This window comes from Chryseobacterium pennipullorum, from assembly GCF_003384725.1.
In the GTDB taxonomy this organism is placed as follows: Bacteria; Bacteroidota; Bacteroidia; order Flavobacteriales; family Weeksellaceae; genus Chryseobacterium; species Chryseobacterium pennipullorum.
This window is the reverse complement of record NZ_QNVV01000007.1, coordinates 1-115343: the sequence shown is the minus strand read 5'-3', so window position 1 is coordinate 115343 and position 115343 is coordinate 1. Positions and strand designations below refer to the sequence as shown.

At 39.0% G+C, this 115343-nt stretch carries 87 protein-coding genes (1 of these 87 running past the window's edge); 62 read left to right on the top strand and 25 right to left on the bottom strand.

Annotated features, from left to right (window positions below; genetic code table 11):
• Positions 1 to 1654, bottom strand: the 5' portion of a protein-coding gene (locus tag DRF67_RS09770; RefSeq protein WP_115928117.1) for an alpha-ketoacid dehydrogenase subunit alpha/beta. 419 nt of this gene lie to the left of the window's left edge; the window shows 1654 of its 2073 coding nt (coding positions 1-1654); the start codon lies at positions 1652 to 1654; its stop codon lies off the left edge, out of view.
• 444 nt (positions 1655 to 2098) lie between these two features.
• Positions 2099 to 4237, bottom strand: coding sequence for a S8 family peptidase (locus DRF67_RS09765; protein ID WP_115928116.1), 2139 nt, complete (start codon positions 4235 to 4237; stop codon positions 2099 to 2101).
• A gap of 259 nt (positions 4238 to 4496) precedes the next feature.
• Between DRF67_RS09765 and dnaE the strand changes: the two genes are divergently transcribed.
• The gene (gene dnaE, locus DRF67_RS09760; RefSeq protein ID WP_115928115.1) at positions 4497 to 9164 is read left to right on the top strand and encodes a DNA polymerase III subunit alpha; all 4668 of its coding nucleotides are present in this window, start codon (positions 4497 to 4499) and stop codon (positions 9162 to 9164) included.
• A gap of 330 nt (positions 9165 to 9494) precedes the next feature.
• On the top strand, positions 9495 to 12440 hold the full coding sequence (locus DRF67_RS09755) for a T9SS type A sorting domain-containing protein (protein ID WP_115928114.1): 2946 nt from the start codon (positions 9495 to 9497) through the stop codon (positions 12438 to 12440).
• Between the two features lie 111 nt (positions 12441 to 12551).
• On the opposite strand, the gene DRF67_RS21515 is transcribed toward DRF67_RS09755, so the two are convergent.
• Positions 12552 to 12710: a hypothetical protein gene (locus DRF67_RS21515; RefSeq protein ID WP_165851772.1), complete on the bottom strand. Its 159-nt coding sequence runs from the start codon at positions 12708 to 12710 to the stop codon at positions 12552 to 12554.
• A 45-nt stretch (positions 12711 to 12755) separates the two neighbouring features.
• Complete coding sequence (locus DRF67_RS09750; RefSeq protein ID WP_115928113.1) at positions 12756 to 13583, bottom strand: ion transporter; 828 nt, start codon at positions 13581 to 13583, stop codon at positions 12756 to 12758.
• Between the two features lie 188 nt (positions 13584 to 13771).
• Here DRF67_RS09750 and DRF67_RS09745 point away from each other — a divergent pair, with 188 nt between their 5' ends.
• A complete protein-coding gene (locus DRF67_RS09745) occupies positions 13772 to 14869 on the top strand; it encodes a Nif3-like dinuclear metal center hexameric protein (protein WP_115928112.1) in 1098 nt (365 codons plus the stop codon).
• Between the two features lie 2 nt (positions 14870 to 14871).
• Entirely contained in the window at positions 14872 to 15648 is a 777-nt protein-coding gene (locus tag DRF67_RS09740) for a zinc ribbon domain-containing protein (RefSeq protein WP_115928111.1), read from the top strand.
• Positions 15649 to 16848: 1200 nt separating this feature from the next.
• On the opposite strand, the gene DRF67_RS09735 is transcribed toward DRF67_RS09740, so the two are convergent.
• On the bottom strand, positions 16849 to 18627 hold the full coding sequence (locus DRF67_RS09735) for an AMP-dependent synthetase/ligase (RefSeq protein ID WP_115928110.1): 1779 nt from the start codon (positions 18625 to 18627) through the stop codon (positions 16849 to 16851).
• A gap of 354 nt (positions 18628 to 18981) precedes the next feature.
• On the opposite strand from DRF67_RS09735, the gene DRF67_RS09730 reads away from it, so the two are divergent.
• Complete coding sequence (locus DRF67_RS09730) at positions 18982 to 20121, top strand: acyl-CoA dehydrogenase (protein WP_115928109.1); 1140 nt, start codon at positions 18982 to 18984, stop codon at positions 20119 to 20121.
• A 22-nt stretch (positions 20122 to 20143) separates the two neighbouring features.
• Entirely contained in the window at positions 20144 to 20509 is a 366-nt protein-coding gene (locus tag DRF67_RS09725; protein WP_115928108.1) for a hypothetical protein, read from the top strand.
• Between the two features lie 570 nt (positions 20510 to 21079).
• Here the strand turns inward: DRF67_RS09725 and DRF67_RS09720 are convergent.
• From DRF67_RS09720 to DRF67_RS09710, 3 genes are all read right to left on the bottom strand, one after another.
• The gene (locus DRF67_RS09720) at positions 21080 to 22003 is read right to left on the bottom strand and encodes a DUF4349 domain-containing protein (protein WP_115928107.1); all 924 of its coding nucleotides are present in this window, start codon (positions 22001 to 22003) and stop codon (positions 21080 to 21082) included.
• A 287-nt stretch (positions 22004 to 22290) separates the two neighbouring features.
• Positions 22291 to 23889: a peptide chain release factor 3 gene (locus DRF67_RS09715; RefSeq protein WP_115928106.1), complete on the bottom strand. Its 1599-nt coding sequence runs from the start codon at positions 23887 to 23889 to the stop codon at positions 22291 to 22293.
• A 115-nt stretch (positions 23890 to 24004) separates the two neighbouring features.
• A complete protein-coding gene (locus DRF67_RS09710; RefSeq protein ID WP_115928105.1) occupies positions 24005 to 24727 on the bottom strand; it encodes a hypothetical protein in 723 nt (240 codons plus the stop codon).
• A 92-nt stretch (positions 24728 to 24819) separates the two neighbouring features.
• On the opposite strand from DRF67_RS09710, the gene DRF67_RS09705 reads away from it, so the two are divergent.
• The 8 genes from DRF67_RS09705 to DRF67_RS09670 all read left to right on the top strand — a co-directional run bounded on the left by DRF67_RS09705 (position 24820) and on the right by DRF67_RS09670 (position 37576).
• Positions 24820 to 25650, top strand: a complete 831-nt coding sequence (locus tag DRF67_RS09705) for a CPBP family intramembrane glutamic endopeptidase (RefSeq protein ID WP_115928104.1) — start codon at positions 24820 to 24822, stop codon at positions 25648 to 25650.
• 30 nt (positions 25651 to 25680) lie between these two features.
• Positions 25681 to 26268, top strand: a complete 588-nt coding sequence (gene rdgB, locus DRF67_RS09700) for an RdgB/HAM1 family non-canonical purine NTP pyrophosphatase (RefSeq protein ID WP_394337867.1) — start codon at positions 25681 to 25683, stop codon at positions 26266 to 26268.
• Between the two features lie 136 nt (positions 26269 to 26404).
• The gene (locus DRF67_RS09695) at positions 26405 to 27319 is read left to right on the top strand and encodes a ribonuclease Z (RefSeq protein ID WP_115928103.1); all 915 of its coding nucleotides are present in this window, start codon (positions 26405 to 26407) and stop codon (positions 27317 to 27319) included.
• Positions 27320 to 27324: 5 nt separating this feature from the next.
• Entirely contained in the window at positions 27325 to 28095 is a 771-nt protein-coding gene (locus tag DRF67_RS09690) for a TIGR02757 family protein (RefSeq protein WP_394337866.1), read from the top strand.
• Positions 28096 to 28108: 13 nt separating this feature from the next.
• The gene (locus tag DRF67_RS09685; RefSeq protein WP_115928102.1) at positions 28109 to 28663 is read left to right on the top strand and encodes a DUF1003 domain-containing protein; all 555 of its coding nucleotides are present in this window, start codon (positions 28109 to 28111) and stop codon (positions 28661 to 28663) included.
• Between the two features lie 207 nt (positions 28664 to 28870).
• Positions 28871 to 31231, top strand: coding sequence for a choice-of-anchor L domain-containing protein (locus DRF67_RS09680; protein ID WP_115928101.1), 2361 nt, complete (start codon positions 28871 to 28873; stop codon positions 31229 to 31231).
• A gap of 170 nt (positions 31232 to 31401) precedes the next feature.
• Complete coding sequence (locus DRF67_RS09675; protein WP_115928100.1) at positions 31402 to 34980, top strand: choice-of-anchor L domain-containing protein; 3579 nt, start codon at positions 31402 to 31404, stop codon at positions 34978 to 34980.
• 229 nt (positions 34981 to 35209) lie between these two features.
• Positions 35210 to 37576, top strand: coding sequence for a choice-of-anchor L domain-containing protein (locus tag DRF67_RS09670; protein ID WP_115928099.1), 2367 nt, complete (start codon positions 35210 to 35212; stop codon positions 37574 to 37576).
• A gap of 112 nt (positions 37577 to 37688) precedes the next feature.
• Here DRF67_RS09670 and rsmA read toward each other — a convergent pair whose 3' ends face one another.
• Positions 37689 to 38459 (bottom strand): 16S rRNA (adenine(1518)-N(6)/adenine(1519)-N(6))-dimethyltransferase RsmA, encoded by a 771-nt coding sequence (gene rsmA, locus DRF67_RS09665; RefSeq protein WP_115928098.1) that lies wholly within the window; start codon positions 38457 to 38459, stop codon positions 37689 to 37691.
• A 91-nt stretch (positions 38460 to 38550) separates the two neighbouring features.
• Between rsmA and DRF67_RS09660 the strand changes: the two genes are divergently transcribed.
• From DRF67_RS09660 to DRF67_RS09630, 7 genes are all read left to right on the top strand, one after another.
• Positions 38551 to 39450 (top strand): cell division protein FtsX, encoded by a 900-nt coding sequence (locus tag DRF67_RS09660; protein ID WP_115928097.1) that lies wholly within the window; start codon positions 38551 to 38553, stop codon positions 39448 to 39450.
• Between the two features lies 1 nt (position 39451).
• Entirely contained in the window at positions 39452 to 39748 is a 297-nt protein-coding gene (locus DRF67_RS09655; protein WP_185142087.1) for a DUF3098 domain-containing protein, read from the top strand.
• 95 nt (positions 39749 to 39843) lie between these two features.
• Complete coding sequence (locus tag DRF67_RS09650; RefSeq protein ID WP_115928096.1) at positions 39844 to 40662, top strand: undecaprenyl-diphosphate phosphatase; 819 nt, start codon at positions 39844 to 39846, stop codon at positions 40660 to 40662.
• A 21-nt stretch (positions 40663 to 40683) separates the two neighbouring features.
• Positions 40684 to 41382, top strand: a complete 699-nt coding sequence (gene truB / locus DRF67_RS09645) for a tRNA pseudouridine(55) synthase TruB (protein WP_115928095.1) — start codon at positions 40684 to 40686, stop codon at positions 41380 to 41382.
• A complete protein-coding gene (locus DRF67_RS09640; RefSeq protein WP_115928094.1) occupies positions 41379 to 41963 on the top strand; it encodes a hypothetical protein in 585 nt (194 codons plus the stop codon). Before truB ends, DRF67_RS09640 begins: the two co-directional genes overlap by 4 nt.
• Complete coding sequence (gene rluF / locus DRF67_RS09635) at positions 41963 to 42685, top strand: 23S rRNA pseudouridine(2604) synthase RluF (protein ID WP_115928093.1); 723 nt, start codon at positions 41963 to 41965, stop codon at positions 42683 to 42685. Before DRF67_RS09640 ends, rluF begins: the two co-directional genes overlap by 1 nt.
• A 210-nt stretch (positions 42686 to 42895) precedes the next feature.
• Positions 42896 to 44119, top strand: coding sequence for a YncE family protein (locus DRF67_RS09630; protein WP_115928092.1), 1224 nt, complete (start codon positions 42896 to 42898; stop codon positions 44117 to 44119).
• A gap of 101 nt (positions 44120 to 44220) precedes the next feature.
• On the opposite strand, the gene DRF67_RS09625 is transcribed toward DRF67_RS09630, so the two are convergent.
• Positions 44221 to 45480: a ComEA family DNA-binding protein gene (locus tag DRF67_RS09625; protein WP_115928091.1), complete on the bottom strand. Its 1260-nt coding sequence runs from the start codon at positions 45478 to 45480 to the stop codon at positions 44221 to 44223.
• Between the two features lie 190 nt (positions 45481 to 45670).
• Positions 45671 to 46015, bottom strand: a complete 345-nt coding sequence (locus tag DRF67_RS09620; protein WP_115928090.1) for a MerR family transcriptional regulator — start codon at positions 46013 to 46015, stop codon at positions 45671 to 45673.
• A gap of 210 nt (positions 46016 to 46225) precedes the next feature.
• Between DRF67_RS09620 and DRF67_RS09615 the strand changes: the two genes are divergently transcribed.
• The 3 genes from DRF67_RS09615 (at position 46226) to DRF67_RS09605 (ending at position 50719) form a co-directional block, all read left to right on the top strand.
• Positions 46226 to 46747, top strand: coding sequence for a hypothetical protein (locus DRF67_RS09615; protein WP_115928089.1), 522 nt, complete (start codon positions 46226 to 46228; stop codon positions 46745 to 46747).
• Between the two features lie 262 nt (positions 46748 to 47009).
• Positions 47010 to 49700 (top strand): reprolysin-like metallopeptidase, encoded by a 2691-nt coding sequence (locus DRF67_RS09610; protein WP_115928088.1) that lies wholly within the window; start codon positions 47010 to 47012, stop codon positions 49698 to 49700.
• Between the two features lie 134 nt (positions 49701 to 49834).
• Positions 49835 to 50719: an AraC family transcriptional regulator gene (locus tag DRF67_RS09605; protein WP_115928087.1), complete on the top strand. Its 885-nt coding sequence runs from the start codon at positions 49835 to 49837 to the stop codon at positions 50717 to 50719.
• A gap of 40 nt (positions 50720 to 50759) precedes the next feature.
• Here DRF67_RS09605 and ccoG read toward each other — a convergent pair whose 3' ends face one another.
• A complete protein-coding gene (gene ccoG / locus DRF67_RS09600) occupies positions 50760 to 52202 on the bottom strand; it encodes a cytochrome c oxidase accessory protein CcoG (RefSeq protein ID WP_115928086.1) in 1443 nt (480 codons plus the stop codon).
• A gap of 246 nt (positions 52203 to 52448) precedes the next feature.
• Here ccoG and DRF67_RS09595 point away from each other — a divergent pair, with 246 nt between their 5' ends.
• Positions 52449 to 53342: an SMP-30/gluconolactonase/LRE family protein gene (locus tag DRF67_RS09595; RefSeq protein ID WP_115928085.1), complete on the top strand. Its 894-nt coding sequence runs from the start codon at positions 52449 to 52451 to the stop codon at positions 53340 to 53342.
• Positions 53343 to 53571: 229 nt separating this feature from the next.
• On the opposite strand, the gene DRF67_RS09590 is transcribed toward DRF67_RS09595, so the two are convergent.
• A complete protein-coding gene (locus DRF67_RS09590) occupies positions 53572 to 54879 on the bottom strand; it encodes a DEAD/DEAH box helicase (protein ID WP_115928084.1) in 1308 nt (435 codons plus the stop codon).
• A gap of 107 nt (positions 54880 to 54986) precedes the next feature.
• Between DRF67_RS09590 and DRF67_RS09585 the strand changes: the two genes are divergently transcribed.
• The 6 genes from DRF67_RS09585 (at position 54987) to DRF67_RS09560 (ending at position 64329) form a co-directional block, all read left to right on the top strand.
• Positions 54987 to 55523: a hypothetical protein gene (locus tag DRF67_RS09585; RefSeq protein WP_123912721.1), complete on the top strand. Its 537-nt coding sequence runs from the start codon at positions 54987 to 54989 to the stop codon at positions 55521 to 55523.
• A gap of 219 nt (positions 55524 to 55742) precedes the next feature.
• Positions 55743 to 57533 carry a 30S ribosomal protein S1 gene (gene rpsA, locus DRF67_RS09580; protein ID WP_115928082.1) on the top strand — a complete coding sequence of 597 codons (1791 nt, stop codon included), beginning with the start codon at positions 55743 to 55745 and terminating at the stop codon, positions 57531 to 57533.
• 181 nt (positions 57534 to 57714) lie between these two features.
• A complete protein-coding gene (locus tag DRF67_RS09575) occupies positions 57715 to 59142 on the top strand; it encodes a T9SS type A sorting domain-containing protein (protein WP_115928081.1) in 1428 nt (475 codons plus the stop codon).
• A gap of 363 nt (positions 59143 to 59505) precedes the next feature.
• Positions 59506 to 62133: a T9SS-dependent M36 family metallopeptidase gene (locus DRF67_RS09570; RefSeq protein ID WP_228435775.1), complete on the top strand. Its 2628-nt coding sequence runs from the start codon at positions 59506 to 59508 to the stop codon at positions 62131 to 62133.
• A 128-nt stretch (positions 62134 to 62261) separates the two neighbouring features.
• Positions 62262 to 63248, top strand: a complete 987-nt coding sequence (locus DRF67_RS09565; RefSeq protein WP_115928079.1) for an EamA family transporter — start codon at positions 62262 to 62264, stop codon at positions 63246 to 63248.
• Between the two features lie 85 nt (positions 63249 to 63333).
• Positions 63334 to 64329 (top strand): alpha/beta fold hydrolase, encoded by a 996-nt coding sequence (locus DRF67_RS09560; RefSeq protein WP_115928198.1) that lies wholly within the window; start codon positions 63334 to 63336, stop codon positions 64327 to 64329.
• Between the two features lie 90 nt (positions 64330 to 64419).
• Here DRF67_RS09560 and DRF67_RS09555 read toward each other — a convergent pair whose 3' ends face one another.
• Positions 64420 to 65568 carry an MFS transporter gene (locus DRF67_RS09555; protein ID WP_115928078.1) on the bottom strand — a complete coding sequence of 383 codons (1149 nt, stop codon included), beginning with the start codon at positions 65566 to 65568 and terminating at the stop codon, positions 64420 to 64422.
• A 75-nt stretch (positions 65569 to 65643) separates the two neighbouring features.
• On the opposite strand from DRF67_RS09555, the gene DRF67_RS09550 reads away from it, so the two are divergent.
• Positions 65644 to 66426 (top strand): AraC family transcriptional regulator, encoded by a 783-nt coding sequence (locus DRF67_RS09550; protein ID WP_115928077.1) that lies wholly within the window; start codon positions 65644 to 65646, stop codon positions 66424 to 66426.
• 323 nt (positions 66427 to 66749) lie between these two features.
• On the opposite strand, the gene rplS is transcribed toward DRF67_RS09550, so the two are convergent.
• Entirely contained in the window at positions 66750 to 67106 is a 357-nt protein-coding gene (gene rplS / locus DRF67_RS09545) for a 50S ribosomal protein L19 (protein WP_115928076.1), read from the bottom strand.
• A 292-nt stretch (positions 67107 to 67398) separates the two neighbouring features.
• Between rplS and DRF67_RS09540 the strand changes: the two genes are divergently transcribed.
• Positions 67399 to 70137 (top strand): fibronectin type III domain-containing protein, encoded by a 2739-nt coding sequence (locus DRF67_RS09540; RefSeq protein ID WP_115928075.1) that lies wholly within the window; start codon positions 67399 to 67401, stop codon positions 70135 to 70137.
• Between the two features lie 222 nt (positions 70138 to 70359).
• On the opposite strand, the gene DRF67_RS09535 is transcribed toward DRF67_RS09540, so the two are convergent.
• Positions 70360 to 71898 carry a toxin-antitoxin system YwqK family antitoxin gene (locus tag DRF67_RS09535; protein ID WP_115928074.1) on the bottom strand — a complete coding sequence of 513 codons (1539 nt, stop codon included), beginning with the start codon at positions 71896 to 71898 and terminating at the stop codon, positions 70360 to 70362.
• 385 nt (positions 71899 to 72283) lie between these two features.
• Between DRF67_RS09535 and DRF67_RS09525 the strand changes: the two genes are divergently transcribed.
• Positions 72284 to 72985: a CoA transferase subunit A gene (locus tag DRF67_RS09525; RefSeq protein ID WP_115928072.1), complete on the top strand. Its 702-nt coding sequence runs from the start codon at positions 72284 to 72286 to the stop codon at positions 72983 to 72985.
• 51 nt (positions 72986 to 73036) lie between these two features.
• Here the strand turns inward: DRF67_RS09525 and DRF67_RS09520 are convergent, their stop codons facing one another.
• On the bottom strand, positions 73037 to 74839 hold the full coding sequence (locus DRF67_RS09520) for an ABC transporter ATP-binding protein (RefSeq protein ID WP_115928071.1): 1803 nt from the start codon (positions 74837 to 74839) through the stop codon (positions 73037 to 73039).
• A 120-nt stretch (positions 74840 to 74959) separates the two neighbouring features.
• Here DRF67_RS09520 and DRF67_RS09515 point away from each other — a divergent pair, with 120 nt between their 5' ends.
• Complete coding sequence (locus DRF67_RS09515; RefSeq protein WP_115928070.1) at positions 74960 to 75613, top strand: CoA transferase subunit B; 654 nt, start codon at positions 74960 to 74962, stop codon at positions 75611 to 75613.
• Positions 75614 to 75707: 94 nt separating this feature from the next.
• Here the strand turns inward: DRF67_RS09515 and DRF67_RS09510 are convergent, their stop codons facing one another.
• Together DRF67_RS09510 and DRF67_RS09505 are read right to left on the bottom strand one after the other, a co-directional pair.
• Positions 75708 to 76085 (bottom strand): hypothetical protein, encoded by a 378-nt coding sequence (locus DRF67_RS09510; RefSeq protein ID WP_123912720.1) that lies wholly within the window; start codon positions 76083 to 76085, stop codon positions 75708 to 75710.
• A gap of 224 nt (positions 76086 to 76309) precedes the next feature.
• Positions 76310 to 77146, bottom strand: coding sequence for a DUF4197 domain-containing protein (locus DRF67_RS09505; RefSeq protein ID WP_115928197.1), 837 nt, complete (start codon positions 77144 to 77146; stop codon positions 76310 to 76312).
• A 331-nt stretch (positions 77147 to 77477) separates the two neighbouring features.
• Here DRF67_RS09505 and DRF67_RS09500 point away from each other — a divergent pair, with 331 nt between their 5' ends.
• The 9 genes from DRF67_RS09500 (at position 77478) to DRF67_RS09460 (ending at position 92179) form a co-directional block, all read left to right on the top strand.
• Positions 77478 to 79631 carry a glycoside hydrolase family 20 protein gene (locus DRF67_RS09500; RefSeq protein WP_394337865.1) on the top strand — a complete coding sequence of 718 codons (2154 nt, stop codon included), beginning with the start codon at positions 77478 to 77480 and terminating at the stop codon, positions 79629 to 79631.
• Positions 79632 to 79782: 151 nt separating this feature from the next.
• Positions 79783 to 80778: an isoaspartyl peptidase/L-asparaginase family protein gene (locus DRF67_RS09495; RefSeq protein ID WP_115928067.1), complete on the top strand. Its 996-nt coding sequence runs from the start codon at positions 79783 to 79785 to the stop codon at positions 80776 to 80778.
• 85 nt (positions 80779 to 80863) lie between these two features.
• Positions 80864 to 81415, top strand: coding sequence for a hypothetical protein (locus DRF67_RS09490; RefSeq protein WP_115928066.1), 552 nt, complete (start codon positions 80864 to 80866; stop codon positions 81413 to 81415).
• A gap of 19 nt (positions 81416 to 81434) precedes the next feature.
• Positions 81435 to 82109 (top strand): copper homeostasis protein CutC, encoded by a 675-nt coding sequence (locus DRF67_RS09485; RefSeq protein WP_115928065.1) that lies wholly within the window; start codon positions 81435 to 81437, stop codon positions 82107 to 82109.
• Between the two features lie 124 nt (positions 82110 to 82233).
• Positions 82234 to 84699, top strand: a complete 2466-nt coding sequence (locus DRF67_RS09480) for a beta-mannosidase (RefSeq protein WP_115928064.1) — start codon at positions 82234 to 82236, stop codon at positions 84697 to 84699.
• A gap of 275 nt (positions 84700 to 84974) precedes the next feature.
• Positions 84975 to 85883 carry an AEC family transporter gene (locus tag DRF67_RS09475; protein ID WP_115928063.1) on the top strand — a complete coding sequence of 303 codons (909 nt, stop codon included), beginning with the start codon at positions 84975 to 84977 and terminating at the stop codon, positions 85881 to 85883.
• A gap of 201 nt (positions 85884 to 86084) precedes the next feature.
• Positions 86085 to 88532 (top strand): replication restart helicase PriA, encoded by a 2448-nt coding sequence (gene priA / locus DRF67_RS09470; RefSeq protein ID WP_115928062.1) that lies wholly within the window; start codon positions 86085 to 86087, stop codon positions 88530 to 88532.
• Positions 88533 to 88693: 161 nt separating this feature from the next.
• Positions 88694 to 90163 (top strand): D-alanyl-D-alanine carboxypeptidase/D-alanyl-D-alanine endopeptidase, encoded by a 1470-nt coding sequence (dacB, locus tag DRF67_RS09465; protein WP_115928061.1) that lies wholly within the window; start codon positions 88694 to 88696, stop codon positions 90161 to 90163.
• Positions 90164 to 90250: 87 nt separating this feature from the next.
• The gene (locus tag DRF67_RS09460) at positions 90251 to 92179 is read left to right on the top strand and encodes a M1 family aminopeptidase (protein WP_115928060.1); all 1929 of its coding nucleotides are present in this window, start codon (positions 90251 to 90253) and stop codon (positions 92177 to 92179) included.
• 130 nt (positions 92180 to 92309) lie between these two features.
• On the opposite strand, the gene DRF67_RS09455 is transcribed toward DRF67_RS09460, so the two are convergent.
• On the bottom strand, positions 92310 to 93188 hold the full coding sequence (locus DRF67_RS09455; protein WP_115928059.1) for a cupin-like domain-containing protein: 879 nt from the start codon (positions 93186 to 93188) through the stop codon (positions 92310 to 92312).
• Positions 93189 to 93339: 151 nt separating this feature from the next.
• Here DRF67_RS09455 and kbl point away from each other — a divergent pair, with 151 nt between their 5' ends.
• The 4 genes from kbl to gldG all read left to right on the top strand — a co-directional run bounded on the left by kbl (position 93340) and on the right by gldG (position 97724).
• Positions 93340 to 94536 (top strand): glycine C-acetyltransferase, encoded by a 1197-nt coding sequence (gene kbl, locus DRF67_RS09450; RefSeq protein ID WP_115928058.1) that lies wholly within the window; start codon positions 93340 to 93342, stop codon positions 94534 to 94536.
• 173 nt (positions 94537 to 94709) lie between these two features.
• Positions 94710 to 95261, top strand: a complete 552-nt coding sequence (locus DRF67_RS09445; protein ID WP_115928057.1) for a CopD family protein — start codon at positions 94710 to 94712, stop codon at positions 95259 to 95261.
• Between the two features lie 59 nt (positions 95262 to 95320).
• Positions 95321 to 96049, top strand: coding sequence for an ABC transporter permease subunit (locus DRF67_RS09440; RefSeq protein ID WP_115928056.1), 729 nt, complete (start codon positions 95321 to 95323; stop codon positions 96047 to 96049).
• 4 nt (positions 96050 to 96053) lie between these two features.
• Complete coding sequence (gene gldG, locus DRF67_RS09435) at positions 96054 to 97724, top strand: gliding motility-associated ABC transporter substrate-binding protein GldG (RefSeq protein WP_115928055.1); 1671 nt, start codon at positions 96054 to 96056, stop codon at positions 97722 to 97724.
• A gap of 80 nt (positions 97725 to 97804) precedes the next feature.
• On the opposite strand, the gene DRF67_RS09430 is transcribed toward gldG, so the two are convergent.
• Positions 97805 to 99043 carry a serine hydrolase domain-containing protein gene (locus DRF67_RS09430; RefSeq protein WP_165851771.1) on the bottom strand — a complete coding sequence of 413 codons (1239 nt, stop codon included), beginning with the start codon at positions 99041 to 99043 and terminating at the stop codon, positions 97805 to 97807.
• A 225-nt stretch (positions 99044 to 99268) separates the two neighbouring features.
• On the opposite strand from DRF67_RS09430, the gene DRF67_RS09425 reads away from it, so the two are divergent.
• Positions 99269 to 99466: a hypothetical protein gene (locus DRF67_RS09425; protein WP_115928053.1), complete on the top strand. Its 198-nt coding sequence runs from the start codon at positions 99269 to 99271 to the stop codon at positions 99464 to 99466.
• A 349-nt stretch (positions 99467 to 99815) separates the two neighbouring features.
• Here DRF67_RS09425 and DRF67_RS09420 read toward each other — a convergent pair whose 3' ends face one another.
• Complete coding sequence (locus tag DRF67_RS09420; RefSeq protein WP_115928052.1) at positions 99816 to 100454, bottom strand: hypothetical protein; 639 nt, start codon at positions 100452 to 100454, stop codon at positions 99816 to 99818.
• A 112-nt stretch (positions 100455 to 100566) separates the two neighbouring features.
• A complete protein-coding gene (locus tag DRF67_RS09415) occupies positions 100567 to 100995 on the bottom strand; it encodes a DUF4268 domain-containing protein (protein WP_115928051.1) in 429 nt (142 codons plus the stop codon).
• Between the two features lie 162 nt (positions 100996 to 101157).
• Between DRF67_RS09415 and DRF67_RS09410 the strand changes: the two genes are divergently transcribed.
• The 4 genes from DRF67_RS09410 (at position 101158) to DRF67_RS09395 (ending at position 103111) form a co-directional block, all read left to right on the top strand.
• On the top strand, positions 101158 to 101565 hold the full coding sequence (locus tag DRF67_RS09410; RefSeq protein ID WP_076353981.1) for an RrF2 family transcriptional regulator: 408 nt from the start codon (positions 101158 to 101160) through the stop codon (positions 101563 to 101565).
• Positions 101566 to 101653: 88 nt separating this feature from the next.
• Positions 101654 to 101851, top strand: coding sequence for a hypothetical protein (locus DRF67_RS09405; protein ID WP_115928050.1), 198 nt, complete (start codon positions 101654 to 101656; stop codon positions 101849 to 101851).
• Entirely contained in the window at positions 101845 to 102732 is an 888-nt protein-coding gene (locus DRF67_RS09400; protein WP_115928049.1) for a sulfite exporter TauE/SafE family protein, read from the top strand. The genes DRF67_RS09405 and DRF67_RS09400 overlap by 7 nt, the downstream gene beginning before the upstream one ends.
• 88 nt (positions 102733 to 102820) lie before the next feature.
• Complete coding sequence (locus tag DRF67_RS09395) at positions 102821 to 103111, top strand: putative quinol monooxygenase (protein ID WP_115928048.1); 291 nt, start codon at positions 102821 to 102823, stop codon at positions 103109 to 103111.
• An 80-nt stretch (positions 103112 to 103191) separates the two neighbouring features.
• Here the strand turns inward: DRF67_RS09395 and DRF67_RS09390 are convergent, their stop codons facing one another.
• Both DRF67_RS09390 and DRF67_RS09385 read right to left on the bottom strand, forming a co-directional pair.
• Positions 103192 to 104484 (bottom strand): T9SS type A sorting domain-containing protein, encoded by a 1293-nt coding sequence (locus DRF67_RS09390; protein ID WP_115928047.1) that lies wholly within the window; start codon positions 104482 to 104484, stop codon positions 103192 to 103194.
• A gap of 185 nt (positions 104485 to 104669) precedes the next feature.
• On the bottom strand, positions 104670 to 105485 hold the full coding sequence (locus DRF67_RS09385) for a T9SS-dependent choice-of-anchor J family protein (protein ID WP_115928046.1): 816 nt from the start codon (positions 105483 to 105485) through the stop codon (positions 104670 to 104672).
• A gap of 95 nt (positions 105486 to 105580) precedes the next feature.
• On the opposite strand from DRF67_RS09385, the gene DRF67_RS09380 reads away from it, so the two are divergent.
• From DRF67_RS09380 to DRF67_RS09340, 9 genes are all read left to right on the top strand, one after another.
• Positions 105581 to 107689, top strand: a complete 2109-nt coding sequence (locus DRF67_RS09380; protein WP_115928045.1) for a TonB-dependent receptor plug domain-containing protein — start codon at positions 105581 to 105583, stop codon at positions 107687 to 107689.
• A 12-nt stretch (positions 107690 to 107701) separates the two neighbouring features.
• Positions 107702 to 108826 (top strand): HmuY family protein, encoded by a 1125-nt coding sequence (locus tag DRF67_RS09375; protein ID WP_115928044.1) that lies wholly within the window; start codon positions 107702 to 107704, stop codon positions 108824 to 108826.
• A 67-nt stretch (positions 108827 to 108893) separates the two neighbouring features.
• On the top strand, positions 108894 to 109772 hold the full coding sequence (locus tag DRF67_RS09370) for a heme/hemin ABC transporter substrate-binding protein (protein ID WP_115928043.1): 879 nt from the start codon (positions 108894 to 108896) through the stop codon (positions 109770 to 109772).
• A complete protein-coding gene (locus tag DRF67_RS09365) occupies positions 109756 to 110796 on the top strand; it encodes a FecCD family ABC transporter permease (protein ID WP_115928042.1) in 1041 nt (346 codons plus the stop codon). The genes DRF67_RS09370 and DRF67_RS09365 overlap by 17 nt, the downstream gene beginning before the upstream one ends.
• Positions 110796 to 111569: a heme ABC transporter ATP-binding protein gene (locus DRF67_RS09360; protein ID WP_115928041.1), complete on the top strand. Its 774-nt coding sequence runs from the start codon at positions 110796 to 110798 to the stop codon at positions 111567 to 111569. Before DRF67_RS09365 ends, DRF67_RS09360 begins: the two co-directional genes overlap by 1 nt.
• A gap of 2 nt (positions 111570 to 111571) precedes the next feature.
• Positions 111572 to 112222 (top strand): class I SAM-dependent methyltransferase, encoded by a 651-nt coding sequence (locus tag DRF67_RS09355; RefSeq protein ID WP_115928040.1) that lies wholly within the window; start codon positions 111572 to 111574, stop codon positions 112220 to 112222.
• A gap of 4 nt (positions 112223 to 112226) precedes the next feature.
• Entirely contained in the window at positions 112227 to 113255 is a 1029-nt protein-coding gene (locus tag DRF67_RS09350) for a hemin-degrading factor (RefSeq protein ID WP_115928039.1), read from the top strand.
• Positions 113256 to 113421: 166 nt separating this feature from the next.
• On the top strand, positions 113422 to 114294 hold the full coding sequence (locus DRF67_RS09345; RefSeq protein WP_115928038.1) for a ChaN family lipoprotein: 873 nt from the start codon (positions 113422 to 113424) through the stop codon (positions 114292 to 114294).
• Between the two features lie 202 nt (positions 114295 to 114496).
• A complete protein-coding gene (locus DRF67_RS09340) occupies positions 114497 to 115132 on the top strand; it encodes a peptide deformylase (protein ID WP_115928037.1) in 636 nt (211 codons plus the stop codon).
• The last annotated feature ends 211 nt before the right edge of the window (positions 115133 to 115343 follow it).

The window sequence follows — 115343 nt, the reverse complement described above, 5'->3', positions numbered from 1 at the left end:
CAAAAGGAAGTACATAATCTTCTGCCGGTTCTATTGTTTTAGCATCTTCCGTTCCTGGAACTTTACTCCAGTATAATCCTTTATGCTCCAGCATGATCACCGGGTTCGGATCGTAATAGGCTGCTTTCAGAAGTCCTTTGAAATCAGCTGCATTACTTGGATATGCTATTTTGATTCCTTTAATATTGGCTAAAATACTTTCAACGCTACCACTGTGGTAAGGACCACCTCCGCCATATGCTCCGATAGGTACACGGATGATGTTGCTAACAGGGAATTTCCCACCACTTAAATAGCTTGATTTTGAAATCTCTGTAATCAGCTGGTTGATCCCCGGATAAATATAGTCTGCAAACTGAACTTCAACAATTGGTTTTAAGCCCACAGCACTCATTCCGGCTGTAGATCCAATGATGTAAGCTTCCTGAATCGCTGTATTGAAAACTCTTTTACTTCCGAATTTTTTCCCTAAAGTAACCGTTTCACGAAAAACGCCTCCAATTCTTTCCCCTACATCCTGACCGTAGAGAAGGGCTTCAGGATGTTTCCACATCAATTCCTGGATAGCATGGATGGCAGCATCCACCATCACAATTTTTTCTCCGTTGGCTGGCTCACGTGTCCCTGTTTCTTCTGTAATGGGAGTAGGCGCAAAAACGTGCTGCATTACCGTTTCAGGTTTTGGGTCTTCTGCATTTTTAGCTTTTTCAAAAGCTTCTTCTGCTTCAAGGCGTGCCTTTTTTGTGATTTGTTTTAAAAGATCCTCGTCTACGCCTGTTTCCAGTAAATGTTTTCTAAGGATTTCTCCCGGATCTTTAGCTCTATGTTTGGTTAAATCTTCTTCGTCTCTATAGAATTCTCTTCTTACTCCGGAAGTATGGTGTCCGATCAAAACCGTTTTTGCACAAACGACTAAAGGTTTTCTTTCTGTTCTTACAAAATCTACGGCTTTTTTCATTGCTTCGAAACTTTCTACGAAATCAGTTCCGTCTACTCTCATTCTGCTTAGTCCGGTAAAGCCGGCAACAAAATCATAGGCATCGCAGGTTCTCGCTTCATCCTTGGTCACTGAAATTCCCCACTCGTTATCCTGAACCAGGAAAATAATAGGTAGCTGGTGGAGGGCAGCAAATTGTAAGGCTTCACTTACTTCTCCTTCTGTAACAGAATTGTCTCCAAGGCTGCAGACAACAACAGGGTTATTTTCAAACTCCTGGAGATTGAAGTCCTGAATGTATTTGATTCCCTGAGCTACTCCTGTAGTAGGGATGGTTTGCATTCCGGTTGCAGAACTCTGATGAACAATCTTGGGTTTGTTTTCGTCCCTGCTTGAAGGATGCGAATAATAGGATCTACCTCCTGAAAAAGGATCATCAGCTTTAGCCAGCAATTGAAGCATAAGTTGATAAGGTTCAAAGCCAATTCCCAACAGAATACTTTCATCTCTGTAATAGGGAGAAACCCAGTCTTCTTTTTTCAACTGATAAGCTGTTGCAAGCTGGATGGCTTCATGACCTCGTGAAGTACTGTGAACGTATTTACATACGTTTCTGTTTTCTTCATAAATATCAGCCATTGCTTTGGCCAGCATCATATGATTATACGCTTTAAGTAATATATCCTGAGAAACTTTTTCGTGAAGTGCATTTTCCATAGAAAGCAAATATACATAAAAAAACAAAATACTAACAACTGTTAGTATTTTGTAAAAAATGTTTCTTTTTTATGGTTATTCCTTGATGACTTTTCATGAAATGCCAACTTTTTACTCTGCTGTCAAAGTGATTTTGCTCTTTTTGTATAAGGTTGTTATTCAATAGCTTTGTGTGATATGTGATGGTGCGAAGGGTTGTTTTTTTGCTTGATAAAGTCGAGATTGTCCATTTTTAAGCTTTTTTAATTTTATTGAATGTGTTCTATTTTACTCTATTTAATAGGTAATGGAAACTCCTGATTTTGATTCGAAGTTGTGTTATTGCTTACGTTGTCATCAAATTGCTTTCGAAGAACCTGTTTTTTATCCTTTTCTTTGGACGGGTGAAAAATAAAACAGGATACCCGTATGAGTATCCTGTATAATAGGGTATAAGTTGTATAATTATTCCTTTATCACCTTTCTAGTCATAACATCTTTGTCTGTTTTTACTTCAATGATGTATATGCCTTTAGTGTAAGAAGAAAGATTCACTGTTTCTTTGTCACTACTGATCGTTCCGTTCTGCAGTTTCTTACCGGAAAGATCATACACCGTATAGGTTGATTTGTTAGGAGCTTTCAGGATGTTTGTTACATCTTTTGTGATAGAAGGCGCGATAGCAAGGTTGCTTAGAGCATTAGCTGCTGTGTCTTTAGTTCCTAGTACTTCACTGTACCCTGTAACGATAATTGAGTAATTTTGTGGGGCCGTTACACTTGGGGTAGCGTTGTTTTTCAAGGTACCTTTGTGTAGGACTTCAATCTTATATGTTCTTCCTGCAACAGGGGCATCTATAACGACCTGCTCTACGTTGTCTACCGTATTGTCTCCTTTTGTCGCCGGTGTCATAGGACTGGTTGCATTCAGTTTCCATGGAAAATAGACTGTGTTGTTGGACATGTCAGTAACCCGAAGATCAAGGTCATTTACCAGTCTTGAACTTCTGTTGTTATGAATATCATTCCAGGTTACATTTTGTGGAATTTTATATTCAGGATCAATCCAGGATATAGTTACCTTTATTGGCTCACTTCCGGAAGCTATTATGTTCTTGATGTTAGAAGTACCGTTATTCAGCACTTCATTGTTGAATATAACACTACCGTTAGACTTTCCAACTAAAAGCTCAGCTCCTTTTTTTGCATTAATATATCCCCATCCAAACCATGGATCTGGTCCTACATTTCCAGCTTCAGAAGCTGAATGGATCATGAGGGTTTTAGAAGCGGCAGCAGATAAATCCGCATTATCAAACATTTGTTTGTAAATTTGCATCCAAAGACCAATAACTCCTGTTACAACAGGGGCAGAGTATGATGTTCCGCTTCCGTAATCATATGAATTACTACCTACATCATCTCCTGCTGTCGAAGCAAGGAATACATCTGTTCCTGTCGTTGCAATATCGGGTTTGATTCCCCCATCATCTCTTGGTCCGGCACTGCTATAATCGGAATGTACTACATCGGATGGTGCAGTGTATTTAAAATTATTGGTTGAAATTACGTCTGTAGCTCCAACAACAATAATGTTTTTTGCTAATGATCCAGGTCCTATGCAGTCAAATCCCTGTGCACAGTTTGTTGGCGGCAAAGTGTCTGTAGCAGCGAATTCTACTAAATTATCATTCTCATCAGTATAATACTTGGAATATGTAGAGGTGCCTGGGTATGTCGGTCCGTAGCCGAAATAATTACCTGATGATTTTACAATGACATAATTCGGGTTATTGTAAACAATATTATCATAATTCTGATCATTGGAAAAGTAAGCGCCTTGCAGGTCAAAGGATGTACCTGGGCTATCAAAAACCCCGTTCCATACCCATGCGTTTGACGTGCCTACTGTAGCAACATCCCAACCTTGGTTTGAACCATATGAGTGATTTGATATTTTAGGCTGTGCTGCTAATATTTTTAGGAAAACAGTGCTGGGCGTTGTATTTCCAGGTAAAATAGTGCTTGCAAATCTATATGAATCAATTGTTGAATTAGGAGCAACTCCCTGTATGTCTCCGGTTACAGGTGTTCCTCCCACAGTACCGCTGATTGTCTTAGAGGTACTTCCAATAAAACCGGCAACACCTGTAGCATGCCCACTGTATACATTGGTATCAGATTCTTTATTCGTTATCCTGTTGGTACCGTTAGCAAAAGCCAAATGCGGTGCATATACTCTTCCGCCGTCAAAAATGGTGTATTTAATACCTTCTCCTTTGAAAGATCCTGCCAAGCCAGTGATGCTTCCAGCAGTATTTAATGCATCAGCATTGGCATTCTTAACTTGTCTAAGATCTTCTTTTTCGTAAAAATAGGGTTTTCCATTCGGTAAGAATCCGGCGAGATTGCTTCTTTTTTCTTCAATTTCTTTTTGGATGTCTGCCGATCTCGCAGAGCTGCCGTAATGCTTTGCTACATAAGCGTCAAACTTTGTGTTGTTGACTTCACTTTGTCTCGCAAATTCTCTTTTTAATCCTTCATTGTTTTGCGCACTTATCAGTGTAATAGCTAAAGTGCTGACCAAAAGTAAATGTTTCTTCATAACGGTTATTAAAATATTAAAAATTGTAATTGACCAAATATAGGATAAATTATTTATAAATAACTTGTTTTATTAAATAATTCTAATTTGTTTAAGTGGAGTAATTTAAATTATTTACATTTTGTTTTAAATGTCAGTGTATTATTTAATATGATTTAATTTCGGAATATATAAAGTGATGTGAGGGGTTTTGGAAATGGTAATTAGAAAAAAATGAAGTAACTTTACATTCTCTTTTTTAAAAAAGTTAGAAAATTATATGTATTTAATTTTTGACACAGAAACAACCGGTTTACCAAAAAATTTCAACGCTCCGCTTTCAGATTCGGATAACTGGCCAAGGATGGTCCAGATTGCATGGCAGGTGCACGATGATGATGGGAATTTAGTTGAAAACCAGGATTATATTATAAAACCTGAAGGGTATGATATTCCCTTCAATGCTGCGCGGATTCACGGGATCACTACAAAAATTGCCAATGAAGAAGGGCGTGATCTGAAGGAGGTTTTAGAGGAGTTTTCCAATGTACTGGAAAGGATAAGGGTTGTTTCCGGACATAATGTAGAATTTGATTACAATATTGTAGGAGCAGAATTTTACAGAAAAAATTTAAAAGATAATCTACAGGAAAAGCCTAAGGCTGATACCATGGTCCTTGGTACCGACTTTTGTCAGTTAGGCGGAGGTAGAGGAGGTAGATTTAAACCTCCGAAGCTTGAAGAGCTTTATGAAAAGCTGTACGGAAATAAGTTCGATGAGGCGCATAATGCAGCAGCTGACGTTAACGCTACAGCCAGGGCTTTTTTCGAAATGGTGAGGATTGGCGTTGTTCCAGCTGAAATCCTGAAAATTTCAGAAGATCAGCTAAGCTATTTCAGAAGTCTTTATCCGGACCCTATCAAGCCTTTTAATATTGTTATCAGAAGGCAGGTTGCGGATTTTCATAATAAGAAGAAGCAACAGGACTTCGGAAGTATTGATGAAATAGACCTTGGAAAATACTTTAACTTCGATAACCACAGTGTCTTCTCCACGTTAACAGCTACCTCAAGTATCAATGATTTGATCAAAAAAGCTTCTGATGAAAATTTCCCTGCTGTCGGAATGGTGGATTTGGGAAATATGATGGGGGCTTTCAAGTTTGTTTCTGCTGTGGAGGGAGCTAATGGAGACAGAGCAAAAAAATATAAAGAATATATAGCGAAAAAGCAGGAGGCAGAAGAGAATGGTACAGAATTTAATGAAACTGAACCTGTTTCCGAGCCGTTGATTCCGGTTGTAGGATGTGAATTCTATATTTCCGACCGTTATGAACAGAAGCAGTTTACCAAAGATGATCCGGACAGAAGGACTCAGGTAGTGCTTTTAGCGAAAGACTTTAACGGGTATAAAAACTTGGCGAAGCTTTCCAGTATTGGCTTCCTTAAAGGATTTTATTTCGGTGTACCCAGGATAAGCCGTGAACTGATCGCTCAATATAAAGAAGGCGTAATTGCTCTTACGTCAGGAATCATGGGAGACATCCCCGATGCTATTTTAAATACCGGTGAACAGAAAGGGGAAGAGCTTTTCAAATGGTGGAAAGATACCTTTGGAGATGACTTCTACGTACAGCTTCAGAATCATAAACTGCCCGAAGAAGAGCATTTAAATGAGGTTTTACTCTACTTAGCTGATAAATATGAGGTTAAGATTTTAGCTCAGAACGAAACGTTTTATACCAATAAGGATGATGCGAATATCCAGGATATTGTCAGCTGCATTAAAGATGGTGAAAAGCTCTCAACACCGGTTGGGAAAGGATTCGGAAAACGGAGAGGGCTTGCGACAGAGGAGTATTACATAAAGAATTCCGATGAACTCAAAGAGGCTTTTCTGGCTTATCCCGATGCCTTTGATGCTTATGAAGAATTCTTTTCCAAATTTAAGCCTTATACATTAAAAAGAGATGTACTCCTGCCGAAATTCGATATTCCTGCGGAATTTATCCATGCGGAGGATGAGGTAGATGGCGGAAAAAGAGGGGAGATGGCCTATCTTACCCATTTGACGTATGAAGGAGCAAAAAGAAGATATGAAGAAACAGGAATTACAGAGGAGATTAGAGAACGTCTTGATTTCGAGCTTGAAGTCATTGCCAACACCGGTTATCCAGGGTACTTCCTTATCGTACAGGATTTCTGTAATGAAGCTCGTAACATGGGAGTATGGGTAGGACCCGGAAGGGGATCTGCTGCCGGATCTGCAGTGGCATACTGCATTGGAATCACCAATGTAGACCCTATTAAATATGATCTTCTTTTTGAGAGATTCCTGAACCCGGAAAGGGTTTCGATGCCCGATATTGATATCGACTTTGATGATGAAGGAAGAGACAGGGTTATCAAGTGGGTTATCGATAAATACGGCCAGAGCCAGGTAGCACAGATTATTACCTACTCTGTTCTGGGAGGTAAGTCAGCGATCAAAGATGCCGGAAGGGTACTGGATGTACCGATTCCGGATACCAATAATATTGCCAAGCTTATTCCTTCCACACCGGGAATGAATATCGCGAAAGCCCTGGCGAAATATGATAAATTAAAACCTGAAGAACAAATGCTCGTTGACGAGATGAGATATGTTCTTCAGAGTCCGGATGATAATCGTCACGGAGTATTGGCGAGTGCGAAAAAAATGGAAGGCTGTATCAGAAATACAGGGATTCATGCCTGTGGTGTTATTATTACCCCCGAGGATGTAAGTAATCTTGTACCGGTAACCATTGCGGCAAAAGATGCCGATATTCTGGTGTCCCAGTTTGATAACTCGGTGGCGGAAAGCGCAGGTTTGTTAAAGATGGACTTCCTGGGGCTTAGAACCCTTACCATTATTAAAGATGCTTTAAAGCTTGTGAAAGCAAGATATGGACTGGATATTGATCCGGATCTTATTCCGTTGGATGATGCCAAAACATATCAGTTATTTAAAGAAGGTAGAACGGTAGGGATCTTCCAATATGAAAGTCCGGGAATGCAAAAATATATGAGGGAGCTGAAACCCACAGTATTTGCAGACCTTATTGCCATGAACGCATTGTACCGGCCAGGGCCAATTAAATATATTCCGAACTTTATCAACAGAAAGCATGGAGTGGAAGAAATTGTCTATGACCTACCGGAAACTGAAGAATATCTGAAGGAAACCTACGGAATTACCGTTTATCAGGAGCAGGTAATGCTTTTATCCCAGAAGTTGGCCAATTTCACAAAAGGGGAAGCCGATACGTTGAGAAAAGCAATGGGGAAGAAGCAGATTGATGTTCTGAATAAAATGTATCCCAAATTCATTGAAGGAGGAAGGAAAAACAATCTGAATGAAGAAAGATTGGAGAAAATCTGGAATGACTGGAAGGCTTTCGCAGAATATGCCTTCAACAAATCCCACTCAACCTGTTATGCTTTTATTGCTTATCAGACAGCTTACCTGAAAGCGAATTATCCGGCAGAATATATGGCGAGTGTTATGAGTAATAACATTAACAATACCGATTCTATTACGATGTTCATGGAAGATTGTAAGAGTATGGGAGTGGATGTTCTGGGACCTGATGTGAATGAATCACAATATAAATTCTCAGTAAACGAAAAAGGGCAGGTCCGTTTTGGTCTGGGTGCTATCAAGGGAATTGGAGAGGGGCCAAGTGAGGCGATCACAAGGGAAAGAGAAAAGGGAAGGTTTAAAAATATTTATGATTTTTTTGAAAGGATATTGCCTTCCCAAATGAATAAAAGAGTAGCGGAAAGTTTAGTCGTCGCTGGAGCTTTTGATGAATTGGATTCTTTCCATAGAGGTCAGTACTTTGATATTGATATGGCGGGAAGAACCAATCTTGAAAGACTGATCAGATATGGCCAGAGCTTCCAGGAAAGTAAAAATGAGATGGAATTTTCTCTGTTTGCAGATTTTGCAGATGAAGTTCAGATTGAGCAGCCTAAATTACTTCCTTGTCCAGAATGGCCGAATATGCATAAACTAAACAAGGAAAAGGAAACCATTGGATTCTATCTTTCTGCGCATCCGCTGGATGAATTTAAATATCAGTTTCAGTTTATGCAGGGGCAGCTTTCTAAGAAATCGGTCCTTGAGAAGGATGGTGAAGATAAACTGGTTACTGATGAGGCGCCGGTTCTGGAGAAAGATTCTCAGGATGAGACTATAGACCTTGTTGAAATTGTTTCTGATGATATGACGATAGGAGAAGAGGAAGTCATAGAAGAAGTGGTGAAAAAAGCTGAGCCTAAAGGAACTTTCATGTTTTTGAATCTGGATGAGGTAGACGCTTATAAAGAGCAGGCTTTTGCCAATAAGCAGGAAGAACTTTTTGAAGAGAAAAAGAAGGACTGGAAAACCATCCAGAAAGAAAGAGAGAATGGCGGCGGCGGAAAAGAATATACTGTTGCTGGTTTGATTACCGAATATGTGGTAAAGGATGGTTTCAGAAGCGGGGAAAAAGTAGCCTTTGTTACTCTTGAAGATTATTCGGGATCATATTCATTCAGGCTGGGAGACAGAGATTATATGAGACTGAAGGAAAAGCTGGAGGTCCAGAGGTTTGTTATTTTCAAAATAAAATTTGCTCAGGTGAAAGACGGAAGAGTCTTCGTTAATGTAAATGATGTGATAGAGCTTCAGGAAGCATTTGAACGGTTTGCAAAGAGCATCTCTTTGGTCATGGACGTTATGGATGTTAGGGCTGAAGATCTGGATTTTTTCAGAACCGTTCTTGACAGAAATAAAGGAAATCAGAAACTTAAATTTTTTATAAAAAATATCGACGATGATTCCCATATCGAAGTGCAATCTATGAAACATTCCGTTGATCTGAACGGCGACCTGATCAAAGAAATTCAGTTGCTTCATAAATACGAGTTTTACTTGAACTAAAAAAATAGTGTAATGATTCAGAAAAGTGGCTTGGGCCACTTTTTTTATATAGTTTAGTGAGTTATAATTATTTTTTTTAATATTTTATTATGTTAAATAGAAAATTATTCATTGATGAAATTTTCTGTTTAAACTTTAATGTATTGATATGTAATCGATTATGTTTTTTAATGAGATTGTGAAATAATTGTAGAATTAAATGTGTGTTTATAAATATGTGAAAATAATATTTATTTGTGTGTGTATTTAGTAAAAAATTATGATATTTTTTAATATTTGAATTAATATTTATACATTTATTGCCCTAACTATTATTATTTTTAACTATTTATGAAAAAAATTCTACTATTGTGTATGACAGCCCTTGGAATAGGTGCTTCAGCACAGATTTTGGTTGGCGAGAGCTTTGAAGGCTCTTCTTTGCCAACGGGGTGGGCGGCCTCAGCACTCCCATCAACTGTTTCGCAGAATGCTTCACTGGGTATCTGGTCTGGTGGAACTGCCTGTGTCGGTTCAAAAGTGGCCTACAGAAATCTGTACAGCAATTCATTTACGACCATCTCATCGTTTAGTGTAACCTATTCTTCTACAGAATCCAATGGTACTGCACTCAATTACTCATTCCAATATGCTGCAAAAGGGTATTCAACAACCGGCGCCATTAAAGGAAATGTGGTTGCTGAATATTCCGTAGACGGAGGAGCTAGCTGGACAGCCCTGATTACGCCTATCGGTCTCGACAGCCCCAATACTACACCGATCCCGTGTACCACGGTTTCCGGAACGATCCCTGCCGGAACGATTCCTGCCGGAGCCAGCTTTAAATTCAGGCTTACAGGGAATCATGAAGCTTCAGACTTCTATCTTGGTTTTGATGATGTAAAATTACTGCAGGAAGTTACAACCCCTCCGGGCTGTACTACTTTAGCGACTCCTGCTCCCGATGCCACAGGCGTTTCCAGAACCCCTACATTGACCTGGACGCATGCTGCCGGAGCCACCGGATATTTAATCAACGTAGGAACAACGCCAGGCGGAACGGAAGTATTAAATAATGCCAATGCAGGATATACGACCAGTTATGCAATTCCAGCCGCTAATGCACTGAATTATTCATCTACGTATTATGTAAGGATTATTCCAACCAATAATTTAGGAAATAATGCAAACTGTGGCGAAAGTTCTTTCACGACTTTGAAAATTGCCTGTCCGTCTGTTTCTGCACCGTCATCTTCGGCAACGGGAGTATCCGCTACTCCGGCCTTCACATGGACGGCTGTATCCGGAGCTGATGGGTATAAGATTTCTGTAGGAACTACAGCAGGAGGAAATGATATTCTGAATGGTGTTGATGTCGGAAATGTGACTACTTATACTCTTACTGCTCCTTTAGCATTTAACACTAAGTATTACTATACCATCAATAGTTACAGTGCAACCAGTGCCAGCTCGAGCTGTACAGAAAGAACTTTTACGACGACTACTTTATGTCCGTCTGTATCTGCACCATCATCTTCAGCAACAGGGGTTTCTATATTACCTACTATTACCTGGGGAGGGAATGCTGATGCGGCAGGATATAAAATTTCCATGGGAACTGCCGCAGGAGGTACAGATATCATGAATGCGGTAGATGTTGGCAATGTTACTTCGTATACATTAACAACTCCTTTGGCATTCAATACAAAATACTATTATACTGTTAACGGGTATAATGGCACTTACACCAGCTCAACCTGTTCTGAAAGAAACTTTACTACCTCTACGCTGTGTCCGTCGGTTTCTGCGCCATCATCTTCAGCCACTGGAGTCTCTGTTACTCCTACCATTACATGGGGGGCTATTACAGGAGCTACAGGGTACAGAATCTCTATGGGTACTTCAGCCGGAGCTACAGATATTATGGATAATGTAGATGTAGGAGATGTAAGCTCATATACTTTTACGACACCATTGAACTTTAGTACAAAATACTACTATAAAGTAATTGCTTACTCCGGAAATACGGTGGGGACTGCTTGTTCAGAAAGGAACTTTACAACTTCTACTTTGTGTCCGTCTGTTTCCGCTCCGACGTCCAGTGCAACCAATGTATCCATTACACCAACCATCACATGGACTGCAATATCAGGTGTTACCGGATATAGAATCTCTATGGGAACCACTGCAGGTGGTACAGATATAATGAATAATGTAGATGTGGGTAATGTTGCCACTTATACCGTTTCCACACCGCTCGCATTTACGACCAAATATTACTATACAGTGACAGCTTATTCGGGAAGCTTGACAGGCACATCCTGCTCAGAAAGAAGCTTTACGACACAGGGAGCTTGTCCAGTAGTAACATATCCTTCCAGTGCAAATGCAACCCTTCAACCGGTAATGCCTACGATAAAATGGAATGCTATTGCAACAGCCACCTCGTATACGCTGACGGTTGGAACTACAGCAGGAGGTTCTGATATTATGAACAGTGTAAATGTTGGGAACGTTACATCCTATACCTTTACATCACCTCTAACACTGGGAACTAAATATTACTACACCGTAAATTCCAATACTTCATCAGCATGTACTGAAAGAGCGTTTACGGTGAATTCTGTGGCAGCACCGGCTAATGATAACTGTTCAGGAGCTTTGGTAGCAACAACTTTCCCATATGATTATTCTCAGACCGACGGAGCGGGTTCTACCAATGGTAATGGATTTATCTCTATTTGTTCCGGTGGTACCAATGACGGAATGTGGTTTAAGTTTACCGGTAATGGAGGTGAAATTACAGTGAAGGCTACTACTACCAGCGACTGGGATCACGAATTATCTGTGTATTCAGGAAGCTGTGGAGCTCTTACTTGTGTGGGAAGTTCAGATAACGATTACGAATCTGTCGGAGCCGTTGAAACCTATACATTTACTTCCGTTGCAGGAACAGACTATTATGTAAATGTGGCAAGTTATAGTGGAACTACCGATTCTGAGGAAGGTAATTTTGACTTGAAGATCACTACCACCTTCTTAGGAACATCAGAGGTGAAAGCTGAGAAGATTAAAGATATCCAGGCATATCCTAATCCGTTTACTGATTTACTGACTATTTCAGATGTATCTAAAGTACAATCTATTTCAATTGTAGATCTTGCAGGAAGAGTAGTGAAGACAATAGATAAGCCATCTTCAGTGCTTCCGCTTAGCGATCTTAAAGAGGGTATGTATTTGATTACACTGAACCTTAAAGATGGTTCAAAACAAACGATTAAAGCCATCAAAAAATAACAGATCACTTTTAATGAATACACAAAGGCGAACAAACTGGTTCGCCTTTCTTGTGATATTTTTTATAAGAAAAGGATCTGAAATCTATTTTTTTTTCAGTTCTTTTACCTCTTACTTATCTGGCACAGGCTGGATGTCCCCGGTATTCAAAAGGTCGAAAACAGTAGGGAAGAAGGTGACAAGAATAAAATAAATGATAATCATTAATACAACAAGTGCAAAAAGAATAATGACTAAACTGCTGGGCTTGTTTTTCTTTTTCGGTTCCATGATTTTTGTGGTATTTGGTGAATAGATTAAATTTGATATCAGATACTAAGCCAATTTCTTGCCACATTGCTTGCAATACCGCGCATCATCATCAATATCTTCATTTCCACACCGTTCACAGATCTTTTCCAGATTCTGTCTTTTGTTCCGCATTTCAGCCGTTACGATTCCGGTAGGAACGGCAATAATGGAATAACCTGCCAGCATCAGGATCACAGCAAAAAATTTTCCCATAGGCGTAATAGGGGATACATCTCCATATCCCACGGTTGTTACGGTAACGACAGCCCAATAGATGGATTGGGGAATGGTTTCAAAACCCTGTCTTCCGCCTTCCACCATAAACATGAGCGATCCTACAATCACAGAAAAAATAATCAGAAACAAAAGGAAAATATAAATTTTTCTGGAGCTGTTCTTCAAGGCTCTTACGATGAGGTAACCGTCATTCATAAAGTCCAGCAAGTTGAAAATTCTGAAGATTCTCAGCATTCTCAACATTCTGAAAATCAGAAAGTATTTGGTGATAGGAAAGAAGAAGCTCAGAAAAAAAGGAACCAGAGAAAGAAAATCTATAATGCCGAAAAAGCTGAAAATATAGTTACGTTTGTTTTTCACTACCGCGATCCGCATAGAATATTCAACCGTGAAAAAAATAGAGATCACCCATTCAAGCGCAAGGAAGGTATAATGGAATTTTTTATCGAGCTTAGGTACGCTTTCCATCATGATAATGGCGGTGCTGGCAAGGATCAGGGATAATAAGATGATATCAAACAGTTTTCCCAGTCTGGTATCAGAACGGTAAATGATGCGGTAAAGATATCTTTTCCATAGACTGTCTTCGGGAACAAGGTTGTGTTCTCTTTCCATTTTAAGGGCGGTTGTTTACAGCGAAGTTAATAATTTTCATGAAGTATTGGTCATGTCGGTGACTGCATATGAAAACTTTTCAGAATAAAATCAAACGTGAAAAGTGATTGTCATCATTTTATTGTTCCTGTTCTCGTCAGAATTTTAGTAAAATTAATATCTTCGCTGTAACTGTAAAATAGAGAATAATGAAGTTAAGAACTGTAATTTCAAAAATTGAGGAGGAAATAAGCATCCGGCAGGCGGAAGATTTTGACAATGTAGGGCTGCTGTGCGGGGTTCCGGACCGTGATGTGTCCGGGATTCTGGTTTGCCATGATGCCCTGGAGAACGTGGTAGAAGAAGCTGTTCTGAAAAACTGTAACCTTATCGTTTGTTTCCATCCGATTATATTTTCCGGATTGAAATCACTGACAGGAAAAAATTATGTGGAAAGAGCAGTTCTAAAAGCCATTGAAAATAAAATCGCTATATATGCTGTTCATACAGCTTTTGATAATGATTTCTTTGGGGTGAACCATGGGATATGCAGCCAGCTGGGACTAAAAAACATGAAAATCCTGCAGCCCAAAGAAAATAACTTAAAACAACTGACTGTCTTTGTTCCGAAAGATTACTCCGAAAAAGTGAAAGAAGCTCTTTTTGCAGCAGGTGCCGGGAATATAGGATTCTATGACGAATGCAGCTTTACCCTCAACGGCAGAGGTACTTTCAGGCCTACCGAAGGCTCGAATCCCTTCTCTGGTCAGCAGGGAGTCCGTGAAAATGCTGATGAAGATATGATCTCCGTGATTTTTGAATCATATAAACAGGGACAGATTGTAGCAGCAATGAAGACAGCCCATCCCTATGAAGAAGTAGCTTATCAGGTGTATAACCTTGATAACAAAAACCAACATGCAGGCCTCGGAATGTATGGGGAGCTCGAGGAAGAAATGGACGAAAAAGATTTTCTGGGATTTGTAAAGGAAAAATTTGGTCTTGAGGTGATCAAACATTCTTCTTTCAATGCTAAAAAGATCAAAAGAGTAGGCGTGCTCGGGGGATCCGGAGCCAGTGGAATCCGTTCTGCCGTTTCTAAAAAATGTGACGCTTACCTGACGGGAGATCTGAAGTACCACGATTATTTTCTGGCAGAGTCTAAAATGCTGATTTGTGATATAGGGCATTATGAATCAGAACAATTTGTATGTCAACAATTATTTGAAATTTTATCACAAAAATTTAGTACATTTGCAATTTCAAAATCTATTGAAAAAACAAACCCAGTAAATTATTTCATTTAAATATGGCAAAAACCAACGATATTTCAGTTGAAGAAAAATTAAGAGCTTTATACGATTTACAGATCATTGATTCAAGATTGGATGAAATCCGAAATACCAGAGGAGAATTGCCAATTGAAGTTGAAGATCTTGAAATCGAAATTGAAGGTCTTGAAAAGAGAGCTGAAAAATTTCATGCAGATATCAAAGATCAGGACGATCAGATCAAAACAAAGCATGAAGTAATTAACCATGCTAAAACTTTAATTGAGAAATACAAATCTCAGCAGGATAATGTAAGAAACAATAAAGAGTTTGAAGCATTAGGAAAAGAAATCGAATTCCAGGATCTGGAAATTCAGCTTGCTGAAAAAAGAATTAAAGAGTTCGGAGTTAAAATCGCTCACAAAAATGAAACGTTAAGCGAACTGAACGGTAAGATCGACGATTTAAAAAGCCACTTAAAATTCAAGAAAGAAGAATTGGATGGTCTGATCTCTGAAACTCAGAAAGAAGAAGAATATCTGCTTGAACAGTCTAAGGAATACGCTGGTAAAATTGATGAAAGACTATTGGCTTCTTATAACAGAATCAGAACAAACTCTATCAACGGTCTTGCCGTAGTAGGATTAGAAAGAGGAGCTCCAAAAGGGTCATTCTTTACCATCCCTCCTCAGAAGCAAATGGAAATTGCACAGAGAAAGAAAATCATTATTGATGAGCACTCTGGAAAAATCCTTGTAGATGATGAATTGGTAATGGAAGAAAACGAAAGAATGAAATCTGTAATTAAATTCTAATTATTGGTTTTCAACAATACAAAAGCTGTTTCATTCTGAGACAGCTTTTTTGTTTTTTGATGAACCAGAAAAAACTTCATTGGCCACATCACGGATGGCAAAGGCATCGATATTAGGGCTGAAGTCTTACAGCCAAGATACTACTATTAAGAAAAAAATAAGTTATTTATCCCGCAAAGGACACTAAGTTTTCTTAGTTCTTATACAAAAAACGATCGCTAAGGCGTTTCACTCAGCAGCAAAAAACCTTGCTGAACGAAGTGCCACTGCGAACGAAAAGCATGCACAACATCAATAACCCTGCGAACGTTGCGCTAAAAAAATAGGTTTAAGCTTTACAGCGCATGTAAAAAGATCAGCGCTGATGGCAAAGGCATTGATATTTCGGCAATACCTGCTGGAGTCTATTTTATTTAATCTAAAATCTGGTGAGCTGAAGTCTTACAGCCGGACGATTATTATTAAGCAAAAAATAAATTATTTATCCCGCAAAGGGCGCTAAGCTTTCTTAGTTCTTATACAAAAAACGATCGCTAAGGCGTTTCACTCAGCAGCAAAAAACCTTGCTGAACGAAGTGCCACTGCGAACGAAAAGCATGCACAACATCAATAACCCTGCGAACGTTGCGCTAAAAAAATAGGTTCAAGCTTTACAGCGCATGTAAAAAGATCAGCACTGATGGCAAAGGCATTGATATTTCGGCAATACCTGCTGGAGTCTATTTTATTTAATCTGAAATCCGGGAAGCTGACATCTTACAGCCAGAAGACTATTATTAAGTAAAAAATAAAATAATTATCCCGCAAAGGGCGCTAAGTTTTCTTAGTTCTTATACAAAAAACGATCGCTAAGGCGTTTCACTCAGCAGAAAAAAACCTCTGAAAATATCCTCAAACATCTGTGGAAATTTGTGCGATTTGTGGTTCAATTCTATTAATCGAGAGTAAGAAAAAGATGTGCCTTATAAAATATAATTTTCTTTAATAGTTTAATAATCTCCCGCAGATTTCACAGATTTCGCAAATGTTTGTGTTGGGGGTAAAGGATGAAATCTGCATTATGTGCTCAATCGAGAGCATCAACAGACGGATGGTATTCAATAGAAATGGGCTTTAGCCCATTTACAAAAATGATCATCGAAAACCTAAAAGCATTTGAATTGCCATAAAAAAACCGCTTCAAACGAAGCGGTTACTATTTTATTCATGATGCTCATACATCTTATTGTAAAGACTCATAAACTTTTCTTTTACAGCCTTTCTCTTTAATTTCAGCGTAGGAGTCAGAAGTCCGGTTTCAATGCTCCAAACCTCAGGGGTAAGCTCAATTTTCTTAATTTTTTCCCAGTTTCCAAGGTGTTCATTAATCCCGTCGATTTCTTTTTCAATTCTCTGTTTCAATTCTGCACTTTTTGCAATTTCTGCAGGAGTAGAACCGATGTTGAGGTTGTTTCTCATCGCCCAATTCTTAGCAAACTCAAAATCAGGTTGTACTAGGGCACAAGGCATTTTTTCTCCATCGCCTACGACCATGATCTGTTCGATGAATTTAGATGCTTTTGCTAAATTCTCAATGGTTTGTGGGGCAATATATTTTCCTCCGGATGTTTTGAACATTTCTTTTTTACGGTCGGTAATCTGTAAGAATCCGTCACTGTCGATATGGCCTATATCTCCCGTTTTGAAAAAACCGTCTTCTGTAAAAGCTTCTTTGGTCATTTCTTCATTCTGGAAGTACCCTTTGAAAACAGATGGTCCTTTCACCGTAATTTCACCGTCTTCCTGAATCTTCACTTTTAAATTATCCAGCGGAATACCTACGGTTCCCACTTTCATTTTATCAAAGCTGTTAACGGAAATTACAGGAGAAGTTTCTGTCAGACCATATCCTTCCAAAATAGGGATTCCTGCGTTCTGAAACATCAGATTAAGTCTGGTGGAAAGGGCAGCTGATCCGGATACGAGGGTAACGATTTCACCTCCTAAACCTTCTCTCCATTTAGAAAATACCAGCTTATCTGCAATAATTTCCTGAATTCCAGATGGTTTTGAGATGACTTTCTTTTTCGAAATCAATTGCAATGCCCAGAAAAATATTTTAGACTTCAGTCCACCGGCAGAAGAACCTGTATTGTAGATCTTATCATATACTTTTTCTACAAGCCTTGGTACTACGGTCATATAATGGGGCTTTACCTCCTTCACGTTTTCCCCCATTTTTTCAATGCTTTCAGCAAAATAAAGAGAAAAACCGTTGTATTGGTAAAGATAGAAAAGCATTCTTTCAAAAATATGACAGATGGGAAGAAAACTTAATGCTCTCGTTTCTTTGTAATCCAGGCTTCTCTTCTTAGGAATTCTTGGGATGGAACCCAGCACATTGGAAACGATATTATTGTGGGTAAGCATCACGCCTTTTGGCCTTCCCGTAGTTCCGGAAGTATAAATAATAGTGGCAAGATCTTCGGTATTGATAGCATTGGAGAGGTCATCTACCTCAATCTGTGTAGATTCATCCTTACCAAGATCCAGTATTTCGCTCCAGTTGGCAGCACCGCTTATCGTATCAAAAGTGAAAATTCCCTGTAAGCTCGGAATATTATGCTTCACCTTCATCACTTTATTTAAAAGTTCTTTATCAGACACAAAACAGTATTGAATTTCTGCATTATTGAAGATGAACTCATAATCTTCAGGAGAAATACTTGGATACACCGGTACGGAAACTACCCCAATCTGGGAAAGCCCGAAATCCATAATGGCCCACTCCGTACGCGAATTCGTGGTAATCAGAGCGATCTTGTCACCCGGCTTTATACCAAGCTTAAGTAATCCTCTTGATACCTTATTACCTTCATTAATAAACTCCTGAGTGGAAGTTTTTCTCCATTCGCCGTGGTATTTGGTGACAAACATATCCGTTTTAGGATATTTTTCTAAAGCGTAGTGTGGAATATCGAATAATCTCTTGATCGTCATGATTTTTTAAATAATTTATAAAGAAATCTAAATATAAGCATTTTTTTTAATTGCAAAAACTAGAATTAGATAATTGAAAATAAGTTGAATGCCTGCCATAACATTTTCATCAAAAAGAGTGCCTGAAGCGCGGAGGGGAGAGGTTGCTGCTGAATCACGACTTCGTAATCGGGAACTATTTTATTTTTTTTTCCAAGCTTGCAATATTCATATCAAGCTGCTTTCGGAATAGTTCTGATCCCGCATCATCAGAGCTTTTCATCTGTCTTTGTTCCGGCTGTTTTTCAGCGTCTAATTTATTTTTTCAGATTTGCTTAAAAAGTGTAAATTTACGGCTATCTAATTATTTTTTTTATGGACTTTAATTTATCGGAAGAACAGCTGATGATTCAGCAGGCAGCAAGAGACTTTGCACAGAACGAACTATTACCTGGCGTTATTGAAAGAGACCGTGACCAGAAATTCCCTACAGAACAGGTGAAGAAGATGGGTGAAATGGGACTTTTGGGAATGATGGTGGATCCAAAATACGGCGGTGCAGGGATGGATAGCGTTTCTTACGTGCTGGCGATGGAGGAGATTGCAAAAATAGATGCTTCTGCAGCGGTTGTAATGTCTGTAAACAATTCATTGGTTTGTGCCGGTCTTGAAAAATTTGCTTCTGAAGAGCAGAAGGTAAAATACCTTACTCCACTGGCAAGCGGACAGGTAATTGGAGCATTTGCATTATCTGAGCCGGAAGCAGGTTCTGATGCAACTTCTCAGAAAACCACTGCCGAAGATAAAGGGGATTACTATCTTTTGAACGGAATCAAAAACTGGATCACTAATGGGGGCACAGCTACTTATTATATCGTGATCGCTCAGACTGATCCGGAGAAAAAACATAAAGGGATCAACGCTTTCATCGTAGAAAGAGGATGGGAAGGTTTTGAAATCGGATTGAAAGAAGATAAACTGGGAATCAGAGGAAGTGATACGCATTCTTTGATCTTTAATAACGTAAAAGTTCCTAAAGAAAACAGAATCGGAGAAGATGGATTCGGATTCAACTTTGCTATGGCGGTACTGAACGGGGGTAGAATCGGGATTGCTTCCCAGGCCTTGGGAATCGCATCAGGAGCTTATGAGTTGGCATTGAAATATGCTAAAACAAGAAAAGCGTTCAAAACAGAAATCATCAACCACCAGGCTATTGCATTCAAATTGGCAGATATGGCGACCCAGATCACAGCGGCAAGAATGCTTTGCTTCAAGGCGGCATGTGAGAAAGATGCTGGAAAAGATATCTCTGAAAGTGGGGCTATGGCTAAATTGTATTCTTCTCAGGTAGCAATGGATACTACTATTGAAGCTGTACAGATCCATGGTGGATATGGATATGTAAAAGAATATCACGTAGAAAGATTAATGAGAGATGCGAAAATCACTCAGATCTATGAAGGAACTTCTGAAATCCAGAAAATAGTGATTTCCAGAAGTATTGCAAAATAAACAATTTTAAAACACACTACTTATGAAAAAATCTTTGTGGATCGCCCTCGGTGTCGTACTGCTGTTGCTAGGAGTATTTGTCTGGTATAAGTACTTTTTCGTTTTCGGAGAAGGCGTGAAGTCCGGATACCTTAATTATGCTATGAAAAAAGGCTATGTCTTCAAAACATATGAAGGCAAACTGATTCAGGAAGGCTTTGGAAAAGGAAAAACAGGAACCATTACAAGCTATGAGTTTGAGTTTTCTGTTGATGATCCTGAAATTTTCAAACAGCTGGAAACCAATAGCGGGAAAACATTCGATCTCCATTACAAAGAGTACAATGGGGCTCTTCCCTGGAGAGGAAATACAAAGTTTGTCGTAGACAAAGTAGTGAACATGAAATAACTGAAAGGCTTCCGTTTACGGGAGCTTTTTCTTTTCACGAGCTATTCCCGCTATCCACTCATACTCCTCGCGCCAGCTCAGGGGCCGTGCTTGCTGTGGGGTAACCGCTACTATCGGGGCTATGTTAGTCTTCTAAACAGCACCCCATGCCCTGCTTATCAATAGGTGGGGTTTTTCCATTCAAATAAATAAATCCATCATTTCAGCTTTCACCAAAACCTGTAATAGATCTCTTCGGCAAATCAGAGATTTAAAAGTCTAAATGCTATGTTGATCAATAGGAATGGACTTCAGTTTATTTAAATTCAAATAGATATATTTCTTCCTCGAATTTTAACCAAAACCTGCAATAGATCTCTTCAGCAAATCACAGATTTAAAAGTCTAAACGCTATGTTGATCAATAGGAATGGGCTTCAGCCCATTCAAATAAATATAGTTCTGCTCCGGCTTTAGCCAAAACCTAAAATACTCGTTCCGCAGATCATTACATTTAAAATAAAAATATAAATATCCACAACAAAAAATCCATCAACGAAAGATGGATTTTGAATTCTGGTGAGAATTGTCCTCAGGAATTTTGTTGTTTCTTCTTTTTAAAAAAATAATATCCGATACCCCCGATCAGAAACACCGGCCACAGCGGAAGAAGAAACAGGAAAATAGAAGTAATAACATCCCATCCTGATGAAATGGCTGCAAGAGATTTTCCCCCAAAAGTTTTAGGTTCCATTTCAGCGCCTGTCTTATCCAGAATGCTTACATTGATCGTGCAGATGGTATTGTCTGTGTACTGATGCCCTGAAACCTGAATATCTTTGGTCTCAATATCTCCGATCGTATGGCTAAGAGCATCCATCAGCCCGTCGAAATGCTGGATGGGTACTTTGATGTCCATGGTGTAGAGTTTCTTATCTTCTTCCTGGCGGCTGGCAGATTCTACATAAGAAAGGTTTTCGCTTTTAATGTATCCGTTATTCTTAACGGCTTCTTCCCTGATGATTTCCTTTACTGTTTCTGAATGATCCGCTTTAATGGAAAGGTATCCTGACTTTACCATCCTGTCTTTAATATTGAGTTCGTAACGGTCATTTTTAGGCTTTTCTTTATAAATAACCTTAGTTTCTCTGATGACTTTCGGAGCTGGCACGTTGACCACAATTTTTTCAGTTTTCTTTGTGGCAGAATCTTCTTTGCCCACTTTTGACTCCAGGCGTGTTGATGCAATCTTGTCAGACAGGGAGTCCACCACTTTGGAGGTGTTTTCTATTTTTTCCCGGATGCTATTACTTGTGTTTTCAAAATCTTTTATTTTAATGCTGGCTGAGTCCATGACCTGATTCGCGGTCTGGCTTGCGTGGTCTATGGCTTCTGCAGTGACAACGGAGACACTGTCCATAGAGCGCGAAGCTTCTTCAATCTGAGACTGGGGAGCCCCCTTTTTACACATAATAAATGTACCGGATACTACGGCTAGTAATATAAACTTTTTCATACTATTAATTTTTGATGAAGTAAAATTAGGAAGGAAGCCGCTGAAGCATTTGTAAATAGAATGTATTGTATCGGTAAAGTTTTAAATAGCTGTATATCAGTATTTTGTATTTTATTTACAAGAGATTTACAAAGTAAGTTCGTCGATCTTTATTATGATATAGAGTGCTGAGCCGGTACACGGAGCGACTCTTAAACAGCGAAAAGTTTAGAGGATAGCCAAAGGGTAGGGATAAAAAAAATCCGCAGAAAATTTCTACGGATGTATCTTTTCAGCAATTTTGCTTTTTATTGATGATCTTGGAATTCACTGATGAAGTGCAGCTTCACATTCGGAAACTTCTCCTGCGTCATATGAATGGTAAATGAAGAGTCTGCTAAGAAGACCAGCTGGTTATATTTGTCTCTTGCGAGGAACCTTTGTTTCAGCCTTGCAAATTCTTTAAATTCTTCAGATTTCTCATCAGCTTCCACCCAACATGCCTTGTGCATAGAAAGAGGCTCGTACGTACATTTTGCACCATATTCATGTTCCAGACGGTATTGGATAACCTCATACTGAAGTGCACCTACAGTACCGATGATCTTTCTTCCGTTCATTTCCAGGGTAAACAGCTGGGCAACTCCTTCGTCCATCAGCTGATCAATACCCTTGGCCAATTGCTTAGCTTTAAGTGGATCATTGTTATTGATATAACGGAAATGTTCAGGGGAGAAGCTCGGAATTCCTTTGAAACTTAGCTTTTCACCACCGGTAAGGGTATCACCGATTCTGAAACTTCCCGTATCATGAAGACCTACGATGTCACCAGGGAAACTTTCTTCCACAACTTCTTTTTTATCAGCAAAGAATGCATTGGGAGAAGAGAATTTCATTTTTTTGCCTTCCCTTACCAACAGGTAATTCTCGTTTCTTTTGAATGTTCCCGAAACAATCTTTACAAACGCGAGTCTATCTCTGTGCTTCGGATCCATATTAGCATGAATTTTGAAAACAAATCCTGTAAAATTATTTTCTTCTGGTTTTACCAGGCGGGTATCACTTTCTTTCGGCTGTGGCATTGGAGCAATGTCAATAAAAGCATCCAGTAATTCACGCACCCCAAAATTATTCAAAGCAGAGCCAAAGAAAACCGGTTGTAGATCACCTTTCATATAATCCTCTCTGCTGAATTCAGGATAGACAGACTGAATCAGGTCAAGCTCTTCTCTTAAAGTCCCTGCCGCTTTTTCGCCAATAACTTCGTCAATAGAAGCATCATTAATATCATCAAACCTTATCGAATCACCAACTTTCTGTTTTTTCTCTTCTAAGAACAGCTGAATATTGTTTTCCCAGATATTATAAATTCCCTGAAAATCACTTCCCATACCAATAGGCAGAGACAATGGGCAAACCGTCAATCCTAATTTCTGTTCCACTTCATCCAGAAGGTCAAAAGCATCCTTCCCTTCACGGTCAAGTTTATTGATGAAGACCAGCATCGGGATGTTTCTCATTCTGCAAACCTTAACCAGCTTTTCAGTTTGTTCCTCAACCCCTTTGGCAACGTCGATCACTACAATTACCGAATCTACTGCCGTTAAAGTTCGGTAAGTATCTTCAGCAAAATCTTTGTGACCGGGTGTATCAAGGATATTGATCTTATGGTCTCTATATTCAAATGCCAATACGGAAGTCGCTACAGAGATCCCTCTCTGTCTTTCGATTTCCATAAAGTCGGAGGTAGCTCCTTTTTTTATTTTATTGGATTTTACCGCACCTGCTTCCTGAATAGCTCCCCCGAAAAGAAGTAACTTTTCCGTAAGGGTTGTTTTTCCGGCATCCGGGTGGGAAATGATCCCGAAGGTCTTTCTTTTTTGTATTTCTTTGAGTAAGTCTGACATATCGTATTTTGAAGTTGCAAAAATCGTGATTTTTTACGAGGTTTTCAAATTTAAATTACAAAATAAGTGACTGGTTTATCACTCGGATGGTATGGTTTGGAAACTTTCTGTCCTGTCAGTTTTCTATTTTAAAAAATAAAAATGGAATACTTATAAGAATACCGGTGAGGATAAGCGCTGTCAGGATCAGGAGCCAGCCTCCCCATGAAATTCCCTTACCTTTAACTTTCCACGTGTCAGGATCAATGGAGAAGCTTTTCAGAGCTACAGGGTTTATTTTTAAATCCGGGCGGAATATCGCAATTCCCTGCATAAAATGGGCGTATAATGTACTTTTATTCTTTACCACATAAAGGGGAAGGTTCATATCGATTCGTTGTGTCACCTCTTCCTCTATTTTATCCCGTTTTACTGTAAGCTCAAGCAGGGGGACCAGACTTCCGCCAACTGTTGTTACTGTATTGAGATCAAAATTTTGCTTTGAAGGGTGAAGTTCCGTATACAGTATTTGTTCTACAATTTCATTTTTTGAGTTGTACCAAAAGAGCCCCGTATGATCAACAGTAATTTTGCTTGCGAGGCTTTTTCTTTTTATAATATAATACCGGATCGCAGGAATTAAGATCAGCAGGGAAATTCCCCAGCATAACAACGCCACTAAAAGCATAGCGTCAATTCCTCTTTTCCAGATCCCATAAGCGGGGCCGAGAACAAAAATGATAAAAACTGCAAGCAGCATCCCAAAAAAAGTGGTCTGCAGGATCGAAGTGGCAAATCGGTTGATTTTGGATTCAGCGCCCTGAAATGACAGTTCAGTATTTGTTTTGATAGTATTCATGGTGGGGGGAGCTAATTTAAGTATTTTCTTTTTTAGTTGCCTGTAGCATTCAAAAAAATTATCTTTGTTTCCATAAAATTTACAAAAAAAGAATGGAAAATAGCAGGTATCCAAAGTTTACTTTTACATGGCTGGGCGCTGTTGCTTTAGTAGTAGGTTTGTTTGCCGGAACAATGGCTGTCTCTTTCTTCAGTACTTTTTGGAAGATTGTTTTCAAAGAAAATCTCGAGCTGAAAGAATGGTTTCTGATGGTAGCCAACTCTGTAGGATTCCTTACAGCAATTGCTTTTTTTGATTTTTTTATCGTGAGACGGACAACAGGAAAGAAACTTAATTTCAACCTTTCATCAGTTAATTTTTATACCTATCTTCTTATTTTTCCTATGATGGCGGGGATGATGTTTATCTCAGAATTTGTTGCCTCGCTTATTCCCACTACCGGACCTTTTTTTGGGGATTTTTATGAATATTTCGTCCAGCTGATGAACCAGCTGACTGACGATCCTGTGGTGATGATCATCATGACTGTGATCATGGCTCCGGTTTTTGAGGAGGTTATTTTCAGAGGTATTATTCAGAAGGGGTTGATTAATAAAGGAGTTGAACCTTGGAAGGCAATTTTATATGCCGCGATTATTTTCGGTGTGGTTCACGGAAATCCATGGCAGTTTATCAGCGCTGTGATGCTGGGATGTGTACTGGGAGTCGTATATCATAAGACTAAATCTTTATTGATGCCCATACTGCTTCATGCGTTCAATAATCTGACACTTTCATTATTGGTACTGTATGGTAAAGAAGAAAGTTTTGCAAAAGTTTTTAATGTTTCCGAATGGCTTATTCTGGCCGTAGGACTTGTCCTTTTTTCTTTGTTTTATTATCTTTTTATGAAAAAGTACAAAGTGCATTATGCCGAAATATAATTGAGCCTTAGTGGAAAGTAAAATTTGAAAATGAATATAGACATGGAATTATTGGTAGCAACACACAATGAACACAAGAAAGAAGAAATACAGCAGATTCTGGGAAGTGAATGTCTGGTGAAAAGCCTTACAGATTATGACATTCACGAGGAAATTATAGAAGATGGAGATTCATTTCATGCCAATGCCCTGATCAAGGCAAAATATTGTTTTGAAAAAACCGGAATCCCAAGTTTGGGGGATGACAGCGGTCTTGTCGTAGAATCTTTGGACGGAAGACCGGGAATATTCTCTGCACGTTATGCCGGAGATCACGATTTTGCTAAAAATATAGAGAAAGTCCTGGAGGAGATGCAGGGAATAGACAATAGAAAAGCTTATTTTGTGACAGTCCTGTGCTATTATGACGAGAATGGAGCCAGGTATTTTGAAGGAAGGGTACATGGTAATCTGTTGACAGAGAATAAGGGTTTCAAAGGTTTCGGATATGATCCTATCTTTATTCCTGAAGGCTATGACAGAACTTTTGCAGAAATGGATCCTGAAGAGAAAAATAAAATCAGCCACCGCAGACAGGCACTGGATCTGTTTATGGACTTTCTGAAAGTGATAGATTAAAGATAAAGAATCTGTTTACCCTATTTGCCTCTTTGTGAAGGAATCATGGGAAACAGTTTTTCATTTTAATTAATTATGAATGTACAACAGGCCTTTTAGAATTTCTGTCGTACATTTGTTAGAATAAACTATTGATTTGAGTACTTATTTAACGATATTAGGTTTTAATTCAGCGATTCCGACAATCAATTCTTCTCCCACAGCACAGTTGTTGGAAATGGAGGAAAGGCACTTCCTGATTGATTGTGGAGAAGGTACCCAGGTACAGCTGAGAAAAGCAAAAGCAAGGTTTTCAAAGATCAACCATATTTTTATTTCTCACCTTCACGGTGATCATTGTTTCGGACTTCCGGGCCTGATTGCTTCTTTCCGGCTTTTGGGAAGAGAAACTCCTCTTCACGTGTACGGTCCGAAAGGAATAAAAAAAATGCTGGATACCATATTTCAGATCACAGAGACCCACCGTGGTTTCGAGGTGGTATATCATGAGCTGGATAAAACATATTCTGAAAAAATCTATGAAGACAACAGAGTAAAGGTCTATACCATTCCTCTGGATCACAGGATATACTGCAACGGATATCTTTTTAAAGAAAAGCCAAAGGACAGACATTTGAATATGAAGGAAATTGCAAAATACAATGAAATTGAAACCTGTGATTATCACCATATAAAAGCGGGAAAAGATTTCGTGTTAAGCGATGGATATGTCCTTAAAAATGAAGTTCTTACCATTGATCCGGCCCCGGCGGTATCCTATGCTTTCTGCAGTGATACAAGATATCTTGAAAGCGTGATTCCGATTATTAAAAATGTGACGGTTCTGTACCATGAGTCCACATTCCTGCACGATCTGAAGGAAATGGCAGATTACACAGGACACACTACAGCGTTGGAAGCGGCAACAATTGCTCAGAAAGCTCAGGTCGGAAAACTGATTTTGGGACATTTTTCAAACAGATATGCAGATCTGACGGTATTTACCGATGAAGCCAGAAATGTATTCCCCCATTCTTATCTGCCGAAAGCATTGGAGAGTGTAAAGATTTAAAGAATATGTTGAAATTTGAAGAGCTTAGAAGTTTTCTGGATGAAAAAGCGGATCAGTTTAATGCGCCTGATTTTATTGAAAACGACCCGATACAGATTCCACATCGCTTTACCATTAAGCAGGATATTGAGATTGCAGGGTTCCTGGCCGCAACCATCTCCTGGGGAAACAGAAAGTCTATCATCAAATCTGCAGAGAAAATGCTTGATATGATGGGGAATGCTCCCTATGATTTTGTATTGAATTATACCGAAAAAGATTTGGAAGATATTCAGGAGAAAAGTGTGCACAGAACTTTTAATGGTCAGGATTTTGCTTACTTTATCAGACAGTTCAACAGAATATATCAGGAACATGAAAGTCTGGAAAGCTTATTTGAAGTCCGGGATCAGGAAGTTAATTTTCTGCATGCCATAGAAAGATTCAGAAGCAGTTTTTTGGAACCTGAAAAAAACAGAACGCACAAACACATCAGTTCACCCTATAAAAATTCTTCTGCCAAAAGGATCATTATGTTTCTGCGGTGGATGGTACGTAAAGATAAAAGAGGCGTAGATTTTGGTATATGGGAGAATATCGACCAGAAACATTTGTCAATTCCTTTGGATGTTCACACCGGAAATATTTCAAGAAAACTGGGACTTGTTTTAAGAACGCAGAATGATTGGAAAACAGTAGAAGAGTTGGATCTAGCCATAAGGAAGTTTGATTCAGATGATCCCGCGAAATATGACTTTGCATTATTTGGGCTGGGAGTGACGAAAGAACTGTTGTAAAAAAATATAAAGGATGAAAAAGTATAACGAAAAAACAGAAGTTCTGGAAAGAATAGCGGACAGCATTACCTCGTGGATAGGATCTATCCAGTCTCTCATTGTGCATACCCTGCTTTTCGTTACTTCATTTTTGCTTCCCATGCTGCATATTGTTGATTTTGATAAAATGCTGCTGATTCTTACGACGATATTATCTTTAGAAGCCATTTATCTGGCTATATTCATTCAGATGTCCGTCAACAAAAGCCACGAAAAAATTGAAGATATCCAGGAGGATATTGAGGAGATCAGTGAAGATATTGAAGATATCCAGGAAGATATCGAGGAGATCAGTGAGGATATTGAAGAGATCAGTGAAGATATTGAGGAAATTAATGAAGACATTGAGGATATTCAGGAAGATATTGAAGAGATCAATGAAGAGGAAGAAGATGAACATCGCAATGAAAGGGCTAAAAATGTGATCCTGAAAAGCAATGTCAGCTCCAACAAAAATGAAATAAAAGCTTTGAAAGATATTATTTTCCGGCTTCAGAGTGAAATTGATCAGCTAAAAAAAGAGGATTAACTCTTCACAAATCATTCACGTGATTATAGTACAAACAGATTAATTTTTATTAATCTGTTTTTTTACAGGTGAGAATTCCGGTGTTTTGCGGAAAATGTAAAAATAAAATCTATTTATTGAAAATGTTTGCGTTAAATTAAATTAAAAGTATGTAAACGGTTATTTTGAACAAATAATTTTGCTACATTTGGGCAAATGAAATAAAAAATGTTGAATTATAGAGTAAAAAACTATTTTTTTCTTTTTGTCTTTTTATTGGCTTCTGTTTCTGTCTTTTCTCAGACGGCTCCCAACAGAAAACCTAAAAAAGTAACCCCTACGGGGGCCAGCCTTAGAGCCGGAGAGTTTATCGATGTGAATGTACCGCCGTATCCTGCTTCCAATTACACCCCGGAACAGCTCGTGAAAGATATTCTGATCAATGGCGGAACCAACTGTACGGCAGCAAATGTCACGAATGTAACTGTTTCTCCTAATCATGCGGTAGATAACCCTAACCGGTTTTGGGGATATTTCAATAAAGGAACAGCCAATTTTCCTTTTACCGATGGAATTGTACTCACTACAGGAAGCGCAACAGAAGCAGGGAATGAATTTATAGGATACCTGGGAACGGGAGTAGGCTCCGGAAGTGATCCGGATCTGGTGACCGCGACCAATCCTCCATACAATTTGCTGGACGCAGTAGCCCTTGAATTTGATTTCGTACCCAATTCTACCCAGGTTAAGTTTAATTATATATTTGCTTCTGAAGAATATACGTCCAACTTTCCGTGTGACGGATATTCCGATGCTTTTGCTCTATTGCTGAAAAAGGCCGGCGATCCTACCTATACCAACCTGGCTGTACTGCCGGGAGGTGCAGGACCTGTAAGTGCTACCAACATTGTACCCGCAGGAAATGGGTTTAGCTGCGGACCTATCAATGAAATGTATTTTGGAGGAATGAACAGTCCGCACGTTGCCATTAATTATAATGGAAGAACAACTCCATTGACTGCTGTAGCCGACGTAATTCCCGGACAAACTTATCATTTTAAAATGGTATTGGCAGATGCAAGAGACTCTGGTCATGATTCTGCAGTTTTCCTGGAAGGAGGTTCTTTTGATATCGGAATTAAAATTGTTGATGAGACCGGTGCTGCTTTGCCAGCCAGTATCAATATGTGTGACAATACTCCCAAACAACTTAAAGCCCAGGTAGCGTCCATTCCGGGAATGACTTTCCAGTGGTACAGAGATAACGCTTTGATACCTGGGGCTACCAATGCAGTATATATCGCCAACCAGCCGGGAGTTTACTCCGTAAAAGTAATGATCCCCGGAAATCAGTGTCCGGGAGAAGCCACCATTACGATTGTAGGCGGAACAAGTCCTACCGTACAGAATGCAACCGTAAAATTGTGCTCAACACCGGATATGAATACTTTTAATTTAGAAGATACCAAACCTTTGATCAGTACCACTGCAGGAGCGGTATTCCGTTTTTATGTCAACCAGGCAGATGCCCAGGCTCAGAATAACAGCTATATTACCAATCTTACCAATTATAACGGAACAGACGGCCAGGTTTTATATGTATTGGTTTCCAACGGGGCTTTTTGCAGCAGAATAGCCACCCTGACTCTACAAAAAGAAGAAACACCTGTAGCGAGTTTGGTGGCTTCAAAACTAAAGATCTGTGTGGGAGAATCTGTATTGCTTACCGCTTCAGGAGGCGTCACTTATGAATGGAGTGATTCTTCTTCTACAACCGGTGGAATCAGAACGTTGAGTCCTACTCAGACAACAACCTATACCGTATATGCAGTGGGAGCGCAGGGATGTAAATCTTTACAGCCGGCTAGAGTGACTGTAGAAGTTGTACCGGCTATTGTTTCTACGTTAAAAGGTGGCCATATTTGTGAGGGAGATAAGATCATTCTCGATGCTGGTTCAGGACCTGACTATACCTATGAATGGAGTACAGGTGAAACTACCCAGACCATTATGGTAGATAAACCGGGAGAGTACAGAGTAACCATAAGCAATGGCGTATGTTCCAAAGAATTCAGAACAGAGGTGATCAAAGCTGTTGTTCCTGAAATTATTAAAGTGGACTACAATGATAACGGAACTATGATCCTTACGGCCAGCAACCCGAGCAACGGAATATTAGAATACTCGATAGACAATGGAGTTACATGGCAGTCTTCCAATGTATTTAACAATGTTCCTAAGAATAAAATAATCTCTATCCGGGTGAAAGTTAAGTTTACAAGCTGTGTAGGCTTCCTTGAATTCTTTACATTCGTGATGAAAAATGTCATCACCCCAAATGGTGACAACATCAATGATATTATTGATTTCAGAGGGATAAGCGATTACAAGAGTTTCAGCGGACAGATTTTTGACCGTTACGGCAAAGAGGTTTTCAAAGCAGCGAAAATAAGACCCTATTGGGATGGATATTTCCAGGGCAAGCGACTGCCCACATCTTCATACTGGTATCAGGTAACCTTTGAAGATCCTGCCAGCAAGCAAATAGTGGTAAAAACGGGCTGGATCCTGCTTAAGAATATAGAATAGTTTTGAACTATATATTGAAAGACTGACTGTTTTGTCAGTCTTTTTTTATTATTTTCAAATAAATAAAGTTGATATTCTACCATAAATAAATTTGTATTTATGATAATGTAAATTATGTTAGCATGAGTTTCAATGAAAAAAAATAGTATTTTTGTTTAAAATACTATAAAATGTTAAATAGGAGGATAGGAAATTTATTTTTAGCTATATTTTTTGCTTTTATCGGAAGCCTTGTTTCTGCTCAGAACAGAGGACGGGAAGAGATCGCTAAAAAACCTAGTGCTGCTTCTATGAGAGCCGGTGTTTTTATAGATGTAAATGCTCCCAGCTATCCTGAATCCAATTACAGCATTACACAGCTGATCAAGGATGTCCTTATTTCCGGAGGAGGGTGTGCTACATCCAATGTAAGCAACGTCACGGTATCTCCTAATCTGCAACCTGGGAATCAGAACCGGAGCTGGGGATATTTCAATAAAGCCAACACCAACTTTCCTTTCAGTAAAGGAGTGATCCTTTCCACAGGATACGCCACTAAGGCAGGAAATGTTTATCAGGCCGCTTTAAGTGATGATCTGGCTACAGGAGGAGATGTAGATCTGGCTACTGCATTGTCAATTGCTAATTCCAATCTTACGAATGCTACCTATATAGAATTCGATTTCGTGGCTGCTTCTACTGAAATTACTTTCAGATACCTGTTTGCCTCCAAAGAATACCAACAGAATTTTCCATGTACCATTACCGATGGATTTGCTTTACTGCTAAAAAAAGTAGGTGATCCGAACTATACCAATCTGGCCGTACTTCCGGGAGGTGCAGGACCTGTGAGTGTGACCAATATTCATCCCGCCTATCAGAACTGCGGACCTAAAAACGAAGCCTATTTTGCCGGAGTAAACAATCCGCAGATTGAAACCAATTTCGATGGGCGTACTATTCCCTTAACAGCAAAAGCAACCGTGATTCCGGGACAGACCTACCACTTTAAAATGGTCCTTGCAGATTATCAGGACCCCAACTTTGACTCTGCAGTGTTTCTGGAAGCAGGATCATTTGATATCGGCGTAAAGATTCTGGATCAGACAGGCGCACAGCTGCCTGCTTCAGTGAATATGTGTGATAATACCCCACAGACTTTTACCGCTTCCGTTCAGGCTCCTAATGCCACCTATGAATGGTTTTTGAATAACAATCCTATTGCCGGGGCTGTTGGCGCCAGTTATACGGCCACCCAACCCGGAGTATATAAAGTAAAAGTGTATATCCCCGGAAATAGTTGTCCTGGGGAAGCAAGCATAACTGTTGTTGGTGGAACTTCACCTACGGTACAGAATGCCACGCTTACCGCCTGCTATACGGCAGGAAATGCTACCTTCAATTTACCTTCAGCAGAGGCTTCAATAAGTACAACTCCAGGGATTGCATTTTCATATTATACCACACTTGCTGATGCTACAGCCGGAAATGCAAGTACAATACCAAATCCCGCAGCTTACTCCAGTGCAGGAGGGCAGACGGTGTATGTGAGAGTTACTAAAGGTTTCTGTTTCAAGGTTGCGGAGCTCAAGCTTATAAAGGCACCACAAATGACAGCATCTGTGGCCCCACCGCCGGGACTAACCTGTACGAATTCACAGATCACCCTGAATGCTTCAGCTTCCGTTTATCCGACAGGATCAACTTTTAACTGGACCACAACCGGCGGAAATATTGTGTCAGGAGGAACTACCCTGAACCCTGTGATCAATGCACCGGGAACCTATACATTAACGATAACAAAAAATTACCAGCCAGGAAATATCAACTGTACAGCAGTTGCCAATGTGACGGTTACCGGAGACAGTGCTCCACCCGTTACCGGGCTTACGGCAAGTAAAATAAAAATCTGTAAAGGAGAATCAGTTACATTAACAGCTTCAGGTGGGGTTACCTATAACTGGACGGGCCTTCCCGGAACCGGAAATACACAGACTGTATCACCTACAGCTACTACAACCTACACGGTTACAGCAGTAGGGGCCAACGGATGTGTTTCCCAGAATCCAGGTACGATTACCATTGAGGTGTCAGAACCTTTTACAGCACAGAATGCAACGCTGCATAAATGTTATCAGCCGGGACTTGCTTATGACCTTACAGAGGCGGAATCTCAGATCACTACAGCTGTAGGCATCACCTTTACGTATTATGTTAATCTTGCTGATGCCAATGCCGGCAATGCGAGCTTCATTACAAATACCACCAGCTATTCTCCACCGGGAAATCAAACCATCTATGTGCGGGTAAGCAACGGAGGTTGTACCTACGTGGTTTCTTTACAATTATTGAGAACTGCAGTGACCACCCTTACCATAGCTGCGCCACAGGTGATCACGTGTACTACACCACAGGTGACGATTAATGCCTCTGCTTCCGTAGTCCCTCCAGGATCTACCATTGCATGGACAACAACTGGAGGAACTATTGTGTCAGGAGGAAACACTCTTAGCCCTGTAGTCAGTGCAGGAGGAGTTTATACCTTAACGGTGACCAATGTTTCCCAACCGGGAAATTTAAGCTGTACCTATACTTCTGACGTCAATGTACAGGAAGATAAGGTTAAGCCGGTTGCTGCCCTGGTTTCCTCAGTGACGAGAATATGTGAAGGTGAGTCGCTGACACTTACCGCTTCGGGAGGAGTCACGTATAACTGGGGGAATGGTCTTACCGGGAACGGAAGTACCCAGGTAGTGTCTCCTACCAGCACAACGGTGTATACTGTATATGCTGTAGGGGCTAACGGATGTATTTCAGCAACGGCTGCAACGGTTACAGTTCAGGTAGGACCTCCTGTTGCCGGCATTGCAGCTTCTAAAACAAAAATATGTGCAGGGGAATCGGTAACGCTTACCGCAACCGGAGGAATTACCTATAATTGGGTAGGACTTACCGGAAACGGAAATACTCAGGTTGTTACTCCTACTGCCACTACAGAATATTCGGTATTTGCATTGGGAGGAAATGGATGTAGCTCAGTGGTAGCAGCTAAAATTACCATAGAAGTGGTTCCTGCTATAGTTTCCACGCTGGAAGATGTCTTTGCGTGTGCGGGAGATCATGCCACACTGGATGCAGGTGCAGGACTTAATTATACTTATCTCTGGAATACGGGGGCAACCACGCAGACCATTACAACCAATGTTGCCGGAACGTATACGGTAACGATCAGTAATGGCGTTTGTTCAAGTGTTTTTTCAGCCCAGCTGATCAATCCGGAGCTGCCACAGTTTACAGATGTGGTCTATAACAACCATATTCTTACCCTTACAGCAAGTAATCCCACCAACGGTATTCTGGAATATTCAATAGACGGTGGCGTAACATGGCAGGGATCCAATGTTTTTTATAACATACTGAATAATACCATGTACCATCTGATGGTAAGGGTAAAAGATGCAAAATGCGGTACTTCACTGAATTATTTCACCCTGGTGATTACCAATGTCATCACACCGAATATGGATGGGGTTAACGATACAATAGATTTCTCAGGAATCAGCGGCTATAATAATTTTGCAGCATCTATTTTTGACAGATACGGTGCCGAGGTTTTCAAAGCAAGTAAAAATGAGGTGATCTGGAGAGGCTCTGCAAAAGGCATAAACCTTCCTACCGGTACATATTGGTACAGAATACAGTGGGAAAACCCGGCAAGTAAAAAACTGGAACAGCGTTCAGGATGGATCATGCTTAAAAACAGAAATTAAAATATTCGTAAAATAAACGATACACAATAAAATCTTTCAGAAATGAGAGATTTTATTGTTTTATATTATATGTATTGTCTTTTATGGATTATTTAAATGCTGTTTAAGTGGATTTTTTTTAATTAATAGTCTGTTAAGTGCCTTGTAATTTTGTTTTTTTAATATAAAAAAAGCAAATATGTATATGGTATGTTTAAAAAAAAATTAAATTTGTTGAAACAAAAATATTATGAGAAGATACCTACCGCTTTGTTTATTTTTTTTAGTCGTCTCGACATTTTTATTTTCACAAACCCAAGGACCCCGGAAACGCGTACAGGAAAAAATTACAGAAGCTTCCAGAAGAGCAGGAGCTTTTATCGACGTGAATGCTCCGGGATATGCAGAATCTGCTTTTTCTATAGAACAGCTTGTAAAGGATGTTTTGATCTCGTCAGGAACCAATACCTGTGTTACTCCTAACGTAACCAATGTAAAAATTACGCCCAACCATGCAGTAGGTGAGGCAGACAGAGCCTGGGGGTATTTTCATAAAGCGGCTACCAACTTTCCTTTTAAAGATGGTATTGTGCTTTCTACAGGATATGCAAGACAAACCGGAAACAGTATTGAAACCGGAAATCTAGGAGAGGTAAATGGTGGAGGTTCTGATCCGGACCTGGCTCAGGCTACTGGAGTTGCAGCAAGTTCTTTAAATGATGCTGTTCTTTTGGAATTCGATTTTGTACCTACTACTTCTCAGATTAAATTTAATTATATATTGGCATCTGAAGAATATTATGAAGGGTATCCATGTACCTATGCAGATGCATTTGCTATTTTATTGAGACCTACTTCGGGAGGTCCTTATACCAATATGGCGGTTCTTCCTGCAGGAGCAGGCCCCGTAAGTGTTACAAATATTCACCCTGCCATTACCGTTTATCCGGTCTGTGGAGCGGTCAATGAGCAGTATTTTGGCGGTTATAATACAGCCAATACGGTAACCAATTTAAATGGAAGAACAATCCCTCTTACCGCTACCGCAACCGTTACGGCGGGACAGGAATATCATTTTAAAATGGTCATCGCGGATTTTAGAGACCATAGTTTTGATTCTGCGGTATTTCTGGAAGGAGGATCCTTCAATATCGGGGTAGAACTATTGGATCCCAATGGTACAAAACTGCCTTCAGATATTAATGTCTGCGATAATGAGCCTCAGGTGATTACAGCTTCTGTAAGTGATCCCAATCTATTGTATAAATGGTATTTTAATGGAGCAGTAGTTCCTAATGCTACGACCAATACCATCACGGCAACACAGCCGGGAACTTATACCATTGAAGTGAGCCTTCCCGGAAATCCATGTCCGGGCACAGCCTCGATAGTCATCCATGGAGGCACAACCCCGCAGGCACAGGATGCAACACTCCTGCTTTGTACGACGCCTGATATTACCACTTTTGATCTCAGTACCATCATGCCTTCTATCAGCCCGACTCCCGGCGCTATATTCAAGTTCTATGAGAACCAGGCTGATGCTATTGCTCAGAATAACAGCAATATTCAGAATATATTAAACTACAACGGAAATGACGGTCAGATTCTTTATGTCGTCGTTTCAAACGGAGGTTTCTGTAGTAAAATGGTGGAATTGACCCTGCTAAAAGAAGCTACTCCAACCGCGAAGGTAAAATCTTCCCGAATTCAGATATGCCCGGGTGAAAGCGTAACCCTTACCGCTGAAGGAGGTGAATCCTATGTTTGGAGTAACTTCCCGGGAACAGGGAATACCCAGACCGTTACTTTATACCAGACTACGGTATTCACCGTTTACGCAGTGGGGGCAAAAGGATGCCGGTCTCTGAACCCTGCAACCATTAGAATAGAAGTTGTTCCTGAAATCACCTCTCCTTTAGCGGACGTTGAAATTTGCGTTGGAGATAAAGTGACTCTGGATGCCGGAGCCGGTACCAATTACAAATACCTTTGGAGTACAGGAGCTACTACCCAGAAGATAGAGGTAGATCAATGGGGAATTTATTCCGTAGAGATCGATAACGGAATTTGTAAAAAGGTGTTTCCTGTGAAAGTAATGGGAGCAGCTACCCCTTACGTAATCGCTGTCAATTATGAAGGATCTAAAAGAACCTTAACCATCACTGCCGAAAATCCACTGATGAATAATACGCCAAGCACATTGGAGTATTCTATTGATAACGGAATTACATGGCAGGATTCCAACATATTTACAGGCCTTTTAGAGAATACAAACTATACTATTCTGGTAAGAAGGGTAGGGACACACTGTGTAGGAAGTCTTGAATTCTTCACTCTGCACATTAATAATATTATTACACCGAATGATGACGGGATCAATGATGTTCTGGACCTGACTGCCCTTGGTGCATTCAATAATTTCAAAGGATCCATCTATGACAGATACGGTGTTGAAGTATTTAAATTTTCAAAAGAAAACCCGATTTGGAACGGAACGGTAGCTGGGAAGAGACTTCCAACTTCTACCTACTGGTATAAATTTAACTATGACTATCCTAAATCAAAAGCTCAGATGAACTGGTCCGGATGGATTATGCTTAAAAACAGGGAATAAAAAAATAAAAACAGATAAAAAAGCCTTTCAAATAAGTTTGAAAGGCTTTTGTTTTTAGAGGAACTCATTTCCATAAAAAGTTTCCCGTAAAGGAGCTTGTCCTGCTATATCTTTATTGATTTTGTTTCCAGAGATCAGCAAAATGAATAAAGTCGGAAACACTCAGTTCTTCAGCTCTCTTGTCCAGAAATTCGTGACCTTTTAAAGCTTCAGGAATATTTAAAGATTTCAGTGCATTGGAAAGCTTTTTCCTTCTTTGGTTGAAACCGGTTTTTACAATCTGCTTAAAGAGAACCTCATTGCCTGCCAGGCCTTCTTTAGGGTTTCTTGTGAGTTTGATCACCCCGGATTTTACTTTTGGAGGGGGATTGAAAACGTTTTCATGTACAGTGAACATATATGATACATCATAGTAAGCCTGAATAAGGACAGACAATATTCCATAGTCTTTTGTCCTCGGAACTCCTGCGGTTCTTTCAGCCACTTCTTTCTGGAACATTCCTACCATTTCCGGGATCCTCTCGTAGTGGTCTACGATCTGAAACAGAATCTGTGAAGAAATATTATAGGGAAAATTACCGATGATGGCGATCTGCTCATCTTTGATAAAACTGAAGTCCTGCTTCAGAAAATCCCCTACAAAAGTATTTTCATTGACTCCGGAATAATTCTTTTTCAGATACTCTATGGATTCGGTATCAATTTCGGCAAGGTAAATATTCTGATCTTTTTCAAGAAGATATTTGGTAAGTACGCCCATTCCGGGACCTACTTCCATGATATTATTATAGTTCTCAAAACTAAGACCTTCTACTATTTTTCTTGCGATATTTTCATCGGTCAGGAAGTGCTGCCCCAGATGTTTTTTTGCTTTTACACTCAAAGTTTTTTATGATTTTATTAACAATGATTTTCTTTATTTCGTCCCAAATTTCGGAAGTTTTTTTCTATTTTAGCCAAAAATTTTAATATTAATGGCTAAATCTGTAGATGAGTTTAATAAGAAAAGGCTTCGGTCCAGCAATATTACAGTAGTGATAAGTATTGCCTTAGTGCTATTTTTGTTGGGATTAATGGGGCTTATTCTAATCAATGCCCAAAAGTATTCTGACTATATCAAAGAACAATTGGTGGTGAACGCCTACTTTGATGAAAACTATGATGCTAAAGATTCTTTAAAGATTGTAAAACTGGAGGAGGAAACTTTTAAAAAAGTACAGACATTAGCACCTGTAAAGAAGGCTACCTATATTTCAAGAAGTATGGCGGCTACAGAAGCCAAGAAAAGTATGGGAATCGACAGCGATGCGTTGTTTGAAGAAAATATTTTTCCTTCATCTATAGAAGTGGCTTTAAAGCCGGAATACGTAGATCCGGCGAAAATCGATGAGGCGATCAAAGTGATCAAATCAGTTCCAGGTATTGTAGACGTCAAGAATGATAGTACATTGATGGTGGATGTGTACAATAACCTGAGCAGAATCTTAAAATGGATTTTTGGTTTCTCACTTCTGTTCCTGATACTGGCAGTGGTATTGATCAACAATTCTATCCGTCTGAAAATATTCTCCAAGAGGTTTATCATCAAAACCATGCAGCTGGTAGGGGCCAAAAGAAGATTTATTCTCAAGCCGTTTATCATTGAGGCTGTTGTATTAGGAACCATCGGGGCTTTTATAGGTCTTCTGGCATTATTTGGTGTTTGGTATTATTTCACAAATCAGATCGGATCAGCATTTGTACAGGATAATCAGCAGTATTTCTGGTTGGTGTTATTGGTATTCGGAGTAGGTATTTTTATCACCGTTCTCAGTACCATTGTGGCAACCTGGAGGTTCTTAAAATCTAACGTTGACGATTTATATTACTCTTAAAATGAGCAAAAAAATAAATAAATTTTCCGCTTCAGACTATGGTAAAGAAGCTGAAACTGCACCCGAAAACACATTTTATTTCGGACAGCAGAATTTCAAATGGATGCTGATCGGATTGGCATTTATTGTCGTTGGTTTTCTCCTTATGATGGGACCCGATGCCAATACAGTAGATGGTAAATTCGATCCGAACTCCTGGAATGACGATATTTTTTCCATCAGAAGAATCAGAATCGCACCCCTGTTTGTTGTCATAGGTTTTGTCATAGAAGTGTATGCGATCTTAAAAAGAAAATAAATAAATTTTTATATTTTGAGATTAAGAGATTAAGAAATTGAGAGTGATATATTCTGAATTTCCGGATCTCTTAATCTTTTAATTTTTTAAAGAATATGGATTTAATCAAAGCAATTATTATTGCCATCGTAGAAGGTTTAACAGAATATCTTCCGATTTCTTCTACTGCCCATATGGGGTTTACAGCAAGTCTTATGGGACTGGAAGAAACTGAATTTTTAAAAATGTTTCAGGTATCCATACAGTTTGGAGCAATTCTGTCAGTAGTCGTAGCATATTGGAAAAAGTTTTTTGATTTAAAAAATATTCAGTTTTACTACAAACTTGCATTTGCAGTAGTTCCGGCTTTGGTTTTAGGGTATTTGTTTGATGATAAAATTGAAGCAGTACTGGGCAATCAGATTGCAATCTCTTCAGTTTTAGTGTTGGGTGGTGTTGTTTTGCTGTTTGCAGATCAATGGTTTAAGAACCCTAAAATAGATGATGAAAAAGGCATTACAATAAGAAATGCAGTAACGATAGGCTTCTGGCAATGTCTTGCGATGATGCCGGGAACAAGCCGAAGTGCAGCTTCCATTATCGGTGGAATGGCCCAGGGTCTGACAAGAAAAGCTGCAGCGGAGTTTTCTTTTTTCCTTGCTGTGCCTACCATGCTGGCGGTAACTGTATACTCTGTTTTTGTGAAAACATGGGGGAAGGAAACGGGTAATCCACAGAAAGGATACGAAATGATTATGGAATCACAGGACCATATTATGATTTTTGTGATAGGAAATGTGGTGGCATTTATCGTGGCACTTATTGCTATCAAAGCATTTATAGGGGTACTTAATAAATATGGTTTCAAGCCTTGGGGATGGTACCGTATCTTTGTAGGAGTAGCTTTGCTGATCTATTTTTATTTCTTTAAATAAAAAATATTCATTATTCTACTCATGACAGCTGAACAACTGCAATCGGGATACGTTTTTTTATTGGATAAGCCTTTGGACTGGACTTCCTTCCAGGCTGTCAATAAAATGAAATACAAATTGAAAAGGGAGTTTGACCTTCCTAAAAAATTTAAAATCGGACATGCAGGAACCTTAGACCCAAGGGCTACAGGACTTCTGATTGTCTGCTGTGGAAAATTTACCAAAAAAATTCCTGAAATTCAGGATGCTCCCAAAGAGTACTGGACAGAGATTAAAATAGGAGTACAGACGGAATCTTATGATACGGAAAAGCCTGAAATCCTTCACCAGGATATCTCCCATATCTCTGAAGAACAGGTAAAGGCAGCGCTTGAGAAATTTGTTGGAGAAATTGAGCAGAAACCACCGGTTTATTCCGCTATAAAGATTGATGGGGAGAGAGCTTACAATCTCGCAAGAGCAGGCGAGGAAGTGGAGATGAAGGCCAGAAAAACAACCATTCACTACCTGAAGGATATTAAGATCGATTTCCCTTTGGTAAGCTTTACGGTTGGATGCTCAAAAGGAACTTATATCAGAAGCCTCGCACATGACATAGGGCAGGAATTGGAAGTAGGAGCATATCTGACGCAATTAAGACGTACAAAGATTGGTGATTACAGTATCGAAGAGGCTACGGAAGAATTTTTAAACAATGATTTTAGATTTGAAGGCTTATGAATATAAAATTATCCTTTTTCTTAATCATCTTTACATTTCACAACGCTTTTTCACAGAATGCTGAAGGCAGAAAGTCCAAGATGGATTTCTATTTTAATCCGTCACTGAACATAGGCTTTAATATAAAAAGTAAGCAGGATCATAATACGAACAACTCGCAGTATATTGAGCCAAGATCTAATCTGGGTAAATTTATGTACGGTGTTACAGCAATAGGAGGATATCATTTTATTCCTAATTTTGCACTGGGAACCGGATTGAAATATAGCTTTGCCCAGGATAATTACCATCTTTTGTACTGGGTGATTCAGCCCAAGATTATTTTCTCTCCGGGAGATCGTCCTTTTTATATTGATATTAATTATGGAAAACAGCTTAATCACTCAGTGGTTTCAGGTACTGAATTTTGGGGAGGCAGATTGGGAATGCAGGTTTCCTATTCCAAAAGACTAAGTCAGGAAGGAGGCATTGTTTTTGAAGCCCACCGATTAAAAAATCAGGACAATGGTTTTTTCATCGGATTAAGCTATGGAGTTACAATTTTCAGCAATAAAAATTATACCGGTTACGGACAAGACTAATGGAAAAGACGCGTATCAATAAATATTTATCAGAAGTAGGATACTGTTCCAGAAGAGCAGCTGATAAACTTCTTGAAGAAGGAAGAATAAAAATCAACGGCAAAATTCCTGAGTTAGGAACAAAAGTTTCTGATGACGACCTTGTGGAAGTGGATGGGAAGCCTGTGAGAGAACCACAGGAAAAGCCTGTATATATTGCTTTTAATAAACCGGTAGGGATTGTTTGTACGACCGATACCAAACGCGAAAAAAATAATATTGTAGATTATATCAACCACCCGCAAAGGATTTTTCCGATCGGAAGACTGGATAAGCCTAGTGAGGGACTCATTCTTCTGACCAGTGACGGTGATATTGTCAATAAAATTCTCAGAGCCAGAAATAATCACGAGAAAGAATACCTGGTTAGGGTAGACAAACCCATCACACCAAGATTCCTGGAAAAAATGAGAAATGGAGTTCCTATCCTGGATACAGTAACGAAAAAGTGTGAGGTTGAGAAAATTGATGAAATGAATTTCAGAATTATTCTTACGCAGGGGCTGAACAGACAGATTCGCAGAATGTGTGAATACCTGGGCTATGACGTGAAAAAACTGAAGAGAATCCGTATCATGAATATTAAGCTTGATCTTCCTGTGGGGAAATGGAGAGACTTATCTGAAGATGAGCTTACCACATTGAACTCTTTACTGACAGATTCCAGCAAAACAATCGATTAAAAACCATTAAAATATTTCCAGAAAGGGCTGTTTTTATCCTTTCCAATAATACTGAACATGTTCTGTATTGTAACCTATTCCTGTAGGTCTAGCAACAGGATCTATAATTAACTTTTTATTTTATATTTTTCACTCAACGGTGTAATATGTAGTATATTTTCATGTAAAATATATTATATTTACGATAGTAATAACTATAACCTGAAAACCATGAAATTAAAATTTAAGAAAGTTTTATTGTTTGCTATTTTGGTAATATATACTAATTGTCAAAATGACAACCATAATCCGGATTACTCCCGTGATTCTTTGTTTTATATCGACTACAGAAGTTTAAACGGATCGCCTGACGGAATCGCGGTGATAGAGCTTGATCCCGAAGTTCCTAATTTTGGGCATATCAGCAGTAAACTTGAACTCGGTATAGGGGTATTACCCCATCATATTTATTATGATTATAAGGCAAACAGAATGTTCACCACTGCTTTGGGAGGCAGCTATCTTTATGAAATAAAAACCGAACGGGATCAGTATGGGCAGGCAAAATTAGTACATGCGACCCCTATAGATACTGGTGAGAATACCGTAGGCGAAAATTTATTCTTTACCAATGACGGAAGATATTTCATGACCTTTATGGGGGGAGCAGGAGGTCCGAAAGACGGCAGTATCGGTGTTTTTAATGCGAATAACAACCAGCTTATCAAAACGATTAAAGCCCCCATTCAAGCTGATCCCAATCAATTTATCATGTATCCGCATGGGATTTCAATCAATGAGGAAAAGGGGTTAATGATGGTAACCTCAACCATACATCCGGATCTGACTACAGGAATGGGAAATACCTGCACCTTACTGGATCTGAATACCTATGAAATAAAGAAAACCTACCAGGTAGCAGACTCACCTACTGATATGTCCGCTCCCGTGGAGGTTTTATTACTGCGGGGGAAATTTCCACAATATGCCCTGGCTACTACGATGCTCGGCGGTGATATCTGGATTGCCCCATACAATGCTGCCACCAATACCTATGATGCCTTTACTAAAGTGTTTGAAGGAAGTACAATGGGATTAGGCTGGACGCTCGAAATGTACATTGATGATAGCGGTAAACTGTATGTAAGTTTTGCTGATCCCGGAAAAGTACTGGTCTTTGATTTGAGCAACCTCCCTCAATTAAAGCTCCTGAAAACCTTTACCGCAGATAAAGGAGCCCATCATATGGCCTTTTTCAAAACCAGATCAGGAAAAGAGGTTGTAGCGGTACAGAATAACCTGCTTAATATTCCTGACTTAAATTCCGGGACCATTAGCATTATTGAACTCAGTACAGGGAAAAAATTGGGTACCGTCGATTTGCGTGCCCGTTATGGAATGCTTCCCGAATCCATTGAAGGAACCAATGGCCCCAGCAGTTATATGCATCATTGACAGGCCGCGTTTCTAGCGATAAGCTATTCCAAAAAGACTTACCTTTTTGGAATAGTTTTTTCCGGAGATCAATTGAATTTTTAGCCCTATTCAACCTTACCTTAGGGAATGTATAATTTCATTCTTGTTTCATACTCCGGCTTTAATTTTAAGTATTTCCATATTTTCCTGTCATCCGGGTAGGTGATGCGGTAAAAAATGATCTTGTCCGCAGAATACTTGAAGTACGGATGATTTTTAAGCCATTCCTCAGGAGCATCCGTTAAAGAATATTTGGGAACACCGGAAGTGTCCAGCTGTGCGATTGAGATGAGCTTTTGAACCAGTTCTTTATCGATATTATAGGTATCTAAAATCTGCTGCTTATTGACAAACCCTCCCAGTTTCTTTCTGAAGCCAATGATGGAACCTGCACTTTTTTCATCCAGACCAAATTCCAGTAGCTGCTTAAAGGTAAGGGTATTAAGATCCGCTGTTGAAAAATCAGTTTTTTCCTGTCTCATTTCTCCATTTATTGTAGAAACAGGTTGCAGTTTCATATAGGGCTTTAATTCCTCAAATTTTTCTGCCGAGATGACAAAGCATTTCTGAATCTCCTCCAGGCTTTTAAAACTGCCATGTAAATTCCGGTCCCGGTAATTAACGATCGTCATCGCTTGCTTTTCAGAAAATCCAAGTGATCTCCACCCGTTGACGTCCATCTGGTTCGGATCAAAAGTATAATACCGGATGTTTACCTTATTTTTGGAATTTTCAGGGGCTTTTAACGGCAATAATAAGTAAGATTCCAGCCTGTTATAGTTTTCTGAAGAAATGATAAAGCATTCCCTGAATTTTTCTTTGCTGAGAAAACTTCCTCCAAGGTAATTTTTATATTTTAAGATAGCATCTGCCTGTTTTTCACTAAATCCCATCTGCACCCAGTCTGCTTTGGATGAATGATCAGGATTGAATTTACGGGAAATAGTAATGGCCTTCTTTTCCGAAACACCTGATGAAAATGAGACTTTCTTCATTGTTTCCGGCAGAAGAATAAAGTGTTCCAGCTCGCTGAATTTTTCGTCAGAAATAGCATAGCATTTTTTCAGCTGCTCTTTTGAGGTAAAGATACCGCCAACAATATCTTTATATTTTAGAATGGTAGAGACCTGTTTCTCAGAGAATCCGAGTTCCTGCCATTGTGCTCCATTCAAAGTGTTGGGATCAAAATCGGATATCCTGGCAGAAGGTGAAGTATTTAAAACAAATTTTACTTCAGGGAATGGTTCTCTTTCTCTGCTCGTGTATTTCTGGTAGGCCAAAAGAATGGTCAGCAACATGACCATAAATGCCATTTTCTGGTAGTCGCTTTTTCTTATCATAGGAGTAAATCTATTGATAAAAACAGAGCATTACAATAATGAAAGGAGGATTGCTTGAATTTGAATTATTGATTGAATATAAATGCTTTAAAAAAATATTTATAATTCCTTAATGTTAGAATTATTTAAAGAGGAAACTACAAAAAAAAGCACCCTGACGGATACTTTATGGAAATTTAACTATACTCATTTATTCGGAATCTTTTTCCCCAAGAGATTCTTTTAGTTTCAAAAGTTCGGCCTTTACAAATTCGAGCCGGTCAATAAGGGTAATGGTTTCAGAAATTTTGCTGTTCGTCGTCAAAGCAACACGGGCACCGTCCAGGGTATATCCTTTTTCTTTGACGAGATGATAGATCATCTGCAGATTTTTGATGTCTTCAGGCGTGAAGTACCGGTTTCCTTTTCTGTTTTTTTTAGGTTTAATAATAGGGAATTCCTGTTCCCAATAACGTATTAATGAAGTGTTTACATCAAATGCTTTAGCGACTTCCCCTATTGAATAATACAGCTTATCAGGTAAATTTATTTTCATTGTAAGATTCCTAAAGTTCAAAGATAAAAATTTTTTAAAGTTGTATCCAAAAATATCTTTAAAACTGCTGTATGACTTTTGTTTAAGAGGGAGGTGAAAATTTTATTCAAATATATCTCAAAAATAGAAAGAAGATTGTTTTTTTTAATAACTTGGTGAATCTCAAAACACGATAATGATATGAAACATTGTTTTTTAATTTTAGTGTTCATGATTCCTTTCTCAGGATTTTCGCAGTGGACACCAACCAACCTTGGAGCCAGGAAAGTCAAAGAATCACAGGAAAAACTGGAATTTGCAGCACTGTACGTCCTGAATGCGGATCAGTTGCGGCAGAGTTTAAAAAATGCTCCCCTGCGTTTTTCGAGTGAAAAAGGAACCTTCATTTCCCTTCCGACTGCCAGTGGAAGACTGGAACATTTTCAGGTATGGGAATCCTCCAATATGGCTCCGCAACTGCAGGCTAAATATCCAGATATCCGTTCTTATGTGGGTACAGGAGTAGAGGATCCGACTGCCTATCTGAAGTTCAGTATATCCCCGGTTGGATTTTCTTCCATGATTACCCGTTCCGGTATTTCGGAATTTATCGAACCCTACACAGAAGACCGAACCGTTTATGCAGTATTTGATTCCAACGCAAGAAGGGGACAGGATAAAGTACCATTTGAAAAAAGCAATCTCAATGAACCGCAAGAAAAACCAGTGAAAAAGAAAAGGCGCTGTAGATAAAACGCAGGAAAGGTGTAATTTATAATTATTGTTATTGTTTTGTGATTGAAAATCAGATTGTTTTAAATTTGGTTATTAATATTTTTCTATATTATTGATTATTTAGTGCAATAATTTTAATATGACTGCATTGTTGTTAATATTTTAAGTTAATAGTATGTTTTGTTGATTATTGTTCATTTTATATAATGCTTTGTTGATTTTTATTCTATTTAGTTGCTTTTTTTTTATTAATTTGGCATGATTAAAAAATCACACTACTATGAAACATTATTTCTTTATTCTTTCCCTGTTGATTCCTTTTTTAGGATTTTCACAGTGGTCGAGAACTGAGCTCCGATCTCAGAAAGTAAAAAAATCACAGGAAAAGCTCGAATTTGCAGGGCTTTACACATTAAATGCCGATCAGCTGAGGCAAAGCCTAAAAGATGCTCCTTCGCGTCTTTCAAACGGCAAAGGAGTGATTATTTCATTACCTACTGCTAAAGGACAATTAGAAAAGTTCCAAGTTTGGGAATTTTCCAATATGGCTCCCGAGCTGCAGGCCAGGTATCCTGATATTAAATCCTACGTTGGAACTGCATTAGAAGATCCGACAACATATTTAAGGTTTAGCGTGTCTCCGGTAGGGTTCTCTTCTATGATTACCCGTTCCGGTATTTCAGAATTTATAGAACCGTATACAGAAGACAGAAAGGTATATGCTGTTTTTGATTCCCATGCAAGAAGAGGACAGGAAAAAGAGCCTTTTGAATGCGGTACTCCAGATGTTCTGGAGAAAAGCGCAATAGAAAATAATAATACTGTCAATAAAAAGACAGCAGGCTTTAATGTTTTCAGAATGGCACTTACCTGTACAGGAGAGTATGCACAGTATCATCTGACAGTGGCAGGAACTCCGTCAACAGCAACAGAGGCCGAGAAAAAAGCTGTAATTATTGCGGCTATGAATGCCAGTTTAACCAGAATGAACGGCGTTTTCGAAAAAGATTTGTCACTGCATTTTAATCTGATAGATAATAATGATGCTATTGTATTCCTTGACCCGGCAACAGATCCATTTGATGAAACAGATACAGATGATACTAATGATTATGATAATGCAGGTGCATATTATGCTATATCTGCACGTATTCCGGCCGGAGATTATGATATGGGGCATTTATTAGATAAAAGAAATGCCAATGGAGTTGCTTCATTAGGAGTGATATGTGGTAATATAAAAGCAGCCGGATATACTTCATGCAATTTTCCTGAGGGAGATACTTTTGATATAGATTATGTAGCTCATGAAATGGGACATCAAATGGGAGCAAATCATACATTTACCGGATATTTAAATGGCTCAGGAACTTCGGAAGTAGAGCCGGGAAGTGGAACTACCATTATGGCTTACACAGGAATTTTTGGTGGAAATAATGATGTTCAGTTTAATTCCAATGATTATTTCCATGCTTTTAATGTTACCGAAATTAAAAATAAAATAAACATTGTTTCCTGTGGTGTTAATACACCTTTCTCAAATCCTGCACCTAATGTTAGTGCAGGAGCAGACTATGTTATACCAAAATCTACTCCGTTTGTATTGAAAGGAACGACCACTGATAACAACACTGCTTCTTACACCTATACATGGGAGCAAATGGACGCTGGTACGAATGCACAGACAGGGGTGAACTCCAGTGCTTTTCCTACAAAGCCAGCGGGTCCAAACTTCAGATCATTTTCTCCTGTGAGTTCTCCTGTACGATATTTTCCGGATTTTAATACTGTGTTGGCAGGAGTTCTTAGTACTCGATGGGAGTCGGTTTCTAGTGTAGCAAGACCACTTAATTTTACATTAACTTTACGAAATAACAATCCAATAAGCCCACAAACGGCCAAAGATAATATGTTGGTAACCGTGGATGCTGCATCGGGTCCTTTTAAAGTGACAGCTCCAGCCTTCGGTCAGACATTATCCTCCGGTGGTACATTTACCGTAACCTGGGATGTTGCCGGCTCAAATGCTGCACCGGTGAATACGGCCAATGTAAACATCAAATTCTCTACAGACGGTGGGCAGACGTTTACTACCATTGCTGCCAATACGCCTAACGATGGGAGTGAGCAGATTACAGTTCCTGCCGGATCTACGTCAGCAAATGCTTTTATTATGATAGAGGCTGTAGGGAATGTCTATTATGCGGTAAGCCCAAGTTTTGTGGTGGATTATAATGTTACAGGTGAAAACTGTACAACGTATACTTATAGTGGAGATCCTGTGCCGGTTAAAGACGGTCCTGGTGGTTCCGATATATCTTCACCTATTGTAAAAATTCCTTTAATGGTTAATAATTCAGGAACTATTACCAAAATTAAAGTTACACCTGCTGTCACCCATCCGAATGTAAGGCATCTATCTTTAGGCATTGAAAGCCCGGTAGGATCCTCTGCCTTGTTCTGGAACAGAAGCTGTAACAATAGTTCCGGAATTACAGCTGCATTCAGTGATACCGGAGCTGCTGTCGTGTGTGCATCACCGGTGCAGGGAGAAGTTAAATCATATGAAAGCTTAGCTATTTTTAAAGGACATAAAGCTCAGGGAGAATGGAAATTATTTGCTTCTGATAATAATCCGGGAAGTGCCGGCACCATTACAGGATGGTCTCTCGAAGTGTGTACTCAGGAAACTGAAGCGTTAAGTACACGGGAAACCTCTTCTCCAATAGCAGATGACATTAAAATTTATCCTAATCCAAGTGATGGTAACTTCTTTATCAAATCACAAAATATAAAAGGAGATATCAAAGTAACGATGCTTGATGCGAGCGGAAGATTGGTTTATTCTTCTGCGTATAAGACTGTAGGTAACGATACCAAAGCATTTAATGTGAATGTACCGAAAGGAGTATATGTGATCAGCATTGATTCTTCTAAAGGAATATACAACACTAAACTGATTATCAAATAATCCAGCATCCTATTTTTTCAGATACAAAGGATCGGTATATACCGGTCCTTTTTTTGTCTAAATTTGTATATTCTTAGGATGTAAAGATCTTACAGATCAAATGATACTCTTAATTTAGCTAAAATATACAGGTGATGAATTCAATCTCCGTTCTTCATATCGAACTCTTTCAGGCTGGTAAAAATACTTCGGACTTCTATTTCAATACCATGAAAAATCATCTGGTAGTAGGGCACCGTCACATCGAAAAGCCTCACAGACATGATTTCTATGCTGCTGTTCTTTTTACCGGAGGAAAAGGAATGCATGAGATTGATTTTCAGAAATACGACGTGTCAGAAGGAAGTCTGTTCTTTCTGTCGCCTGGTCAGATCCATAGCTGGGAGCTTTCGGGGGATATCGAAGGCTATATTTTTTTCTGCTCACAGGAGTTTTATGAAATGCATTATGTGAATCAGAAACTGAGAAACTTTCCCTTTTTCGGGTCGGTATCTTTTCCAAGAAAAATTCAGCTGAATCCTTCGGAACTGAAAAAAAATATCAGTTTATTCCGTGAGTTGGGAAAGGAACACCAAGCTAAGAATAATATGATGAAAGAAGGCCTCATCCTGTCATTAATGTCTCAGATTTTTATCAATGCTACCCGGCTGTTTTCAAAAGATTTTGATACCCTGGTGACCTCAGCAGGAAGTTCTTATTTTAAGCATTATCAGGATTTTGAAAGCCTGATTGAGCTGCATTTTGCTGAACAGAAATCGATCGCTTATTATGCTGCATTACTGGGAATCTCATCAAAACACCTGAACCGGATCGTACAGACGGTTGTTCAGAAAACAGCAACTGACGTTCTTACCGAAAGAGTAGTGTTGGAAGCCAAAAGAATGCTGATGTACCTTGATGAAAGTCTCGTAGAAATCGCCTTTAGGTTAGGGTATGAGGAATATTCCTATTTTGTAAGAGTCTTCCGGAAAACTTCCGGAATGACTCCCACTCAGTTTATGAGGAAATACAAGGCTTAATGGAATGTAAGGCTCAACTTTTAGTGTGGCCAGGCATTACTTACAAAGCTAATTTAAACGGTCCTTCGAAAGTGGTTTCAAAAGAATCGACCAGCTTTCCTTTTTCATCAAATACTCCGATCACCATATTTTGTTTGGAAAATTTGATATCTTCCTCAGGAAATGTAATATTGATATTTCCTTTCAGAATCTCATCGCCTTTCAAAATGATTTTTTCTGAACCAAAGTAGGTGATGTCGGCATTCGCAGGAGTAATGACTTTAATTTGCAGGATCTTTTTTTCATTGGATTTATTAAGCAGGGTGTAGATGAAGGTATTGGTGATTTTCCCGTTTTTAATAAAAAAAGTAGACCCTGCAGGCTTGATGAATTTTGCTTCCATGGAGCCTCTGTCATACATTAGAAATCCCAGAAAACCGATCAAAACAGCAAGAATAACGGTTGTTGCCTTCATCCTTGGAGTAAATCTGAATTTCTCCTGATTCTCAATTTCAGATTCGGTGGCATAGCGAACAAGACCTTTTGGCAGACCCACTTTATCCATTACCTCATCGCAGGCATCTATGCAGGCCGTACAGTTGACACACTCCAGCTGCTGTCCGTTTCTGATGTCAATGCCTGTAGGACATACCACCACGCATTGGTTACAGTCTATACAGTCGCCTTTTCCAGCGGCTTTCCGGTCTTCATTGTTTCTCCATTTCGATCGGCCTTCCCCTCTTTTAAAGTCATAATATACATTGATCGTTTGTTTGTCAATCAGCACTCCCTGAAGCCTTCCGTACGGACATACTAGAGTACATACCTGCTCACGGAGCCATGCAAAAACAAAATAGAAGGTCATCGTAAAAAAGATCATGGTGATAAACTTCAACGGATGTTCCGCAGGCCCTTCAATCATAATTTGAAAAACCTGTTGATAACCTACAATATACATAAACATAAAAGTAGAAATGACCATAGAAATCAAAATAAATACAGACCATTTGGTCACCCTTTTTCTTATTTTCTCTGCGTCCCATTCCTGTCTGTCGAGTTTCATCTGCTTATTACGGTCTCCTTCGATCCAGTATTCAATTTTACGGAAGACCATTTCCATAAATAAGGTTTGCGGACATAGCCAGCCACAGAATATTCTCCCGAATACCACGGTGAACAGCATGACAAAGATGACCGAGGTTACTGCTCCTAAAGCCAGTATAAAGAAGTCCTGAAGGTAAAAAGGCTGACCGACGATAAAGAATTTCCGGTCGATTACATTGATGAGGAGAAAGGGATTGTTGTTGATTTTGACAAAAGGAATTCCGAAGAATAAAGCGAGGAGCAAATAGCTGGTATAGTTCCTGTAATCAGTATATTTTCCTTTAGGTTTTCTGGGGAAGATCCACTTTCTTTTTCCGGTCTCATCCATCGTTCCCACTGAATTTCTGAAATTTTCATTTTCAATTTCCAAAGATTTGATATTGTTGGACTCTGCACTCATTATGATATCCTATAAACGTATTTTTGTGATATTTTTCATCCGGATCGACTGTGATTCTCTGCTGTGTTTGGCATAGAAAAACTAATCAATCCTGTTACTGCAAAGCTCCGGAATATGTCATTCAACTCCTAATAGGATCTACTTCAAAAATAGTACAATTGGGACATTTTTATAATTCGTTAAAAAGATAAAATGACTTTGAATCCAGTAATGCATATCGTACATTGCGGTCATTAAAAATGAAGTATGAAGAATATCTGTACAATAGGAATGATTGGTTTGGTTTTAGCATTAGTAAACTGTCAATCAGTAAATAATAGAAAAATGTTTTATGAAAATGTACAGCCGGAAAGAGTTTCAGATCGGTTTAGTTTTACAGAAGGACCATCAGCGGACAGGGAAGGGAATGTTTATTTTACCGACCAGCCCAATGATAAGATCTATTATTGGGACTGGAAGACCAACCGGATTATAGAGTTTCTGGATAAAACCGGCAGAGCCAACGGAACACACTTTGACAAAGATGATTTCCTGATTACCTGTTCGGATGACCATGGTGAGATCTGGAAAATTTCAAAAGATAAAAAAGTAGAAATCTTATTAAAAGACTTTGAAGGCAAAAGACTGAACGGTCCCAATGATGTCTGGAACGATTCTTTTGGCGGAATGTATTTTACAGATCCTCTTTATGAAAGGGATTATTGGGTGGACTTTAAGCAGGAACTATCCCACAAAAGTCTTTATTACAGAAGTAAAAATGGGAAAATCACAAAACTGGAAACCTTTACTCAGCCTAATGGAATCGTAGGAAGTGAAAAACTGGGTAAACTCTATGTATCGGATATTGATGCCGGAAAGACCTATGTGTATGATATTTTGGGGGAAGGCAGACTATCGGAAAAAAGATTGTTTTGCGAAATGGGATCAGATGGAATGGTAATGGATAAGCATGGAAATCTTTATCTGACCGGTGACGGTGTTCATGTTTTTGATCGTTCCGGAAAGAAAATTTATCATATTCCGATTCCTGAAGACTGGACATCGAACGTAACTTTCGGAGGCAAGAATAATGATGTTCTGTTTATTACCGCTTCAAAATCAGTGTATATTTTACCGACTAAGGTAAAGGGAATAAAGTAATTGTAATATAACCCCTTTGCGGTTTATAAATAGACTGTTGAGTGCATTTTTTATAACACTTTAGCTCATTTAAGAAGTTTTAAAATGCGTATAAAAGTTCAGATAAGAAGAAAATCAAAGATTCTCAAAAAACTTAAGTGAACTTTTATTTGCAGTACTTGTCTCTTAAAATAACTAAAGTGTTATAAATTTTTTTTGACTATTAGGGTTTGAAAAGTATAGGTTGTTCCTAATAAGCAACTTCCATTTTTACTTTTTTCCCTTTCAGCTTTTCATTCTGCAGTGTTTTTAAAAGCGTATTTACTTTATTTCTGGAAACAGCAACGTAGGAAGTAGTATCTTTTACTTCGATAATCCCGACATCTTCTTTTTGCAGCTGTCCTTTTTTTAGCAGGTAGCCTACAATATCCACCTTATTCACCTTATCTTTCTTTCCGGCACTGATATAGATCGTCTGAAAAGGTGTTTTCTGCGGAACTCTATCAAATCCAGCCACACTTTCTTCCGGAGTATTATTTTTAATGAAGGGGAAGTTTTCTTCTGCGGTCATAATAAGGTAGGCAAAGCCTTTTGCATTCATCCTGGCGGTACGTCCGTTTCTATGGATAAAAGCATCTTCCTTGGGAGGAAGCTGATAATGAACGATAGATTCCACTTCAGGAACATCCAGGCCTCTGGAAGCCAGGTCTGTCGTAATAAGAATTCTTGCAGAATCATTTCTGAACTTTAGTAAAGCGCGTTCCCTTTCATCCTGTTCCATTCCGCCATGGAAGGTCTCTCTGTCGATTCCTTTTTCACGTAACAGTTCAGAAATTCTGTCAACTGCCTCGCGGTGGTTGCAAAAAATAAGTGTTCTTTTATTTCCGATTTTACAGATTAAATGAAACAGAGTGTCCAGCTTTTCTTCAGAGATGGTCATTACTTTTCGTAACTGAATATCTGGTTTTACCTCACTTAACTTTAAAAAGTCAATTGTTTTTTCATTTTTTAAGCCTGTAAACTTAGGAATCTCGTCCATCGCTGTGGCTGAGGTTAAAATTCTTTGAGAAAGACCTGTAAGGGAATTTGAAATGAACTCCATATCTTCATGGAAGCCCAGCTCCAAAGCTTTGTCAAATTCATCCAGAACCAATGTGGTAATTGTTGTAGGATCAAAATTATTATTTCTCAGGTGGTAGACCACTCTTCCAGGGGTTCCTATTAAAACAGCCGGTGCTTCAATTAAATTGTTGACCTCAATCTTTTTATCATGGCCGCCATAGCAGACAGAAACTTTAAAATCTGTTCCCATGGCTTTAAAAACCTGCTCAATCTGTAATGCCAATTCTCTAGCCGGAACTAAAATCAATGCCTGAACACCCTGAACATCTTTTTTTAGATTCCTTAGAACCGGAAATAAAAATGCTAGAGTTTTTCCTGATCCGGTAGGAGAGAGCAGGACAATATCTGTATTATTTTCAGAGGCCTTATAAGTAGATTTCTGCATCTGATTCATATCCTGAATCTGCAGTTTTTGATAGATTGATTGTAGTTCCATGGTGCAAAGGTAGGTGATTTTTGTCTTACAAAATAGTTTATGACATTATGGGAAACCACAATTGTTTAATATTTATTGATAATAATTTAGCAAGAAAATAATATATAGTGAAAAAAGTATTTATAGTAACATTTTTATTTCTTTTGTCTGAATTAATTTCAGGCCAGACTTATAATGATATTGAAAGAATATCAGCATATATTAATCAACCTCTCAGTAAGTTTGAAAAAGAACAGAATATGAAACCTACGGATGGAGCAATGAAAAAATTTGGATTAACTACCTGTGTGTATAATTATCAAAATTTTATAGTGATGATGAGCGAGATTGAAGAAAATGGAGTGATTGGTGATATTTCTTTTATGCCTAAAAGAGATATTAATAACTCAGAAAAATGGTATAGTATATGTAGACAGATGGATAATAACCCTGAGTATATATTTGAAGGCTCTTTAATTGGCAGTGAAAATAGAGAGATACATGAAGAGCAATTAAAATTTAATAGTTTAATTGAAAAGCTTAGAAAATTTAATGATGTTTCTGATTTCATTTATTATGTCAAATACAAAAAGAATTCCTTGCATTATCAATTAAGTATTGTTAAAGAAAAAATGTTAATTAGAGTAAAGACCAATCCAGACTAATCTATATTATTGTTGTCGTTGTTGAAAATCAGATACTTAATGATTAATTCTGTAGACGCGAAACTATTGTTTATCTGAAATAATAATCTTATCTTTGCACCCACTTTTGTGGCGAAAAGGTTTGAAGAGTAAATTACTTATAATTAATTACTTCCGTATTTTTTAATCCGCATTTATTCAAACCGTTAAAAGAGATGGAATACAAATTTATTTAGAATTATGTCAAAAGAGACAAATTCAGCAGAATTATTATTAAACCAAAACGTAGCACCTGAACAATTTGACTGGGATTCTTTCGAATCTGGTCTTGATGCTGATGCTAGAAAAGAGAAAAGTGACTTAGAAGAAATCTACAACGGATCTCTTAACAGCCTAAACGATAATGACGTTTTAGTTGGTAGAGTTGTTAGATTAACAGATAAGGAAGCTATCGTAGACATCAACTTCAAATCTGAAGGTGTTATTTCTCTTAACGAATTCCGTTACAACCAAGGCCTAAGTGTAGGTGATGAGGTAGAAGTAATGGTTGACAAAAGAGAAGACAAAACTGGTCAGTTACAGTTATCTCACAGAAAAGCGAGAACGCTTAAAGCTTGGGATAAAGTAAACGAACTTCACGAAACTGGAGAAATCGTTAACGGTTTTGTTAAGTCTAGAACTAAAGGAGGTATGATCGTTGACGTTCACGGAATCGAAGCATTCTTACCTGGTTCTCAAATTGACGTTAAGCCAATTAAAGATTACGATCAGTTCGTAGGAAAAACTATGGAGTTCAAAGTTGTGAAAATCAACCCTGAGTTCAAAAACGTAGTAGTATCTCACAAAGCATTGATCGAAGCAGATATCGAAGGTCAGAAAAAAGAAATCATCGCTCAACTTGAAAAAGGTCAGGTTCTTGAAGGTACTGTTAAGAATATTACTTCTTACGGTGTATTCATTGACTTAGGAGGTGTTGATGGATTGATCCACATTACAGACCTTTCTTGGTCTAGAGTGAACCACCCATCTGAAATCCTTGAGGACGGACAAACTGTAAAAGTTGTAATCCTTGATTTCGATGATGAGAAAACAAGAATCCAGTTAGGTATGAAGCAATTAGAAGCTCATCCTTGGGATGCTCTTTCTGCTGACATGAAAGTTGGTGACAAAGTAAAAGGAAAAGTAGTAGTTCTTGCTGACTATGGTGCATTCGTAGAAATCGCTCCAGGTGTAGAAGGATTGATCCACGTTTCTGAAATGTCTTGGTCTACTCACTTAAGATCTGCCGGAGATTTTGTAAAAGTAGGTGATGAAGTTGAAGCTGAAGTATTAACTTTAGACAGAGAAGAAAGAAAAATTTCTCTAGGTATCAAGCAATTATCTAAAGATCCATGGGAAAATATCGAAACTAAGTACCCTGTAGGATCTCAGCATGTAGGAACTGTAAGAAACTTCACTAACTTTGGTGTATTCGTAGAGTTAGAAGAAGGGATCGACGGATTAATCTACATCTCTGATCTTTCTTGGACTAAGAAAATCAAGCACCCATCTGAGTTCTGTGCAGTAGGTGATAAATTAGATGTTGTAGTTCTTGAATTAGATATCCAGGCTAGAAGATTATCTCTAGGTCACAAGCAATTGACTGAAAACCCATGGGATAAATTCGAAACTAAATATGCTGAAGGAACGATCCACGCTGGTAAAGCGGTAGAAGTTCACGATAAAGGAGCTTCTGTACAATTCGAAGATGCTGAGGTTGAAGCTTTCTGTCCTTCAAGATTATTAGAGAAAGAAGATGGATCTAAAATCAAAAAAGGTGAAGATGCTCAATTCAAAGTAATTGAATTCAACAAAGAATTCAAGAGAGTTGTAGTTTCTCACACAGGAATCTTCAGAGATGAAGAGAAGAAAAACGTAAAAGAATCTTCTTCTAGAAACGTATCTTCTTCTTCAAACAACGAAGAAAGATCTACTCTTGGAGACATCGATGCATTAGCAGAGTTGAAAAGAAAAATGGAAGAAGGTAAATAATCCTTTGCACCATTATTAAATAGGAGCCGCTCATTTGAGCGGCTTTTTTGTTTTCAAGGATAGACCTGTTTTGGACTTTAGATTGCACACAACGTTAATAGTAGGTTAATGCTAAATTTTTCATGTTTTTATATTGTTTTAATATTTATTTTTAACAAAAACTAATTTAACATATGAATTTATGAGAAAATCGTATTTGTTCTTTCTTTTTGCACTCTTCGCTGTGTGCAACCCTTTAAAAGCTCAGACTGACTATATCATCTGTATGGACAACGGCTCAACGATAAGCGATGCCCGTTTTAAAGGAATGCAGCTTACTGCTGCCAGGTTAATCGAACGCCTTATGGCCTGTAATTCCAAAAACAGATATGCTGTGGTTCATTACGGTGCCGGCCCGGTGAATGGCCCAAGTTTAGGTCTTACTCCTAGAATATATATTGAGAGTGATTTTACCAACTCTACATTTCCGGAACCTTTTCTTACAAGGAAACTGAAATATGGTCAACATTTACATGAGGCTTTAGGGCTGATCGGAAATGCATTAGATAATATCTATAATCCCGAAATTGTAAGCCCCCAAACTTCTTTACACAAAAATGGAGCGTCTAAATTTGTTGTCGTTGTACTTACAGATGGCTCAAGGAATACTGGTGATTTGTCCAATGGCTCATATCTGGTGAATTATTACGACACCGGACTAAATGATCCCGGTGCATTCAAAAATGTGACGGATTTTAAAATAAACAGAGCTGCTAAATTGGCCATGATTCATATAAGCCCTAACAGTCAGTCTACTTCCGCTGGAGCTGCTATGACCAGTGTAGGCGGATCCTATACAGGAGCTGTTGAAAGTAATACTGATGATCCTGATTATGGTATTTTACCCCGGCTTTATTATTCTAAAGCCAATTCCTTTATATTTGATTCTGTTTCGGAAATGCCTAAGTTTGATGAATTAGCTAATAATATATGCAGCGGTCCTATGCCATACGGAGGAACTCTTAAATTTTTCTATGAATTTACGTGCGGAATGCTGTCTGATTATAATGTAACCGGACAATTCTCTATTCCTTCCGGATCTGTAGTGTTAGGCAGTAAATTAGTGCTGAGAGATCTGAGTACGGGAATGGACTATGGTATTTCTACCACTCCAGCCATCGTGGGAAATGAGCTGAAGTATCATTTTTATTCTTCAGATATTAATATTCCTCCCGGATCAACAGGTAAATATATATTTATAATGACATTGCAGCATACCGTACCCAACGGTGGTTCTGTTGAAACCATAAGCTTCAACCATTATCCTTTCTTCCCTTATGATCTGGATTTGAGTGGCTCGTGTTCCAGAACGGCCCCCGGATCAGAGACAGGCTCTTTTAAAATATCTCCAAATCCCGTAAGAGGTGCTTTCAAAATAGTTCTGGATAAGCCAATGACCGCAGGTACAGTACAGATTATTGATATTGCAGGAACTGAAGTTTACAGAACATCTTTTATCAATCAGAAAGAAATTAATGCTGATCTGACTGCTCAGCGTGAAGGCATATATGTGGTGAAAATTACTTCTGATAAAAACGAAGTCTATTCACAAAAACTGATTAAAAATTAAGCTCAAGAATTTTTTGTTGAATGATTTTCCCCTGTGAATTATATATTTTCAGGGGATTTTTATGCGGTAGAATATCAATATGGATAAAGCATATTCTGAATAAGTCATAAAAAGTAAAAAATTGGAAAACTGTTCTTTATGGACAGTTTTTTTTGTATCAATCCCATCAAAAGAATAATCATAAGGAAAATGGAAGGAACGATGGTACAAATAGAATACAGAATTATTTTATCGTGTTTAGTGAATTTTCAATTGTGTTTAAAGTGATCTGTTGTAATTTTAAAGTATTATTTGTTAATTTATATTAATTAAATGAATTATTATTTGTTAATTATTTGTAGATTAGCGACTTTAATAATGGATATGAAAAATAAAACTCTACCTCTTGTTTTTGCTTTATTGTCTGTGTTTCCGGCAGTTTTATACGGACAGGATAATGAAAAGCTGATTAAGGATTATATTTCCCAAAACAAAATCAGGGAATATAAAAAGTCCGATCTCAATAATTTTATGGTTGACAATGTGGATCCTTCAAAATCTTTGAATGGTAACATTGTGAAATTCCTTCAGACCTACAAAGGTCTGCCGGTCTACAGTTCTGTAGGAACAGCCCTGATTCAGGATAATAAAATTGTCTATTATATCGATAATTTTGTGAAGGATTATACTGCATCTACATCCGCTAACGCCTTAATCAGTAAGCGTGATGCACTTCAAAAGATTGCCGAAGATCTTAAGAATACGGAGGTAGCGAATTTTACCATTCTTGAATATCTTGAAAAGAACAAAGAAAGGGCTACATCTGCCAATCAGAGATTGGTATACGCACATGACGAAAATGGCAGCCTGCGTCTGGCCTACGAATATACTTTAATAGAACCCAAGTCTCCAAACTATTGGAATATTGTAGTAGACGCTAACAACGGAAAAATTTTGGTGAAAAATAATATGACCCTGTCATGTAATTTCCATCCGGAAGGATATTCTTCAGAGGCCGGCCATAATCATGCAGACCATTTTGAAAATACCCTTATAGGTCCTCAAAACAGTATTGCAAAAAATAATGCCTCATTATTTCTGCCGGATAATGCATCTTATAATGTGTTGCCGATGCCAATTGAAGCCCCTACTTTTGGAGCAAGATCTATCATCACCAATCCATGGATCCTTAATGCTTCTCCGGAAGGGTGGCATTCTGACGGGACTACGCATTATACAGTGACCAGAGGAAATAACGTATTTGCTTACGAAGATGTTGCTGGGACTGCTTTGACGGTACCTCCTGACTACCTGCCCGGAACTCCTGCAGAAGGCGGGCCGACAAGAAACTTTGATTTCCCTTTCAATATCAATGATATCCCCGCCAATAACAGGAATGCGGCCATTACGAACCTGTTTTATCTCAACAACAGAATTCATGATATTTTCTATCAGTTCGGATTTACAGAATCTGCAAGAAACTTCCAACAGAATAATTTTGGTAAAGGAGGCGTAGATGATGATTCTGTTTTTGCAGAAGCACAGGATGGTGGTGGTACAAATAATGCTAATTTTTCTTCTCCTCAGGAAGGATTTAACCCAAGAATGCAGATGTATCTTTGGTCTCCTGTAGGAAGAGTATTCTATTATAATGCTCCGGGCGCTGCGGTTCCACGCACACCAGGAGCAGGAACTGCACAATATGGGAACCCTTTGACTTTAACCGGAATTACAGGAAACGTAAAGCTGTCACCGGTTCTGGAAGGTTGTACAGCATTACCGGCAGGATCGCTGACAGGTACCATTGGTCTTGTCGAAAGAGGTACCTGTGCGTTTGCGATTAAAACAAAGAACCTTCAGGATGCAGGAGCTCTGGCAGCTGTTATCTATAATAATCAGGCCAACGGGGCTAATCTGACCAATATGTCAGGATCAGATCCCACAATTACCATTCCATCCGTATTGATTACGAATGCGGAAGGTGAATATATCAAAACGCACCTTACGGCAAACACTCCGGTAAATATTACCCTGAAAGCAAATATGACCCCTGATGGAAGTTTTGATAACGGAATTGTTACCCACGAGTACGGCCATGGAATTTCCAACAGAATGACAGGTTCAGGATATGCCTGCCTAAGCTCAAGTGCCAGTAAAGAGCAGATGGGTGAAGGATGGTCGGATTTCTTTGCACTGATGGTGACCAACAAACCTGGAGATAATGCTTCAGTAGCCAGAGGAATGGGAACCTATGCAAGTGGGCAGGCCATAACAGGCGGCGGTATCAGACCTGCAAAATATTCTCCGGATCTTACCGTGAATGGTTTCACTTATGGAGATACCAATGGAATGGAATATACGAACGCTAACGGTGTTGTCGTTCCGGATGTACATTCTATCGGTTTCGTTTGGGCAACCATGCTATGGGATCTGCATTGGAAATATGTTGAGAAATATGGATATTCTGCCGATGTATTGGCTAATACGACAAATGGAAGTTCAAGAGTATTGCAGCTTGTTATGGATGCCTTGAAGCTTCAGGGATGTAACCCTGGCTTTGTGGAAGGAAGAAATGCTATATTAGCAGCAGAACAGGTTTTAACACAAGGTCAGAACAAATGTATGATCTGGGAAGTTTTTGCAAGAAGAGGTCTTGGAGTAGGAGCTGTAACAGGATCCAAAACCAATATCAATGACCAGGAAGAAAACTTTGCGGTACCTGCTGAATGTACATTGGCTACCAGCGAGGTGAAATCTGCGAAGGACAACAGGGTATCTATTTATCCGAACCCTGCCAAAAACGAATTTTTTATTTCGTTCCCAAGCAATACACTTGGAAAAGTAAGTGTTGAGCTTTATGATATGTCCGGTAAACTGGTTTCTTCTGAAGACAAAATTTCACCAGATGCTAAAAAAGCAATCTCTACAGGTAATCTTGTTAACGGAACGTATATCGTAAAAGTAAAAGGATTAGGCTTTGAAGCGGCTTCAAAAGTAATCGTGAAGAAATAAGAAACGTTAAGACAACCCATATCAAAATCGCCATAAGTTTTGCTTATGGCGATTTTATTTATCTATCCTGGTAACGGTTTCTTCCATTTTAATTTTTATGTTGTAACTTTGCAGGCTGAAAAAAAATTATGAAGAAGAAAAATATACTAAAAGGTGTTTTATTTGTAGGGATTGGAGCTAGTATATACGGTATGTTGGCCACATTTGTAAAAATGGCCTATCATGATGGTTTTACAACTTCTGAAGTGACCACATCCCAATTTGTACTGGGTCTGACGGGGCTTCTGATCCTTAACTTCATCCAGACCTTAACTTCCAAACAAAAATTATCGCGGCCAAGTGCTAAAGAAGTCAGAATGCTGATCCTGGCAGGAACTTCATTGGGAGGAACAAGTTTGTTCTATTATATCGCGGTACAGTATATTAATGTTTCCATTGCGATTGTGCTCCTGATGCAGTCGGTATGGTTCAGTGTGGTGGTAGAGAGTATTCTGGCAAGAAAGCTGCCTAATGTAAGAAAAGTAGTTTCTGTGGTGATTGTTCTGGCCGGTACGGTTCTAGCTACCAATCTTATTAATATGGAGATTGAGCTGGACTGGCATGGTGTATTCTGGGGTCTTATGGCTGCTGCTTCGTATACACTGACGATGTTTACCTCCAATACACTTGCTACCCATCTTCCTGTGTTCAGAAAGAGCATCATTATGCTGGTGGGCGGATCTCTTGTAGTCTTTGCATTTTTATTCTTTGCTCAGATCGGACCGATGTATTTTGATGGGTTGAAATCCCTGTATCTCAATTTTACAGAAAATACGGAGCATATCCATCCTTTCAATTATTCTATATTCTGGACTTATGGAGCCATTTTGGCTTTATTTGGAACGATCATTCCACCCATTCTTTTCAATATAGGATTTCCGAATGCCGGTTTGGGATTGGGAAGTATTGTTTCGTCACTGGAGCTGCCGGTTTCTGTAACTATGGCTTTTGTTTTACTGGGAGAAAAGGTTTTTCTTATCCAGTGGGTAGGAATTATTCTGATCCTTTTTGCCATCGTTCTGATGAATCTGCCTTCCAAAAAAGAAAAAGAGGTTTCAATAGCAGAATTGTCGTAACAGATAACATTTAATTAAAAATAACAGTTGAAGACCGTTCCTTTTGGAGCGGTTTTTTTTAATTTTAAACCTAAATTAAATGTTCATGAAATACTTTGGAAATCTATTGACCGTTCTGACGATAGCTACTCTTTCGGGCCTTGTGTCTGCGCAGATAAAACCTCTGGATGCAATGCTTTCGAACTATAAATACCCTTATGAGGTTCATTTTCTCAACTTAAAATCTCAGGATAACGATCTCAAAATGGCTTATATGGATGTACATCCTCAAAAGCCCAATGGAAAAACAGTAATGCTTCTGCATGGGAAAAACTTTAACGGCGCCTATTGGGAACGTACGGCTAAGGATTTAGCAGCTAAAGGTTTCCGGGTGGTGATTCCGGATCAGATCGGTTTCGGAAAATCCTCAAAACCTCGTGACTATCAGTTTTCATTCTCACAACTGGCGGATAATACAAAAGCGATTCTGGATGAGCTGAAAATTGATAAAACAATAGTGCTGGGACACTCTATGGGAGGAATGGTAGCTGCCAGATTTACGCTGCTATATCCAGAGAAAGTACAAAAATTGATTCTTGAAAATCCGATAGGACTTGAAGATTATAAAACTTTTGCAGCCTACCAGACGATAGATCAGGCCTATCAGTCTGAGCTTAAAAATACAGCAGAAACGTATAAGAATTACCAGTTGAAGTTCTATTATGATAATCAATGGAAAGCGGAGTACCAGCCCTGGTTGGATCTGATCGCAGGATGGACACTCCATAAAGATTACCCTCAGGTCGCATGGGATGCAGCACTGACCTCCGACATGATCTATAATCAGCCTGTATGTTATGAATTTAAAAATATAAAAACCCCAACTTTACTGATCATTGGAACAAGAGACCGGACTGCCATAGGGAAAGACCGTGCTTCGAAAGAACTTCAGCCTAAAATGGGACAGTATCAGGAATTGGGAAAGAAAACACAGCGTGAAATTGCAGGCTCAAAGCTGGTGGAAATTGAAAATGTCGGACATCTTCCCCATATCGAAGTCTATTCCCGGTTTTTCGATGCGGTATATGATTTTATTCAATAACTGAATAACCCTGGCTTTGTCAAAGCGCAGGGATGAAAGATTTTAGTTTTGTTATGTAAAAAAAAACATAAGAACAAAGACCGATTGTAACTAAACGGTCTTTGTTTTTTGCTGAAACATCAGTAAAGCAAGAACTCCTATCGCGGAAAAGATGACGCATGAAATTCCCAGGTTTTGAATATAACCGATGCTTATCAGTCCCATTCCAATCAGTACATAATAAATAAGTCCAAGCAGAGCTCCGGCACTTCCGGTCTCATTTTTATAATTAATCAATGCCGTGCTTAGAATATTCGGAATGGAAATGCTGAATGCTATCACTATGAAAAAATAGGGGATGAGAAAGTATATTCCCCGATGGATCAGAATCCAGACGAAAATTGAAGCAATACATGCCACCAAGGTACCTGCTTTAACCAAAATATCAGGGGGCAGATTCTTTAACAGAAGAAATCGGTTAAGCTTTGCGCCTGCAAAGGTGCCGGCCGCCAGAAGAATGCTGCTGTATCCAAAAGCATAGGATGAATAATGGTTCTCTTTGAAAATAAACGGAGCCAGTGCATAATAGGAAAACAGCAATACGTTGAAGCTCATGATCAGCAGGCAGCATTTTACAATGGAATGGTCTTTCAACATCCTTTTAAGCAGATTCCACAGGGTGCCGAAATTCATTTCTTTTTTATGAGAAGAAGTTTCAGAAATTCTCTTTCTTGAAAAAAGTAAAAATAAAACAGCAAGAAGACATAAGGTAATAAATATACCCTGATGTCCGGTGGTGGAAGCCAATAAGGAACCTGTAGTCATTCCGATAACGGGACTGATGGAGAGACCAATGCCGATCCATGAAAATGCCTTACTGATGCTGTTCTTATCATAAATATCCCGCAAAATAGTCTGTGTGACAATGGAACCTACAGCGATGCCGAATGCTGAGATCATCCTTGCACCAATCAGGGTCGTAAAATCAGGAGCAAAAACAGCTGCGAAGGTTCCGGCGCCGTAAGTCATAAGCCCATATTCCAGAGCTTTTTTTCTTCCTGTTCTGTCACTTTGTATGCCCCAGAATGCTACCCCTAATGCAAATGATATAAAATACAAGCTGATTGTCAGCGTTGCGGTCTCTTCTTTTACTCCAAACTGCTTTTGAACCAAGGGCAGGGCAGGGCTGTAGATGGTTTCCACAAACTGGGGAAGCATCACGAGCAAGGTTAACAGCCAGAGAGGATTTGTCTTTTTCATTTTTTTATGCAAATTTTCAAAAAATCCATTGTATATTTATAATGATATAAATACAAAAAACATCAAAAATAAGACATGGCTGTATTGACGCAAAACGAAGAATTTGATGCAGATTCCCTATCTGAAAAAGTAATTGGGATTGCTTCCGATATGGTTATGCATGATTCTGGCTTTCACCTGCACAAGTCAAAGGCTCAGCTGCTATATGCCCCTTCGGGCTGTATGACGGTAACTACTTTGGAAAGACAGTTTGTACTGCCTCCATTCAGAATGTTATGGATTCCTGCCGGCGAAGCGCACCGGGTGAACTTCAGGAATATGGTTGCTTACCGGTCTATTTATTTTGACCAAAGCTATGCGGCTAGGCATATGGATTGTGGTCTCAAGGTTTTGCATGTGAACTCTTTATTAAAAGAAATTATCGAAAGGATCTGTTTTTGGGAATGGAAGGGGATAGGCAGTTCTGAAGAAAGTATTCTGCAGGTATTCTGGAATGAAGTGAATGCTGCGCCTGAAGAGAAACTGGAACTTAAAATGCCAGAAGACAGGCGTTTCAACAAGATTGTTGAAGGATGGACGCAAAGATCTTCTATGCCGCCGATGCTGAAGAGTTTTGCAGAAGAAATCGGTGCAGTAGAAAAGACCATTACAAGGATTTTTAAAAAAGAAACCGGGCTGTCCTATCAGGAATGGAGGCAGCAGTGGCGGCTCCAGCGGTCCATTGAACTTCTGGTAGATGGGAATTCAATAGGAGAGGTGTCTCATATTTTAGACTTCTCCTCAGACAGCGCTTTTATTGAATTTTTCAAAAAGTATACGGGATCTACTCCTTTGCAATATCTGATAAAGAACGAATAAGATTAATAACCTTAGCCAATATCAATCAGGTCCGAACATTTCAATAATCCTGTTTTGCAGGCTGGATGCAGTTTATGAACAGTCTGAAGCTATCTCTGGAAAAGGGAAAGGAAGTCTTTACAAACCATAATTTTTTTACTTCGTGAAATGATGTCATTATAAACCTCACAGGTTTCTAAAACCTGTGAGGTTTTTACGGATTGTTTTCAAAACAAAACAATAGTACACAATGTCAATATGAACATTGCTCGTAGTGGCTATGTAAAAAAAGAAGCTGTCTACCTATAGTAAACAGCCTCTTTTTGCATTTATTGTTGTCTGAATTATTTCTTCTTGTAAGCAGCGTCTTTGATTCTTGCTTTTTTACCTCTAAGCTCTCTGAAGTAGTAAATTCTAGCTCTTCTAACTCTACCTCTTCTGTCAACCTCGATTTTCTGAAGTGCAGGTAAGTTGATAGGGAATACTCTTTCTACACCTACATCACCACTCATTTTTCTGATGGTAAAAGTTTTTGTAGAACCAGATCCTCTCAATTGGATAACTGTTCCTTTGAAGAACTGAGTTCTTGTCTTTTGTCCTTCCTTAATTTCGTAATACACAGTAATTGTATCACCTGCTTTGAATTCAGGGAATTCTTTTTTCGCAATGTACTTGTCTTGTACGTACTTTAATAAATCCATTATTAATAAAATAAAATGTTAAAGCTAAGCAACTTACACGTTCTTCGTCAGAGGTTGAATAACAGGTTGCAAATGTACAAAATACTTTTTGAATATTCCAAATATTAATGTACTAAAAACTATAATTTTTTCATTCCGGTTTTATTAAAAAATTAACGTTTTCTTTAAGATTCCATCAGGCATAGTTTATATGTGAATAATACTTTTGCCCGAAATAAAAATCGGGACAACAGTTCTTAAATTATTGATTTACAATTAAAACTTTAAGTGTCATTTTAAAACTAAAACTATTATGAAATATTATTTCTTCTTTTTTTGTTTCGTGGTCCAGATGGCTTTCGGGCAGGTTTTGTTCCCATATTTGCAAAACCCCACTCCGAATTCTATGATCGTCAACTGGAAGACCGCTTCCAATAATGAAACAACCGTTATATACGGTAATTCTCCGACAAATCTGAATGTGACCGTAACAGGAACTACCAATATATTTTCAGATACAGGATACAATAACAATTATTATTATCACACGGCAAAGATTGCCAACCTCCTGCCTAACACCAAATATTACTATAAGATAAAAACAGGAACCAATGAATCTGCTGTATACAACTTCAGAACACTTCCTTTACCAGGACAGGCGGTAACAGCAAACGGAAAGATCCGGTTCCTGATTATGGGAGACAACCAGATAAAAGCCGAACCAAGATATGATAGCCTTACCCTGAATGCTTATAAAAAACTGAAAGAAAAATATGGAGCCAATTCTGACCCATCAGATAATATTGCTCTTACCTTTATGGTAGGTGACCAGGTAGATGTGGGAACTTTGGATCATTATGAGAATGTTCACTTTAAGAAAAATATCAAATTATCACCTTATTTACCAATCCAGACTACGGTGGGTAATCATGAAACCTACGGAACTCTGGGAATGAATTCTTATTATGCTCATTTTTATATCGACGAAATAAAATATAAGAACATCAGTTCCGGTAATGAAAATTACTATGCACAACAGGCCGGTAATGTATTATTTATCAGCTTAAGTTCTGAACATACCGGTTCCGCACAACAGATATGGCTGCAGCAGATTTTAAATGAGGCGAATAATGATCCTACGGTAGACTGGATCATTTCTCTAAGCCACAGACCGTATCAGGCAGAGCAGTATGTTGGGGATATTTCCACCTGGGTCCGTGATAATGCCGTTCCAATGCTGGTAACCTCCGGGAAATATCTGATGCATGTAGGTGCTCACCATCATCTCTATCACAGAGGCCAGCTGAAAAATACCCCGACCTATCAGATCATTTCTGGTGGAACTGCCTGGGACCAGTATTGGGGAATGTCCAATGAAAAAGATTTTGATGATGTTCAGAAAACCCTTACAGACTGGACGTACCAGATTGTGGAAGTGGATATTCCGACCGGAAAAGTAGATATCGAATGCTATTCCATCGGAGGAATCTATAACCGGAAAAATAATGTGCTGGTAGATTCCTTCCACAGATATAAAAATCAGCCGAAACCTGCTAAGCCGTCCATTGGCAACACCTTCTCCGGACCTGTCACATTACCTCTGACACTGGATGGAAGCACATTTTCATCTTCCAATGGTGAGCTTTTGAATACAACACAATTTCTGATCAGCAAAACAGCCAATTTTTCGGTGATTGAAAAAGAATTCTACCGCGATTTTGAAAACTGGTTCGGAAAAGACGGAAACGGAACTCCGGATAAGACAAAAAACTTAAATGACGGAGTCGATATTACGAAAGCAACCCTGCCGGCCAACTCTGTTCCCAACGGTAATTATTATGTGAAAGTCCGTTACAGAGATAGAAACTTGGAGTGGAGTGACTGGAGTGATGTAAAGCAATTCGAGATCACAGGCAGTGTGGTTTCAAACCCGACATTTGCATTGGATAAAACGGAGTATGCACAAAACGAAGCGATCACTGCTACCTACACCGGAGGTCCCGGGAACCAGCAGGATTGGGTAGGTATTTATAAGAAAGGACAGACACCTGCCACGACGACTTCACAGGGATACATTTATACCAATGGACAGACCGCCGGAACGGTTACTTTTACCAATGGTCTGGCCACTAAAGGGCAGTATTTTGCAGGCTTTTTTGCCAACAGCGGTTACACGGAAATTACCCCAAGAAAAAATTTCTATGTAGGGCCGAAAGTTCAGCTGCAGGCTACAGCTGATACCTATCCTGTAGGAGGTACGGTAACCATTAATTTTACCAACGGACCCAATTTGCAGAAAGACTGGGTGGGAATTTATAAAATGGGCCAGACACCGGGACCTACACCTTCAATTAAATGGAGCTATGTAACTGCTGCATCGGGAACACTTAATTTTACAGGTCTTCCCAAAGGATATTATTATGCGCAGTACCTGCTTGAAGATGGTTATACCGGAATCGGAGAAAAAGTATTCTTTAAAGTAGGAGATATTGTAACCGAATTGTGGATCAATAAACCGGTATATACTTTAGGTGAAAATATAACCGCTTCATGGACAGATTCCCCGGGAATTATCAAAGACTGGCTGGGGATTTATCCTCAGAATGTGCAGACTCCGGATGATAACTTTGTTTCGTATACTTATTTTGACGGGGTTACCCAGGGGACCAAAACGATTCAGGGTACTGCTGTGCCTACGACACCAGGAAACTATTATATGGTGATGTTTACCAATGATTCTTATACGGAAGTTTCAAACAGGGTACAGTTTCAGGTGGCTTCACCTACGCTGGGAACAGACGAAACAAGAAGTACCGAGAAAAATGTAGTCCTGTATCCGAATCCTACAAAACCAGGAGAGCCTACTTTCATTAAGAGTGATTATCCTATTGAGAAAATTGAGCTGGTATCTGCATCAGGTGAACTGCTGTATGTATCAAAAAATATCAATAACCAACGCTTCTCTCTGGTGAATGAAAACCTTCCTAAAGGAGTCTATTTTGTAAAAGTGCACGGAAGAAAATTATTTACTTTAAAACTGATCATCCAGTAAAAGGAACATCATGATAAAAGTAAACAGGCTGTCACCGATGACAGCCTGTTTTTATTGAATACAGTCTCCTGTTTTTCTACCTGAAATTTCCTCCATCAATAGGAAATCAATCAGTTTTCAAGATCCTGTATGCAAAAAATTATCGATGGATTGGTGAGATCCGGTGGAAATAAAAAAGCAGTTCCAAAGTGGAAACTGCTTTTAATCTATATGTAAGGATGATTATTCCAATGGATAGTACAAATCATTTTCCTCTATGGTTGTTTGGGTTTCGCCGGTGATAAATTCATCTTCAGCATCTGCAAGAATCTTGGTTTCCTGGATCATTTTCCCATCTCCATTGTAAAGCTTTAGCAGTACCCATTTTCCGCTTCGCTCAAGTTCCTTCGCTCCGTTCAGTGTTCTGACTTTTATCTTTCCGCTTTGAAGAACTCCTCCTTTTACTGAAGCTTTATTGGCAGGTTTACCTTTCACATATTGTACGATTTGTGCTGTAAAGTTATAATCTTCATCTCCATCTTCACTGAGGCGCTGTGTAAAAGTATACAAGGGAGCTCCCGTGTTATCATAAACAATTCCTTCATAGCTCATTTGTTTGGTGTTCAGCTTTTTATCAGCCTGGAGTTTCTTTTCTAAGGTATATCTTTTTATGTTCACTATAAGGCCGTCTTTATACTGCTGCTCACTAAGTTCCTCATAAAAAGTACCATTGTAAGGCATACCATCCTTATGCGTTAAAGTCGATTTCAGCTTGCCATCGGGACTGTAATATTTGATTTCCTGCGTCACTTCATCTTTCAGTGTTTTTTCTGATGCTAACTTTCCATCTTCATCAAAAATCTTAGTCGCTACGATTGAACCGTTCTGATAAACATCAATAGAAGAGATCTGGCTATACTGATAAGCCAGCTGATAATCTTCACCTTCCATGGGATTGTAGGCATCATTTTCCTTATCATACCCATATACAAGATGTCCTATTTTTTTTCCGGATTCATCATATGTGGTCTTATAGCCGTCTTTTTTATTCATTTTCTGCTCCTGCAAGATTTTTCCGCTTGTACTGTAGATCACTCCTTCCTTTACGCTGCCGTCTTTTCTGTATTTTTCGATCTTGGATATCCTCATCGGATTTGAGTAATAATCAGCCATCATATTTTCACCTGAACCGGAAGAAGTTCCTGTGCCTAGATATTTTCCTTTTTCACCATAATATTTCGTTTCAGTATTACTGTCCTTATCGATGATGGTTTCATGTCTGATCCCTTTAATATCATCATCGTAAACGGTGGTTTTTATAGGCATCGAATTTTCATAATCCACCAGAATATTAAATTCAATTCCGTCCTCAGCATCTTTATAGCTGAACATCTTCCCTGAAAAATTTCCATCGGCTTTATATATCATATCTTCAATCAATCTGCCTTTCGCATCATAAGACTGAGAAGGGCCTATCTGCTTGCCACCGGAATAAGTAATGGTATTCATAACCTTTCCTTCAGGAGTATACCATGTTACTTTTCCCTCAAAAACTTCGCTGTTTGGAGTGGTATCAGAAGCCAGCCCTTCCATTTGCAGCGTTCCGTTCTTGTAAAAATCTTTGAGGAGGGTCAATTTCCCTTTAGAAGTAGATTCACGATAGTATTCCATATTTTCCGGGGTAGTCTTCTCCCAGTTTTCATCGAAATAAGTTTTTTCCTGAGCATATACGTTGATGCTGAATACCAATGCAAGTACCGCTGACGTAAATAGTTTTTTCATGCTTTTATTTAGTTTTGATTGTGTATGTTTTTGATTAATTGTTTTGTATGGTGATCATGTAACCGTAAAAGGTTGGAGTAATAGAGGGGCCCGATCAGGCCACTGTGAAATAATTTTTACATTGAAATTGCGTTTAAAAAAATCATATCCGCGTGATGCAGCAGATACCATTTTTGAATTTGAAGCCCCAAATATAAATCAATTTGAGCATAAAAAGGCAAAAAAGTGAACAGATCTGTTCACTTTTTATTGTAACCAATTGAATATAATTGTTTTAAATGACTAAAATGGCTGGTTAATAAGAGGTAAAACTCAATAGTATTTCCAGTGACTGGATATACAGGAAAATTTATTAAATTTAGCCAACAGAAAAATCTAATATTTCATGATAGATAAAAGAGTAAACAATGCACAGGAGGCCATCGAGGGAATTAAAGATGGAATGACACTGATGTTGGGCGGATTTGGACTTTGCGGGATTCCTGAAAATTCCATTAATGCTTTAGTAGAAAGTGATGTGAAAGATCTTACCTGTATTTCCAACAATGCTGGTGTAGACGACTTCGGGTTGGGATTATTACTGCATAAAAGACAGATCAGAAAGATGATCTCTTCTTATGTAGGTGAAAATGCAGAATTCGAAAGACAGATGCTTTCGGGTGAATTAGAGGTAGAGCTTACTCCACAGGGAACTTTAGCTGAAAAATGCAGAGCTGCTCAAGCCGGAATTCCTGCTTTTTATACGCCTGCGGGCTATGGTACGGAAGTAGCGGAAGGTAAAGAGGTTAAAGAATTCCACGGAAAGCCTCATATTCTGGAACATGCTTTCGAGGCAGACTTTTCTATTGTGAAGGCCTGGAAGGGAGATCATGCGGGTAATCTTATTTTTAAAGGATCTGCAAGAAACTTCAACCATCCGATGGCCGGAGCAGGTAAAATTACCATTGCGGAGGTGGAAGAACTGGTAGCGCCTGGGCAGTTAGATCCTAATGAAATTCATATCCCGGGAATTATGATCCAGAGAATATTCCAGGGTGAAAAATTTGAAAAAAGAATTGAACAAAGAACTGTTAGAACTAAAGAGTAAATCTCTGGAAAAAGATAAAAAGAAAGCGCTGAAAATCATTCAGCGCTTTTTTTATGCCTGTGGCGTCAGTGTTTTTCTTTCTCCGATCTGCTGGCGCCACATGGCGTAATAAAGTCCTTTTTCTGCAATTAGTTTTTCGTGGGATCCTGTTTCTACCACTTGTCCACGTTCAAGGACATAGATGCGGTCTGCATGCATGATCGTACTCAAACGGTGGGCAATAAGAACGGTAATTTGCTCCCTTTCTTTTGAAATGTCTTTTATTGTAGAAGTTATCTCTTCCTCAGTAATGCTGTCTAATGCTGAAGTTGCTTCATCAAAGATCAGGAGATGAGGTTTTCTTAGCAAGGCTCTTGCAATGGCAATCCTTTGTTTTTCACCGCCGCTTAGCTTCAGTCCACCTTCACCAATGACCGTTTCAATCCCTTTTTCAGCTCTTTCAAGAAGTGCTGTACAACTTGATTTTTGTAGAGCAACAGCCAGTTCTTCTTCAGTTGCGTTTGGATTGACAAAGAGAAGATTTTCTTTGATGGTTCCTGCAAATAGCTGCGTATCCTGGGTCACAAAACCGATTTGATTTCTCAGCTCATCAAAATCAAACTCCTTCCCATTCACGGTGTTGTAAAAAATATTGCCCTCCTGGGGTCTGTAAAGTCCCACCAGCAATTTTACCAGGGTACTTTTACCTGAACCGCTGGGGCCAACAAAAGCAATGGTCTCCCCGTTTTTGACATCAAAAGAGATATTATTTAATGCTTTATACTGAGCAGACTGATGCTTAAAAGACACATGCTTAAATTCCAGCTCTTCAATAGCTCCGATCTGTTTCGGATGAAGTGGTTTTTCCTCTACTTCCTTTCTCATCAGGCGGTCAAAATTTTGCAGTGATGCTTCAGCTTCACGGTAAGAGATGATAATATTCCCGATTTCCTGCATGGGCCCGAAAATGAAAAATCCGTAAAACATCAAGGACAGATATTGGCCCGGCGTCACAATATTCTTGAAAATCAGGAATAAAAGGGTAAGGGTAATCAGCTGTTGAAGAAAATTAACCATTGTTCCCTGAATGAAACTTAAAGAACGGATGCTTTTCACCTTCCGCAGTTCAAGTCCAAGGATTTTGTATGTATTGTTATTCAAACGGATTACTTCCTGGTTGGTGAGCCCTAAGCTTTTAACAATTTCAATATTTCGTAAGCTTTCTGTTGTACTTCCGGCCAAAGCCGTTGTTTCCGTCACAATATTCTTCTGAATGCTTTTTATCCTCTTGCTCAGTAAATTGGTGACAAAAGCAATCAGGAAAATTCCACAGATATACACCGGCATAATCGACCAATGTAAGCGGATCGCATACACGGATACAAAAATAATACTGACTAAAATTCCGAAGAAAATATTGATGAAATTGGTAATGAATTTTACAGTATCTTCTCTTACTTTGGTTAAAATCGACAAAGTTTCACCACTTCTCTGATCCTCAAACTCCTGATATGGCAAAGCCATTGAATGCTTTAAGCCATCTGTAAAGATCTTTGCTCCAAATTTCTGAGTAATGACACTGACTACATAATCCTGAAAGGCTTTAGCTATTCTGCTCACCATAGCGGTACCGATGAGAAGGCCTAAGAAATAAAATGCCCCATGGTATACCGGGCTTCCATACAGATATTCATTCAGATTTCTGGGCAGTAATTTTTCTTTGTCGAAAAAATTAGGATGAGTGACCAGCTGATCGAGAATATTCCCAGTAATGGCAGGTGCAAATAAAGAGAAAACCTGATTGACAGTAGCCAAAAATAAAGAGATAAGAATGAGCCACTGGTAAGGTTTAAGATATTTAAAAAGTATTTTCATTCGGTCTGATAAAAAAGCAAAATTACAGATATTATTTTAACTAACAGTGTTAATTGTTAAGCGCAATAAAGCCTTTTATATTCAGCTGAAAATATTTAAATTGCAGTCTAAGTTTTTATTATGCTTACAAAAGAACAAATTGCCAAAAGAATTTCAAAAGAACTGAAAGATCGTTATTATGTAAACCTGGGGATAGGAATTCCTACATTGGTTGCCAACTATGTTCCGGAGGGGATCTCCGTAGAATTCCAGAGTGAGAACGGAGTTCTGGGGATGGGGCCATTTCCATTCGAAGGAGAAGAGGATGCTGATATCATTAATGCCGGAAAACAAACCATTACTATTTTAGAAGGAGGTTCATTCTTCGATTCTGCATTTAGCTTCGGGATGATCCGTGGTCAGAAAGTGGATCTTACCATCCTTGGTGCGATGGAAGTTTCAGAGAACGGAGATATCGCCAACTGGAAAATTCCAGGAAAAATGGTGAAGGGAATGGGAGGTGCTATGGATCTCGTAGCTTCTGCTGAAAATATTATCGTTGCGATGATGCACGTCAATAAAGCAGGAGAAAGTAAAATCCTTAAAAAATGTACACTTCCTTTAACCGGAGTAAACTGTGTAAAAAAAGTAGTTACTGAACTAGCCGTTCTTGATGTGACTCCTGCCGGATTCAAACTGGTGGAAAGAGCACCTGGCGTTTCGGTAGAAGATATTATTAAAGCTACAGAAGCAGATATGATCATTGAAGGAGAAATTCCTGAAATGCAATTCTAATTTGATTCTACATCATAACAAGCTGCTGCAGAAATGTAAGCAGCTTTTTTATTTTCTACCTGATAAATAAAAGATTTTCACAATTTTAACAGTTTTATTTGTTGATCGTGAAAGTATAAGTGGGAACATTATCTTTAGAAGACTTCTTCCAGTTTTCTGAAAGATTGGGATCGTTCATTTCAATACCTTCTTCAGGTGAAATATCAAATTTGGAGAACCATTTTTGTGGATTTTCACTGTCTTTTTTAAAGTAGGTCTGCCTTACAATAAGGCTATCATGAGGTTTTACTGTAAAAGAATTATTGATTTCCTGCGCACCAAAAGCCTGTGACATTTTAATAACACCTGCTGTAAAGCTGATGGGTTTTTCAGAATTGTTTTTTACAATAAAGGCTGTCATCGAACTCCCTGTCATGGGCAAACAGCTTGTGATAAGAACAGCAAAAAGCATTATGGAGATTAGTTTTTTCATCGTGGTTTTTAGTTTATGTTTTACATTGATAATCATCATATTCTGAAATGATTATTTTGTAATGGTAGTGAACCGAAGTTATGAAAAAAATATGATGTGTATATAACAGGACATTCTCTGCATATTATAATGAAAAAATAAATTAGTAAAAGGCCTGATATAAAAGTGCTGTTTCATTGCGAAACAGCACTTTTTTATTGTAATACTTAGTTGTCAATCCAATTCTATTTTCCATCCTGAGCCCCGAAAACCTTCTGTAAGATACTGGTTGTTCTCATGGCAGGTGTATTCCTGATTCCGCTTTCCTTATCAGCGACCATCTTAAACACTCCATTAATGGTTTCTGTAGTAACATACTCATTAAGGTCAGTGGTTACAGACTGTCCTGTAAATGTATTGTATTTTGAGATAAGGTTTTTCCATACCGTATCAGCGCCTACTTTCCCCAGTGAGGCTTTTACTTTAGGCTGGAAAGCTGTGAACAATTGGCTTTGCGTTTTACCCTGAAGGTAGCTCGTTGCTGCATTATCAGTACCTAGCAGGATGTTCTTAGCATCTGTAATGGTCATGGAAGTAATAGCATTCGTAAAAATAGGAGCTGCTTCCGTAACGGCATCTTCAGCGGCTCTGTTAAGAAGTTTTACCCCTTCATCAGCAAGACTTCCCATTCCAATCGAACGTAGAGTGGTGTCAATTTTTCTCAGTTTCTCAGGCATTAGTATTTTTACGGCTTCATTTTTGAAAAAGCCATCCGTTAAGGCCAGTTTTTTTACGCCGTCAGTTACTCCGAGGCTTAATGCCTCTTTTAATCCTGATGAAATCTGGGTTGAGGTCAGATTCCCAAGATTGACAGGGGAATTGCTGTTGCCGTTAACACCCACACCTGTCGTAGCCGTAGTGGTTTTGGATGGTGTTGTAGCTGTTGTGCCTTTGGTTTTTACCGGAGTATTAAGATCTACCCCTGTTTTATCTTTAATAGTGGACTTTATTACGTCAAATAGTTGCGCTTGTGCAGATACTGAAAATAATAATCCGGCTGCCAGAAAAATGCTTTTTTTCATCGTTTTTTTTACAAATTTAAACTTAAATTCTTGATTTCGCTTACCCATAGCAAAAAACAAACCATAGTATTGCTTATATTGAATTCTTACCATAACCTTTGAGAGACCGGCGTGCTTTTCAGTGGAATACGCATGAAAATAAAATGAGATAAAGAATGGTCGCTTTTGTGGAAGAAAAATTTTTTCAAAAGGTTTTGAAAAATAATTATCTTAGCTAAAACGTTAATTACTACCCATGATAAGATCTTTTTTTTTGTTTTTTACTTTATTTTCAACTGCGATTTTCGCTCAGGATAAATTGAATTTAATTCCCTATCCCCAAACATTACAGATGACTGATGGTACCTTTATCATCCCTGAAACCTTGAATCTGGATAGTAATTTACCTAAAAATGAAACGGAATATCTGAAGAAGCGATTGGGTTCAGGGATAAAATGGAAAGATGTGAAAGGGAAGGATGCTCATTTAGCTTATTCAAAACTTTCCAATGCACCCGCAGGAAAAGACGAGTTTTATAACCTTGAAATTTCGCCCAGTCAGATCATCATCAAATCATATACGCAGGAAGGATACTTCCGGGCTCTTCAAACGGTAATTCAGTTACTTGAAAACTATAAGACGGAAAAGAAAATTCCGGCTATGAAGATCGAGGATCATCCAAAATTTGCATGGCGGGGAATGCATCTGGATGTTTGCCGTCATTTTTTCACAGTGGATGAGGTGAAGCAATACATTGATTACCTGGCGATGTACAAGCTGAATACGTTCCATTGGCATTTAACGGATGATCAGGGATGGAGAATTGAAATTAAGAAGTACCCAAAACTGACTCAGGTGGGTTCAAAACGTAAAGAATCCATGATCGGAGCTTATGTGGACAATACATTTGATGGAAAACCTTACGGACCGTATTTTTACACGCAGGAACAAATAAAAGAGGTCATAAAATATGCTCAGGACAGACATATTACGGTGGTTCCGGAAATAGAAATGCCGGGTCATGCTTTGGCTGCGTTATCTGCATATCCTGAATTGGCCTGCACCAAAGGCCCTTTTGAACCGGCTACAAAATGGGGCGTTTTTGATGATGTCTTCTGCCCGAAAGAAGAAACGTTCACGTTTCTGGAAAATGTACTGGATGAAGTAATAGATTTGTTTCCATCGCAATATATTCACATCGGAGGTGATGAATGTCCAAAAACAAGATGGAAAGAATGTGCCCATTGCCAGGAGCTTATCAAAAAGAATAACTTAAAGGACGAACATGGCTTACAGAGCTATTTTATTCAGAGAATTGAAAAATATGTCAATACCAAAGGAAGAAAGATCATTGGATGGGATGAAATTCTGGAAGGTGGCCTGGCTCCTAACGCTGCCGTAATGAGCTGGACAGGAGTAAACGGAGGTATTGAGGCCGCAAAATCCAAACATTTTGCCGTGATGACTCCCGGAGCATATTGCTATTTTGACCATTATCAGGGAGACCCTCAGTCAGAGCCTAATGCATTCGGAGGTTTTACTCCCCTGGATAAAGTGTATTCTTATAATCCGGTCCCGGCAGAGCTGAGTCCGGAGCAGGCAAAATATATTTTAGGGGTTCAGGCGAATTTATGGACCGAGTATATTCTGGATTTTAAACAGGTGCAGTATATGATTTTTCCGAGGCTTTTTGCACTTTCTGAAGTGGGATGGGGAACGGCGGACCCTAAGAATTATAAAGAATTTGAAAACAGGGTAATCCATGAATTTAAAGTGCTGGACAGGTTGAATGTAAACTACGCGAAAAGTATTTACAACATTACCGGAAAAGTTGTTTCCTCCCAGCAGGGAATTGCATATGAACTCTCCACTTCACAAAATCCTGAGGGGATACGCTATACCTTAGACGGAACAGTTCCCTCTGCCCGTTCCAATGCCTATAGAAGCCGCATTCCGATTCCAAAATCTTTAACACTCAAATCCGCTTATTTTGAGGATGGACAATTAAAAAGTGCTGTTTCTACACAACCATTCACCATCTCAAAGACAACAGGAAAAAACATCACTCTGGAACAGCAACCCAGTGAAAACTATTCTTTTGGAGGTGCCCTCACTCTCGTAGACGGCATTATTGGAAATGTAAAACAATTGGGGAAAACGTGGCTGGGTTTTCAGGGGAAAGATGTGGCTGCCACTATTGATTTCGGAAATAAAACTGCGTTTTCTGAAGTGTCCTTCAATACCCTGGAAAATAAAGGAAGCTGGATTCATCTGGCTAAATCTGCAAAGATTTTTGTTTCTGATGATAACAGGAATTTTAAAATGATCAAAGAAATAGGAAAAGAAGATATTCAAAATGCCAAAGGAAAGATCAAAGCGAATGTCGGAACACAGAATGCAAAATACCTGAAAATCATTATTGAAAATGCAGGGATTATTCCAGCTGGAAATCCGGGAGCAGATTCAAAAGCATGGTTGTTTGTTGATGAAATAGGGGCTAATTAAGTCCGTGAAATTTTATATCCCTGAAAATTTAAACAGATCATGACAACAGCAATATCAATCAAAAATAATCCATAGATATTCGTTACGCTACTCTGTGGATTTCATAGAAGTTTTTTTTAGATTTGCTGGTATTATATAACTTTGAGACCCCATGAGCAATAACCGCAGAAGTTTTATCAAAAAGCTGGGAATAGCAACAGCTGCCCTGGCCGTCAATCCTTTAGATCTAATGGCTAAAGAATTGCCTGAAAACAATACTCCTATCAATAAGCCGATTGTTCTTTCCACCTGGAATTTCGGATTAAAAGCCAATGAAGAGGCCTGGACTATTCTCGGGAAAGGAGGAAAAGCCTTAGATGCAGTCGAAAAAGGAGTCCGGCTGGTAGAGCTGGATCCTAAAGAAAGAAGTGTAGGATACGGCGGACGTCCGGACAGAGATGGAAGGGTAACGCTGGATGCCTGTATTATGGACGAAAATTACAATATCGGTTCAGTGGCGTGCCTGGAGCATATCAAAAACCCTATTACAGTCGCCAGAGCGGTGATGGAAAAAACACCTCACGTGATGCTGGTAGGGGATGGGGCTTTACAGTTCGCGCTATCACAGGGTTTCAAAAAAGAAAACCTTCTTACCCCCGAATCAGAAAAAGAATGGAAAGAATGGCTGAAAACCAGCCAATATAAGCCCGTTGCCAATATTGAAAATCACGATACCATAGGAATGATCGCTCTGGATGCTCAGGGAAATCTTTCGGGAGCCTGCACCACCAGTGGAATGGCTTTTAAAATGCATGGAAGGGTAGGAGATTCACCTATTATCGGTGCCGGATTATTTGTAGATAATGAAGTGGGAGCCGCTACAGCGACAGGCCATGGCGAGGAAGTGATAAGAACAGTGGGAACCCATCTCGTGGTAGAACTGATGAGACAAGGGAGACATCCTCAGGCTGCCTGTAAGGAGGCCGTAGAAAGAATTGTAAAAATCAATCAGAGAAGAAACAAAAATCTGAAGGATATTCAGGTAGGCTTTATTGCCATTAATAAAAAAGGTGAATATGGTTCTTACTGTATTCAGGACGGCTTCAACTATGCTGTATACGATCAGAAAGGAAACCGGCTTGAAAAGCCTGAATTTGCTTTGAAATAATTTAAAAATTCAATAGGAATGGGCTTTAGCCCATTTGAACAAATTAAAGCCAATTATTGGCTTTAGCCAAAACATAAAAACAAATATGAAAAGAACGATTATCGCTTCTTTATTTCTGATTGTCGCATGTAAAGAGAAGAAGGAGATTAAAACAAATGTAAAACCGCAGCAGACAGAAGAAAAAGTAGTTTTAAATAACGAATCCAGTGAAGCAGAAGATGCTAAAAAGTGGTTGGAAAAGAGCATTGTGGATTATTTTAAAGCTGATATAGGAAGTGAAGAAAAGCATATGAAGAAGATCACGACTAAGGATTATTTCGATTATAAAACGGATGCAACAAACGTAGATATGGATGTAGATGGAAGCCTTACTGAAAGAGAATTTCAGGATAAGTGGAAATCAAAATTTGATACCCATAAAGCAGGAATTGGGGTTGGCTTCTTAATTACAGCACAGGATTGGAATAAGATTGAAGTCGTAAGCTGTGATTTAAAATCTTCCTCAAATGATGAATATACTTTTAATGTAGTGTTGGTTGATGATGGTTTTAAAGCTAAATATCCTTCAGTAATAAAAGTAGTAAAAGAAAACGGTTCCTTTCTCATTGCAGATGTAGTGCAGGACGAACCAAAATAGAATTAAACAGATACATAAAATGTCAAAAATAGAAATAGCCTGTTTTAACCCGGAATCAGCGATTATTGCCTTTGAAAACGGTGCCGACCGAATTGAATTCTGCGACGGATTAAGTGAAGGAGGAACGACTCCCGATATTGAAACCACCAAAGAGATCAGGAAAAAGATCACTATTCCGGTTTTTGTGATGATCCGTCCGAGAGGAGGAGATTTTACATATTCAGACTCCGAATTTGAACAGATGAAGAGTGATTTGCTTCAGCTGAAGTCAGCAAATGTAGATGGGTTTGTTTTTGGGATTCTTAACGAAAACGATGAGGTTAACTTAGAGCAGAATAAGACATTGGTGGAGCTGGCAGCACCATTGCCCTGTACTTTCCACAGAGCTTTCGACAGGGCTGCAACGCTTGAAGATTCTTTAGAAAAAGTAATTGAATGCGGCTTTAAGACCATCCTTACTTCCGGTCAGAAATCCAATGTATCCGAAGGAAGAGAAAACCTTAAAAAGCTGGTTGAACTTTCCAAGGGTAGAATCGAAATTCTTATAGGTGGCGGTCTCCGTTCCTCAAATATTGAAGAGATCAGATCGTTTACACAGGCAGGTTATTTTCATTCTTCAGCCATTATTGATGGCGGTGCGTTTGCGGACCCGGGAGAAGTGGCTGCGTTGAAGAGTAAGTTACAATGTTTTTAACGTAAAGTTTAAAATAAACTGTGTAATATTTAGAGGAAGACTAATGTGAAATTGGGATTACTGATTAATTTTAATAATGAACTTATTAAATATGGAATCCATAGAATTGTAAACAAATTTATTGATGAATAGAACTATCCTTTTTGCTTTTATTTTCGTTCAGAATTTATTTTTTGCTCAGTTGTCCCAAAGAAATCTATCTGCTGAAAAATGGCAGTTTAAAAATTCCAAAGATAAAAACTGGATGCCTGCGAGGATACCGGGAACCATTCACCTTGATCTGATGAATAACAACATCATTCCGGATCCTTTCAAAGATGAAAACGAAAAAAAAGTACAGTGGGTAGAAAATGAGGGTTGGGATTACCAAACCGCTTTTACAATTTCCGAGCAGGAACTCAATAACGAACATATTGATTTGGTTTTTAACGGACTGGATACCTTTTCAGAGATTTACCTTAACGGGAAGCTGTTAAAAAAAACGGACAATATGTTCAGGATATGGGAGCTTCCGGTAAAAGAACATCTGAAGTTGGGAGACAATGTATTGCAAGTTAGATTTGCATCTGCAGTGAATACAGGAAAAGAGCTGGCCAAGGCAGTTCCCTTTACCATGCCGGAATCACCGAGAAGCTTTGTAAGAAAGGCCCAATATCAATTTGGCTGGGATTGGGGTCCAAGGCTGGTGACTGCCGGAATCTGGAAAGAAGTAAACATCAGATTCTGGAATACGGCCGTATTGCAAAATGTCAATATTGAGCAGAAAGAATTATCCGATAAAAATGCAGAATTGGCCGTGCATACATTGATTTCTGCGGACAAAGCAGGAACTTACTCCATTACGGTTAACCATAAAACAAGTACGGTTCAGTTGAAAAAAGGCACTAACCGGATCGATATTCCCTTCAGCATTCAAAACCCGAAACTGTGGCAGCCTAACGGCTGGGGTGATCCCCATTTATATGATGTGAAAATTTCACTGAATCAAGATGCGAAATTGCTTTCTGATCAAACGGTGAAGATAGGATTAAGAACCATAGAGCTGGTGCAGGAGAAAGATCAAAAGGGAAGGTCTTTTTACTTTAAGGTCAATGGGAATCCGATGTATACCAAAGGAACCAATTGGATTCCTGCAGATAGCTTTTCACCCAGAGTTAACGCAGAAAAATACCAAAAACTGGTAAGAGACGCGAAAAAGGCTCACATGAATATGATCCGCATCTGGGGTGGAGGCATTTACGAAGATGATGAATTTTATAAAGCCTGTGATGAAAACGGAATTTTAGTATGGCAGGACTTCATGTTCGCGGGAAGCTTTTATCCTGCCGATGAAAACTTTCTGAATAATGTAAAAGAAGAGGTGAAAGATCAGGTGCGTAGGCTTCAGAACCATCCCTCAATCGCATTGTGGTGTGGGAATAATGAAATTGACGAAGCTATTGTCAACTGGGGCTATCAGAAACAGTTCAAATACTCTAAAAATGATTCACTGCAGGTTTGGAAAGACTATAAAAAGCTTTTTCACGAGGTGATTCCCCAGGCTTTAAAAGAGAATCTTACAGCAGATAAAAATATCTATTGGCCGAGCTCACCTTCCATAGGATGGGGGCACAAAGAAAGTCTTACAGAAGGAGATTCCCACTATTGGGGAGTCTGGTGGGGAGAACAACCCTTTGAAATTTACAACGAAAAAGTAGGACGATTTATGTCCGAATACGGATTTCAGGGAATGCCGACGCTGTCAGCTGTACGATCCATGTTTTCCAAAACTCCGGACCTCAATAGGGCGAATCCCATTGTAAAAGCTCATGAAAAGCATGCCAGGGGCTGGGATATTATCAATGAGTATATGAAACGTGATTATACGGTTCCCGATGATTTTGTACACTATAATTATGTTTCCCAGCTGCTGCAGGCCCGCGGGATGCAGATCGCTATCGAAGCCCATCGCCGGGCAAAGCCGTATAATATGGGAACTTTATATTGGCAGCTTAATGATTGCTGGCCGGTGGTTTCGTGGTCTTCCATTGATTATTCAGGGAACTGGAAGGCTTTTCATTACCAGGCCAGGAGAAGCTTTGAACCCGCAATGTTTTCCGTAACGGACACTGATAAAACATATGACATCTATCTTGTCAGCGACCTGCTTAAAGTAATAAAGTCGGAGGTAAAGGTTGAGTTAATTGATTTTGAAGGGAAGGCCCTTTGGAAAAACCAACAATCCTTTCAGATACAACCGAATGTCAGTAAAAAGATACTGAGTATCAGTAAATCTGACCTGAGCCGCTTTGATTTGTCAAAGGCGGTACTAAAGATCAGCTCCGGAAATGATACTGTTAACCAGAAACTGTTCTTTTTTAACAAGCCAAACGAGCTAAAACTTGTAAAACCTGCGATTAAGATTAAAAGAATATCCCCCATCGAAATTGAAGTTTCAACAGATGTTCTGGCAAAAGAGGTCTACCTGATTGGAGATACTCATTTCAGTGACAATTTTTTTGATCTGCTACCAAAAACTTCGAAAAGAATTATACTCTCGAAACCTTTGGAAAAATTTGGGGTAATGAGCCTTTGGGATACTGTAAATTAAATTTTTGTTTTTTGTTAAATAAACTGTTCTATAAAAAGTTGATCAATGACCAAAAATTTGTTTTATCTGTTACAAACCTTATAGGTTTCAAAAACCTATAAGGTTTAAACGTCAAATGATATTTAAATGCAAAGAGGTTTAAATCCCAAATGAAGTTTAAATCTAAAAAGAAAATCCCTATACCCGTTTTTACAGAAATCCTACCCAAAAAAATATAAATTTTACCTGTTCAACTGAAAAATCAGCCGTAAATTTGCATCATATTTTTTACAGTTATGGTAAATTTTGTTCTGATTGCAGTGTGCATTATCGCAGGAATGGTATTCAAAGCAACAAAATCTATCCACCCCGATGCCCATAAAGGCATCAATACCTGGATTCTTTATCTTGCTCTACCCGCAGTTTCTTTTAAATATCTGCCGAAAGTAAAATGGACAACAGAAATGTTGTTTCCTATAGTTGCTACTTTTTTAATTTCGGTTTTCTGTTTCTTCTTTATGATGTTTTACAGCAAAAGCAGAGGCTATTCAAGGCGTTCCCGAAGTACTTTGGAATTGGCGAGTGGGTACAGCAATACCTCTTTTATAGGCTTCCCGCTGATCAGCGCTTTTTATGGGGAAGGACTTCTAAGTATTGCTATTATTTGTGATCAAACCATGTTTTTTGCACTTTCCACCCTGGGGATTATAGCCGCCGTAAAAGGGGGGAGCAGATCCGGAAAAGTAAGCGCGGCATTTATTTTGAAACGACTGGTAACATTTCCGCCACTCATCGGATGTATATCTGCATTGGTATTATCGCAGTTTATAGATTTAACCGCAGCGGAACCGTTTTTTGATAAGCTGGCTGCCACCGTAAGCCCGTTGGCCTTATTTTCTGTCGGTTTGCAGTTGAAGTTTAATGGCTGGAAGAAACTGATTCCACAAATGTCGATGTCAATGCTTTATAAGCTCATTCTGGCGCCGGCAATAGTATTAGGTCTTGCTCTACTGGTGGGAATTAAGGGAGATGTGGCTAAAATTACAGTTTTTGAAGCCGCAATGCCCACATTGGTCACTTCCAGTATCATCGCGGAGCAGTTCAGGCTGAATACAAAACTTACGAATCTGATCATTGGCGTCAGTATCATCGTGGGCTTTATGACTTCTGCGATGTGGTATGAGATTACCGAGCTGCTGTTTTAACCATAAAAGTCATAAAAGCTTTTAATTTTCTTAATGGTTTAAAAATAACCGATTAGATCCTGAGGAATGGATAAAATGACTGATGGGAATACAGCTGATCATCAATCAGGCTTCTAGGATCCATTAAAGGAGTACGAAAGACTTTATTTAAAGTTGCAGTTCTCTGAGGAAACCTTTAATTTTACATTTTAAAATTTTCCTTTGCAATACGCTCAAATTGTCTTACCACTGAACCTTAAAGGATCTTTTACCTATAAAGTTCCTGATGAACTGATGTCTGAAATCCAGCTCGGAATGCGGGTGCTTGTTCCGTTTGGAGGTAAGAAAATCTATACGGGAATTGTATTTGAGCTTCATGATAATGCCCCTGAAAACTTTGTGGCAAAAGAAGTGATCAGTCTCCTGGATGAAAAACCGATTCTTGCGGAAGAGCAAATCAACTTCTGGAATTGGCTTTCAGAGTATTATCTGTGTAGTTTGGGCGAAATCTACAGATTTGCTTTTCCTTCCTCTCTCAAGCTGGAAAGTGAGACCTATCTGAAATTAAAACCCGGGATCACTATCAATTTTGAAAATCTGGACGTGAATGAAATGTATCTTATTCAGGCACTGGAGGTTCGGCAGCTGGTTAACCTGTCCGATATTGAAGCGTTTATTCCTAAAAAAGACATTATCAAAACCATCAATTCACTGATCGATCTGCAGTATATCGAAATTGATGAAAAAATAGCTGAAAAGTACAAAGCAAAAGAAGTGGCATATGTGAGAATTGATCAGGAAATTCTGAACAATCAAAATCTTACGGATATTCTGTTAAAACTCAATAAAGCACCGAAGCAGAAAGATCTTTTCCTTTTTATTCTGGACAAGCAGACCGAAAACCCTGATGCTCATATTAAGAAGGCCGGCCTTTTTGAAGATGGCTATTTCGGAAGTTCTCATTTCAAAGCTCTGGCAGACAAAGGCCTTGTTGAAGAGTATTATATGCAGAAAGACAGGATTGAAAGCTACGATGGCGAAATTGAAGAACTTGAAGAGCTTTCCGATCAGCAGAAAGAGGCTAAGGCAGAGATTGATGAGGCTTTTGAAGAAGGAAAAAATGTGTTGCTTCATGGGGTTACCTCCTCAGGGAAAACGCATATTTATTTAGAGAAAATTGAAGAATGTATACAGGAGGGTAAGAACGTTTTGTTTTTACTTCCAGAAATTTCCTTAACCAAGCAGATTACGCAAAGACTAGAGAAAAAATACGGGCGGCAATTAGGGTTTTATCATCAGAAGCTGACCGATTTTGAAAGGGTAGAGGTTTGGAGAAGGATCAAACAGGACGATATCCGGATCCTTATCGGAACTCGAAATGCTTTATTTTTACCCTATCAGAATCTGGGACTTATTGTGGTGGATGAAGAACATGATTCTGCCTATAGACCGAGGGAAGCTTCTCCCTATTTCAACGCTAAGGATGCGGCTCTGGTACTGGGCAGATTTTATGGCGCAGGTGTCATTCTGGGATCTGCCACTCCATCTGTTGAAAGTTACTACCGGGCCAGAAAAGATAAAATGAAATACATTTTCCTTAACGAGCGATTTGGAAATGTAAATCTACCTGAATATGAACTGATCAATTTTAAGGAGGCCCAAGAGTCTAAAAAAGTTTCAGGGAACTTCTCTTTACAGCTCATTGACGAGATCAAAAAAACCGTAGACGAAAAAAATCAGGCGATCGTGCTTCACAACCGACGGGGCTATGCCAATGTAATCGAGTGTGAGACGTGTGGCTATGTGAATTACTGCTCCAATTGTGATGTGGTGATGACCTATCACAAGGCTGCCAATGAAATGAAATGCCATTACTGTGGCCAGAGAGCTTCAAAACCAAGGACCTGCCCGAAATGCAATTCTGAAAACCTGAATGAAAGAGGCGTAGGCGTAGAGCAGATCCATGAAGAGGTATCCAAATTATTTCCGGAAAATGAAGTTGACAGAATGGATGTGGATTCTATGCGTAAGAAATTTGCCTATGAAAAACTGTATGAAAAGATTGAAGAAGGCGAAACAGATATCGTAGTGGGAACACAGATGATTTCCAAAGGGCTTGATTTTGATCACATAGAATTGGTGGCTATTCCCAAAGCGGATTCCTTATTATATGTACAGGATTTCAGAGCAGAAGAAAGAGCCTATCAGCTGATTACCCAGGTTTCCGGTAGAGCAGGAAGAGTTTCAGGAAAGGGGAAAATTTTAATTCAGACCTATAACCCTGATCATTCCGTATTTCAGTTGATTAAGATGAACAATCCTGCCAAAATCTACAAATATATTCTTACCGAACGTCAGAAATTTCATTATCCGCCATTTACCAAGCTGATTATGATAGAACTCAAACACAGAAAAGAAGATAAAGTAGACAGAGCTTCACAATTCCTGGGATCTATTCTAAGAAAATACCTTCCTGAAGACTGTGTTTTGGGTCCCGAAAGAGCCCAGATCGCGAGGTTAAACAATTTATATCAATTCCAGATTTTACTGAAATTACCTCGTGGTAAAAACTATGAAAAATTCAAAGGGATGGTTTTGCTAAGTTTGAAAGAATTTGATGAAATCACTGCATATCAAAGCATTAAAAAAGATGTTTTTGTTGATTTTTAACAATTTTTAACAAAATTTACAGTCTTTTATAACGAATCAATGGTCCGTTATATAACAATAATTTCTACTTTTGGACGTTGATTAAGTGTTTGGCTCCTTTATTGAATGATTTTAACCTGTCATTTTTTATAGCGTCAAACTATAGAACAAAAAGAATATAGATGGTAAATTTCAGAAAATATATTTCAAGTGCAGCGGTGTTGGCTTCCGGTCTCTTCCTGGCTCAGTCTACCGTTTCTACCGTTCTTTACTCACAGGCATATGACAATCAGAAAAACAGTTTAAATCTGCCTTCACCCGTTAGCTCGGTAGTGGAGAAGACCGTTTTGTCTGCCAAAGAATTAGTAGATATTAATGTAAACACAATGATGGCGGACCCTGTGCTGAAAAATGCAACGTGGGGATTCGTAGTGTATGACCCCAAAACGAAGAAAGTAATTTCCTCGTACAATGAGAGCACTCCTCTGGTACCGGCTTCTACTACAAAGCTATTAACCACAGAGACGGCTTTAAATCTTTTAGGTGAAAACTATCGTTGGATGACCCAGCTGGAATATTCAGGAGCTGTAGACGAAAACGGAACTTTAAACGGGAACCTTTACATCATTGGAAGTGGCGACCCGTCTTTAGGAACCAATAAGGCTGGTGCCTGGTCGTACAGAGATATTATTTCAGACTTCATGGGCGGTCTTTCACGCGAGGGAATCAGAAAGGTAAATGGTGATATTATTATTCAGACAGCGCTTTTCAAAGGCAATATTTCAATGCTTCCGGAAAATGTTGTATGGCTAGAAAACAATAATTACTATCTGCCTGTAGGGACAACCCGCGGAATTAATCCGGCTAATGAAAAGCTGATCGTAAAGAAAGGAGGATTCTCTACCGATAAGAAATTTTTCTATGTTTCACCATATGCCCATCAGATGGTCTATGCGGAGAAATATGACGGGGAAGGAATTCTAACAACCAAACTGCCGGATGCTCCCGCTTATCTTGCGAATTCTTTCAGAACTACGTTGGTAAAAAGCGGAATTCCTGTGACAGGAAAAGTAAGTCCTAAAATGACTGACCCTACACCAGAGAACAGAAAAATGATTTCCGCTTACAAATCTCCTACCCTTAGCGATATCGTATATTACACCAATCAGCACAGTGACAATTCACTGGCAGAAGCTTTACTGAGAACCGTAGGTTTCCAGAGAATGGGAGATCAGACTTCGGAATCAGGAAGAATAGTGGTTACTGATCACCTGAAAGAAGCTGGCTTTGATATGATAGGCCTTAATTATATGGATGGTAGCGGTCTTTCAAGAAGTAATAACGTAACTCCAATTTCGCAGGTTAAATTTTTAACCTCTTTAATGGATGAAAAATATTACAAATCTTACCTGACTTCCCTGCCGGTTGGCGGACAATCCGGAACGTTGAAAAGAATGTTCATTGGAGGAGGAAACGGACAGGTTTTTGCAAAGACAGGAACTTTAAATAAAGTTAAAACTCTGGCAGGATACCTGAAAACCAATTCAGGAAGGACGTTAGTATTTTCTTTAATGGTCAACAACTACTCAGGATCTGTAGATATGGTAAAGAAAAGAATGGAAAAAATCCTGGAACCTGCTCTGGATCTTTAAAATATTCTTATTTATAAATTATAAAAACCTTTTAATCAATGATTAAAAGGTTTTTTCTATATTTGAATCATACTTTTTTACCGTTATATGAATAAATTTTACTTTCTCTTGTTGGGTTTTGCCGTTTCTCAACAGTTCTGTGCACAGAAACAGGATCCAAATATCGAAATGAAAGGGCTGATTGAAAAAGAAAGAAAAGCCTTTGCCCATAAGATGGCTATTGGAAATGTGAATCCCAACACCCTGAACTATGACTTGCAGTATCAGAGAATGGATGTGGCCTTGGATCCCTCCATATACAGCATTGCCGGCTCGGTAACTTCTCATTTTAAACCTAATCAGACCATGGGGAGTATTTATTTTGATATGGCTAATACCCTGACGGTTTCCCAGGTACAGTACCATGGCTCCAGTATTGCTTTTCAACAGCTTCCGAATGCTGAAATAAAAATTGATTTTCCTGCCTCTATTCCTGCTAATACGCTGGATTCTCTGACCATTCATTATTCCGGGGCTCCGGCTACTGCTAATAACGCATTTATGGTGGGAAGCCAGGGAGGAGTGCCTCTTCTTTCCACACTTAATGAACCTTATGGCGCGCAGGATTGGTTTCCCACCAAGCAGAGCCTGAATGACAAAATTGAGCGATTTGATTTTAAAATAAATACTCCGGCACAGTATAATGTGGCCGCTAATGGAAAACTGATGTCCGAGACACCCATGTTAAATGGAAGAAAACTTACATTCTGGAGAACCATGTATCCCACACCGGCCTATCTGATCGCGCTGGGCATTACCAATTATGTGAAATTAAATGATACCATCGGCAACCCTCCCTTTCCTTTTGTAAACTACGTGTATCCATCCACACAGTCTAATCAGGCCAGCATGTCGAATATTGAATGGACCAAGCAGATGATGAGTACCTTTGAAACCTATTTTGGACCTTATCCTTTCCGTAATGAGAAATACGGGCATATGGAGTTCCAATACGGTGGTGGAATGGAACATCAGACCATGTCCTCTATGGGAGGATGGGGAAAATCTCTTATCGCCCACGAACTGGCCCATCAATGGTTTGGGGATAAAGTAACGTGCGGTACCTGGAATGATATCTGGCTGAACGAAGGTCTGGCGAATTTTGGGGAGCATCTCGCTAATGAAAAACTGATTATGACCCATGCTCAGTTTATGGGCTATTTATCTAATCAGATTAGCTATATCACCAGCAATGCAGGTGGAAGTGTGTATGTTCCTGATTCGGGACTTTCCAATATCTACAGAATTTTTGACAGCAGGCTAACCTATGCAAAAGGAGGGTATGTCATAAGGATGCTGAAATGGATCTTAGGGGATGATGTATTTTATCAGGCCCTGAAAGACTACCACTCCAGGCCGGCCTTGGCATACAATTATGTACAGACCTCTGATTTTAACGCTTCTCTTCTTCAGTCTACCGGTAAAGATTTTACTGAATTTTTCAATGATTGGATCTATGGGGAAGGGTATCCCACGTATACGATCAAGTGGAAGCAGGCCGGTAATCAGATTCTACTGAATGCTGCCCAGACGCAAAGTATGCCGTCGGTAAATTTTTATGAAATGCCGTTACCCATCAAGGTCAATGGAACGGGCGGACAAGTTGCTTATCTGGTATTGAATAATACGTCCAATAATCAGTTTTTCTCAGAAACGGTATCTTTTCCGGTGACCAGTGTTCAGTTCAATTATGAATATCAGATCCTGGAAAAAAACTCCACTGTTACCCAGGACAATACACTAAGCATATCATCTGTAGAAAAAGAGAATTTCGGATTGTATCCAAATCCGGCTAAAAATGAACTTTATCTGAAGGGAATATCTAAAGCAGAAAACTTTTCTATTCACAGCATCGATGGTAAGCTGGTACATAAAGGAACCTATCAGCCCGGCAGAGCGATAGGTATTGCCGGACTGGTTCCGGGCGCCTATATCTTAACAGTGAAGGAGATGAATATTAAATTCATTAAACACTAAAGAGATGATAGAATCGTTACCTGCTGCTCAGAGAATCGGATAATAAAAATAAAAAGGACGCTCCGCAGAAGATATTTCATATAGTAATTCCATGGTGATTATGTGTGAAGTGATACAGTATAAGAGGCTTTCAGATTTGAAAGCTTCTGTGTTTTCGGGCTGCCCTTGATCCCCGCAATCTTGCTTTTTTTCCCTTATAGTTAAACCATGTTTCCTTGAATAAACGGTGCATCATCTGATCAAAATTTTTGGTAATCACCAGATTTTTAAATCCGTTCCATTTTTCAAGGAGACTTGCGGGAAGTGCTCTTACCGAGACGGAGTAGCCCTCAGTTTCGTATTGTATATAATGCCACCAGCCTGAAGGGATATAAAGAGTTTCACCCGGATGTAAAACAGCCTCGTAGCCCTGTACATAAAGGAGGCCCGGGAATTCAGTATAGTCCGGGTTCTTAATATCTGCCAAACTGTGGAAGTTGTAGGGCAACTTATACAGAAGATCAGACTGCTCGCGGGGAAAAAGCCAGATTCTCTTTATGCCCTGGAACTGGGTGATGAAGACATGAGACATATCGATATCAATATGATTTCTGGTCACAGAGCCCTGTCCGCCAAAAAACATAAACGGGAGCCACTTCAGTATTCTGCCACCGGTAAGATCATTGTAGGAGATATCTTTCTTCAGATCTGGCTTTATGCTCAGGAGATTGAATAAAAAGAGCCTGTGCTCGGTAGGTCTGGATTCTATAAGGTCGAGATATTCTGAAAAAGTGGTTTGTGCAATAGGAGGGCTGGCCACCCTGTTCAGTGATTCGAGCTCACTTCCATAGATGTTTACGATATGATCTCCTGCAATCTGCCTGAAATAATTATAGTTCCATTTTTCAAAGGCCGGGCTTTCAGGATCTGCAAAATTTTCAAGAATGATAGGAAGCCTTGGTTTCATATGGCTTCGGATGAAGTTTTCTGAACTTATTTTCTTTATTTTTTCTATCGGTTCTAATATCATACGTTGAAATTTTAAACAAATATAAATATTATCCTACTAAATTTATAGACTAACAGTGTTAAAAGTGAATCAATTTTTTAGAATTATACGGATAATGGGTTTTATTTTACGGCCTTTTTAGTAAATTAGCACATCTAAAAAATTACTAAAAATGATCTCTGAAAAATACCTTCAGCATTTACAGAATGAACTTCAAAATATTGAGAATGACGGACTTTACAAAAGAGAAAGAATCATCACTTCTCAGCAGAGTGCAGAAATAGAGGCCAATGGAAAAAAGCTTCTGAACTTCTGTGCAAACAATTATCTGGGATTATCCAACCATCCTGAAGTGATGAAAGCTTCCCAGGATATGATAGAATCCCATGGATACGGAATGTCTTCGGTACGTTTTATCTGTGGAACACAGGATATTCATAAAGATCTGGAGAAAAAGATTGCAGATTTCTTAGGTCTTGAAGATACGATTCTTTATGCCGCTGCTTTTGATGCAAACGGAGGTGTTTTCGAACCGTTATTTACAGAAGAAGATGCGATCATTTCTGATGAGCTGAATCATGCTTCTATCATCGACGGAGTTCGTCTTTGTAAAGCTGCAAGATACAGGTATAAGAATAATGATATGGCAGATCTGGAAGCTCAGCTGATTGCTGCTTCTGAAAAGAACCACCGTTTCAAAATTATCGTAACGGATGGAGTGTTCTCTATGGATGGTATTGTTGCCGACCTTAAGGGACTATGCGACCTTGCTGATCAATACAACGCCCTTGTTATGGTGGATGATTCTCATGCCACAGGATTTATTGGGAAAACCGGCCGTGGAACCCATGAAGCCAATGAAGTAATGGGAAGGGTAGATATTATTACATCTACATTAGGAAAAGCTTTAGGAGGTGCATTGGGAGGATTTACTTCCGGTAAAAAAGAAATCATTGATATGCTGAGACAGCGTTCAAGACCATACTTATTCTCGAATTCATTAGCGCCAGGAATCGTAGGGGCTGCTCTGAAGGTGCTGGATATGATCTCTGACGACACAAGCCTTCGTGATAAAGTAATGGAAAATGCAGACTATTTCAGAACAGAAATGAAGGCAAAAGGCTTCGATATTCCGGATGGTGATGCAGCGATTGTTCCCGTTATGCTTTACGATGCCCCGCTTTCCCAGAAAATGGCTGAAAAGCTTATGGATGAAGGGATCTATGTGATTGGATTCTTCTATCCTGTTGTACCGAAAGGAAAAGCCAGAATCAGAGTACAGCTTTCGGCAGCTCATACCAAAGAACATCTTGACAAAGCGATTGCTGCTTTTGAAAAAGTAGGAAAGGAATTGGGAGTGATCTCTTAGTAACTACGTTGATCGACGACAATGAAAATATAAAGTTCGGCTCGGGCAGCTTTGCTGCCCCGAGCCGAACTATTTTTTTATATACATTGAAATTCATTATATTTTCCTGATCAAAAGAAAATTATTTTTAACAATTATATAATAAGCTTATCTTTGCTTTTAATTTTTTCTGAATGCTTTATACAATAATCAAAGCACTGCACATTATTTTTATGGTAAGCTACTTCGCGGGAATTTTCTATCTCGTGAGACTATTTGTTTATTATAAAGATACCGATGAATTTCCGGAAGAAAAAAAGAAAATTCTCAGGGAGCAGTATACCTTCATGGCACGGAGGCTGTGGAATATCATCACCGTTCCGGCAGGGGTTATTATGGCCGTATGCGGATTGGTCATGATTTTTTTAAATACAGGGCTGATGAAAATGGGGTGGTTCCATTTGAAGCTTACATTCCTTATAGGGCTTGCTGTTTATCATTACTGGTGCTGGAAGAAGGTCCTTCAGCTGAAAGCTTTACATGGAAATACCTTACCGACGGCCAATATCAAACTAAGACAGGCGAACGAGATTGCGACCTTCATTCTGTTTCTGGTTGTATTTACCGTTATCTTAAAAACAATGGTCATTACCTATTGGTGGCAATTAATTGCAGGATTTTTCGTTCTAGTATTTCTGATTATGATGACCGTAAAACTCGTTAATAGAAATAAAAAAAACAAATAATTGTTGAGTGTTATGACCCTCTGAGGTATTGACGCTTTTTACATTTTTACAAAAAAACTATGATTGCAATTTTAAAGAAAGAACTTTGGAGTTATTTCGGAAACTGGAGCGCGTGGGTTATCATTGCTGCATTCAGTTTGATCGCAACTCTTTTTCTGTTCTTTTTCGAGAACGATTCTAATATTTTTGAAATCGGAATGGCATCTTTACAAAGCTATTTCGTACTCGTACCCTGGTTGCTGATGTTTATTATTCCGGCACTTTCTATGAAAACTTTTGCGGAGGAGCAGCAGACAGGAACCTTAAACTGGCTTTTTTCACAGCCGTTAAAAGTTTCCGATCTTGTCATTGGGAAATTTCTTTCCGTTTGGATTGTCGGGATTTTGTGTTTGATTCCTTCCCTGATTTATCTTTATACCGTTTATGTTTTAGGCGTTCCGGAAGGGAATATTGATCTTGGGATGACGTTTGGCAGTTATATAGGATTAATCATTTTAATTGCTGCTTTTGCGGGGGTTGGAATACTGGCCTCTTCATTGTCACAAAACCAGATCATGGCTTACTTATTAGGAGTCTTTCTATGCTTTATTATGTATTTCGGAATCGAGCAGCTGGCCAGTTACAAACTCCTGGGGGGAGCGGATTTCATTCTTCAGAATATAGGCTTCTATCAGCATTTCCTCGGATTTACGAGAGGGCTTATTGATTTTAAAGATGTTGCTTATTTTATCCTGGTTATTGGTGCATCATTAGTATTGTCGAATCACTTTATTAACAAAAAGAAGTAGAATTATGAAGAAGATTAATGCTAAATCTCCACTGGGAATTTTCTTATTTGTGATCATTCCTTTGGTTGTTATCCTGGTGTATTCGGGAATCAGATTAGACTTAACAAAAGAAAAAAGATATACTCTTTCTGACAGCACGGTAAAAGTACTGGAATCTGTTAAAAAACCGATGACGGTGGACGTTTATCTGGAAGGGGATTTTCCGGCAAGCTTTAAGCAGCTCCAGAGTGAAACCAAATTTATGCTGGAAGAGTTCAGAAAAATCAATCCGAAAATTGATTTTAAATTCATTGATCCTATTAAGACTAAAATGTCTCAGGATACCCTGATGTCTATGGGGATGCAGCCATCGATCCTGCCGGATGTTAAAGATGGTAAGATCTCACAGATCACCCTTTTCCCTTACGCCGTTATCAAATATGATAATGATGGTGTCTCTATTCCTCTGGTGGTACAGCAGGCGGGTATTGATGCTGATCAGCAGCTTACAAGATCTATTGAAGGTCTGGAGTATAGCCTGGTTTCCAATATCAAAAATATAGCAGCCGATAAGAGAAAGAAAGTAGGAATATTAGTGAATCAGGATGAGCTGAGCCCGGATGAATTCCAGGGGTTTGTACAGTTGGCGATGGAGAATTATGATGCAGGACCCATCATTCCTAAAAACCAGACGGAACTTTCAATAGAAGATGTTCCGCTGCTGAAACAGATGAGTGCGCTGGTGATTGCAAAGCCGAGAAAAGCATTTACTGATAATGAAAAGGTGATCCTCGACCAGTATATTATGAACGGTGGAAAGACACTTTGGATGATCGATGCTGTAAACGCTGAAATGGACACCCTTACAAGGTCTAAAAAGATAATGCCTTTCCCGGTTGATATCAATATGACCGACTTCTTTTTCAACTACGGTCTGAGAATCAATCCTGCTTTGGTAAAAGATGTTAAGAAGTTTGCTCTGTTAAGACTGGTGACAGGAGAGGTGAGTGGAAACCCTCAGTACACAAGTTTACCTTGGCCGTATTTTCCCCTTGGAATTGCAGAAAATAATAATCCAATCACCAAAAATATTAACCCTGTAAAGTTTGAATTCCCAACTTCCATTGATACCTTAGGAGGAAGAAAGAATATCAAAACAAAAGTTCTTTTCGAATCCAGTGAAAGAACGTTACTGAAACAGGTTCCGAACTATGTAGATTTAAAAGAGGTTGCAAGCGTAGACAGTCTTGGACAAATGGAAAAACCAAGTACACCGAAGATCTTCGCTGTAGCATTGGAAGGAAAATTTAATTCTGCCTATGCCTCAAGAATTGAAAGACAATCTTATCCTGGCTTCAAAACATCAAGCCCGGACAATAAAATGATCGTGATTGCAGATGGAGATGTAGGAAGAAATAAAGTGATCAAAGGGAAGCCGCTTCCTTTAGGGGTGGATCTGCTGACCAATGAGCAGTTCGGAAACGAACAGTTCCTGAGGAATGCATTAGACTACCTGCTGGATGACAGCAACCTGATGGAGCTGAGAAACAGGAATATAGAAGAAAGACTGCTGGACAGACAAAGAATCACCGAAGAGAAAACCAACTGGCAATGGCTGAATTTATTACTTCCGCTGGTCATTATCGGTTTGATCGGAGGATTGTTCTTCTGGTTGAGAAAGAAAAAGTTTGGATAACATAACAAAAGAGAAGCTGACCGCTTCTCTTTTTATTTTAAGATTATCTTAAATTAAAGTAATGCAGTGAGATTGCACATTTATTTGTTGAATTGACTTTGATATTTCTCCAACACATTCCATATCCCGTAAAAAGCATCATTTCCTTTTTTATCGGAAAAATTGGTGTTGAAGATCATGATTCTTCCGAGGTTATTTTTGGGATCAAAAAACATCATGGACATCACGCCGGGATCGCCTCCTGTATGGCCTATATACCCCGTATAACCGAATCCCATGAATATTCCCACATTATAAGATTCACTGTACGGGTTTTTATCATTCCTCTCTGTGAAATGGGAAGCCGTAAGCTGTGGCTTAAAATACTCCTGATAACTTTTCGGGGACAGAATTGTTCCTTTACCGTTGTAACCTTTGATTAGCTCGGTTAAATAGGTACTCAGATCGCTGATGTTGGTCATAAAACCTCCATCCGGATAGGTAGCAGACTGATAGTAGGGCAGAGGGGTAGAAGGATTTTCATACAACCTCGAAAATTGGGAGAACTTTATCTCATTAAAATTCCATCCGGAATTATTCATCTGTAAAGGTTTCAGAATATGTTCTTTAGTGAATTCGTTAAAGCTTTTACCGGTAGCTCTCTCAACCACAAAGGCTGCCAAAGCGGTTCCCGTGTTAGAATATTCATAGATTGTTCCGGGTTTGTGATGTGAAAAGCTGCTTTTGTTCCATTTTCCTTTTTCAGATAATACATTTTCCAAATAAGTTGCCATAGAGAATATAGAATCGGAAGGATTGAAGACCTGCTCATCATCAAACGTAAGCTTCATATTATTCAGTTTCTGACCGGATTTAAGAAAGTAGGTTTTAGTCAGATAAAATTCATTATCAAGAATAGAAGAGGTATGGGTAGCCAGCTGGCGGATGGTAATAGCGGTTTCCGGGAAATCAGGATTTTTGATGGTAAAAGGCAGATACTTCTGGATAGGATCATTTAAATTCAGCTTTCCAAGCTCCTGTGCCTTCAGTAAGGCAATTCCTACAAAGGTCTTGGAAACGGAAGCTATATTCTGAACGGTTTGCTGGGTGTACGGCTTCTTTTCTGCCACATTTGAAAATCCAAATCCCTCCTCATACAGGGTGCCTTTTTCATCAACAATAGAAACAGCAAATCCGTTGAATAACCCCTGACGGGATATTTTATCAATTTCAGTATGTAAAGAATCAACGGCCTTCTGATGTGTATTCCGGACTGTTTTCATGGGATGGCATGAAGTAAAAGCCATATATATAATACTCAATGCAAAGATTCTTTTCATATTCTTTTTTATCATAAGACAGCTAATGGAACTGTTGTGTTACATTGTTTCTAAGATAAGAAAAAAACAGATGTAAAAGCCGGGTTTCTTTGTGGTTAGGTAGAAACTCCTGTTCTTCAAACGCCGTATTTATACGCTATGACCCCATATTATTTCTCCCTAATTTTGACATGAGAGGGGAGGGTCCTGTCAGGTATTTCATACAAATCACTAAATCATCATATCATGCCAACAAAACAACACAACAGATTTCTTCTTCACATGATGGAGGGAGTTCGTAATCTACGGATCGTTATCACAGATCATAGTATTTCGTCAGGGCAGCCCTGGGAAAATACACCGGATATTATTCAGAAGTCAGGAAATACCTGGGAAATCGACGTTCAGGAGGGGAGACCTGGGACGGATACCGTGGCCCAGTGATTTAAAAATAGAATATCAGGTGGGAATGCCATTGGCTGCAGCTCTTATGATAGCCTGTTTGACTCCGTCGAATCTTTGATTTCAAGGCAAAAGTATAATAACAGGAAAAAATTTCGTTTCTCAGCAACTTTTGTACCTGATCCTAAAATTGCTCCCGGTCTGATTTGAGAACTAGTGTAATAGGTCAATAAAAAAGAGAAGCCATTTCGGTTTCTCTTTTTTGTGTCAATACGATTCCGATAGCTGAAGATAAATATCTTATTTGCTTCTGGCATCCAACCAGGGCTATACTTCTACCTTGGATGCATTGCTTTATGCTCGGGTTCCTATAGCAACCTGTACAAAAGCTTTACTTTTGATAGGCTTCTTTGGGAAGTAAGGTGGCAGTTTTATAGTAACTGATGTCTGCATCTATCTGCTTTTGGAGATCTTTGAAGCTATCGTAGTCATAATGTTCCCAGTTCTGCTCATCATCAGGATCAGAAGCCTTGTAAACAGCCATTTCCAGTTTTCCATCTTCCTGATAGCTGCATTCTATGGCTGCATAGGTGTCCCCGTTTGCATCTTTGGTATACCAGCATTTGACGGTTCTTTCAAACTGAGGCTGTTGGGTTTCATTATCCAGAACCTGCGAGCAGATGAAATTTTCAGAATCATCAGCTTTGAAAACTGTTGTTGATACCAGAGGCTGATCATCCACAGACAGCGAATAAAGTTTGTTGACAGATATAATATATCCGCCTGCCAGCTCTCTTTTTTCGATATCAAAAAAATCACATTTTTTCTTCAGATAACTGATAACCTGATTTTCATCCTCACCATCACTCAGAAAATAATTGATATTGTATATGCTGTCTTCATTAATAAACTCAACCTCCTTTAACAGATCGGATTCTTCCTCATAATAATAAAGATGATATTCATCCAGCTTCACGGCTTTACTTTTGGAGATGATCTCTCCAAAAATGTTTTTGTACACTTTTCTCATTTTTAATCATGTTATTTAGTTTCATCTATTAGTTTAAGTGTGTGTGTGAGCAAAGATAAGTTTCTTTTTTATCTTATCTTGAACAGAAAGAAGTATTTATTTAATATTTATTTTAAATGTCCTTGATAAAATCCTCATATTCGTAATAGAATCTTTCAAATCCGTCCATTTTATCAACAAAAAATTCAAAAATTTCCTGCCATTTATTTTTATTAAAAACAGATACCTCATTTTTCTCGACCCATATACGGCTGATGATTTTACCATTTTCCAGTGTGAAATATTCCTCTTTGTGAAAATCACCGATGAATTCTTTCAAAATATCTTCGAGAGACCATATTTTCTCGTAATACGCATTCCGGAAAATCTCATCTTTCATTTCAATATCCAGGGATACCTCTGCTTTTTTGTTATCGGCAGAAAATTTGAATGACATATCCTTCACTTTGGTGTCATACAGGATCCACTTTCTGGGAAAAGACTTCCCGAAAGCCGTCCAAAACTCCTTTTTTAACTGCTGTGCCTCTTGTTTACTGAACATAGGGCAAACATAATGATTTAATGGCAAAAAGGCAATATTCAAAAGAAGACATCATTCTTTTTATCCTGTATAGGGGAGCGATCTTCCATTTGTTTGCTGTGTCAGTTTCCCTTGCTTTCTTTGCTTTTTCAAATGTTAAACAATTTTCTTATTTTTGCTGTAATGCTTTCAAAAAAATCTCAATATGCGTTTAAGGCACTTTCATATCTTGTAGAAAAAAGAAATGAAGGGCCGATTCTTATTTCCGAAATTGCGGAACACAAAAAGATTCCATTGAAGTTTCTGGAGAATATCCTGCTTGAGCTTAAAAAGGCAGAAATTTTGGACAGTAAAAAAGGAAAGGGCGGTGGATATTTTTTAAAAGAAAATCCCGAGAATGTAAAGCTGGCTAAGATTATCCGTCTTGTAAATGGTCCTATTGCCATGCTTCCCTGTGTAAGTCTCAATTTCTATGAGAAATGTGAAGACTGTAACGAAGATCATTGCGGGCTGCATGATGTCCTGATTGAAGTAAGGGATGCTTCCCTGAATATTCTTGAGAAAAAAACTTTAATGGATCTGGTCGACTGACCTGATCCTTTTTTTTGAATTTTTAGTCTACTTGTTTGGTAGGATAATAATTTTATCAGATATTTGCTGGACTTCAAATGAATACATTATGATTTCAAAAGAAGATTCAGATGCTATACGGTTCCTGGCTGTTTCCTTTTTTACAGGGAAACCAATGGTTGTGTTGTCAGTCCATAACAAGTTCTCCGCCTGTGGTTTCCGGAATTGGGCGGACACCGGAAATAATACTGATTTTTATAGAACCCATGCTACTGCAGGAACAGCTTTAACGATCTCAATATGGTAATTTCAAGAAAAATCCAGGTAAGGCTCAATGTACTATTGGCCACGATAGCTATTGCACTGATTGTTGTTTTTTCAATGTATGAACTGGGGTATCTGGATGAACTTTTCAGTATTCTGGCCAAAGACCATTATATCTTTTACTGGATGCTTTTGGTAGGGGTCTTTGCTGAAATTGTAGCAGGATCGATGGGGATGGGCTATGGCGTTATCTGCACAACGACGCTCATGTTCCTGAATATTCCGCCCCATATCGTGAGTGCCAGTATTCATTCTGCAGAAAGCTTTACCACAGCTGCCGGAAGCATCAGTCATATCAGACTGAGAAATGTGAGCAAGAGCCTTGTCAAAAAATTAGCCGTTCCGGCAGTAATCGGAGCGGTAATCGGAGCGGTCAGTCTCACTTACTTAGGAGAATACTATGCAAAGATCACCAAAACAATCATTGCTTTTTATACTTTATATCTGGGATTCCAGATCTTATCCAATGCCTTTAAAGAAAAGCAGAGCAAAGCTCTTAAAAGGAAAACAAACCTGACAAGACTCGGTGTAATCGGAGGTTTTATAGATTCTTTTGCTGGCGGAGGTTGGGGGCCCCTGGTGACTGGTACCTTAATTAAAAATGCTTTTACCCCTAGATTTGCAGTCGGAAGCTCTACCGTAGCAAAGTTTATCCTGACGATTACTGCGGCCATCACGTTTTTCTTTACCCTGGGCATTCAGCACTGGAATATCATTCTTGGACTGTTGATCGGCGGAATTATTACTGCTCCGTTCTCAGCGATGCTTACCGCAAAGCTTCCTGTAAAGAAAATGTTTGTCTTTATTGGCATCCTGGTCATTGTAATGAGTTCTATAACTATTTATAAATCAGTTTTTAGCTAAAAATTACCTTACGTGTGGAAAAATAAAAGCATTAAAAACATATTCGGTTTTGAAAATATTTTACTTTTACGTCACTAAATATTAACGCATGAACTTACATATCATTGCACTTTTTAAGTTTAATGAAAATTACCTGATGGAGGCGGTAGAGCTGTTCCAGAACCTTGTGAAAGAAACAAGAAAAGAAGAAGGCTGCCTGCAGTACGACCTTATTGAAGATAAGGATAATAAAGGAACATTTTTCCTCATCGAGCTTTGGGAGAGTGTGGATCACCACAACAGACACAACGGACAGGATCACTTGCTGGATTTCCGTAAAGATGCCTCCAAAATGATGGAAAGTTCTACTGAAGTGTACAAAGGATTTAAAATTTATTAGATCCCGAAAATAAAAGGCGGCTTCATCACGCTGAAACCGCCTCTTTATTAGAAAAAATAGAAAGTATTAAAATAAATGGCTTATTTCACAATAAGCTTTTTCGTTTCCGTTTGTCCACCATAAGTGATTTTCACCATATAGTTTCCTGAAGTCAGGTGAGAGAGGTTCATATCCTGCTGATAGAATCCTGCCTGATTGGTAAGTTCTGCAGCATATACTTTTTTACCGGTAAGATCGTATACTTCCACGCTGCCTTTGTTATTGGCTCTTTCTTTTACATCAAAAAGAACAGTTACTTTTTTATCAGCAGCAGTAGGGTTAGGATAGATTCCAAAAGCGGCTTTTTTGCCTACCTCAGTAATTCCCAGAGTTCCATCCAGTTTTTTATATTTGAAATACATATCTCCCGTCGTAGCACCTCCATTGGTGATGAAGTACATTCTGTAGTAATCATTTCCTTTTTTAATGTAATAAACCACGTCGCTGTACACGTTTCCGATTCCTTTCCACGAATGGCCTACAGTAGTGATCTTGGATGAAAAGCTTGTTGTAGCAGGAATTGTATACGTTGCACTTGCCTGAACTTCCGGCTGTACCATGGCAATCTTAATATTTGGATTTTGGATTGCACCCGAAAGCGGATACATCTGATACCCCATATAGAACGTGTAGTATTTTGTGAACATCAGATCCCAGGTACTTCTTGAAGGTTCCAGATTCGGAACTTTTGCCCCTGTTGTAAAGGAGAAATAATTGAAGTAAGCATCATCTGTTCCGTTGGCAATTGTTCTTGTTTCTGTAGGTTCCCATGCGCTGCCATTCCACTTGGAATATTTAAAGGTATAACCCGCAAATGCATCTTCAATGGCAAACTTGACATAAGTTCCTGAAGGATATTTTAAAACAAAAATGGCCTTGCCCTCAATGTGATGATTAATTGGATTATAAACTCCCCAGCCTGTTGAAGGAATATTAGGATTGGTTGAAGTCACAGGCCCTTGCTCAAAAGCTCCCTGGCTCAAATCTGTCGTCTGGTCAGGATTGTATAAAGGAGCTCCCCATGAGGCTTCATTACTGATATTGATGTTATCCCAGTCTGCAAGGGTAGTAGATGCCGTATACACCTTAATGTCCAGAGCATCATTAATTCTTGTACCAGACGCATAGATTGAATTTCTGTAAAAAGCAATGTCCCAGGTATTGGCCGGCTGAGAAACCATGTTTCCATCTGCCAGGTTTACAAACACACGGTTCTGATAACCGCTACCCATCGACATATTAACCTGGGAGTACCCCAATGCATCCGTCTGTGCCAGAACCGTTTGCTGAACAGATAAAGCCAGCACAGAAGCCAATAATAGTTTTGTTTTCATAACTTATTTTTTAAATCCTTATTTAGAATGATTCCACAAAAGTATATAATTATTTTTAATCATTCTAAATAAAAACATGATTTTTATCGTGTTTTTATTTTCTCCGAGTGTATAAGGTTAACAAAAAAGCCGGAAAGAAGAGTTCCCACCGGCTTTATGAAAGGTCAAAAATAGTCTAATAAACCTTATTTTTTGATGAATTTTGATTGTACTGTTTTTCCTTCAGCAGTTTCAATTAACATAAAATATACGCCTTTCTGAAGATGGGTAATATCAAAATTTTGTCTGTTCAATTTTCCTTCAGCTGCTCTCTGACCTCCTGAGGAATAGATCTGAATCTTTCTAGGATCTTTTTTGGCCGCAAAGATCAACGTGTTGTTATCCGCACTCACCGTGAACTTCAGTTCATCTTTGGAACCGATGGTATGATCATTTGTTCCCAGATTTGGGGATGTGTCATACACTACATTATCAATCTGAACGGCAACGTGCTCGGCAGATGGAGTAAATTTAAATACCAGATAAGAACCTGCCGTCGCCGGAATAGGGAGACTTATATTCTTAATTTCTCCTACGGTAGCTACTGTGATTGGATTTCCAACCGGAATGAAAGTAGACATATCAGTAGTGCTGGATGCTACTCCTACCTGAATAGTTCCGGGCCCTGGAGAAGGACTTACCAGCGTAGTGACAAACGATAATGTTTTATTTCCTGCAGGAGTCTGGATCTGCGGAGTAATCAGATAAGACGAACCCGTAGCATTCGTTCCCGAATAAGACTGAACGGCTTTATCAGCGGTAGTGGTCACAATCATTCTTGGCGGAACCGGAAATGGTGCTGTTCCCATCACCATAGGTGCTACGACCGCAGACCAGCCAGATTGAGGAAAAGTAGTATTTCCTGACGTGAAATTATCAAAATTTTCATTGATAGCAGCAAGTTGTGCATTGGCTGTAAATGCTGTAAATATCAAACTTCCTAAAAGTAATTTTAATTTCATAGGATTATCTTTATTTAGAATTATTCCACAAAAATACTCATTTATTTTTAATGATTCTAAATAAAGTTTTATATTTGTCGAAAATTTGTACCCCTATGAAGAAGCAAGTGCTTTCCGTTCTGTCATTATCCTTTGCCTTTTGGATGAATGCACAAGAAAGGGATTCTCTTAATCAACAGAAAATTGAAGAAGTTGTCATTACGGGCCAGTATATGCAAAAGTCAATTGATAAATCTATTTACAAAGTAGAAGTGATTGATGAACAGCAGATCAAAAATATGGCAGCGACCAATGCTGCTGACGTCCTTAATCAAACCCTTAATATACAAATCACCCCAGACACCAATTCCGGAAATTCTACAGCGAATATTATGGGACTTGGTGGCGACTATGTGAAAATCCTGATTGATAATATCCCTGTGGTAGGAGATACAGGATTAGGAAGCAATATTGATCTTACTAAAATCAGTTTGAGTAATATTGAACGAATCGAAGTGGTAAAGGGAAGTATGGGCGTTGAATACGGAAACGGAGCACTTGCAGGAGTGATCAATATCATTACGAAGAAAAATAGCAGCAAGAAACTCAGCATCAGGGCCGCATTGCAGGAAGAAACCGTGAGAGATGGCTACGACCTTAAGAAAAGGGGGAAAGGAAGACATATTCAGAATGTAAATATCGGATACAACATTAATGATCATTGGTTCACCAACATCAGTTTCAATCATAACCAGTTTATGGGTTATGAAGGAAACAAAAAAGGGTACAAGCACTTTGGTGATGAAAAAATCCCGTTGCGCGGATATGAATGGAATCCTAAAGACCAGTATGAAGCCAATGCATTGATCAGATATTCCAAAAATAAAACCTCATTTTTTTATAAGATATCTTATTTAAACGAAAAGTTTAATTTCTATAACCCGATCTCTACTCCGGAAGCTCTGAATGATGGAAACGGAGGTGCTACCTATTGGGCTACGGACCGTGAATACAATACAGACAGATGGCTTCACCAGTTCAATATTCAAACCAACCTGGGGCATATCCGGTATATGGGAGACTTCTCATACCAGAAACAGGACCGAAGATATTTTGATTATACCTATGATGTTCCGAACAGGTTCAGGGTGAGTGAAAAGCCGGAAAATTCCTATTATAAAACAGACGTTATCTACTCCAGAGGGATGTTCAGTAACTTTCTGGACAGCAAAAAATTTGATTTCCAGCTGGGCTATGAGCTAGACCATACCAATGGGTATGCTTCACTTATTGCCGGAGATTTCTTTGAAGCAAGTACCAAGAGAAAAATCTTTACCTATGGTACATTCCTTTCTGCAGAATGGAATATTTCTGATCAATTTTCAGTGAGACCGGGAGCAAGGTTAACGGTGAGTGAGCAATTCAATAACCAGTTCAACTACTCGCTTTCCACAAGATGGAAAACTTCAGAGAATTCTAACCTGAGAGGGGTATTCGGAACCGCTAACCGTTATCCTACCTATGACGAGCTATATACTTTCTTTGTCAATCTGAATCATGATATCCAGGGGAATCCGGATTTGAACCCCGAAAACGGGTATTCTCTGGGGCTTTTCTGGGATCAGGGCTTTTCAATAGGCAACGGATGGAAGCTGAATTATAACCTGGAAGCACTGTATGTGGATCTAAAGGATAAGATAGAATTGATTATGGTCAAAAAGCCTTCTACTTATAAATATATGAATATGGATAAATACAGAAGTCTTTTGTTTGCAGCCAATGCCAATATCGTTAAAGATCAGTTCTCATTGGGGGTAAGAACCTCACTGAATGGAATTTCTGTTTCCAGATTTGATATAGACGCAACTTCTCCGACAGATTTCCAATATAATTTTCAGGCAGGCGCGAATGTTTCTTATAAATTGAAAAACGTTAATACCGCATTTAATCTTTATTATAAATATACAGGTCCGGGGAGACTTTATGTGTTGGAAAATGAAACGTTCAAGATTGGAAAAACCGACGGGTTTCATATGATGGACTTTATTGTGAGCCAGCCATTCTGGAAAGACCGTTTTGAACTGTCTGTAGGAGTTAAAAATATTTTTGATGTGACTTCTATAAACAGTACAGCCAATGTAGGCAATGCTCATACTGCCGGATCGGACCGTCTGAATCTGTATTACGGAAGAAGCTATTTTGCAAGATTAATGTATCAATTCTAAAAGAAATATATCATGAAGTATTTAAGCATATTTTCATTTCTGTTCATTCTTACCGCTGCACAGTCATGCCTTTCAGCTGATGAAGATCCGGTGGCGGTGCCTCCTATTACAGGCTCTGTTGTGGACCCTGGAGTGGGGGGAGCAAGACAGCCCAACCAGGTTTGGCTTGATCTAAGCGATATGAACCCTGAAACCAAAAAACTTAACCAAACCGTTAATCTAAGAACTGATTGGGATTTAGGATTTTATTCAGGGGATGAATACCGGGTTATTCTCAACGGTTCCATTGCAATGGCTGTTGCTAAAATTCCCAATGCTACCCAAATAAACAGTGTCAAGCAGTCGGATGTTCAAAATCTTATGAATGAGGTTCAGGTAGGACCTTTTGGTGCATCCGTATTGCAGTATATTGATAATCCTACAGGTAATTTTCTTACCCAGACGACTGGAATTGAGCCGGTAAAGGAGAATGATGCTGACAATCCTGTGTATCTTCTTAATCTGGGGAGAAAACTGGATGCCAATTCAAATATTCCACCGGGATCAGTTTCTTTGTCAGGAGATATAAGAGGATGGAAAAAAATTCAGATTCTAAGAGCTCCGAACGGGTATAAAATACGCTACGCAGATCTTAACGATACCGATTATAAAGAATACATCATTACCAAAGATGCTGCTTATAACTTTAGCTTTTTCAGTTTCAATTCAGGAAGCACCGTTAAAATCCAGCCGGAGAAAAAGAAATGGGATATCGCGTTCACCACTTTTACCAATGAGGTATTTATGGGGACCTCGAGCGCGGGAAGCTATTTTTATGCAGATTTTGTCATTACCAATACTGCTGCCGGGGTAAGTGCTTATCAGGTGAATGTGACGGGAAGTCTGGATCAGGCGTATAAAAATTTCAAACTGAGTGATATTGATGCCACTAAGTTTATTTCCAACGATCAGAGAGCGATAGGCGACAAATGGAGAACCACAACAGGAACTGTAGAGGTACAAGGTGCATTTGTTTATTCAGACCGCTTCTTTGTGATAAAAGATGCCAACGGGTTTTACTTTAAGCTGAGGTTTAATAAAATGAAGAATGTAGATGGCGAGCGTGGCTATCCTAATTTTGTATTCGATCCCTTATAAAATATAATAACTGTATATCGAGTATTCACCATTGAAACAGGTGATGATCAACTTTAAACAACCTACTATGAAAAAATTCATTCTTGCAGCCTCTGTTCTTATCGCAGTTTACTCATGCAAAAAAGCAGAAGGCTCTACAAAAGAAAATACAACGGAAGCTTCATCTGAAGCACCTAAAAGCAATCATAAAATCGTAACCTTAAGTGGAGGTATTACAGAAATCGTAACAGCCCTGGGACACGAAAAGGAAATCGTAGGAACAGATGTGACCAGCACATACCCTGCATCATTGAAGGCTACAGCAAAGGATCTTGGCCACGTACGATCTATGACCATCGAGCCGATCATGGCGGTTAGCCCTACGTTGATCCTGGCTTCTGATAAAGATATCAATCCTGAACTCTTGGGTAAAATCAAATCTTCAGGAATCCAGGCTGAGGTTTTCAAGCAGGAATATACTGTGGACGGAACTAAAAAATTAATTGCAGATGTTGCCAAAGCGCTTGGAAATACCAATTATCAGGCACTGAATGATAAGATTGATGCCGATCTGAAACAGGTACAGCCCATCGCCAAAAAGCCCAAAGTATTATTCATCTATGCCAGAGGAAATATGCTGATGGTATCCGGTAAAAATACACCAATGTCTGCTCTTATCAACCTTGCAGGAGGGGAAAATGCAGTGAATGATTTTGAGGATTTCAAACCATTGACACCAGAAGCGGTTGTAAAAGCAAATCCTGATGTTCTTTTCTTTTTCGAAACCGGATTACAGGGAGCAGGAGGAAATGAAGGAGCCCTGAAAATGCCGGGCGTTTCCCAGACCAATGCAGGGAAAAATAAGAAGATCATCGCCATGGATGGAGGATTGGTTTCAGGTTTTGGGCCGAGACTAGGAGAAGCAGCAGTAGGATTAAACAAATTATTAGTTGAAAGCACAAAGTAAATTATACTTTTACATGACCATAACAACCATACTGCTTGCCATCATAGCAGTATGGTCTGTTAATACAGGAGTTTACGATTTTAATGGTAAATCCGCGTTTGAAGTTTTAGGAAAAGTAATACAGGGGGATCCGGATTTATCTTTAAGTGATAAATATGTGGTTTGGGACGTGAGGGCAGCCAGAATTATTATGGCTATTTTAATAGGAAGTATGCTGGCGGTTTCTGGAACAAGTCTGCAGGGGCTTTTTAAAAATCCGCTGGCGACAGGGGATTTGATAGGGCTTACCTCAGGAGCTACCTTGCTGGCGGCAATTGCAATTGTTTTAGGAGGGCACTTCAAACAGTATCTTCCTGAAGCGGTACAGTTTTCTCTGGTAGGAATCGCCGCGTTTATCGGGTCTTTCCTATCCATGATGCTGGTATACAGGATTTCAACAAGTGGTGGAAAAACCAATGTCGTAATGATGTTGTTAACAGGCGTGGCGATCACGGCAATCGGTTTTTCCATTACCGGTTTCCTGATCTATATTTCAAAAGATGAGCAGCTCAGGGATCTTACATTCTGGAATCTGGGAAGCCTGGCAGCCGCAACATGGACGAAGAATATCATCCTTGCCATCGTTTTGGCTATCGCCTATATTATTTTGCTGCCCAAAGGTAAAGCGCTTAATGCAATGATGCTGGGCGAGAAAGATGCCCAGCATTTGGGAATCAATGTAGAAAGACTGAAAAAGCAGATCATTATTGTTGTAGCTTTGATGGTAGGAACCTGTGTGGCATTTTCAGGAACAATTGGTTTTGTGGGTCTTATTGTCCCTTATATTTTAAGACTGCTGTTCAAATCCAATTATACGTTTATCCTGCCTTTGTCTGCAGTCTGTGGAAGTATTTTACTGCTGACGGCTGATACTTTCAGTAGAAGCATTGTGGCGCCGTCCGAATTGCCTATCGGAATTCTGACTGCACTGATGGGCGGACCGATCTTTATCGCTATTTTGGTTAAATTTAAAAAATCACTGTAATGATCAAGGCACACCAGATCAATTATAAACATAAAGAATTTCATATTTTAGAGGGTGTAGATGTCTCTCTGGAATATGGTGAGTTTTTGGCAATCGTGGGACCCAACGGAGCGGGAAAATCCAGTCTGCTGAGTGTGTTGGCGGATGAAGTGAAAATAGCGAAACAAAAGGTTTTATTTAAAGACAAGCCGATTTATGATTGGAATGTCAAAGAGCTGTCGAAACATAAGGCAAAATTTTCCCAGCATAACAGCAACGATATTCCTCTGGAAGTGAAGGACGTTGTAATGATGGGAAGATACCCTTACTTTGATGCCCAACCGGGAAAAGAAGACTTTGAAGCTATGAACAATATGATGTACGAAACAGATATTTTTCACCTCAAAGAACGAGAGTACAATACCCTTTCCGGCGGTGAAAAACAAAGAGTACATCTTTCCAGAGTGATGGCTCAGCTACAGAACGAGATCACCCACAAACTGGTCTTTCTGGACGAGCCTTTGAATAATCTGGATATTAAACATCAATATAAAGCGCTGGAAATTATCAAAAAATTCACCCAAAAAGCCAATAGTGCCATTGTTGTTTTGCATGACCTGAACCTCGCGGCACAGTTTGCAGATAAGATCTTGCTTATGAAATCAGGAAAAGTTTCTGCCTACGGAACTCCGGAAGAGGTTTTTACTGCAGAAAATATCAGCCATGCGTATAACTTTCCCTGTACCATCTGCGAACATCCCATTACCAATAACCCAATGATCATTTTTGGATAACCATGGAAAAAGAAGAACTCAAAACCCTTGCACAGAATCTTGCCAATCCCCAGGGAGAAAAAGGCATAGAAATAGGGGAAATGATGAATGCCACCAATATTGGCATGACTCTCGAAAGCATCAGAACCCTACTGATAGAAGATGATGAACGCATCCTTGAAATAGGACACGGAAATGCAGGCCATGTGAAAAGCCTGATACATCTGGCAACCAACCTGAAATATACCGGAATTGATATCTCTGAAACAATGTATACTGAAGCCAGAAGAATCAATAAGGACTTCGAAAGTCAGGCAGATTTTATACTCTATGACGGAATGGAGCTGCCTTTTGAGGATGGATCTTTTGATAAGATTTTCACGGTCAATACCGTGTATTTCTGGAAAGATCCTGCAGCCTTTCTCAACGAAATTTACAGGGTTCTTAAAGATGACGGAACATTTGTCCTTACGTTTGCACAAAAGGACTTCATGGAGAAACTTCCGTTTACAGCGTACGACTTTACCCTCTATAATAACAGTGACATGGAAGAATTGATTTCCAAAAGTCATTTTAAGAGAATGAAAACTTCTGAAAAAGAAGAGCAGATCAAAAGTAAAACAGGAGACGAAACAATACAAAGAATTTATACAGTTTTAACCATAAAAAAGTAAAATAATGAGCATATTAGTGAATGATCTAAAGGAAAAATGGGAAGCCTTGAAAGCAGAAAACCCTCATGTAAGAATAAGAAATGCTGCTGAACAGCTGGGAGTAAGCGAAGCTGAACTGTTGCTTACCAATGTAGGAGAAGGAGTAACGGTTCTAAAGGCCGATTTCCCGGGGATCCTTACAGAAGCAGAACAACTGGGAAAAGTAATGGCTCTTACCCGTAATGATGAATGTGTTCATGAAAGAAAGGGAACGTATCAGAATGGTGATTTTAGCAGTCCTCACGCGCAGCTTTTCGTGGGCGAAGATATCGACCTTAGAATTTTCCTTAATCACTGGAGATTTGCCTTTGCAGTCGTAGAAGGAGATAAGAAAAGCCTTCAGTTTTTTGGGAAAGACGGATTGGCATTACACAAAATCTACCTGACAAAAAACAGCAATGAAGAAGCTTTTGATGCGATTGTAGAAAAATTTAAAGATGAAGATCAAAATCAGGCTTTTACCTTTGAGGCAGCAGCTCCAAAACAGGCAGAAAAACCTGATGCAGAAATAGATGTGGAAGGATTCAAGAAAGCATGGACAGAATTAAAAGATACCCATGATTTCTTCATGATGACCAGAAAATATGGCGTAAGCAGAACGCAGGCTTTAAGGCTGGCTCCGGAAGGATTTGCTAAAAAAATAGACAATGCTAAAGTGGTAAACATTCTTGAAGATGCATCCGAAAAGAATACCCCGATCATGGTTTTTGTAGGCAACAGAGGGATTATCCAAATTCACACCGGAAATGTGAAGAAAACACTTTGGCATCAGCAGTGGTTCAATATAATGGATCCTGATTTTAATTTGCACCTGGATGTAACGAAAATTGCTGAAGCATGGATCGTTAAAAAACCGACGGAAGACGGAGAAGTTACCGCGATTGAAGTATTCAACAAAGAAGGTGACTTTATCGTTCAGTTCTTTGGAAAAAGAAAACCAGGAATTCCTGAGCTTCAGGAGTGGAAGGATCTTGTAGCAGCATTAGAACAATAATAATTAGATAATTTGAACCAGACCGTTTTGTTTGTAAAATGCAGAGCGGTCTTTTTTATGGTAAAAGATGGAAATCCCATGATCTCATGATCGAACCTGCTTTTATACAGGAGTGTATGATGAGATTTGTGTAATTTGGGATTATTTAAATTAATACATATATAAAATGAAGAATATTTTCATAGTGATGCTGCTGGCGGGATTCTGCTCATTGAATGCCCAGAATCTTAAAGCCTTTCAGTTTTATGATAAAAAAGGAAAGGAGGTGTCAACCGATAAACTGGTGAAGGAACTGGCAGATTACGATGTGGTTTTTTTCGGGGAAAACCATAACAGTTCCATCAATCACTGGCTGCAGCTCAAAATTACAGAAGCACTGTATGAAAAAAAGAACGGACAGCTTATCCTGGGCGCTGAAATGTTTGAAAGAGATAACCAGTCACAGCTTAACCAATATTTAAACGGAAAACTGGATGCCAAAACATTAAAAGATTCAGCCCGTTTATGGAATAATTATGCAACGGATTATAAGCCTTTGGTTGATTTTGCCAAAGATAAAAAGCTGAATTTCATCGCGACAAATATCCCAAGAAGATATGCCTCGCAGACTGCAAAGGAAGGTCTTGAATCCTTAAATAAGCTTACCGAAAAAGAGAAAACATACATTGCCAGGCTTCCCATTAAAGTGACTCTGGACACTCCGGGATATCCTGAAATGAAAGCCATGATGGGAGATCATGCAGAAGGGACTAAAGTGATGAATTTTATCTCTGCCCAGGCGACAAAAGATGCGACCATGGCAGAATCTATCCTTGACAATTTCAAAACCGGAAAGACATTTATCCATTACAACGGAAACTATCACAGTAAAGAATTCGGTGGAATCTATTGGTATATCAAACAGAAAAATCCTCATCTGAAAATGGCGGTAATCTCTGTTTTCGAATCTGAAGATCCGGAACTGAAAGTTCCAGCCAAAGAGTATGTCCCAACGGATTTTAATCTGATTATTCCCGGGGATATGACTAAAACTTTTTAATGATGCCCTCACAGATTGTGCTGACTGAGCAAATCTTTGTCACAAATTAAATATTTTTGAATTGCAGATATTCAATAGCAACGGGCTTTGGCCCGTTTATTTTTTATATCACCCTCCATGGGCTTCAGTCAAAACTTAAAATGATAGATGAATAACTATTTTTATGATTCCAATATTTACCTTTGTATAATATTCAGAAAACATGAAAAAATTACCCATCCTGCTGATCTTCTTTATCACACTGTTCAATGCCCAGAAGCTCACTTCTCATGAGATTTCAATTATTAGCCAGGGAGATATCAATGCGGCGCTACCTATCTATCAGACAACAGATGCCGGCCAACATAAAACGTTATTGAGCATTTCTTCAGAAGCGGACCCTCTTGATCCGAATATGGCTGTCCTGGTCAAAAGAATGAAAGAATCTCTTCTTTCAACAGATGGTGGAGTGGGAATTGCAGCACCGCAGGTGGGAATCAACAGGAAAATTATCTGGGTACAGCGTTTTGATAAAGAAGGAGCTCCGCTGGAATATTTTATCAATCCCGTGATTGTATGGAAGTCTGATCTGCAGAATTTAGGTCCTGAAGGTGATCTGTCTATTCCTGAGTTTAGAGATCAGTTTTACCGCAGTAAGGTCATACAGTTGGAATATGTGGATTTGAAAGGACAGAAATACTCAGAAATAGTAGAAGGATTTACAGCCGTTATTTTTCAGCATGAAATCGATCACCTGTTTGGAATTCTGATTTCCGATAAAAAAGAAAAAGAGAAAAATGATTCTTATCAAAAGATTGACGCTTACCAGAAAAGTGATGTAATGAAAGATAGAAGATAACGAGTATGAGTTTGAAATTTTCTAACTTCATAAGCATTTACAATGATCGCAATCATCAGTGCCCATCTGAGAAATCTGTGGGAAAATAAAATATAAAAAGGAGCTGTTTTTAGGTAGTATCTCACTAACTGTGTAAGTTAAAAAGTTATTCTGGAAAATTTTGAGCCCTTACAGCTCAAAAAATTTTACGGAAATAACTTTTTATTATTTT

Coding starts and splice junctions, on each gene's coding strand:
- DRF67_RS09550 (WP_115928077.1), top strand. CDS start 65,644: ATGGCTGTATTGACGCAAAACGAAGAATTTGATGCAGATTCCCTATCT.
- dacB (WP_115928061.1), top strand. CDS start 88,694: ATGGTAAATTTCAGAAAATATATTTCAAGTGCAGCGGTGTTGGCTTCC.
- DRF67_RS09640 (WP_115928094.1), top strand. CDS start 41,379: ATGAATATAAAATTATCCTTTTTCTTAATCATCTTTACATTTCACAAC.
- DRF67_RS09445 (WP_115928057.1), top strand. CDS start 94,710: ATGCTTTATACAATAATCAAAGCACTGCACATTATTTTTATGGTAAGC.
- DRF67_RS09405 (WP_115928050.1), top strand. CDS start 101,654: ATGATTTCAAAAGAAGATTCAGATGCTATACGGTTCCTGGCTGTTTCC.
- DRF67_RS09520 (WP_115928071.1), bottom strand. CDS start 74,839: ATGAAAATACTTTTTAAATATCTTAAACCTTACCAGTGGCTCATTCTT.
- DRF67_RS09515 (WP_115928070.1), top strand. CDS start 74,960: ATGCTTACAAAAGAACAAATTGCCAAAAGAATTTCAAAAGAACTGAAA.
- ccoG (WP_115928086.1), bottom strand. CDS start 52,202: ATGAGTGCAGAGTCCAACAATATCAAATCTTTGGAAATTGAAAATGAA.
- DRF67_RS09345 (WP_115928038.1), top strand. CDS start 113,422: ATGAAGAATATTTTCATAGTGATGCTGCTGGCGGGATTCTGCTCATTG.
- rpsA (WP_115928082.1), top strand. CDS start 55,743: ATGTCAAAAGAGACAAATTCAGCAGAATTATTATTAAACCAAAACGTA.
- DRF67_RS09660 (WP_115928097.1), top strand. CDS start 38,551: ATGGCTAAATCTGTAGATGAGTTTAATAAGAAAAGGCTTCGGTCCAGC.
- DRF67_RS09475 (WP_115928063.1), top strand. CDS start 84,975: ATGGTAAATTTTGTTCTGATTGCAGTGTGCATTATCGCAGGAATGGTA.
- DRF67_RS09630 (WP_115928092.1), top strand. CDS start 42,896: ATGAAATTAAAATTTAAGAAAGTTTTATTGTTTGCTATTTTGGTAATA.
- DRF67_RS09420 (WP_115928052.1), bottom strand. CDS start 100,454: ATGAGAAAAGTGTACAAAAACATTTTTGGAGAGATCATCTCCAAAAGT.
- DRF67_RS09350 (WP_115928039.1), top strand. CDS start 112,227: ATGAGCATATTAGTGAATGATCTAAAGGAAAAATGGGAAGCCTTGAAA.
- DRF67_RS09400 (WP_115928049.1), top strand. CDS start 101,845: ATGGTAATTTCAAGAAAAATCCAGGTAAGGCTCAATGTACTATTGGCC.
- DRF67_RS09605 (WP_115928087.1), top strand. CDS start 49,835: ATGAATTCAATCTCCGTTCTTCATATCGAACTCTTTCAGGCTGGTAAA.
- DRF67_RS09610 (WP_115928088.1), top strand. CDS start 47,010: ATGAAACATTATTTCTTTATTCTTTCCCTGTTGATTCCTTTTTTAGGA.
- DRF67_RS09355 (WP_115928040.1), top strand. CDS start 111,572: ATGGAAAAAGAAGAACTCAAAACCCTTGCACAGAATCTTGCCAATCCC.
- DRF67_RS09495 (WP_115928067.1), top strand. CDS start 79,783: ATGAGCAATAACCGCAGAAGTTTTATCAAAAAGCTGGGAATAGCAACA.
- DRF67_RS09735 (WP_115928110.1), bottom strand. CDS start 18,627: ATGACGATCAAGAGATTATTCGATATTCCACACTACGCTTTAGAAAAA.
- DRF67_RS09670 (WP_115928099.1), top strand. CDS start 35,210: ATGAGAAGATACCTACCGCTTTGTTTATTTTTTTTAGTCGTCTCGACA.
- DRF67_RS09490 (WP_115928066.1), top strand. CDS start 80,864: ATGAAAAGAACGATTATCGCTTCTTTATTTCTGATTGTCGCATGTAAA.
- DRF67_RS09455 (WP_115928059.1), bottom strand. CDS start 93,188: ATGATATTAGAACCGATAGAAAAAATAAAGAAAATAAGTTCAGAAAAC.
- DRF67_RS09425 (WP_115928053.1), top strand. CDS start 99,269: ATGCCAACAAAACAACACAACAGATTTCTTCTTCACATGATGGAGGGA.
- DRF67_RS09620 (WP_115928090.1), bottom strand. CDS start 46,015: ATGAAAATAAATTTACCTGATAAGCTGTATTATTCAATAGGGGAAGTC.
- kbl (WP_115928058.1), top strand. CDS start 93,340: ATGATCTCTGAAAAATACCTTCAGCATTTACAGAATGAACTTCAAAAT.
- DRF67_RS09715 (WP_115928106.1), bottom strand. CDS start 23,889: ATGTCAGACTTACTCAAAGAAATACAAAAAAGAAAGACCTTCGGGATC.
- rdgB (WP_394337867.1), top strand. CDS start 25,681: ATGAATATAGACATGGAATTATTGGTAGCAACACACAATGAACACAAG.
- DRF67_RS09720 (WP_115928107.1), bottom strand. CDS start 22,003: ATGAAAAAGTTTATATTACTAGCCGTAGTATCCGGTACATTTATTATG.
- DRF67_RS09710 (WP_115928105.1), bottom strand. CDS start 24,727: ATGAATACTATCAAAACAAATACTGAACTGTCATTTCAGGGCGCTGAA.
- DRF67_RS09705 (WP_115928104.1), top strand. CDS start 24,820: ATGGAAAATAGCAGGTATCCAAAGTTTACTTTTACATGGCTGGGCGCT.
- DRF67_RS09430 (WP_165851771.1), bottom strand. CDS start 99,043: ATGAAAAGAATCTTTGCATTGAGTATTATATATATGGCTTTTACTTCA.
- DRF67_RS09360 (WP_115928041.1), top strand. CDS start 110,796: ATGATCAAGGCACACCAGATCAATTATAAACATAAAGAATTTCATATT.
- DRF67_RS09755 (WP_115928114.1), top strand. CDS start 9,495: ATGAAAAAAATTCTACTATTGTGTATGACAGCCCTTGGAATAGGTGCT.
- DRF67_RS09750 (WP_115928113.1), bottom strand. CDS start 13,583: ATGGAAAGAGAACACAACCTTGTTCCCGAAGACAGTCTATGGAAAAGA.
- DRF67_RS09505 (WP_115928197.1), bottom strand. CDS start 77,146: ATGAAAAAAAGCATTTTTCTGGCAGCCGGATTATTATTTTCAGTATCT.
- DRF67_RS09590 (WP_115928084.1), bottom strand. CDS start 54,879: ATGGAACTACAATCAATCTATCAAAAACTGCAGATTCAGGATATGAAT.
- DRF67_RS09480 (WP_115928064.1), top strand. CDS start 82,234: ATGAATAGAACTATCCTTTTTGCTTTTATTTTCGTTCAGAATTTATTT.
- DRF67_RS09380 (WP_115928045.1), top strand. CDS start 105,581: ATGAAGAAGCAAGTGCTTTCCGTTCTGTCATTATCCTTTGCCTTTTGG.
- DRF67_RS09565 (WP_115928079.1), top strand. CDS start 62,262: ATGAAGAAGAAAAATATACTAAAAGGTGTTTTATTTGTAGGGATTGGA.
- dnaE (WP_115928115.1), top strand. CDS start 4,497: ATGTATTTAATTTTTGACACAGAAACAACCGGTTTACCAAAAAATTTC.
- DRF67_RS09525 (WP_115928072.1), top strand. CDS start 72,284: ATGATAGATAAAAGAGTAAACAATGCACAGGAGGCCATCGAGGGAATT.
- DRF67_RS09680 (WP_115928101.1), top strand. CDS start 28,871: ATGTTGAATTATAGAGTAAAAAACTATTTTTTTCTTTTTGTCTTTTTA.
- DRF67_RS09500 (WP_394337865.1), top strand. CDS start 77,478: ATGACTGATGGTACCTTTATCATCCCTGAAACCTTGAATCTGGATAGT.
- DRF67_RS09410 (WP_076353981.1), top strand. CDS start 101,158: ATGCTTTCAAAAAAATCTCAATATGCGTTTAAGGCACTTTCATATCTT.
- DRF67_RS09685 (WP_115928102.1), top strand. CDS start 28,109: ATGAAAAAGTATAACGAAAAAACAGAAGTTCTGGAAAGAATAGCGGAC.
- DRF67_RS09510 (WP_123912720.1), bottom strand. CDS start 76,085: ATGAAAAAACTAATCTCCATAATGCTTTTTGCTGTTCTTATCACAAGC.
- DRF67_RS09555 (WP_115928078.1), bottom strand. CDS start 65,568: ATGAAAAAGACAAATCCTCTCTGGCTGTTAACCTTGCTCGTGATGCTT.
- DRF67_RS09540 (WP_115928075.1), top strand. CDS start 67,399: ATGAAATATTATTTCTTCTTTTTTTGTTTCGTGGTCCAGATGGCTTTC.
- DRF67_RS09395 (WP_115928048.1), top strand. CDS start 102,821: ATGAACTTACATATCATTGCACTTTTTAAGTTTAATGAAAATTACCTG.
- DRF67_RS09725 (WP_115928108.1), top strand. CDS start 20,144: ATGAAAAAATCTTTGTGGATCGCCCTCGGTGTCGTACTGCTGTTGCTA.
- DRF67_RS09535 (WP_115928074.1), bottom strand. CDS start 71,898: ATGAAAAAACTATTTACGTCAGCGGTACTTGCATTGGTATTCAGCATC.
- DRF67_RS09385 (WP_115928046.1), bottom strand. CDS start 105,485: ATGAAATTAAAATTACTTTTAGGAAGTTTGATATTTACAGCATTTACA.
- DRF67_RS09625 (WP_115928091.1), bottom strand. CDS start 45,480: ATGATAAGAAAAAGCGACTACCAGAAAATGGCATTTATGGTCATGTTG.
- DRF67_RS09460 (WP_115928060.1), top strand. CDS start 90,251: ATGAATAAATTTTACTTTCTCTTGTTGGGTTTTGCCGTTTCTCAACAG.
- DRF67_RS09765 (WP_115928116.1), bottom strand. CDS start 4,237: ATGAAGAAACATTTACTTTTGGTCAGCACTTTAGCTATTACACTGATA.
- DRF67_RS09560 (WP_115928198.1), top strand. CDS start 63,334: ATGAAATACTTTGGAAATCTATTGACCGTTCTGACGATAGCTACTCTT.
- DRF67_RS09690 (WP_394337866.1), top strand. CDS start 27,325: ATGTTGAAATTTGAAGAGCTTAGAAGTTTTCTGGATGAAAAAGCGGAT.
- DRF67_RS09570 (WP_228435775.1), top strand. CDS start 59,506: ATGAAAAATAAAACTCTACCTCTTGTTTTTGCTTTATTGTCTGTGTTT.
- DRF67_RS09485 (WP_115928065.1), top strand. CDS start 81,435: ATGTCAAAAATAGAAATAGCCTGTTTTAACCCGGAATCAGCGATTATT.
- rplS (WP_115928076.1), bottom strand. CDS start 67,106: ATGGATTTATTAAAGTACGTACAAGACAAGTACATTGCGAAAAAAGAA.
- truB (WP_115928095.1), top strand. CDS start 40,684: ATGACAGCTGAACAACTGCAATCGGGATACGTTTTTTTATTGGATAAG.
- DRF67_RS09615 (WP_115928089.1), top strand. CDS start 46,226: ATGATTCCTTTCTCAGGATTTTCGCAGTGGACACCAACCAACCTTGGA.
- DRF67_RS09740 (WP_115928111.1), top strand. CDS start 14,872: ATGGCAAAAACCAACGATATTTCAGTTGAAGAAAAATTAAGAGCTTTA.
- rluF (WP_115928093.1), top strand. CDS start 41,963: ATGGAAAAGACGCGTATCAATAAATATTTATCAGAAGTAGGATACTGT.
- DRF67_RS09375 (WP_115928044.1), top strand. CDS start 107,702: ATGAAGTATTTAAGCATATTTTCATTTCTGTTCATTCTTACCGCTGCA.
- DRF67_RS09575 (WP_115928081.1), top strand. CDS start 57,715: ATGAGAAAATCGTATTTGTTCTTTCTTTTTGCACTCTTCGCTGTGTGC.
- DRF67_RS09595 (WP_115928085.1), top strand. CDS start 52,449: ATGAAGAATATCTGTACAATAGGAATGATTGGTTTGGTTTTAGCATTA.
- DRF67_RS09440 (WP_115928056.1), top strand. CDS start 95,321: ATGATTGCAATTTTAAAGAAAGAACTTTGGAGTTATTTCGGAAACTGG.
- DRF67_RS09340 (WP_115928037.1), top strand. CDS start 114,497: ATGAAAAAATTACCCATCCTGCTGATCTTCTTTATCACACTGTTCAAT.
- DRF67_RS09730 (WP_115928109.1), top strand. CDS start 18,982: ATGGACTTTAATTTATCGGAAGAACAGCTGATGATTCAGCAGGCAGCA.
- DRF67_RS09415 (WP_115928051.1), bottom strand. CDS start 100,995: ATGTTCAGTAAACAAGAGGCACAGCAGTTAAAAAAGGAGTTTTGGACG.
- DRF67_RS09655 (WP_185142087.1), top strand. CDS start 39,452: ATGAGCAAAAAAATAAATAAATTTTCCGCTTCAGACTATGGTAAAGAA.
- DRF67_RS09675 (WP_115928100.1), top strand. CDS start 31,402: ATGTTAAATAGGAGGATAGGAAATTTATTTTTAGCTATATTTTTTGCT.
- DRF67_RS09745 (WP_115928112.1), top strand. CDS start 13,772: ATGAAGTTAAGAACTGTAATTTCAAAAATTGAGGAGGAAATAAGCATC.
- DRF67_RS09390 (WP_115928047.1), bottom strand. CDS start 104,484: ATGAAAACAAAACTATTATTGGCTTCTGTGCTGGCTTTATCTGTTCAG.
- DRF67_RS21515 (WP_165851772.1), bottom strand. CDS start 12,710: ATGGAACCGAAAAAGAAAAACAAGCCCAGCAGTTTAGTCATTATTCTT.
- DRF67_RS09370 (WP_115928043.1), top strand. CDS start 108,894: ATGAAAAAATTCATTCTTGCAGCCTCTGTTCTTATCGCAGTTTACTCA.
- DRF67_RS09650 (WP_115928096.1), top strand. CDS start 39,844: ATGGATTTAATCAAAGCAATTATTATTGCCATCGTAGAAGGTTTAACA.
- gldG (WP_115928055.1), top strand. CDS start 96,054: ATGAAGAAGATTAATGCTAAATCTCCACTGGGAATTTTCTTATTTGTG.